The sequence below is a fragment of the Amycolatopsis taiwanensis DSM 45107 genome (assembly GCF_000519205.1).
GTDB classification, from domain to species: Bacteria; Actinomycetota; Actinomycetes; order Mycobacteriales; family Pseudonocardiaceae; genus Amycolatopsis_E; species Amycolatopsis_E taiwanensis.
Map to the genome: position 1 here is coordinate 1 of NZ_KI912601.1, position 115,343 is coordinate 115,343.

General features: G+C 67.0%; 82 protein-coding genes and 5 pseudogenes. 32 read left to right on the forward strand and 55 right to left on the reverse strand.

Features of this window, described 5'->3' with window-relative positions; genetic code table 11:
• Positions 1 to 340: 340 nt before the first annotated feature.
• Positions 341 to 3,115 carry an AfsR/SARP family transcriptional regulator gene (locus tag A3CU_RS0139645; RefSeq protein ID WP_027946902.1) on the reverse strand — a complete coding sequence of 925 codons (2,775 nt, stop codon included), beginning with the start codon at positions 3,113 to 3,115 and terminating at the stop codon, positions 341 to 343.
• A gap of 148 nt (positions 3,116 to 3,263) precedes the next feature.
• Between A3CU_RS0139645 and A3CU_RS0139650 the strand changes: the two genes are divergently transcribed.
• On the forward strand, positions 3,264 to 5,042 hold the full coding sequence (locus tag A3CU_RS0139650) for a hypothetical protein (protein WP_027946903.1): 1,779 nt from the start codon (positions 3,264 to 3,266) through the stop codon (positions 5,040 to 5,042).
• 4 nt (positions 5,043 to 5,046) lie between these two features.
• Here A3CU_RS0139650 and A3CU_RS55915 read toward each other — a convergent pair whose 3' ends face one another.
• From A3CU_RS55915 to A3CU_RS0139660, 3 genes are read right to left on the reverse strand one after another with little or no spacing between them, the layout of a single operon-like run.
• The gene (locus A3CU_RS55915) at positions 5,047 to 5,139 is read right to left on the reverse strand and encodes a DUF397 domain-containing protein (protein WP_084144195.1); all 93 of its coding nucleotides are present in this window, start codon (positions 5,137 to 5,139) and stop codon (positions 5,047 to 5,049) included.
• Positions 5,094 to 5,918 carry a hypothetical protein gene (locus A3CU_RS0139655; RefSeq protein ID WP_027946904.1) on the reverse strand — a complete coding sequence of 275 codons (825 nt, stop codon included), beginning with the start codon at positions 5,916 to 5,918 and terminating at the stop codon, positions 5,094 to 5,096. The genes A3CU_RS55915 and A3CU_RS0139655 overlap by 46 nt, the downstream gene beginning before the upstream one ends.
• A 38-nt stretch (positions 5,919 to 5,956) precedes the next feature.
• On the reverse strand, positions 5,957 to 6,463 hold the full coding sequence (locus A3CU_RS0139660) for an MFS transporter (protein ID WP_027946905.1): 507 nt from the start codon (positions 6,461 to 6,463) through the stop codon (positions 5,957 to 5,959).
• Between the two features lie 61 nt (positions 6,464 to 6,524).
• On the opposite strand from A3CU_RS0139660, the gene A3CU_RS0139665 reads away from it, so the two are divergent.
• Positions 6,525 to 7,031: a hypothetical protein gene (locus A3CU_RS0139665; RefSeq protein ID WP_027946906.1), complete on the forward strand. Its 507-nt coding sequence runs from the start codon at positions 6,525 to 6,527 to the stop codon at positions 7,029 to 7,031.
• On the opposite strand, the gene A3CU_RS49030 is transcribed toward A3CU_RS0139665, so the two are convergent.
• Positions 7,028 to 25,129 (reverse strand): TerC/Alx family metal homeostasis membrane protein, encoded by an 18,102-nt coding sequence (locus A3CU_RS49030; protein ID WP_043844179.1) that lies wholly within the window; start codon positions 25,127 to 25,129, stop codon positions 7,028 to 7,030. The genes A3CU_RS0139665 and A3CU_RS49030 overlap by 4 nt on opposite strands.
• 294 nt (positions 25,130 to 25,423) lie before the next feature.
• The gene (locus A3CU_RS0139675) at positions 25,424 to 27,550 is read right to left on the reverse strand and encodes a hypothetical protein (RefSeq protein WP_027946907.1); all 2,127 of its coding nucleotides are present in this window, start codon (positions 27,548 to 27,550) and stop codon (positions 25,424 to 25,426) included.
• Positions 27,551 to 27,863: 313 nt separating this feature from the next.
• Between A3CU_RS0139675 and A3CU_RS49035 the strand changes: the two genes are divergently transcribed.
• Both A3CU_RS49035 and A3CU_RS50410 read left to right on the forward strand, forming a co-directional pair.
• Entirely contained in the window at positions 27,864 to 28,355 is a 492-nt protein-coding gene (locus A3CU_RS49035) for a mycothiol transferase (protein WP_425388318.1), read from the forward strand.
• Positions 28,356 to 28,548: 193 nt separating this feature from the next.
• Positions 28,549 to 28,974, forward strand: coding sequence for a class I SAM-dependent methyltransferase (locus tag A3CU_RS50410; RefSeq protein WP_245617534.1), 426 nt, complete (start codon positions 28,549 to 28,551; stop codon positions 28,972 to 28,974).
• Here the strand turns inward: A3CU_RS50410 and A3CU_RS55920 are convergent.
• Together A3CU_RS55920 and A3CU_RS51970 are read right to left on the reverse strand one after the other, a co-directional pair.
• The gene (locus tag A3CU_RS55920; RefSeq protein WP_156960791.1) at positions 28,886 to 29,461 is read right to left on the reverse strand and encodes a DUF3558 family protein; all 576 of its coding nucleotides are present in this window, start codon (positions 29,459 to 29,461) and stop codon (positions 28,886 to 28,888) included. The genes A3CU_RS50410 and A3CU_RS55920 overlap by 89 nt on opposite strands.
• A gap of 17 nt (positions 29,462 to 29,478) precedes the next feature.
• Positions 29,479 to 30,282: pseudogene (locus A3CU_RS51970) on the reverse strand (IS5 family transposase).
• 125 nt (positions 30,283 to 30,407) lie between these two features.
• Between A3CU_RS51970 and A3CU_RS0139705 the strand changes: the two are divergent.
• Positions 30,408 to 31,579 (forward strand): IS3 family transposase gene (locus tag A3CU_RS0139705; RefSeq protein ID WP_425388319.1). Its coding sequence is split into 2 segments (ribosomal slippage): positions 30,408 to 30,660 and positions 30,660 to 31,579, totalling 1,173 coding nucleotides; the frame shifts between segments, so codons are not numbered across the junction.
• Between the two features lie 188 nt (positions 31,580 to 31,767).
• Positions 31,768 to 32,001 (forward strand): transposase, encoded by a 234-nt coding sequence (locus tag A3CU_RS0139710; protein ID WP_027946912.1) that lies wholly within the window; start codon positions 31,768 to 31,770, stop codon positions 31,999 to 32,001.
• A gap of 544 nt (positions 32,002 to 32,545) precedes the next feature.
• Here A3CU_RS0139710 and A3CU_RS0139715 read toward each other — a convergent pair.
• Entirely contained in the window at positions 32,546 to 33,415 is an 870-nt protein-coding gene (locus tag A3CU_RS0139715; protein WP_027946913.1) for a sterol desaturase family protein, read from the reverse strand.
• Positions 33,416 to 33,481: 66 nt separating this feature from the next.
• On the opposite strand from A3CU_RS0139715, the gene A3CU_RS55925 reads away from it, so the two are divergent.
• Positions 33,482 to 33,604 (forward strand): TetR family transcriptional regulator, encoded by a 123-nt coding sequence (locus tag A3CU_RS55925; protein WP_084144197.1) that lies wholly within the window; start codon positions 33,482 to 33,484, stop codon positions 33,602 to 33,604.
• Positions 33,605 to 33,664: 60 nt separating this feature from the next.
• On the opposite strand, the gene A3CU_RS49050 is transcribed toward A3CU_RS55925, so the two are convergent.
• The 7 genes from A3CU_RS49050 to A3CU_RS0139750 all read right to left on the reverse strand — a co-directional run bounded on the left by A3CU_RS49050 (position 33,665) and on the right by A3CU_RS0139750 (position 40,918).
• Positions 33,665 to 34,180: a hypothetical protein gene (locus A3CU_RS49050; protein ID WP_052373003.1), complete on the reverse strand. Its 516-nt coding sequence runs from the start codon at positions 34,178 to 34,180 to the stop codon at positions 33,665 to 33,667.
• A gap of 153 nt (positions 34,181 to 34,333) precedes the next feature.
• Complete coding sequence (locus A3CU_RS49055) at positions 34,334 to 35,698, reverse strand: MFS transporter (RefSeq protein ID WP_063628985.1); 1,365 nt, start codon at positions 35,696 to 35,698, stop codon at positions 34,334 to 34,336.
• Between the two features lie 16 nt (positions 35,699 to 35,714).
• Positions 35,715 to 36,803: a mandelate racemase/muconate lactonizing enzyme family protein gene (locus tag A3CU_RS0139730; RefSeq protein ID WP_027946914.1), complete on the reverse strand. Its 1,089-nt coding sequence runs from the start codon at positions 36,801 to 36,803 to the stop codon at positions 35,715 to 35,717.
• On the reverse strand, positions 36,800 to 37,450 hold the full coding sequence (locus A3CU_RS0139735) for a LutC/YkgG family protein (protein ID WP_027946915.1): 651 nt from the start codon (positions 37,448 to 37,450) through the stop codon (positions 36,800 to 36,802). Before A3CU_RS0139735 ends, A3CU_RS0139730 begins: the two co-directional genes overlap by 4 nt.
• Positions 37,447 to 38,820 (reverse strand): lactate utilization protein B, encoded by a 1,374-nt coding sequence (locus A3CU_RS0139740; RefSeq protein ID WP_211246640.1) that lies wholly within the window; start codon positions 38,818 to 38,820, stop codon positions 37,447 to 37,449. The genes A3CU_RS0139735 and A3CU_RS0139740 overlap by 4 nt, the downstream gene beginning before the upstream one ends.
• 17 nt (positions 38,821 to 38,837) lie before the next feature.
• Positions 38,838 to 39,545, reverse strand: a complete 708-nt coding sequence (locus A3CU_RS0139745) for a (Fe-S)-binding protein (protein WP_027946917.1) — start codon at positions 39,543 to 39,545, stop codon at positions 38,838 to 38,840.
• Positions 39,536 to 40,918 (reverse strand): sugar porter family MFS transporter, encoded by a 1,383-nt coding sequence (locus A3CU_RS0139750; protein WP_027946918.1) that lies wholly within the window; start codon positions 40,916 to 40,918, stop codon positions 39,536 to 39,538. Before A3CU_RS0139750 ends, A3CU_RS0139745 begins: the two co-directional genes overlap by 10 nt.
• A 156-nt stretch (positions 40,919 to 41,074) precedes the next feature.
• Between A3CU_RS0139750 and A3CU_RS0139755 the strand changes: the two genes are divergently transcribed.
• From A3CU_RS0139755 to A3CU_RS0139780, 6 genes and pseudogenes are all read left to right on the forward strand, one after another.
• Entirely contained in the window at positions 41,075 to 41,929 is an 855-nt protein-coding gene (locus tag A3CU_RS0139755) for a fumarylacetoacetate hydrolase family protein (RefSeq protein ID WP_027946919.1), read from the forward strand.
• A 2-nt stretch (positions 41,930 to 41,931) separates the two neighbouring features.
• Positions 41,932 to 42,255, forward strand: coding sequence for an L-rhamnose mutarotase (locus A3CU_RS0139760; protein WP_027946920.1), 324 nt, complete (start codon positions 41,932 to 41,934; stop codon positions 42,253 to 42,255).
• An 8-nt stretch (positions 42,256 to 42,263) separates the two neighbouring features.
• Positions 42,264 to 43,028: an SDR family NAD(P)-dependent oxidoreductase gene (locus A3CU_RS0139765; RefSeq protein ID WP_043844183.1), complete on the forward strand. Its 765-nt coding sequence runs from the start codon at positions 42,264 to 42,266 to the stop codon at positions 43,026 to 43,028.
• Positions 43,025 to 43,960, forward strand: a complete 936-nt coding sequence (locus A3CU_RS0139770; protein WP_027946922.1) for an aldo/keto reductase — start codon at positions 43,025 to 43,027, stop codon at positions 43,958 to 43,960. The genes A3CU_RS0139765 and A3CU_RS0139770 overlap by 4 nt, the downstream gene beginning before the upstream one ends.
• Before the next feature lie 128 nt (positions 43,961 to 44,088).
• Positions 44,089 to 44,931, forward strand: a pseudogene (locus A3CU_RS49060) (amidohydrolase family protein).
• Between the two features lie 32 nt (positions 44,932 to 44,963).
• Positions 44,964 to 45,638 carry a GntR family transcriptional regulator gene (locus A3CU_RS0139780; protein ID WP_027946923.1) on the forward strand — a complete coding sequence of 225 codons (675 nt, stop codon included), beginning with the start codon at positions 44,964 to 44,966 and terminating at the stop codon, positions 45,636 to 45,638.
• A 173-nt stretch (positions 45,639 to 45,811) separates the two neighbouring features.
• On the opposite strand, the gene A3CU_RS0139785 is transcribed toward A3CU_RS0139780, so the two are convergent.
• The 8 genes from A3CU_RS0139785 to A3CU_RS0139820 form a co-directional block, all read right to left on the reverse strand.
• Positions 45,812 to 46,576, reverse strand: coding sequence for a citryl-CoA lyase (locus tag A3CU_RS0139785; protein ID WP_027946924.1), 765 nt, complete (start codon positions 46,574 to 46,576; stop codon positions 45,812 to 45,814).
• Positions 46,577 to 46,612: 36 nt separating this feature from the next.
• A complete protein-coding gene (locus A3CU_RS0139790) occupies positions 46,613 to 47,572 on the reverse strand; it encodes an NAD(P)H-dependent flavin oxidoreductase (RefSeq protein WP_027946925.1) in 960 nt (319 codons plus the stop codon).
• Positions 47,569 to 49,170: an AMP-binding protein gene (locus A3CU_RS0139795; RefSeq protein ID WP_027946926.1), complete on the reverse strand. Its 1,602-nt coding sequence runs from the start codon at positions 49,168 to 49,170 to the stop codon at positions 47,569 to 47,571. The genes A3CU_RS0139790 and A3CU_RS0139795 overlap by 4 nt, the downstream gene beginning before the upstream one ends.
• Before the next feature lie 5 nt (positions 49,171 to 49,175).
• On the reverse strand, positions 49,176 to 49,922 hold the full coding sequence (locus A3CU_RS0139800) for an enoyl-CoA hydratase/isomerase family protein (protein ID WP_043844185.1): 747 nt from the start codon (positions 49,920 to 49,922) through the stop codon (positions 49,176 to 49,178).
• A 1-nt stretch (position 49,923) separates the two neighbouring features.
• Positions 49,924 to 51,111, reverse strand: a complete 1,188-nt coding sequence (locus A3CU_RS0139805) for a CaiB/BaiF CoA transferase family protein (protein WP_027946928.1) — start codon at positions 51,109 to 51,111, stop codon at positions 49,924 to 49,926.
• Positions 51,108 to 51,839 carry an enoyl-CoA hydratase/isomerase family protein gene (locus A3CU_RS0139810; RefSeq protein WP_027946929.1) on the reverse strand — a complete coding sequence of 244 codons (732 nt, stop codon included), beginning with the start codon at positions 51,837 to 51,839 and terminating at the stop codon, positions 51,108 to 51,110. Before A3CU_RS0139810 ends, A3CU_RS0139805 begins: the two co-directional genes overlap by 4 nt.
• A complete protein-coding gene (locus tag A3CU_RS0139815) occupies positions 51,832 to 52,758 on the reverse strand; it encodes a hydroxymethylglutaryl-CoA lyase (protein ID WP_027946930.1) in 927 nt (308 codons plus the stop codon). Before A3CU_RS0139815 ends, A3CU_RS0139810 begins: the two co-directional genes overlap by 8 nt.
• A gap of 63 nt (positions 52,759 to 52,821) precedes the next feature.
• Positions 52,822 to 53,274, reverse strand: coding sequence for a MarR family winged helix-turn-helix transcriptional regulator (locus tag A3CU_RS0139820; protein WP_027946931.1), 453 nt, complete (start codon positions 53,272 to 53,274; stop codon positions 52,822 to 52,824).
• 115 nt (positions 53,275 to 53,389) lie between these two features.
• On the opposite strand from A3CU_RS0139820, the gene A3CU_RS0139825 reads away from it, so the two are divergent.
• Positions 53,390 to 54,739, forward strand: a complete 1,350-nt coding sequence (locus A3CU_RS0139825) for an MFS transporter (RefSeq protein WP_043844187.1) — start codon at positions 53,390 to 53,392, stop codon at positions 54,737 to 54,739.
• 602 nt (positions 54,740 to 55,341) lie between these two features.
• Here A3CU_RS0139825 and A3CU_RS53240 read toward each other — a convergent pair.
• Positions 55,342 to 55,515 (reverse strand): hypothetical protein, encoded by a 174-nt coding sequence (locus tag A3CU_RS53240; RefSeq protein WP_156960793.1) that lies wholly within the window; start codon positions 55,513 to 55,515, stop codon positions 55,342 to 55,344.
• Positions 55,516 to 55,608: 93 nt separating this feature from the next.
• Between A3CU_RS53240 and A3CU_RS50415 the strand changes: the two genes are divergently transcribed.
• From A3CU_RS50415 to A3CU_RS49075, 4 genes are read left to right on the forward strand one after another with little or no spacing between them, the layout of a single operon-like run.
• Positions 55,609 to 56,328, forward strand: a complete 720-nt coding sequence (locus A3CU_RS50415; protein ID WP_027946933.1) for a GntR family transcriptional regulator — start codon at positions 55,609 to 55,611, stop codon at positions 56,326 to 56,328.
• Positions 56,329 to 56,333: 5 nt separating this feature from the next.
• Positions 56,334 to 57,260 (forward strand): carbohydrate kinase family protein, encoded by a 927-nt coding sequence (locus tag A3CU_RS0139845; RefSeq protein ID WP_245617555.1) that lies wholly within the window; start codon positions 56,334 to 56,336, stop codon positions 57,258 to 57,260.
• A gap of 13 nt (positions 57,261 to 57,273) precedes the next feature.
• On the forward strand, positions 57,274 to 58,296 hold the full coding sequence (locus tag A3CU_RS49070) for an ADP-ribosylglycohydrolase family protein (RefSeq protein WP_052373006.1): 1,023 nt from the start codon (positions 57,274 to 57,276) through the stop codon (positions 58,294 to 58,296).
• A gap of 34 nt (positions 58,297 to 58,330) precedes the next feature.
• Entirely contained in the window at positions 58,331 to 59,728 is a 1,398-nt protein-coding gene (locus tag A3CU_RS49075; protein ID WP_043844189.1) for an MFS transporter, read from the forward strand.
• A gap of 18 nt (positions 59,729 to 59,746) precedes the next feature.
• On the opposite strand, the pseudogene A3CU_RS49080 reads toward A3CU_RS49075, so the two are convergent.
• Both A3CU_RS49080 and A3CU_RS49085 read right to left on the reverse strand, forming a co-directional pair.
• Positions 59,747 to 60,242, reverse strand: a pseudogene (locus tag A3CU_RS49080) (nitroreductase family deazaflavin-dependent oxidoreductase).
• A gap of 26 nt (positions 60,243 to 60,268) precedes the next feature.
• Positions 60,269 to 60,415 carry a hypothetical protein gene (locus A3CU_RS49085; RefSeq protein ID WP_245617535.1) on the reverse strand — a complete coding sequence of 49 codons (147 nt, stop codon included), beginning with the start codon at positions 60,413 to 60,415 and terminating at the stop codon, positions 60,269 to 60,271.
• A gap of 65 nt (positions 60,416 to 60,480) precedes the next feature.
• Between A3CU_RS49085 and A3CU_RS54980 the strand changes: the two are divergent.
• A pseudogene (locus A3CU_RS54980) lies at positions 60,481 to 60,737 on the forward strand (ACR3 family arsenite efflux transporter); the annotation flags it as partial.
• On the opposite strand, the gene A3CU_RS53245 reads toward A3CU_RS54980, so the two are convergent.
• Complete coding sequence (locus A3CU_RS53245) at positions 60,724 to 60,879, reverse strand: hypothetical protein (RefSeq protein ID WP_156960794.1); 156 nt, start codon at positions 60,877 to 60,879, stop codon at positions 60,724 to 60,726. The pseudogene A3CU_RS54980 and the gene A3CU_RS53245 sit on opposite strands and share 14 nt — an antisense overlap.
• A gap of 190 nt (positions 60,880 to 61,069) precedes the next feature.
• On the opposite strand from A3CU_RS53245, the gene A3CU_RS0139875 reads away from it, so the two are divergent.
• The gene (locus A3CU_RS0139875) at positions 61,070 to 61,522 is read left to right on the forward strand and encodes a hypothetical protein (protein WP_027946935.1); all 453 of its coding nucleotides are present in this window, start codon (positions 61,070 to 61,072) and stop codon (positions 61,520 to 61,522) included.
• Positions 61,523 to 61,942: 420 nt separating this feature from the next.
• A complete protein-coding gene (locus A3CU_RS53250) occupies positions 61,943 to 62,122 on the forward strand; it encodes a hypothetical protein (protein WP_027946936.1) in 180 nt (59 codons plus the stop codon).
• Between the two features lie 14 nt (positions 62,123 to 62,136).
• Here A3CU_RS53250 and A3CU_RS0139885 read toward each other — a convergent pair whose 3' ends face one another.
• The 5 genes from A3CU_RS0139885 to A3CU_RS0139905 all read right to left on the reverse strand — a co-directional run bounded on the left by A3CU_RS0139885 (position 62,137) and on the right by A3CU_RS0139905 (position 71,842).
• Positions 62,137 to 63,150 carry a hypothetical protein gene (locus tag A3CU_RS0139885; RefSeq protein ID WP_156960795.1) on the reverse strand — a complete coding sequence of 338 codons (1,014 nt, stop codon included), beginning with the start codon at positions 63,148 to 63,150 and terminating at the stop codon, positions 62,137 to 62,139.
• A 94-nt stretch (positions 63,151 to 63,244) separates the two neighbouring features.
• The gene (locus tag A3CU_RS0139890) at positions 63,245 to 65,884 is read right to left on the reverse strand and encodes a pPIWI_RE module domain-containing protein (protein ID WP_027946938.1); all 2,640 of its coding nucleotides are present in this window, start codon (positions 65,882 to 65,884) and stop codon (positions 63,245 to 63,247) included.
• The gene (locus A3CU_RS49095) at positions 65,872 to 69,252 is read right to left on the reverse strand and encodes a pPIWI_RE_Z domain-containing protein (protein WP_052373009.1); all 3,381 of its coding nucleotides are present in this window, start codon (positions 69,250 to 69,252) and stop codon (positions 65,872 to 65,874) included. Before A3CU_RS49095 ends, A3CU_RS0139890 begins: the two co-directional genes overlap by 13 nt.
• The gene (locus A3CU_RS0139900) at positions 69,252 to 70,268 is read right to left on the reverse strand and encodes a pPIWI_RE_Y domain-containing protein (protein WP_156960796.1); all 1,017 of its coding nucleotides are present in this window, start codon (positions 70,266 to 70,268) and stop codon (positions 69,252 to 69,254) included. The genes A3CU_RS49095 and A3CU_RS0139900 overlap by 1 nt, the downstream gene beginning before the upstream one ends.
• On the reverse strand, positions 70,265 to 71,842 hold the full coding sequence (locus A3CU_RS0139905; RefSeq protein ID WP_052373011.1) for a PD-(D/E)XK nuclease family protein: 1,578 nt from the start codon (positions 71,840 to 71,842) through the stop codon (positions 70,265 to 70,267). The genes A3CU_RS0139900 and A3CU_RS0139905 overlap by 4 nt, the downstream gene beginning before the upstream one ends.
• 30 nt (positions 71,843 to 71,872) lie before the next feature.
• Here A3CU_RS0139905 and A3CU_RS0139910 point away from each other — a divergent pair, with 30 nt between their 5' ends.
• The gene (locus tag A3CU_RS0139910; RefSeq protein ID WP_027946941.1) at positions 71,873 to 72,712 is read left to right on the forward strand and encodes a serine/threonine-protein kinase; all 840 of its coding nucleotides are present in this window, start codon (positions 71,873 to 71,875) and stop codon (positions 72,710 to 72,712) included.
• Positions 72,713 to 72,760: 48 nt separating this feature from the next.
• On the opposite strand, the gene A3CU_RS0139915 is transcribed toward A3CU_RS0139910, so the two are convergent.
• A complete protein-coding gene (locus A3CU_RS0139915; protein WP_169739747.1) occupies positions 72,761 to 74,740 on the reverse strand; it encodes a tetratricopeptide repeat protein in 1,980 nt (659 codons plus the stop codon).
• A 42-nt stretch (positions 74,741 to 74,782) separates the two neighbouring features.
• Here A3CU_RS0139915 and A3CU_RS53760 point away from each other — a divergent pair, with 42 nt between their 5' ends.
• On the forward strand, positions 74,783 to 75,187 hold the full coding sequence (locus A3CU_RS53760) for a hypothetical protein (protein ID WP_169739748.1): 405 nt from the start codon (positions 74,783 to 74,785) through the stop codon (positions 75,185 to 75,187).
• A 1,412-nt stretch (positions 75,188 to 76,599) separates the two neighbouring features.
• Here the strand turns inward: A3CU_RS53760 and A3CU_RS0139925 are convergent.
• The 4 genes from A3CU_RS0139925 to A3CU_RS55325 form a co-directional block, all read right to left on the reverse strand.
• Positions 76,600 to 77,646, reverse strand: coding sequence for an IS630 family transposase (locus A3CU_RS0139925; protein WP_211246641.1), 1,047 nt, complete (start codon positions 77,644 to 77,646; stop codon positions 76,600 to 76,602).
• A 515-nt stretch (positions 77,647 to 78,161) separates the two neighbouring features.
• A complete protein-coding gene (locus A3CU_RS55505; RefSeq protein ID WP_342668963.1) occupies positions 78,162 to 79,874 on the reverse strand; it encodes a trypsin-like serine protease in 1,713 nt (570 codons plus the stop codon).
• Positions 79,875 to 80,546: 672 nt separating this feature from the next.
• Positions 80,547 to 81,164, reverse strand: coding sequence for a hypothetical protein (locus tag A3CU_RS0139940; protein WP_027946944.1), 618 nt, complete (start codon positions 81,162 to 81,164; stop codon positions 80,547 to 80,549).
• Positions 81,165 to 81,170: 6 nt separating this feature from the next.
• Positions 81,171 to 84,839: an ALF repeat-containing protein gene (locus tag A3CU_RS55325; RefSeq protein WP_052373015.1), complete on the reverse strand. Its 3,669-nt coding sequence runs from the start codon at positions 84,837 to 84,839 to the stop codon at positions 81,171 to 81,173.
• Positions 84,840 to 85,129: 290 nt separating this feature from the next.
• Here A3CU_RS55325 and A3CU_RS0139950 point away from each other — a divergent pair, with 290 nt between their 5' ends.
• The gene (locus tag A3CU_RS0139950) at positions 85,130 to 85,651 is read left to right on the forward strand and encodes a hypothetical protein (RefSeq protein WP_052373016.1); all 522 of its coding nucleotides are present in this window, start codon (positions 85,130 to 85,132) and stop codon (positions 85,649 to 85,651) included.
• Positions 85,652 to 87,752: 2,101 nt separating this feature from the next.
• Here the strand turns inward: A3CU_RS0139950 and A3CU_RS0139965 are convergent.
• From A3CU_RS0139965 to A3CU_RS53255, 3 genes are all read right to left on the reverse strand, one after another.
• Positions 87,753 to 88,289, reverse strand: coding sequence for an SMI1/KNR4 family protein (locus tag A3CU_RS0139965; RefSeq protein ID WP_043844193.1), 537 nt, complete (start codon positions 88,287 to 88,289; stop codon positions 87,753 to 87,755).
• Positions 88,290 to 88,291: 2 nt separating this feature from the next.
• Positions 88,292 to 88,777 carry a hypothetical protein gene (locus A3CU_RS0139970; protein WP_027946947.1) on the reverse strand — a complete coding sequence of 162 codons (486 nt, stop codon included), beginning with the start codon at positions 88,775 to 88,777 and terminating at the stop codon, positions 88,292 to 88,294.
• A 317-nt stretch (positions 88,778 to 89,094) separates the two neighbouring features.
• Positions 89,095 to 89,577 carry an SMI1/KNR4 family protein gene (locus A3CU_RS53255; RefSeq protein ID WP_156960797.1) on the reverse strand — a complete coding sequence of 161 codons (483 nt, stop codon included), beginning with the start codon at positions 89,575 to 89,577 and terminating at the stop codon, positions 89,095 to 89,097.
• A 127-nt stretch (positions 89,578 to 89,704) separates the two neighbouring features.
• On the opposite strand from A3CU_RS53255, the gene A3CU_RS55000 reads away from it, so the two are divergent.
• Together A3CU_RS55000 and A3CU_RS0139980 are read left to right on the forward strand one after the other, a co-directional pair.
• Positions 89,705 to 90,010: a transposase gene (locus A3CU_RS55000; protein WP_063628986.1), complete on the forward strand. Its 306-nt coding sequence runs from the start codon at positions 89,705 to 89,707 to the stop codon at positions 90,008 to 90,010.
• Positions 90,011 to 90,142: 132 nt separating this feature from the next.
• Positions 90,143 to 91,189, forward strand: coding sequence for an IS630 family transposase (locus A3CU_RS0139980; protein WP_211246634.1), 1,047 nt, complete (start codon positions 90,143 to 90,145; stop codon positions 91,187 to 91,189).
• A gap of 21 nt (positions 91,190 to 91,210) precedes the next feature.
• Here A3CU_RS0139980 and A3CU_RS0139985 read toward each other — a convergent pair whose 3' ends face one another.
• The gene (locus A3CU_RS0139985; protein WP_027946949.1) at positions 91,211 to 91,687 is read right to left on the reverse strand and encodes an SMI1/KNR4 family protein; all 477 of its coding nucleotides are present in this window, start codon (positions 91,685 to 91,687) and stop codon (positions 91,211 to 91,213) included.
• 132 nt (positions 91,688 to 91,819) lie between these two features.
• Positions 91,820 to 92,179, reverse strand: coding sequence for a MerR family transcriptional regulator (locus A3CU_RS0139990; protein ID WP_027946950.1), 360 nt, complete (start codon positions 92,177 to 92,179; stop codon positions 91,820 to 91,822).
• 64 nt (positions 92,180 to 92,243) lie between these two features.
• On the opposite strand from A3CU_RS0139990, the gene A3CU_RS0139995 reads away from it, so the two are divergent.
• The gene (locus A3CU_RS0139995) at positions 92,244 to 92,573 is read left to right on the forward strand and encodes a putative quinol monooxygenase (RefSeq protein ID WP_027946951.1); all 330 of its coding nucleotides are present in this window, start codon (positions 92,244 to 92,246) and stop codon (positions 92,571 to 92,573) included.
• 37 nt (positions 92,574 to 92,610) lie between these two features.
• Here the strand turns inward: A3CU_RS0139995 and A3CU_RS51990 are convergent.
• Together A3CU_RS51990 and A3CU_RS49120 are read right to left on the reverse strand one after the other, a co-directional pair.
• Positions 92,611 to 93,401, reverse strand: a pseudogene (locus tag A3CU_RS51990) (IS5 family transposase).
• 61 nt (positions 93,402 to 93,462) lie between these two features.
• The gene (locus A3CU_RS49120; protein WP_052373018.1) at positions 93,463 to 95,910 is read right to left on the reverse strand and encodes an ATP-dependent nuclease; all 2,448 of its coding nucleotides are present in this window, start codon (positions 95,908 to 95,910) and stop codon (positions 93,463 to 93,465) included.
• Between the two features lie 492 nt (positions 95,911 to 96,402).
• Between A3CU_RS49120 and A3CU_RS50425 the strand changes: the two genes are divergently transcribed.
• Entirely contained in the window at positions 96,403 to 96,729 is a 327-nt protein-coding gene (locus tag A3CU_RS50425; RefSeq protein WP_156960799.1) for a tyrosine-type recombinase/integrase, read from the forward strand.
• Positions 96,726 to 97,721 (forward strand): tyrosine-type recombinase/integrase, encoded by a 996-nt coding sequence (locus A3CU_RS49125; protein ID WP_052373021.1) that lies wholly within the window; start codon positions 96,726 to 96,728, stop codon positions 97,719 to 97,721. The genes A3CU_RS50425 and A3CU_RS49125 overlap by 4 nt, the downstream gene beginning before the upstream one ends.
• Before the next feature lie 605 nt (positions 97,722 to 98,326).
• Here the strand turns inward: A3CU_RS49125 and A3CU_RS0140020 are convergent.
• The 9 genes from A3CU_RS0140020 to A3CU_RS0140055 form a co-directional block, all read right to left on the reverse strand.
• Positions 98,327 to 101,254, reverse strand: a complete 2,928-nt coding sequence (locus A3CU_RS0140020; protein WP_027946953.1) for a type I restriction endonuclease subunit R — start codon at positions 101,252 to 101,254, stop codon at positions 98,327 to 98,329.
• Positions 101,244 to 102,419, reverse strand: coding sequence for a restriction endonuclease subunit S (locus A3CU_RS53260; protein WP_169739750.1), 1,176 nt, complete (start codon positions 102,417 to 102,419; stop codon positions 101,244 to 101,246). The genes A3CU_RS0140020 and A3CU_RS53260 overlap by 11 nt, the downstream gene beginning before the upstream one ends.
• Positions 102,419 to 103,909, reverse strand: coding sequence for a type I restriction-modification system subunit M (locus A3CU_RS49130; protein ID WP_156960802.1), 1,491 nt, complete (start codon positions 103,907 to 103,909; stop codon positions 102,419 to 102,421). Before A3CU_RS49130 ends, A3CU_RS53260 begins: the two co-directional genes overlap by 1 nt.
• Positions 103,910 to 103,914: 5 nt before the next feature.
• Entirely contained in the window at positions 103,915 to 105,450 is a 1,536-nt protein-coding gene (locus A3CU_RS0140030) for a type I restriction-modification system subunit M (protein ID WP_027946954.1), read from the reverse strand.
• 48 nt (positions 105,451 to 105,498) lie between these two features.
• Complete coding sequence (locus tag A3CU_RS0140035; RefSeq protein WP_169739751.1) at positions 105,499 to 106,926, reverse strand: ATP-dependent nuclease; 1,428 nt, start codon at positions 106,924 to 106,926, stop codon at positions 105,499 to 105,501.
• Positions 106,923 to 108,137: a DUF262 domain-containing protein gene (locus tag A3CU_RS53765; protein ID WP_027946956.1), complete on the reverse strand. Its 1,215-nt coding sequence runs from the start codon at positions 108,135 to 108,137 to the stop codon at positions 106,923 to 106,925. The genes A3CU_RS0140035 and A3CU_RS53765 overlap by 4 nt, the downstream gene beginning before the upstream one ends.
• Before the next feature lie 28 nt (positions 108,138 to 108,165).
• Positions 108,166 to 111,087, reverse strand: coding sequence for a type I restriction endonuclease subunit R (locus A3CU_RS0140045; RefSeq protein ID WP_027946957.1), 2,922 nt, complete (start codon positions 111,085 to 111,087; stop codon positions 108,166 to 108,168).
• A 294-nt stretch (positions 111,088 to 111,381) separates the two neighbouring features.
• Complete coding sequence (locus tag A3CU_RS0140050) at positions 111,382 to 111,672, reverse strand: hypothetical protein (protein WP_027946958.1); 291 nt, start codon at positions 111,670 to 111,672, stop codon at positions 111,382 to 111,384.
• A complete protein-coding gene (locus A3CU_RS0140055; protein ID WP_027946959.1) occupies positions 111,669 to 112,184 on the reverse strand; it encodes a hypothetical protein in 516 nt (171 codons plus the stop codon). The genes A3CU_RS0140050 and A3CU_RS0140055 overlap by 4 nt, the downstream gene beginning before the upstream one ends.
• Before the next feature lie 234 nt (positions 112,185 to 112,418).
• On the opposite strand from A3CU_RS0140055, the gene A3CU_RS53265 reads away from it, so the two are divergent.
• Together A3CU_RS53265 and A3CU_RS0140060 are read left to right on the forward strand one after the other, a co-directional pair.
• Positions 112,419 to 112,997 (forward strand): hypothetical protein, encoded by a 579-nt coding sequence (locus tag A3CU_RS53265; RefSeq protein WP_156960803.1) that lies wholly within the window; start codon positions 112,419 to 112,421, stop codon positions 112,995 to 112,997.
• A complete protein-coding gene (locus A3CU_RS0140060; protein ID WP_156960804.1) occupies positions 112,955 to 113,593 on the forward strand; it encodes a hypothetical protein in 639 nt (212 codons plus the stop codon). The genes A3CU_RS53265 and A3CU_RS0140060 overlap by 43 nt, the downstream gene beginning before the upstream one ends.
• 169 nt (positions 113,594 to 113,762) lie before the next feature.
• Here A3CU_RS0140060 and A3CU_RS49135 read toward each other — a convergent pair whose 3' ends face one another.
• Positions 113,763 to 114,128 (reverse strand): GntR family transcriptional regulator, encoded by a 366-nt coding sequence (locus A3CU_RS49135; RefSeq protein ID WP_084144202.1) that lies wholly within the window; start codon positions 114,126 to 114,128, stop codon positions 113,763 to 113,765.
• A 246-nt stretch (positions 114,129 to 114,374) separates the two neighbouring features.
• Here A3CU_RS49135 and A3CU_RS53270 point away from each other — a divergent pair, with 246 nt between their 5' ends.
• Complete coding sequence (locus tag A3CU_RS53270) at positions 114,375 to 114,713, forward strand: hypothetical protein (protein ID WP_156960805.1); 339 nt, start codon at positions 114,375 to 114,377, stop codon at positions 114,711 to 114,713.
• Positions 114,714 to 115,343: the final 630 nt, after the last annotated feature.

The following is a 115,343-nucleotide window of genomic DNA, read 5'->3' on the forward strand; positions in this document are numbered from 1 at the left end:
ACATCGACGTCCTGACGGAACCAGCGCAACCCCAGCACTGCCTGGCGAAAGCAGGTCAACGCCCTGCTGTTCTTGCGGGTACCACGCTGACGGCGTTCAGCGTGGAGAAGTCGGCTGATGTACTGGGCGAGTTCACGCGGCACGTCGAGCATGGCACGATAGGCAATCACGGGGAGCCCCTGTCCTTGGACTTGATCTTCGCAAATCCAGTCCTATCAGGAGCTCCCCGCCCACACCTCACCGGTACCACCAGCCAACCGGTGCATCACCCCATACCATCACCGCCCAGCCCCCCACCACCAAGCTGATCTTGCTGAGATCACCTCAGTGAGTCTGTCAACTATGGCAGTGCGACTCCATCCGGGAGTTCGGCGAGTTGGCAGCGCAGTTGGTCGGCCTGGTCGGAGCGGTGGCGGGTGTCGTAGTACGCGAGTGCCTCGGACCAGACCGCGGCCGCCTCGTGGAAGTTGCCGAGATCCCGGTGGGTGCCGCCGAGAAACCGGAGCACCTCGGCTTCTTCCGCCACGTGGCCCAGTTTCCGGTACAGGTCGCGCGCGGCCTGATAGTAAGTCAGGGCTTCCTCGGGATGACCGCTGTACGCGGCGATGTAGCCGAGACTGTCCAGGGTGTTGGCTTCCTCCTCGCGCTCGTCCCGCTCCCTGGCCAGGGTCAGCGCGCGCTGGCAATAGTCCCTGGCCAGGGAGTACCGGCCGAGTTTGGCGTTGAACCACCCGATCGAGTTGATCGTGGTCGCTTCCCGCAGATGGTCGCCACCGGCGCGTTGCAGGCGTAGTGCTTGCTCGGAGTGGATCAGCGCGCGTTCGTCGTCGCCCTTGCGTTCCCAGGCGATGGCCAGCGCCAGATGGGTGTTGGCCTGCGCGGCCAGGTCGCCCGACTGCTCGGCCATGGCCAGGCCCCGGCTCAGTTCGGCCAGCGCCGCACCGTGTTCGGCCAGCGCGGAACACGCCGCGGCCGAGTAGGCGAGCATGGTCGGGGTGGTCTCCCCCGCCCGGTCGGCCGCCGCCACGCCGGTCCGCCACACCGCGCGGTCCTCCTTCAGATGACCGCGACGGCGGTGGAAACCGTTCAGCACCCAGGCCAGTTGCCAAGCCTGGGTATCCCAGCCGCCATCGACCGCGATGTCTTGCGCGGCAAGGACTTGCGGGTGTTCGGCGTCGAACCAGCGGAACGCGGCGCGCTGGTCGGGGATCGCCGGCGGAACCACGCCGTCCGCGGGCGGCGCGAGCTCGCTGCGGCGGCGGTGCGGGTTCAGCATCGCGTCCGCCTGGTGCGCGGTGTGCAGGTAGTAGTCCACCAGCCTGCGCAGCGCGGCGGCGCGATCCTCGGCGGGCACCACCCGTTCGGCCGCGTACAGCCGCACCAGATCATGCATCCGGTAACGGCCGGGGGCGGGCTGCTGCAACAGATGCACGTCCTCCAGCGCCCGCAGCCTCACCCGCGCCTTGCCCGGCGGCAGTTCCAGCAGGCTGGCCGCCGCGTCAAGGCCGATTTCCGACGTCGGGGTCAGGCCGAGCAGTCCGAAGATGCGCCGCGCCTCGTCCGGAAGTGCTTGGTACGACCAGGAAAGCACCGTCCGCAGATCGGTGGCCAGGTCGCCGGCGTCCAGCGCGTCCAGCCGCGCGGACGCGTCACGCAACTCGTCCACCAACGGGCTCAGCGGGAAGTCCGGATGCGCGGCGGCCCGGGTGGCGACGATGCTGATCGCCAGCGGCAGACCCGCGCAGTACCGCAGCAGTTCGCGCACCGCGTCCGGCTCGGCCGCCGCCCGCTTGGCACCCAGATGCCGGGTGAGCAGATCGTGGGCCTCGTCCGGCGGCATCACCTCAAGGTTGAGCAGGCTCGCGCCGCGGACCAGCACCCCGGCCAGGTGACTGCGGCTGGTGATCAGCACCGCGCAGCCCGCCGAACCGGGCAGCAGCGGTTCCACCTGATCGGTGTCATGCGCGTTGTCCAGCACAACCAGCATTCGCTTTCCGGACAACAAACTCCGGTACAGCGCGGCCCGTCCGTCCAGGTCAGCCGGGATCGCCTCGGACGCCACGCCCAGCGCACGCAGGAAACCCAGCAACACCCGTGCAGGTAGTTCAGGAACGCCCGAACGGTCGAAACCGCGCAGGTTGACGTGCAGCTGCCCGTCCGGGAACCGGTCCGCGTTCTGGTACGCCCAGTGCAGCGCCAGCGACGTCTTGCCCACCCCGCCCGCACCGCCGATCGCGGACACCACCGCGGTCGGGCCGTCCTGCTGGGCCGGGTCGAGCACCCGGTCCAGCACCGCGAGTTGCTCAGCGCGGCCGGTGAAAACCCGGGGTGGCGCGGGCAGCTGGCGAGGCACCGGATGCGCGGTGCGGGCCACCGCGTTCGCGGCCAGCGCCGGGTCGGCGGCCAGGATCCGGCGGTGCAGCTCACGCAGCTGATTGCCCGGGTCGGTGCCGAGCTCCTCGGTCAGCCGTTCCCTGGTACACCGGTACACGTCGAGCGCGTCGGCCCGCCTGCCGGACCGGTACAGCGCGCGCATCAGCTGGCCGGCGATCCGCTCGTCGAGCGGGGACGACGAGGCCGACGCGGCCAGCTGCGGCAGCAGCTCGTTGTGCCTGCCAAGGCGCAGCAGACAGTCCACCCGATCCATTTTCACGGCCAGATACTCGTGCTGCAGTGCGCCCCGAATTTCGTTGCTCCACTGGGAATCCAGGTCCGGGAACGGGTCGCCGCGCCACAGTTCCAATGCGGACTCGAACAGCTCCGCGATCTGCTGGTCGGTCTCCCCGGACCGGGCGGCCGCGACCAAACCACGGAACCGATGAAAGTCCACCGTGGACGGATCGACTTCCAGCCGGTAGCCGCGATCGCGGTGAATCGCCACCGGCGCGGGCAGCGCGGCGCGCAACCGGGACAGGTAGCCGTAGAGGGTGTCCCGCGCGCTCTTCGGCGCCCGCTCGCCCCACACCCTGTCGACCAGCTGATCCAGGGTGAGCGAGCGGTTCACGTCGGCGAGCAGCGCGGCGAGCACCGACCGTTGCCGGGCGTGCCCCAGCGTCAGCGGACGGCCGTCAACCAGGACGGCGATCTCGCCAAGCACCCGGAATTCGATTGTCAACTGCCGCTCCGCTCTGCTCGGATGTCTGGTTTATCGGATTCGGGCGCCGGATTCAAGGTTTTCTGCAGAATCCTCCATGGGGCGACTGTGATGATCGGTCCGCTTTGCCTGACACGTACGCAAGAAAGAAGAGTGGGGGCGTCCCGCGATGTCCGAGTCCATGCGTCCAATCTGCGAGCTCCCCGGATGCGAGGAGCCGGCCGCCGACCCGGCCCAGGGTGGCGCGCAACCGAAATTCTGCTCGGCCGAGCATCGGCACATCGCGCGGCGGCTCCGGCAGAAGCAGCGCGCCACCCAGCAGGCGCCGCGCGAGACACCGAAAGCCGCACCCGAACCCGTCAAGCCCGAGGTCGCGGAGTTGCCCGAGATCGGCGACGAGTTCGTGGTCGGCGTGAACGACGATCCCGGTACCTATCGCGGACTTCCGGACGTGGAACGGATCGAGGCGATCCTGACGCCGGTCGAGGTCGCCGACATCCCCGAGCCGGAGCCGTTCCCCCGGCCGAGGGGACGGCACCAGGTGCCGGACGACGAGGTCCTGCCGGACGCCACCGTGCTGTCCCGGCGCCGGGTGAGCAAGAAGAAGACCGGGGTGATCGCGGGCAGCATCCTCGCGCTGGTCGCCGGCGCGGCGATCGTGGACGTCACCTCGCAGCGCATGCCCGCGCCGAACCTGGCGAACCCGCTGATGGTGCCGCCCGCCACGCCGGCGAATCCGGCCGCCTGGGTCAGTGAGGCGCAGGTCACGCTGGCCTCGGTGAATCAGCAGTTGCAGCAGCTGGCCGAGACCCAGCGTGTCTGGGATGCGTTGCCGGAACACAAAAAGGCCGCGCTCGGACCGGATGTGCCGAGGCAGCTGGCGGCCCACAAGGCGTCACTGGAGTACGAGCAGGCACTGCTGGAAACCGGGATGTCGGCGTGGCGCAACCTGCAGCAGGCGCAAACCACGGTCGGCGACCTCGAACAACAGCTGGCCGACGTGGAGAAGGTGCTGGCGACGTCCAAACCGGACGATCAGAACCCGCTGGTCGTGCAGTTGCACGGGCAACGTGAACAGCTCCGCCAGCAACTGGACGCCGCGCGGGCGTCGATGAACAGCTTCAAGAGCCGGGTCGACGAGGCATCCAAGACCCCGCTGCCTGCCGACCAGAGCAAGGACGTCGAGCAGGTCCGCAAGGCCCTGGAGAAGGAAGCCGCGCCGCCGAACAAGGACGACCAGGAAAACCGGCGGCCGAACCAGCCGGACCTGCGCACCGACGCGCGGCGCAACGGCGGCGTGCTGGCGATGCTCGGGCTGGGCCACGAGGAGCGCGGCGAGAGCGGCGTCAAGCAGGTCAGCAATTCGACACCGAAGGATCCGGAGATCCAGAAGGCCGAAGAGCAGGCCCGACAGGCGAAAGAGGAGATGCGCAAGGAGAACGAGCGCGCGGTCGCCGAGCAGCGCAGGATCAAGGCAGAGCAGACGCCGGACCTGTCGGAGCAGCTGTCGAACCTGGCGGACCGGCCGGTGTCGCAGCCGGCCCGCAAGCGGACGTCGCCACCCGGACCGCAGGAGTCGTACCAGCCGAAGTCGTACGTCCCGGATTACGAACCGGCGCCGACGCCGAAGTCGTCGAATCCCGGTGACGGCCTGATCATCAGCTCGAACGCACCAACGGTTACCGCCGATCAGGTGCAGTTGAACACCAAGCAGGTCTACCCGGAGCCGACCGGGAAGCCCGGCAAGGTCGAGGGTTCGCAGCCGAAGGGCACACTGCACACGGAGACGGCCACCGCGACCGCGTCGAAACCGCAATCCAAAAAGCAGCTGATGGAGGGCTCGGTGACCGCGACGGCGTCGAAACCGCAATCCAAGAAACAACTGGTGGAGGACTCGGTGACCGCGACGGCGTCCAAGCCGTCGGGCAAGAAGGCCAAGTCCAAGTAGGCCGTCAGCTCAGGGTTGCGAGGAAGGCTCGCCAGGTTTCGGCGGTCACCGTCAGGTGGCCGCCGTTCTGGTTTTTGCTGTCGCGGACACCGGCCATGCGAGGGTGGAGGGCGACTTCGACACACGGGGTGTCCCTTCCTGGTGCAACCGTCGGCGTAGAAGCCTTGGTACGGAAGGAAAAGCCAACCTCTGTCTCATGGTTTTTCCCTTTTCCTCGTTGTCGATTTGCCTGGCCTGGATCAGCAACCGCAACCGCGCGTTCGAGGACTGCCGCCGCGCTTCCCACCGGGCCAGCACCCTCGCGCGCGCCGCCCGTTTACGGCTGGACACCACCGGATGACGGATCGCGGTGCCGAGGGCGCGAAGTGCCGCGAGCCGCCCGCCCGGCCTCGTCAGCGGCCGGAACTTGGCTTGTGCGGCCAGAATCCGGCCGATCAGCTCCGGCATCCGGGACAGCCGCCGGTCCAGCACGTAGCGATGACCCCGATGGGTCACCACGATCACCGAGTGGAGAATGTTCTGCCGGATACCGAGTTCGCGCAGTTCTCCGGACCGCAGCAGGCGAACCGGCTCCGGCGGAGCCCGGCCGGGGAAGCCGACCGTGACCGGGTCCAGCTCGGGCCACGGCCGCCGCCGGTCGAGCTGGCGGATCGTCCGCTCCAGGTCCGGCACCCGGTCGTACCGGTCGTGCAGCGCGAACGTTCCGTCCTGCCCGGCTTTGCCGTCCTTGGTGGTCAGCCGGTATTTGGTGAGCGAGCGATAGTGGCGCACCTGCGAAAGGTGCAGCACGGCGAGTGGGGCGAGCACCATGCCGGACACCGCGACCCAGATCGCTTCCCTCGGCCCGAGCACGGTGCCGAGCAGGCTGCCGACCACGAGCGCGCCGGTCAGGCTGCCGACCCGGATGATCGCGTTCAGAACCGTTCGATCAGCGCGTCCGCGAACAGCCTGATGGTGACCCCGCCGAGGGCGGACGCACCGAGGATGACGCCGATGGTCAGCTTGGACGCGTCGAGTTCGTTGATCAGGAACAACGTCCGGTTCGTCAGCAGCCCGGCGAAGAACGTGCTGAACAACGCGCTCGACGAGGTCGTCGCCCACAGCAACGGATGCCGCGCGATCCACCGGAAGACATCGACGATGCTGCCCAGGAACGCCTTGCCGAGCGACCCGGTCGCCGCCCGGCGGTGCGGCGGTTCGGCGGAGCCGAGCAGGCTCAGCGTGACGATGTCGACCACGTAGCTCAGCACGTCCACGAGCAGCGCGAACGACGCGCCGATGAGACCGGCCAGCGCTCCCCCGATCAGCGGGCCGATTTCCTGCAGGAACGCCGCAGGGCCGGGCCGATCGGGTTCGCGGCGGAGTCCGGAATTCTCCCTCCGACGGCTCGGGACCGCGGTGCAGGGCCCGGCGAACCCCACGCAACCACCTGGTGACGTCCTCGGTCAGCACGGCGTCCAGCCAGGCCGGCCCGGTGCCCCGGTGGTCGTCCCTGATCGGCGCGTCGTCCGGCTCATAGGTGACCGGCGCCCGCTCGCCGACCGTCGCCGGTTTCTCGGTGACACGGCGCTGCCGCACAACGTCGGACACCACCCGCGGCCGCCGGCCGAACGTCACCTCGGCGGCGGGCTTGTCGCGCAACGCCTCCGGCACCTGGGCCTCGGCTACCAGTTGCCGGAACCGGCGCCGGACGATCTCCGGATACTCCGCCTTGAGCAGGTCCAGGGTTTCCCTGTTCCCCGGCCATATCCGGCCACCGAAGGCGACCGTGCTGGGCAGCGTGTTCATCGCGGTGCCACCGCGCACCTCGTCGAACACCACCACCGGACCGTCTTCCCGGCGCCGGCCATGCTCCAGCAACCACTCGGCCAGATCAGCCTCGACCAAGGCACGCAGCCTGGCGGCCACCGAAACCAGGTTCAGGTCATACCACGGCCGGGCACCATGCCCACCGGTTCCGGTCAAGGTGACCGTGACATCGGGCGCTAGAGCAGCCAAGGACCGCCACGTCCAGCCGGGCGTTTCGGGCAGCGATCGACGAACGAGGTTTCCATTTTCACTCCACCTTCCGTGCGCGGGAGCCGGCTCGCGCCCGGGGTGGGAAACCGACCCCCTTTCTGGGTTCCGGTGACCTTTTTGGACACGGTGGTCGGTTCTTCTTGTGCGGCGGCCACCGCGCGGGCCTCGATGAACCGGGCCAGCAGCGCGGGCCGGGGGTCGTCGATCGCGATGCCGTCGCGCCTGCGCAGCCAGACCTTGAGCTGCGCGTCGATCAGCTGATCGAGGAAATCGGGTGGCAGCAAGCCTTCCCGGACCAGTCCGGTGATCTCCGCGAGGGTCTCGGCGAACATGCCGAGCCGCCAGCCGTGCCCGTCCCGCCACAGGTGCAGCACCACCCGGGCCGCCGCCTCGCCGAGCTGTTCCCGCGCCGCCGTCCTGGACAGCTGGACCAGCTGGGTGCCCTTGCCGGACAACACCGTGTCCTCTATGGACGACTCGCGGACGAACGCGTCGAACGCGGCACGGTCGGCGGAGGTGAGGTCCGGGAGCGACACGCTCGCGTCCCGGCCAGGCAACCCGCCGAGACCACCGGCGATCACGGCGGCCAGCGCGCCCTGCGCCGAGTCGGCGGCCAGCAGCGCCAGTGCGGCCAGCACCGAGACGACCAGCACCACCGGCCGGCGATGTGCCCTCAGCCACGGCCATACCGGGGTATTGGGCAGCGCGGTGATCGCCAGCACGCCGAAGATCACCGCGAGCGAGGTGAGCGGGCCGCCGGGCAGCTCGATGTGCAGGCCTTCGAGCATCAGCTTCGCGCCGATGAACCCGAGGATCGCGGCCAGCCCGTACTTCAGGTACTCCAGCCGTTCCAGCAGGCCGAGAATCAGGAAGTACAGCTGCCGCAGGCCGAGTAGCGCGAACATGTTGGACGCGAACACCAGCAGCGGCTGCTGGGTGATGCCGAAGATCGCCGGGATCGAGTCCAGTGCGAACAGTAGATCGGTGGCGCCGAGCGCGGAGACCACGAACAACATCGGGGTCGCGGCGAGTTTGCCGCCGACCCTGGCGAACAGCTTGCCGTCGCCGTATTCCGTCGTTCTCGGCAGCACCTTGCCGAGCAGCGCGGCGAGCCTGCCGTCCTTCGGGGCCTCGTCGCCGCCGCCGCGCACCTGTGTGTAGGCCTTCCACAGCAGCAGCGCGCCGAACGCGAAGAACGCGAAGCTGAACTTGGCGATCACCACCGCGCCGAGCAGGATGAACACCCCGCGGAACACCGCGGCCAGCGCGATCCCGATGGTCAACGCCTTGGCCTGCAACCGGTCCGGCACCCGGTGCCTGGCGATCAGCAGGGCGAACACGAACAGGTTGTCCACCGAGAGGGTGTATTCGGTGAGATACCCGGCGAGGAACTCACCGGCGCTGGTCGGGCCCGCGAACAGCCACGCCCCGGCGCCGAACGCCAGCGCGGCCGCCACGAACATGGCCAGCTGTTTTGCCGCGCGGCCGGGGCTCGGTGGCCCCTTGTTGCCCAGCCCGCCGATCATGCCGTTGTCCCGCTTGACTTGCGCCCGCCGCAGCAGCGTGGCCAGCACCGCGACGAAACCGATGAACCCGGCCGAGATGATGGTGACCAGCTGCGCGACCCCGGTCCAGCCGGCCAGGAACAGCACCGAATGCGCGAGCACCGCGCCGCCGAGCAGGCTCAGCGCGCCCGAGATCGCGAGCGCCGCGCCCGGTGGCGGCGCCCGCGCCCGGATCCTGGCAGCCAGTCCCCGCTGCATCGTACCGTCCTTAGTGGACGGAGATTGGGTGGACAGCTCGTCCGGGCTGGCCTTGGCCAGCAGGCCGATCAACCGCAGGTTGTCCAGGGACACCACGAGGATCAGCGCCGCCCAGCCGATCGGCCCGGTCAGCCAGACCGCGCCGGTGCCCACGAAGCCCACGATCGCCTGGACCAGCATCTTCCGCGAGTTCATCGCGCCGAACGCGGTCGCCCGCCGCGACGCCGGGAACCGGCCCCCGCGCAGGTAATGCTCCTGGTTCTTGCGAAACGCGGCGTCCGTGACCGCCCGGTCGGCGAGGAACGCGGCGGCGACCACCAGTGCGAACGTCGAGCCGACCTCGCCGGTCCAGGCGTGCACCCCGATCCCGGCCAGCAAGGCCGGGCCGCCGAGCACCGCACCGAGCATCAAGGCCGCCGCGCCGCCCGCCATGGCCAGCACCGCCCGCCGGAGGAAGACCACCGCCCGCCGGCCGAGGAAAGTCCGTTCCTGCGCGGCGGATTCCGTGGTGCGCGCCCGGATCCGGTCCGCTCGCAGCCCGAGCGCCAGCACCACCAGCCCGCCGCCGAAGATGCTTACGGTGTACAGCTTGTTCAGCCCTTCGGCGCCGGTTTCCGGCATCAGGTGCCGCCACACCACGTCGAACATGGTGATCTGCGCGCCGATCCTGGCCAGCACCCCGGCGATCAGCCGGGTCACCCGGTACTGCCGGGCCGGGCCGAGGTCGTCGTTGCCGGTGGTGGCGGCTGGTTCATCCGCGTCGGACGTCCGCACCGACGGCATGGTCAGGAACACCAGCGCCGCGACGCCGGCCACCACCGCCGCGGACGCGTGCCCGACGAGCGCCTGCACCGAGGGCACGGTGACCGCGATGCCCGCCTGCTGGATCATCAGCGCGACCGGGATGACCAGCGCGATCGCGGTCCACACCAGCGCGTCCATGGTTTCCGCGAACCGGGATCCGCGCGCGGCGTGCTGGGTCAGCCTGGCCACCGTGTCGGTCAGCGGGCTGTAGCCACCCGCGCCGAAACCGACCAGGAAAGCCGAGACCAGCAGCGGCACCAGGCCGTGCGCGACGGTGTACAGCTCGTAGCCCGCGGCCAGCGTGGCCATCCCGGCCAGGGCGAGCGCCCGCCAGGAATATCGCTGCCACAACGGAGTCAGCATCCGCACCCCGACGAACGCGCCGAAGAACGCGGTGCTGCCGAGCAGCCCGGCGGCGACCACGCCGTGGGTCGCCAGTTCGAGCACGGTCATCGCGTACGCACCGGCCAGGCTAAGGCCCGGCGCGAGATGTTTGGCGACGCCGAACCACACGCGGTGCGAGCGGGAGTCCCCGTCCCGCCACGGGGTTTGCCGCCGGACGCCATGCGCCCGGCGCACCGCACCAGCCAGTCCTCTGGCAAACACGGCCACGAACAGCACCGTGTTCAGCCAGCCGATGATCCGCAGCAGCAACGGCGGCCCGGTGGTGTCCCGGCCGCCGGTTCCCGGCCGCGCGGCCGGTGGGTTCTGGGTGGCCGGTTTCCCGGTGGTCTGCACGCCCGGTTCGTCGTTGATCCGCTGCCTTGAGCCGGTGTCGACGTGCGGCTCGGGCCCGCCCTTGCCGCCGGGAACCCGCATCGGCGCGCCAATGGGCAGCCGCGTTGGCCGCCATTCGTTGGCGCGCAACCATTTCCCCAGCGGGATCGGTTTTCCGCGCAGCCGGAAGTCTTTGGATGCCTGCCAGTAGGTGTAGCCGGGGGCGATCCGCACGGTGCCCCGCCAGCCGTGCGGGATCCGCAGCCAGGTGCCTGCGCGGAGCTTCCCGTCGTCGTCGAACGCCCGGGGGTTCGCGGCGATCAGCGCGCGGCGGCTCGTGCCCGGCAGCGATCGGGCGATGCTCCGTGCCGACTCGCCCCGCTGCCCGTGCATCTTCGTCCAGACGTCCACAGTGGACTTTTTGGCCGCCGGGAACCTGGTCGCCGGGACCTCGGCCTTCGCCTGGCCCGCGAACACGCCGAGCAGCGCCGCGACCGCCAGGGTCACCGCCGCGACCACCGCCCAGCGCGCGGTGCCCGTCCGCGCCGACCAGCGGTGCCAAGCACCGACCGCGGCGAAGCCACCGAGCCCGAGCCCGATCGTCCCCGGGGAGAAGCCGAGCCACCACCCGATCGCGCCGGCCGCACCGGCCAGCACGGCAAGACCGATCGGGGTCGCGAGCGACGCGAGCACCGCCCGGCCCAACTCGACCAGCCCCGGTTCGGCCTGCCAGCGCGGCGCAGGCGCCGGACCGAGGTGCTCGCGCGCGAGTTCGCGCAGCTGCCTAGCGTGGGTCCTGCCGAGCACCTGCCACGGCGAGCCGCGCGGCGCCACCCCGAACACCTTGCGCAGCCGGTGCAGGGTGGCGAACTGGTGGCGGTCGCCCGCGAGCGCGCGGCGTCCGGCCAGGGTGAGCCCGGTCAGTTCCCGGTCCGCGACCAGCGATTCCGGCCGGGACCGGGGCGCGGCGTTCGACGCTTCGCGCAGCCACCGCACGGCCTGCCGCCCGGCCGGGCGGTACCGCTGCGGCCAGCCGTTCACCGCCGTGCGCAGCTCACGCTCCCGCGCGCGCAACTCGTCGATCCAGGGGGCGATCACGTCCGGCCCGGCCGGTTTCGCGGTCGCCTTCCAGGTGGCCACGCGCCGGTGCGCAAGGACCCGGCGCACGATCAGCGCGCGGATCCCGGCCGTGGCAAGCAGAACGGGCACCAGCAAACCGGTGGCCGCCGGCGCGCCGGCGGTCGCGGCGACCGAGGCGGCCGCCGGTCCGGCCAGCAACGCGAGCGTGATCACCGCGGCCAGCCCGACCAGCGCGACCCGGCCGAGGATCCGGGCGACCGTCCGCAGGACCGGCCGCCGCACCGGTTCGGGGACCACCTTGACCCGGACACCAACGGCGCCACCGTAACGATGGTCCTTCGGGTCACGCTGGTCGGCCTGCGGTGGGCCGCGGTTGTATCCGTCCTCTGGCACGGAGTTGGCCGCGCCGTCGCCATGCCCGCCGGGCTGCGCGGGCGGCGTGGCGGCGTCCACCGAGCTGCCCGGGATCGCCGGGCCATGCTCCGGCGACTGCGGAGACTTCCGGTACGTGTGGCTGGATTCGTAGAGGGTGATCCCGATCGCTTTCCTGACGTCGCTCGCGAACGCGATTGCCGTGCGGCGCAACACATCCTCGTTCCAGAACCTGGATCGCAGGTCGCGATGAACCGCGCCCGCGTCGTACTCCTCGGCCATCCGGCGGAGTTCGGCGTCCGGGGCGGCGCGCAGGTCGTCGAGGGCGCGCCGGGTCAGCCTGCGGTAGCCGGGGACCCGTTGCCCGCCAACGCCTCGTTCGATCAGCACGGCGAAGGTGTGCCGCTGGCGGCGCGCCAGGCCGAGCAACGGCGCGATCACCGCCTCGGCGATCTCGTGGGCGAAACCCTCCGGACTGGTCGCGTAGACATGCAGAGCCCAGCGGCCCTGCCGCCACGCGGCGTACGCGACCCGGCCGGTGTGCGGCTCCACGATCCCCTCGGCCAGATGATGCAGCACCAGCCTCGGCGGGCCGCGGGAACCCACCGTGCCGTACCGCAGCAACAGCGCCTTCGTCCTCGAGCCCGTGCGGCCGCCTTCGACCTGCTCGGCGATCGCCGCCAACGTCCGTTCCGCCAAGGCGTCGAACAACGCGTGCCCGGTCGGCTCCGCCGGTTCGCGCAGCGTCGCGGCCAGCTGGCGACGCTCGGCCCGGCTCAGCCGGGGACCGGTCGGCGTGCCACGAGCCTGCCGGGCGCCGATCGGTTTGGCCAGGCCATATTCCTCCGGGAGAGTCGGCCGCGCCGACCGCCTCCCGCGCAGCCAGGCGATCGGCCGCGGGCTCAGCCAGACGACCATCGCCGTCAGCGACCCGGCCACCGCGAGCGCGGGCGCGAGGCCGCTGTTCAACAGTCCGAACGCGACCAGTCCGATCACCACCAGGGCGTTGGCCACCGGGCCCTTGCGGGCGGCGGGGCGACCAAGCCCTAGCTCGGCGGTGAATCCCAGCCACATAACGATGGCCGCGCCGACGGTCAGCGGCAACGCGGCGGCGAACGTCGCCCAACTCCCCGTCAGCACCGCGCCGGCGGTCAGCGCCAGGTTCGCGCCGGTCAGCGGCCAGTAGCCGAGGTGCTGCAGGCGCCGGTTCCGGATCGTGCCGCTCACGTTGTGCCCGGCCAGCCCGGCGATCGCCGAGCCGACCGCGACGAACCCGAGAATCGCTGACGCGATCGCGTACAACGCGTTCATCAGCTGAGCCAGTCCGCTGGTGAGGCCGATCAACTGGTACTGGGCGTAGAAATTGACCAACCAGCTCAGCGCGAGCACGGCGTGCGACGCCTTGCCCGGCAGGCCGGAATGCGGGTTAAGCGCGGTGAACCCGGTAGCCTGCACGCCGGTCAGCCGGTTCACCATGTCGGTCCACACCGAATAGGCGTCCAGCAGTTTCTCCTGCATCAGCTCCTGCGGATGCCGCGCGGGCAGCGGCACCGACCGATAGGCGTGCACATCGGTGATCAACTGACGGAACAAGTCGTCGTAGACCTGCAGCATGACCGCGACGACCAGGTCTTCCAGCCGGGCGTCCCGCCGGTTGCCGGTCACCCGGGGCAGCAACGCCGCCACGTCCAGATCGCCGTCGCGCTCGATCTCGCCGGCCAACTCGGCGAACGGCCGCCCGCTGGTTTCCTCGATCCTGGCGACGATCTCCGCGTAACCCCGGCCCCGGCCCGGAGTGATCTCGCGCGCCAACTGACGGCGAACCCGCCGGTACTCGCGGTAGAGCCCGCGCGGGTCGACCCGGCCGCGTTCCATCATCGCCTCGCCATTGACCCGCACGTCCTGGGTGTGCGCGAGCCGGGCGCCGGTCAGCATGCCCTTGATCAGGTACGCCCACGCGTTCAGCACGATCAGCGTGGTCGCGGCCGGCTCCAGCTGGAACGCCATGTGCGCGAGGATCGCCGCACCGGTCCAGAACGCCAGCCAGCCGAGCCGGGTCCGTTCGGTGAACCACGTGCGCAAGCCCCGGATTCCCCGCTCGGCCGCCAGCTGGCTGCGTTCGACGACCGCGACCATGCGCTGAATGCGGTCGACGAGCCCCTTGGCTTCGACCGGGCTCCGCCTGCCCCAGCTCGTCTGTCCAAACAAGACGGTCGCATAGCCGGTGGCGACCAGTTCCTCGGTGGTGACCCGGACGCCGAGCCGGTCCCCGGTGGCGGCCGGACGGAGACGATTGCGCACCGGGCGGGAGTCGCGCCGGTGCCGGAACTCGTCGGCCAGCGCGCGAGCGCCGGATTTCACCGCGTGCCAACGCAACGGCCACGGGTTGGCGGTGCTCGGGCCGGCCGGGTCGACCGCGTTGTGCCAGCCGAGCAGGTCGCGCACCTGGGCGTTGTCCCGCCAGTTTCCGGCGCCCCGCGCGTGCTCCGGGTGCGCGACGTGCCCGAGATCGAGCTGCCGGTGATACCAGCGCCAGACCTCGTCCCGCCGGGCGGCGGGCAGTTCGGCGACGACCTCGGCCCAAGAGCCGCGCGGATCGCCCACCGGAACGGACAGTTCGTCCAGCGCCCACTGCCTGCCCCGGCCCTTCGCGTTGCCCGGCAAGCCCGTCCGCTCGCCGGGTCGCCGCAGGTCGTCCAGCAGGCGGATCGCGTTGCCGTGCATCAGACCGGCGAGAATCCGCTCGCCCGGCGCGGGCACCACGGTGCCGTCCGCGAGCACCTCGCCCTCGGTGAGCCGTTCGATGTCCCGGAAAACCCGCTCCATCTCGTGGTAGTGGCGCAGATACTGCGGCCTGCTCTCCGGTTTCACCGAGTCGGTGCCGAGCAGGAACCGCTCGGGGTGCTTGGCGACCAGCCGGACGAAGTGCGCGCGCAGTGCCGGGGTGGCGTTGATGTGCTGGGCGACGTCGTTCCAGGACACGTCGAACTGGATGTGGGTGAGCTCTGGGCGGGCCAGGATCCAGTCGATCAGGTCGAGGTGTTCGTGCGAGAGCGTGCTCCACTTGCCAAGGCCCATGTGCGCGTAGATCACGTTGACCTGCTTGCCCGGCCGCCGGAACTCGGGACGCGACAGCAACGCCAGCACGGGCAGCAGGTTGCGTTCGTCCGGCGGGCCCTTGCGGAAATGCCCGGTCGGCCACAGCCGGGCTTTGCCCGCGTCGTTGTGCAGGATCAGGATCTGCCCGGTTTCGGCGAGCGCCTCCAGCAGTTCGACGAAGTCGTTATTGTACAGGAAATCCCGATCGAACAGGTCCGGTGCGCGTTCGGGAAGGCTGGCGGCGGCACGCGGATGGTTCACCGCCAGCAGGGTGCGCACGGCAGGCAGATGGTCGTTGAGCACGAAATGGCCGCGCCAGCCGATGCCGTTCACGTTCTGTCCGGTGAGGACAGTCCGAAGTGGCCTAGGTAGGGACGCGGGGTCGGTCTTGCCCGCGTCGATGTCCCCGCGGATCAACGCTGCCGCAGCCAGCAGCAGACCCAGATACTCGCGATAGGCCGGATTCACCGCTCGGGCGGCCATCCGGCCGAGCAGGCGGGTGACCGCTTCCTTCTCCAGAGTGGTCTCGGCGAGCAGGAGCGCGACACCCGGGTGGGCGATGAGCATCGCCTGCACATAGCCACCGGCGCCGGGAATATCCATCCGGTGCCCGGAAATCCCCGGCTGCACCATCCACCGCTCGTCGGCGTCGAGTCGTTCGCGCGCGTCGAACAACCGGACGTCGGAGAAGTTGCCGCGCATGCCGAGCACCCGGTCGCCGAACACGATTCCGCGCCGGGACGGTTCGGGCTGCATGTAGTAGAACGTCCCGCCGCCCGCGGCCAGACTGCGGCCGGACTGCGGGATCGACGAGAACCACACCATGCCGTACCAGCTCTGGCCCGGCTTGCGGCGGTCGCGCTGCCAGCGCACCACGCGCGCGATCGAGGTGCCGCGCGCGTGCGAGTAGTCGCTCGGGTGGTGGTGCACGTCGACCACGTCGTCGAATTCCCGCAGTGGAGCGAGGAACGCGCTGATCGCGTCCTCGGAGACGTCGAGTTTCGCAAGCCGCGCCCCGAGTTTCCGGAGATCACGCGAGTCGAGCGCGCCGAACTCCGGCCGTGCTGCCGGCAACCGGCCACCCAGCCAGGACAATCGGCTGAGCACGGGCCGCAGCACGCCGTCGACCAGCGGCTTGTACAGGTCGGCGTCGCGAGTGAACTCGAACCGTCCGGTGATCCGGCTGACGGTGTTCACCGGCAACGCGGTGACCGCGGCGAGTTTCTGGTTCGGCACACCCAGCTTGGACGCGGCCAGCAGCGGAGCGCGCAACGCGTCGACGTATTCGGTACGCCGCTGCCGGTAGGTGGCCTCGGCCAGGTCGACCTGCTCGGTCGCGGCCAGCAGTGCGGCGCGCAGCCGCCGGGTTTCCGCCTTGAGCCTGCGGGCCAACTCGGCGTCGTTCCCGGCCGCGGGCAGCTGAGCAAGCCCGGTGGACAGGTTCCCGGCGACCTCGCCGGTGGACAGGTCGAGCAGCTTCGCGGTCTTCGCCACGCCAAGCCGAGGTGCGGCGTGCGGCACCAGCGCGCGGCGCCGGTGGTAAGCGACGTCCGCTTCGGTGGCCGCGTGCTTGGCGTCGAGCAGCGCGGTGGTCGCCTCGTCCAGCGGGCCGGCCGCCGCGCGGGCCGCGTCGGCGACGGCGCGCAGCCTGCCGCGCCCGTGCGGGCGGCGGTCCAGCCAGCCCGGATGCACCGGCTTCGGCCCGGCCACCGGGCCCTCGGGTTCCGGCAGTTCGACGCCCGGCAAGGCGATGCGGGCCTGGGCAAGTTCCTCGCCTGCCTCGCGGAGCTTCTCGTCCAGATAGGCCGCGTGCTCGCGGACCAGTCGCTCGACCTGGTCGCGGGTCAGGTACTTGATCCTCGGCGCGAGCTCGGGAATCAGCAGGAACGGCTCGTTTCCGGTGCGCCAGATGGTTTTCACCTCGGCGGGCGGCAGCCCGGTGATGGCCGCGACCAGCGAGATCGCCTTCTTCTGGGACAGGCCGTAGCCGAGTTCCGGTGATCCGTGCATCAGCTGATCGACAAGCGCGCGCACCCAGCGGCGCTTCTGTGCGACCCGGTCGCGCCAGTACGTGTTGGCCGCGTGCGCGTCGAGCAGCCTGGTGTGCGCGGCCGTGCGGACCGGACGGCGGAAATGGCGACGCAACAGGAAACCGGCCGCGAGCGCGGTGACCAGTCCACTGAGGACCAGCCACGGCCACGGCGGGGCGCGGGCGGTCGGCGCGAGTGGCGGGACCGCGGTCCGGGAGGGACTCGGGGTCGGTACCGGGATGTTGTAGGTGTGCCGAGGGCCTGGCTGCTGGTCGGGGGTGACGACCTGGCGCTTGATCCGGATGGTGTGAATGACCAACCGGTCGCCCGGGCGCAGGTTGTGCTGGGTGATGCCCGGGTTCGCGGCCAGAATCTGCTTGCGGGACAAGCCGAATCGGTCGGCGACGTCGCCGAGCGACTCGCCGGTCCGGACCCTCCAGCGGCCGTGCCGCTGCCGCGCCGGGATACGGAATCGTTCGTCCGGGTTGATCCGGTCACGGGACGCCACGGTCGGGAACCGCTTCGGGTTCGCCCCGGCCAGCTGGTTGACGCCGATGCCGAGCCCCCGGGCCAGGCGGGTCAGCATGTCACCGGGATGCACCTTGAGGTAGCGCGGCCGGACCTCGGTGACGATCAGGCGAACGTGATCCCGCTGCGCCGGGGTCTGAGTCACCGGCGGCTGTTGGCGGCGCGGCACGGGCTGGTCGTGGCGACCGGGGAAATTGGCCAGCACGATGCCGATGGTCACGGCCGCGGCGATAGCGATCCCGACACGTTCGGCGACCACATCCAGCTTGCCCCGACCAGGTCCGCGTCTGACCGCTGTGGACGGTCCGGTGGCGCGGCGCTGGACGATCCGGTACACCCGCAGCAACGCTCCGAACGCGGCCGAGCCCGCCGCGGCGATCAGCACGGAGATGCCCAGCAGGGCTTTGGTCAGCCTGGTGAAGACCGGCGGTGCGCGCGAGCGGATCGGTTGCCACAGGCGTTTCACCGGGTCGCGCAGGGTGAGAACGGCGAGCCCGGCACCGACCACCGCGGTCACGACCCAGAACCCGGCCTCGATCAGGCCACCCGGCTTGGCTAGCAACACGATCGGGGCGATCGCCATCGGCCCAGTGGTGAACCGGGCGTGCACTTGGTCCAGCAGCGACGTCTTTCTGTCTATTCTGGACTCGATGGCCCGGATCCGGTTGGGGCCGAGGAAGTCCTTCGCACGCCGGGGCAGGCGCAGGATCAGCAACCGGGCCAGTACGTCGGGGCCGACCACCAACGTGGTGTCCGTCTTGCCAGCCGCCAGCGGCCCGACCACGCCGTCCCCGGCGAGGACCGCGCTGCCCGAGGCGCCCGGCGCGCTCGCGGTGGCGATCCGCACGTGGGAAGCGAAGTCGAACCAGACCGGCCCGGCCGCGACCACGGGCTGGTGCTGCGGGTAGCCGCCCCACCACACTTCCTGCCCGGCGGTGACGTCACCGGCAACCCGCAGCGCCGCGAATCCCTTGATGTCAGGGACTTCCAGGATCGCGATGTCGGCCAGTGGCGTGCTGTTCCTCCAGCCCCGGTGGAAGACCGGGTCAAAGTCGCTGCCGTACAACTCGGGCCAGGTGGCCTGGTGGACGCGGGTCACCGGAAGGCCGTTCACCTGGATCTCGTCCGGACGGCGACCGCTGATCACGTGCTCGGCGGTCAGCACCAGGCCGTCGCCGAGGACAAAGCCGGAACCGAACATGTTGCTCGTGTTCACCGCGACGGTGCGGTTTCCCATTTCCCGCAACAAGTTCGGGTCGATCGCGGAGTCCGCGCGGCGGACCCCGGTGAGAATTTCCTGCCCCGGCCGGGCCGGGGAGGTGATCAGCTCCCAGCCGGTGCCGAAGCCGGCGGGTAGTACGCCGTCCGGAACCCGGTAGTGCCGGGACTCCAGCGGGGCAAGCGGGGTGCCGACCGGGCTGGTCGCGCTGGTTTCGGTGACCGGCTCGCCGACCGAGGCGATCATCGCGCTGATCGCCAGCGTGATCAACGGGTCTTTCGGGTCGAGGCCGAGGATCCAGGCGACCGCGGCCACCAGCGCGCGATTGTTCCAGTTCTCGCCAGGCATGACGATCGAGGCCGGTGGGCCGCGTTCGGAGATCACGTGCCGCCTGGTGTCGTCGGCCCGCACCGGGCGGGTGCTCACCGCGGCCGGGCCCGCCGACGGCGGTTGCCGGGGCCGGTCCGGGCCGACGGCGCCGCCGCCCGAACCGGGCGATCCGGGTGCGCCCGGCCACTGGGCGGGCCTGGCGATCGGGACCACGTCGTCACCGAGGTAGAAGACGATGCTGGACCAGTCCCGTTCGCCGCGGCGGATGGAAAGGCCGAGGTAGTACATCTCGCGCTCGGTGGTGAACCAGCGGGCCTGCCCGTTGCGGTCCGGTACCGAGCCGCGCTGGTAGGCGCCGAGCAGCTTCTCCTCAGGAGTGTCCCCGGCCATGCCGTCCAGCCGGACGTGCAGGGTCGCGGTCTCGTCCGCGAGTACCCGGCGAACCTTGCTGATGGCCTCCTGCCACGTCTCGATGTCCAGGAAATGCTCGAAGCCGTGGTCCTCGGCGAACTTCCGCAGCCCGGCCTTCCGGATGCCAAGAGCCAGGTCGCGTCCGGGCGGCGCGGCAGGCGCGTTCGCGCGGGCCCGCACGAACGGTGCGGCCACCTGACGTTCGTCCTCGGCGTGCGGCCGGACCGGGGTGCCGGGGCCGTGCTGGTCCCGTTCGTGCCGGAACAACTCGGCCACGTCGTCCTCGGTCAGCCGTCCCGCCCGCAGGTGCCCGGCGATCTCGGTGGCCCGTTCGTCGAAGACGTGGATGCGGTCGCCCGCGGTGAACGCCAGCACGTCGTCGAGGAACCCGGCCTCGTGGCCCTGCTGACGCAGTTCGGTCGCCACCTCGTCCCTCGGCACCCGCTGGGCGTTGTCCGGCAACGGGGTGCCCTCCGGTCCGAGGCCGAGTTGCTCCCTGGTGAGCGGCGTGCCGTCCCAGTCGCGCAGCACCTTGGCGAGCGGGCGGATCTCGGTGTCCGGGTCCAGCGGGCGCACCGCGGCCGGGCCGGGTTCGCTGGGTTTGCGGTAGATGTAGGTGACTTCGTTGCCGTGCAACGAAAGCGGTGATCCGTTGACTCTCGTCGGTTGCCCGAACCGGTGCACGTCGAGCAGCGAGCTCGTGGCCGCGAGTTCCAGCCCGGCCAGGTCTTTCGGCGGGGTGATCGTCTTGTTGCGCGGGTGGCCGGAGACGTACAGCTTGCCGCCCGGCCGGAGCACCTTCGCGACCTCGGGCGACACCGGCTCGAACTCGTACGGGTTGATCGCGTGCACCTCGTCGAACGAGTTCGCCGGGAACGGCAGCTTCGCCGCGTCGGCGCCGAGCATGCCGGGCGTGAACTCGTTCAGCGGAAGGCCCTTCGTGTGGCTCCGCTCGGGGAGATCGACGTTGGCGGCGCCCGGCATCGGGTTGCGGCCCGCGCCGAGGTTCAGCCTGCGCACTCCGCCGGGCGGCTGCCCGGTCTCGGCCGCGATCCGCAGTTCCTCGGCGGTCGGCACATACGGGTCCAGCGTGTCGGCGCGCTTCGCGAGCTGCTGATCCGGGGCCTTGCGCTCAAGGGCGTTCCGGAAACCCGATCCAAAGCCGGTCAGCCGGGCACCGTCCGATGCCCAGTCCGGCCCGTCGTCGAACCGGAAGCGCGGCTGCAGCGCCTGACTTGTCCACTGTGGACTTTCCGGAAGAATGGGCTTGTTCGGCGCGTTCGGGGCGGACTCGGCGTCCCGCAACGGCCGCCCGGCCGGGCGCATTTGGGCTTCGGTCTTCGGCGCGGCCTTGCCTACCGCCGAGGGCACCGGGCGCTCCGCGACCGTCTGCACGGCCTGAGTGACCGACGGTTTCGCCAGCGCCGAGGCGTCCACGGCCGCCGGGCTCAGCAGCAGCTTGGCCGCGACTACGGCAGGCAGCACGCGCTGGCTGAGCCGCTGGCCGAGATACTTGCCTGGGTTGTGCTTGATCATCCTCGCCTCGTTCACCGGCCAGCTCGCGACCCGCTTGCCGAGGTCGGCGAGTATGCCCCGGCGCACCTTCCAGTCATTGGACTTCGCCCTCGCGGCCGCCGCCTTCGCGTCGGCATCCGGCTCGGCCTTGGTCACCTTCGGGCCGGGTTCGCGGGCGGTGGTTCGGGCGGGCGGCGTCGTCGTCCGCACCGGGTCCGGGGTCTTCGGTGGCCGCACCGCTTTCACCGAAACCGGGCCCGGCTCGGCAAACCGGGGCGTCGTCGTCTTCATGCCGACCGGAACTCCGCGTACCGGGCCGAGCCGGGGCAGTTCGAGACCGGGCACGCGCTTGTCACCGGTGGTCGCCGCCCGGCCGAGCCCGGACCGGGCCGCCGCTCCGGCCGCCGCCGCGCTGCCGCGGATCCCGCCGAGCGCGGCCTTCACTCCGGCACCGGCCACCGGCAGGACCAGGCTGGCCGTGCCGACGTCCTCGAGGAACGTACTCAACGGACGCTGGTAATAGTCGTTGCGCAGCTTCTGGCTGTCGGTAATCCGGTTGTAGGTGTTCACCGCACCGGTGACGATCGTGCCGGTCCCCTGCTGCGTCCGGGCGTAGTGCTGCAACCCGGTCTCACCAGGCAGCCGGTCTCCGACCGGGGCCAGCAAACTGAGCGGACTCGCCTTGAGCAAGGTGCCCGCCGGATCGGCCTTCATCTTGTCCCGGTCGAACAGGTTCTTCACCGCGGCGGGCTTACCCAGCAGGTTGCTGTAGAACTGCCGGGCACCGGCCTCGCCGAGCGCGCCATTGCTGAACGGCAGGCTGGCGAACACGCCTGGCATGTCCCGCAACAGGTTGCGGGCGAACTCGGCGTTCGGCCCGTCCGGCACCTTCACCTTGTCGGTGCCGAGAGTGAACAACGATGTCAGCGCGTTGATTTTCGCGGTGGGGCCGTTCGGATCCGGCCGTTCCATGCCGAACTGCCGCACCAGGTCCCGCTTCTGGTCCTCCGGAAGGCGGCTGGCCAGCTTGAACACGTCGGCGGGACTGAACCCGACCTTCGCCACCGGGCCACCCTCGTTCTTGAACACGTTGGCCAGCGCAGTCGAGCGCTGGTACAGCTTCTCGTTGTAGTCGGGGGCGTTCGGGTTCAGCGTTTTCGGGTCGATACCGGACACCGCGGTCTTCAGGTCCTCGGTGTTCTTCGGCATGAACTTCCGCTCGAATTCGCCGACCTGATAATGCGCGGCGGTATCCGCGAGATCGTCCTTGCTGAAATTGCGCAGCAACGGCTCGGCCGCGCCCTTGTTCTTCAGGTACTGCTGATACGCGGGCAGATTCTTCGCCGAGTCCAGCGCGAGCTTGCGGTCCGGCAGCAGGCTGGACGGCAGGGCGAGCCTGGTCGTCGGCCCCTTCGCGCCGTCCCTGGTCGCGTTGTAGTCGAGGTTCGCGGCCTTCGACAGCCGGCGGGTGAGGTCGGTGATCGCGCCGGCGTCCTTGCCCTTCACCTTGCTCGCCGCGGTGACCGCCTTGCCGAGCCCGTTGAGCAGATCGTTGGCGGCCTTCAGGTTCGCGGCCAGCTTGCCGTTGCCGTCCGCGTCGGCGAACGCGATGTCCTGGCGGTGCAACGGCTGCAACGCCTGATCGATCCGTCGCTGCGCGGCCAGCTCCGCCTTGCCGAGGTCGGCGAGTAGCTTCTTCTGGTCGGCCAGGATGTCGCGGCGCTGCTTGTCCAGCCTGGTCCACTCGGCCCGGTCGAGCGTGCCCGCCTTCTTGACGTCGCGCTGGTAGTCGTTGATGCGCTCGGCCAGCTTGTCGACCTTCGGGGCGTAGGTCCGGTTCAGCTTGTCCCGCTCCTGGGCACCGGAGCCGAGGTAGTTGTTCAGCGTGCTCTTCGCGGTGGCCGCGGCTTGGTCGAGATCCTTCTGGGTGGGCGCGCGCTGGGGATCGTAGCCGGGTACCAGCTGGCTCAGTACGCGACGGTCCTGGGCGGCCAGCTGATCGGCGTCCCTAATACCCGGGTCGGTCCAGTTCGCGAAGTGCGCCGCCTGGAGCAGCCCCTGCTTCGCCGCCCAGCTCTCGACATCGAGCCCCTGCTTGCGCAGCTTGTCGAGCTGGCCGTTGATCTTCCCCAGCTCCGGCTTGAGCCGGGCGAGTTCCGCCTTGCTGAACCGGCCGTCGCCCGCCGCCTTGAGCAGATCCTTGATCTCCGGCGATCGCAGGGTGTTGTCGTACTTCTTGCTGGTGTAACGGTCATCCGACTGCAGCCCGAGATATTGCAGCGACGCGATGTCCCGGTGAGAAGGAGCGACCGCGCCGGATTTCGCGTCTTCCTGCCGTTGGAAGGTCGGGTCGAGCAACTCCGCGAGATCCGCGTTGCCCCGGCTGGACTTGAACGGGTTCTTCTCCGCGGGGCAGCCACTGGTCTGGCAGGCGCCACCCCGGTTCGACCCGTCCTTGTTGCCCGCCAGCAGCAGTGTGCGGACGTCGGTGCCCGCCTGATCGCGGCGATCCTTGCCACTGCGGCCGTGGCACTCGCCCTTGCCGGAGACCTCGCAAGCCGACCCGGCGTACAGGCCGTCGGTGCGCGGGCCGCCGTTCGGATTGCGGTAGATGTGGGTAACCCGGCAGCCGTCGGCGCCCTTGCAGTTCTGGTACTGGTTCTTGCCGCGATCGTCGGTGCGGCAGGTCCCGTTCTTTCCGGTCGCCTGGCAGGTGGTCATGCCCGGCGCGCCCTTGCCGGTGGGCAGCGTGTGCTCGATGTCGCCGCCGCCGCGCACGGTTGTTTTCCGGCCGCCGCCGCGTTCGGTGCAGTCGGACTCGCAGTGCGTGGTGACCTTGCGCTTGTCGGAGACTCCGCCGACCCCGGTCTTGCCGGTGATGGTCGTACCCCGGCCGTTGTTGATCTTGTAGTCGCCGGTGGCCCGGTAGCTCAGTTGTCCGTCCGGGCCACGGCGAAGACCGCACGCCGCCGCGGTGGCGCTGGTGGTCTCGCAGGTCGCCCGGTGCTTCTTCGGGTCGGCGCCCGGGCCGGGCAACTCGCTCTTGCACTTCGGCAGGGTGCACTTCACCTTCCCGCCGTCGGCGCCTTCCAGTTCGATCCGGCGCGGGCAGGGGTTCGCGGCGCCGCCGCAGCGGGTGGTGTACGTGGTGCCGTCCTTGTCGACGACCTTGCCGTTGCAGGCAACCGTGCCGTTCGTCTTCGCACAGCTGCCGTTCGCCTGAGGCTGGGCGTGGGTGTTCTTCTTGCGCGGCTGGGTGACCGTGGTCTGCTGGATGTCGGCACCGACGTCGTCCCTCGGCTTGGGCTTCGCGCTGCCGCAGGCGCCGAGGTTTCCGGTCATCGTCGCGGCTTCCTGACAGGACGGGCTTTGCGACGGCTTCTTGGTCGTTGTCTTCTTCGGTGCCGGTGTCTTCTTCGACGCCGGGGTAGTCGAGTTGCCCCCACCGCGCGGCTCGTTGTTGAGCGTCGGCGTCGTGGGAGTCTTCTTCTTCACCGGGACCTTCGACGCGGGCGTCGCGGGTTTACCGCCGCAGGCGCCGAGGTTGCCGGTCATCGTCGCGGCTTCCTGGCAGGACGGGCCTTGCGACGGCTTCTTGGTCGCGGGCTTCGGCGTCTTGGTCACCGGCCTGGTCGAGTTGCCACCGCCACGCGGTTCGTTGTTCAGCGTCGGCGTCGTGGTCCGGGTTGGGTGCGCGACGACCTGGGTGTCGCGTTTCGCCGGCGGTTTCGAGACCGTGGCCGGCTTCGACGTCGCGGGTTTACCGCCACAGGCGCCGAGGTTGCCGGTCATCGTCGCGGCTTCCTGACAGGACGGGCCTTGCGACGCCTTCTTCGGCTTCGGCGGCGTGGTCTTCGGTTTCGGCGTCTTGGTCGTGTCGGTCTTCGTCTTGGTCGTGTCGGTCTTCGTCTTGGTCGTGTCGGTCTTCGTCTTGGTCGTGTCGGTCTTCGTCTTGGTCGAGGTGTCGTTGTTTTTCGTCTTGGCCTGCAGTGCACCTCCTCCCACGGCCATGCTCGCGTGGGGCGGGGTCGCGGCCGAAGCCGAACCGGTGCCCATACCCGAGAGCGCGAACAGCACCCACATCGCGAGAGCGCCCGCCGCGGACACGCCGAACACCAGCAGCACGCGTCGCAGCAGCGAGACAAGGGCATGGCCCTCGTCTCGGCGCGGCGCGCCGCTCGGTGCGGTGGCGGAACCCATGACAGACCTTCTCCGTGGGGTACGGCCGGTCGATCGAGTGCGATCGTCCGGCGATCAGGTGATTACCGTGGAACCACAATGGAGATTCGCCACCGCGTGCGGCGGCTTCCGGTGACGGCGCCCTCACATCACCAGCTGTCCGAGTTCCGTGCCGCGCGATCTTGGCGCTGCAGCACGCCTCTCCGAACTTCCCTCGACCCGCGCTACCACAACGGCCTGCCGAGGTTTTCCGTATTCAAGATTAGTTGCTGTGCTGGCTGGCGGTCAAGGAAATCCGGCCGCCATGGGAACTGTTCAGGCTTCCGTTTCGGTTGCGTTCATGGTCGCGAGCACCCGGTCGTAGCGGCCGCTCGACGGCAGGTCGAGCCGGGTCGCCGGACCGAATGATCCATCCCTTGTCGCGCCGTAGTTCAGCTTGGCGAGGGAAAGCAGTTGCCGGTCCAGTTCGCCGATCTTCGCGCGCTGCCCGGATTTCCAGTTCACGGACGCCCGCGCCACGCGTTCGAGATCGTTGATCCCCGCGTTGTCCGACCTGAGCATTGCGGCGAGGGCCTTCTTTCCGTCCGCGGTCGCATACACCGGGTCGAGGCCGCGCAGTTTCCGTTCGACGCCCGCAAGCGTCGCGTTCAACGGCTTCAGCCGCTTGTCGATCCGGCGCTGTGCGCGGTCGATCCCGGCCGACTCCTTGTTCAGCTTCTTCGCCTCGGCTGAGGTGATCACCCCGCCGGACTTCCTGGCCGCCGCGACCTGCTTGCGGTACGCGTCGATCCGCCGGTTCACCCGCTCGATCGCCGGGTTGACCTTGGCGATCGCGTTGTTGGTCCGCCAGTATTTGTCCAGCAGCGCGCGCTGCGCCTTGTTCGCCGCGGCCAGCTGTCGCGCGGTCGGTGCGCGGTTGCCGTCATAGCCGGGGACCAGTGCCTTGATCACGTTCCGATCGACCGCGGACCGGAGGTCCCGCGCGGACACCTTCGGGTTCGCACCGGCCAGGTTCACCGAGTCCAGCAGCCACCGGGTGTTCATCCACTTCGCCAGGTCCGGCGCCTTCGCCAGCAGCTTGTTCAGCTTCGGCGCGAGCGCCACCGCTTCCCGTTCGGTGAGTCCGCCCCGGGCGGCGTTGATGATCGCCTGCTGGGCGGCGGACAGTTTGTCGTACGCCTTGCCGAAGCGCCGCTCCTCCGCGCGCGCCCCGAGGTATCGCAGGGTGGCGAGGTCGCGGTGCTTGCCCGACGCGGGCGTCTTGCCGGGACGGTAGGTCCGGTCGAGTAGCCGGATCTGCTGCTCGGTCAGCGAACCAAGCCGGGCGAACCGCTTCGCTGGGCCGGAGCACTTGCCAGGGGCGGGGGTGCAGACGGCGCCCGCGTGCAGCCCGTCGGTCCGCGGCGTGCCGTTCTTGGTGCGGAAGGCGTGGGTGATGCCGCAGCCGGCCGTGTCGCATCGCACGAACTCGCGCTTGCCGACGCCCGAGGTGCCGCAGAAGCCGTTCGCCTCGGTCACCTGGCAGGATCCGACGCCCGGCGCGCCCTTCCTGGTGGGGAACGTGAGGTCGCCCCGTCCGCCGCGCACGACGAGGCTTCGCCCGCCCGCGGTACGGGCGTCGCAGCTTCCGGCGTCGCAGGCGAATCCGCCGCCGTAGCCGTGGGTGCCCCTGGTGCGCAGCCGGATCTCATCGGCCTTGCCCCGGCCGATGATCCGGTCGCCGTCGCGAGTGTTGAACTGGCAACCGGAGCCGGCACATGCGCCTTGCGCCTGGCCGTCGGCGGTGGCTCGGGACCCGAGTCGCAGCGTTCCGTTGCGGACCACGCCGACGTCGCCGTTCCTGGTCTTGATCCGGCACTGCGGTGCACAGGTGGTGGCCGGGCTCAACGCCTTCTTGGTGGCGGAGCCCCGCGCCCGTCCGGAACCGGTGATGGTGTCGCCGAAGCCGGTGTTCAGCTTGTACTTGTTGCCGGTCACGTCGAACTTCAGGTGCCCGTCCTTGCCCTTCTTGCCGGGCACCCAGGACACCTTGCAGTGTTCCGACGCGCCGCCCTGTGCGGTGCACTTGGCCTTGTCGGCTGGAGTGGGCTTCGCGGCAGGCTTTCCCTTCCCCTTCGGCGGGGTCGAAGTGCCACCGGAGGTGGTCGGTTTGGTGGCGGCCGGCTTGGTCTTGGCCGTCGCCTGCGACTTGGTTTTGCCGGAAGACTTGTCGTTCTTGTTCTCGCTCGTCTTGGTCCGCACCACGCCGCCCGGCGCGACCTGACTCGCCGGCGCGGGCGTTGCCGCCGAGGCGGTGCCGGTACCGGAAAGCGAGAACAGCAGCCACAACACGAGCGCGCCGCCGGCGGCGATGCCGAGCGGCAGCAGCACGCGGCGCAACAGCGAGCCGAGGACGTTGCCCCTGACCCGGCGCGGCGTGGCCGATGCGGTAGCGGAAACCATGGCAGACCCTGCTCCGTTGGTTGTCGCCGATCAACGCCGGCGAGGAAATTACCGTTGGGATTACAGAGAAATTCGCCGTGCGAGAGCGCACGACTTCCAGCGGCGGCGTAACCACGCCACTAGCTGCCCAAGTTCCGTACCGCGCGATCTCGGCGCTGCAGCACGCTTCTTGAAGCCGGAAACTCCTGGCCCGCGTAACGTCAACGGCTCGCTAGAGGCCTCCACGGGGGAGGCTAGCCAGCCGATGATCAGCCTGTCAAGGGGCAAAGTCCACGGCCGGCCCGGATCCGGACCCTGCCCTAGGGTCGGTGACGTGGTCCATCTGACCGAACCGCCGCGCACCCTGAGCGGGTCCGCCGAGCTGCTGACCGGCTATCTGGACTTCTACCGCGACACGATTCCACGCAAACTGGCCGGGCTTTCCGAGGCCGAACTGCGGCGCACCAGGGTGCCGTCCGGCTGGGTTCCGCTCGGCCTGCTCAAGCATCTCGGCTATGTGGAATTGCGGTGGCTTCGCTGGGGTTTCGCGGTCGAACAGGTCGATGATCCGTGGGCGGATTGGAACGCCGACCGCACCGAATGGCGGCTCGATCCGGCCGATGATCTGGCCTCGGTGACCGCGTTCTTCGACGAGCAATGTGCCCGGTCAAGAGCGATCGTCGAGGGGGCGCAACTGTCCGCGGTCGCGGCCGACGCTGGCCTGGAACCTGTTCCATCTGCTGCAGGAATACGCCCGGCATGCGGGCCGTCTCGACGTCGCGCGCGAACTGGCAGGCGGCGTGACCTGCGAATGACAAGCCAGTGAAGGAAGTCCGGATGACCGACGGCCGGGTGCGGTTCACCGAGGACCAATCCACAAATCTCGCCACCCTCTACAGCCGTGCGCTGGACGCCAGTCGGCCTGGCCGATCCTCAGTGACCGCACCGCGACGGACGCCGTCGAGAAGATCGACTACGACTTTGGCAAGTTCAAGATGAACGAGGACCTGGGCATCGCGGTGGCCGGTCGCGCCAAAGCTTTCGACACCTGGATAACCGAGTTTCTCGCCGCCAATCCGGACGCCACCGTCGCCCATCTCGGCTGCGGCATGGACAGCCGGGTGTACCGGCTGGACCCACCGCCGACCGTGCGCTGGTTCGACGTCGACTACCCGGATGTCATCGACCTGCGTGGGCGGATCTACCCGGACCGCGACGAATACACCCAGATCGGTTCGTCGATCACCGACCTGACCTGGCTGGAGCGATTGCCGTGGTGTCAAACCGGAAGGTCCGGCTACCGTCGTCTCTGCGTCGCGCGTGAGCGCGACCTCTTGTGCCGAACCGTTCAGGTGGTCAGGACGCGGGCAGCTTCGGCTCAACGACGTCGGACAGCTTACTCACCACTGAACAGGCATCGTCAGTCGTCCCGGTCTCGGCATTGAGGTCCACGCGACCCGAACCGACCGCGATTTCCAGGACAGCCAGAACGCAAGGCCCTTCGCCTTCGTTCATTTTCAAAAACCCGGCCTCACGCCCACCAGTGGTGTGCACCTCCGACATGTGGCCACTGGGCGTGACGCCGGTGTTCTTGAGCCCCTGGGCGGGACGGACCGTTATTCCGAAATATGTGCCGCCGACCTCGTTAGTCGACGACTTGTACCACTTGCAGTCACTCGTGCCCGCTCCGCCAAGCTCTCCTTGGTCAGTGTGACCTTCCACCCCCGCCGCTACCCGTTGGGCTTCATTGTCGACAAGAAGGCTGCACGCATTGAGACCTGTCAGGGCATTTGTTACCCGAGCTGAGGAGGCCGCGCCTGTTACGGCAGGTTGTCCGCCAGTTGGCGAAGGCTGACCAGGCTGCGTACTAGCGCAGGCGGCCGCGACCAGCACGGTTACCGCAATGACTGTGCTCAAGGCTGTTCGGCGCATTCATCCCCCTAGAACTCCTAACAAAGTTGCAGGTTGGCTAATCTGCGGAAGCAGATGATGGCGCACCCCAGGCGGAGAAACGCCTCATGGATGTCGTCGCGGACCTCCCAACGGATACGCAGTCGCCGGAACCAGTGCAGTAGCGCGAACGTCTGCTCGACGACCCAGCGGTACTTGCCCAGCCCGGAACCGTGCTCGGTGCCGCGGCGGTCGATGATCGGCGTGACGCCGACCGCGTGGACCTGCTGGCGGTACTTGTCGTGGTCATAGGCCCGATCGGCGAACACCGTGTCCGGTCGTCGTCGCGGACGACCGCGGCGACCCCGCACGGGCGGGATGGCCTGGATCAGGGGCATGAGTTGGGTGACGTCGCCTGCGGTTACCGCCGGTCAGCGACACCTGCAGCGGGATACCGTGCCCTTCGGTGATCAGATGGTGTTTCGAGCCAGGTCGGGCACGATCGACCGGGCTCGGACCGGTTTTGGGCCGCCCTTCATCGCCCGCAGGTGCGAGCCATCAACCACCGCCCTCGACCAGCCCAGTTGGCCCGCGGCGTTCAACTCGGCCAGCAGATTCTCGTGCAGCCGCTCCCAGACTCCCGCCGCGTTCCAGTCCCGTAGCCGCCGCCAGCAGGTCATGCCTGATCCAAAGCCCAGCTCCTGCGGCAAGAACTCCCACGGAATGGCGGTGTAGAGGACGAACAGGATGCCGCACAGGGCCTTGCGGTCGTCCAACCGCGGACGGCCTGGACGGTCACTGCGCCGAGGGACCACGACTGGCAACAGCGGCTCGATCCGCGCCCACAGCTCGTCAGACACGATCCACGGAGGTTGCTGACCCTTCCTCACACGCTGATCAACAACCTCGATGATCAACCTATGAGGTGCCGGAAGGTTGTCGGACACTGGCCCCAACGTAGGATTGGGGTTCACTGACGGGAGTTGTTGTGGCACGGAAGAATTCGCGGTATTCACCCGAGTTTCGGGAAGCGGCGGCAAAGGAGGTGGTCGAGCGGTCTCGCACGATCGCTGAGGTAGCCCGCGAGTTGGGCGTAGTGGAGCAGACTCTGAATAATTGGGTGAAGAAATACCGCGAGAATCANCCNTCCNATGAGCCGGAACTGTCAGTTCCGGAACGTGCCCGGTTGAAGGAATTGGAGCGCCGTGTTCGGGAGCTCGAGCTTGAGAACGAGTTCCTGGGAAAATCGGCGGCCTTCTTCGCGAAGAGGTTCCGGTGACCGCGAAGTACGCGTTCATCGAGTCCGAAGAAGGCAACTATCCAATCGCCCGGATGTGCCAGTGGGCGAAGGTGTCACGGTCGGGCTATTACAACTGGCGGGACCGGCCGCAATCGGCGACTGCGGCTCGGCGTGAAATTTTGGCGGCGCAGGTCAAGTTCGCTTTCGAGCATTCCGACAGCACGTATGGCTACCGGCGCATCCACGCTCAACTGGCGCGCTGGGACACGTGTGTGGATCCGGGGACAGTCCGGTCAATCATGCGCGAACTGGGGCTGGTGGCGTGCCAGCCGCGCCCGTTCCGGCCAGTCACGACCATCGCCGGCGACGCGGACGCACTGCCAGACCTCGTGGCCGACGACTTCGGCGCTGACCGCCCGGGCGTAAAGCTGGTCGGCGATATCACCTATATCCGCACCGCGGAGGGCTGGCTTTATCTAGCGACCGTCCTGGACTGCTTCTCCAAGAAAGTCGCCGGATATGCGATGGCCGACCACCTACGGACCGAACTTGTGGTGGATGCCCTACGCATGGCGGCAGGCAACGTGAATATCGTTGCAGACGTCACCGTGTTCCACTCCGATCGCGGTACTCAATACCTCTCCGCAGAGTTCGCGGCAGCAACCAGCGAATTGAAGATCATTCGCTCCGTCGGCCGCACAGGAATATGCTACGATAACGCGTGGGCAGAGTCATTCAACGGAACCCTCAAGAACGAGTGTGTCTATCGCACGCAATACCTGACCAGACAACACGCACAACAGGACATAACCCGCTACATCGAGTTGCGATACAACCAGATTCGACTCCATTCGGCGCTTGGCTACCGAACACCCAATGAGGTAGAATCCGACTGGGCCGAACAGAATCAGGCAGCCTGAGAAACCAAAAACTCACTGTCCAAAATCTTCCCGGCAGCTCACTATTCCAAGATCAATATTGTTAGGAGTTGTAAGTGCCCTAGACGAGTAAGTCCGAAGTCTGGGTGGTGTGTGGGCGCAGGTGGAGGGTGTTCATGATCAGTTTGTGACGACCGACCTGGACACCCTCCTGATTGCACTCTACGTGAATGCAACGCCTCGCCCTCACCGGCTGGGCCGCCGTGGCTGAACCCGAACGACTCCGGCTCCGAAACTTCGCCGTCGCCGCACGCCTGATCCGCACCGCCCGGCGGCGCATCCTCAAAATCCCCGAAACCTGGCCCTGGGCCCACGCCGTCACCAGCGCACACCACCGACTCACCGCCCTGACCACCAGTCCCTGTCCCAACGAGCAGCCCCGAAGCACCCGCAGAACCAGCTGAGCGGGCGATACACCACACCCTCCAGCAACCCGAACCCCACGAAGATCAACAATCGTCACCTGAAGATCAACACACCAAGATCACGAAAGATCGAGGCTAAACTTACCTGCAGAAAAAGCCTAGCGGATGCGGCTTCCTGGACAGCAGCAGTACCAGCACTGGTAAACCGGTCGATGACAGCGTTCTGGACGACCAGGACGAACGCAAAGTTTAATCTAATCTTGGTTTTGCGCCGCGTAGCCGAAGGAGACGCCTGTGACACGCTTCGATGACCCAAAGGTTCGTCGAAGCGTTGGTGACACAACTTGTTGCGAACCCGAGTTCGAGTGTCAAACGAGGTAGTTCGACGGCTTGAAGGGACCTCAAACCCTGCACAAACGGGTTGCGTTGACGCCGGTTCATGGCAGTTCATGTCGCCACCGGGACATTCAACTCTCCCGTTTTTCTCCCTGTCCCCGGTGGTATCGACACCGCGCAATTGGTCCCTGGTGGCCACGCGTTCTCAACCTCATTCAGGATGGCCCGGCCGGCTTGGTTGACACGGTCAGCGTCGAGCAGAGGGTTGCGAAACCTCAGGTGCCGGCCGCCAGCCCGGCGGGCCGAAGACGTAGCCCAGCCCGTCGCGGATCCGGCGTGAAGCGCGGACATCCCGCCACAGCGCGCCAAATTCGTAGTACTGCAACGTCAGGAGGTTGGTGCTATCGATGTTCTTGGTCAGGCCGTACGTCGGCCGGAACGTCTCCTCGCGAAAGCTGCCGAACAGGCGGTCCCAGACAATCAGGATGCCACCGAAGTTCTTGTCGAGGTAGTCGGGATCGCTTGCGTGGTGTACTCGGTGATGAGACGGGGTGTTGAACACGAACTCAAACCAGCGTGGCAGCTTGCCGATGGTTTCGGTGTGCACCCAGAACTGGTAGATCAGGTTTACCGAAAACGCCGTGAACACCATCCACGGCGGCACCCCGAGCAACGGCAACGGCGTCCACGCCAGGATTTCGAACCACGGGTTCCACTTCTGCCGCAGTGCGGTGGCGTAGTTGAAGTAGCGACTGTTGTGGTGCACCTGGTGGGCGGCCCACACCAGCCGCACCCGGTGCGAGATCCGGTGGTAGACGTACCAGAGCAAGTCGACGCCGATCACGACAGCCACCCAGACCAGCCAGTTGTGCGGATCGAGCCGCAACGGCGACAGCACGTACAGCACGGCGTAGCCGAACAGGGCCAGCACCCGCACTCCACCGCTGAAAACCAACGAGACGACGCCCATCAGGAGGCTGTTGCGCGCGTCCGTCTTGTCGTAGCCCTGGCGATCGGGGCCAGGCTCACGCAGGGACAGCATCTCCACCATGAGCGCAACGACGAAGAACGGGATCGCATAGGTCACGGGCTCATTGAGCTGGTCCCACAGCGACACGGCCTGCCCTCCCAGCTCAGCTGCTCTACGGTCACTTCGAATTGAAGTTACCGTAGAGTAAGTTCGGTGCTATATCAACGGCCGCGGGACCGGCGCCAGGAGATCATCACGGCCGCCACGCATGAGTTTGCCGAGCATGGCTTCGCTGGTGCCTCAATGGCGTCGATCGCCAGCGCAGCTGGCGCGTAGTAGGCCGAGTCCGCGCGCGCACCAGCATCAGGCCCCTCACCCCGGCTTCCTTGGCGGTGTTCAGCGCCTGCGCCAGCAGCGAGGCGGCGCCGGGGCCGAGCCGGCGTTGCCTCCTCGCAGCCGCATCGCAGCGATCACCGGCGCCGCCCGCCGGGTGGAGATCGTGGCCACCAGCGGCGACAAGCCGCGCAACAACAACTGGTAGCCGCCGACCTTGGCCGGGTCGAACCGGGCGCCCCGTTTCTTGTGCCCGTGCACCCGCCGCAGCAGCGAGTCAGTGTCCACAAAGGTCGTCTTCTCCCGCCCGGGCAACAAGGGAGTCTGGTGCGCGAGGTTGACCAGCATGGCCCGCAGCACCGCCGCCAGCTGCAGCACGTGCCCGTGAGTGAACGAGCGCAGGAACGATCCCCACGTGGAGGGCGCGTACACCCCAGAAAACAGGCGTTTCATCCCGCCGTGGCGGATCACGTCCAGGTCGTCGATGGAGTCCGCGCCCGCGGCCATCCCCGCCACGATCGCGGCGACCTTTCCGGCCGCGTTCGATGCGGACACATTGCGCCGGGAGCTGGCGGTCATTCGTCGGCAGGGCTTTCACGTCACGCGCGGTTGGCTGACGCCCGGTATGAGTGCGATCGGCGTGCCGGTGCTGGTGGCCGGATCCTGTCTGTGCGCTGATCCTCGCCGAACTCGGCCTGCTGGAGGACGACACCCCCGGCTGACGAGTAACGGTCAAACCGCTACGCGGCCTGGGTCTGGTTCTCCTTCGTCGGTGAACGTGCCTGTCGAGGCGTCCAGCTCCTGCTTCGTCGGAGCGAGCAGGGAGCGGCCAAGGGTCTCCGGGCCGAACAGCATCGCAGGCAGGCCCAGCAGCGCGCAGGCCAGCACCGCGAACAGCGCCACCGCCCATGACTTGCCGCCCGTGGCTTCGACCAGGGAGATGGCAATAATCGGGGTCAGCCCGCCCGCGACCGCGCCACCGATCTCGCGGCTGAACGTCAGGCCGGTCAGCCGGACGCGCGCCGAGAACAGTTCCGCGAAATAGGCGCCCTGCGGGCCGAACATCGCGCCCACACCGACACCGAGCCCGATGAGCAGCGCGACGGTCAGACCCGCCCGGCTTTGTGTGCCGTCCACGATCCAGAAGAACGGGAACGCGAACACTCCACAAAAGACAGTGCCGAACAGCAGCACTGGCCGCCGCCCGATCTTGTCGGACAGTGCGCCGAACAGCGGCAGGGTGACCAATGTGGCCAGTGCCGCGATCGTGACCGCGAACGGGCCCGCCGAATCATCCATGTGCAGGGTGCCGGTCACATAGGCGGTGATGAACGTGAGGAACAGGTACGCCATCACACTCTGCGCGGTCTGCGTTCCGATGAGGACGAACACGCTCTTGCGTTCATGGGTGAAGACCTCGCGCAGCGGCGTCCGCATGACCTGTTGCGTCTGGTTGATCTTCTGGAACGCCGGGGTTTCGTGCAGCCGCAGCCGGATGAACATCGCCACCGCGATCACTACGATGCTCGCCGCGAACGGCAGCCGCCAGCCCCACGTGAGGAAGTCCTCGCGCGGCAGCATCGCGACCAGGCTCACCGCGCCGGAAGCCAGCAACAGCCCCAGATACACGCCGGACGCCGGCCACGCGCCGTGCAGCCCGCGGCGGTGGGGGCGCGCGTGCTCGACGGACAGCACCGCGGAGCTGCCGAACTCCGCGCCCGCGCCGAGGCCCTGGATGAGGCGCAGCACGAGCAGGCTGATGGGCGACCAGACACCAGCCTGGGCGTAGCTTGGCACCGCGGCCATCAGCACGGTCGCGCCACCCATCACCAGCAGCGTGATGACCAGGACGCGCTTGCGGCCGAGCCGGTCGCCCATTCTGCCGAACAACACCCCGCCCAGCGGCCGGACGAAGTACCCGAGCGCGAGCGTGGCGAACGCGGCGAGCGTGGACACGAACGCGTTGCCGGAAGGAAAGATGATCTTGTTGAACACCAGGGCCGAAACGGACGCGTACAGGTAGAAGTCGTACCACTCCAACGCGGACCCGATCAGCGCGGCGGGCACGACGCGCCTCATCGATGACGACGCTGTCATTGCTTTTCTCCTCTGGTTAAGCGACATTCAGGTCTTCGATGGCGTCCCAGTCCCAGGCGATGCCCAGGCCCGGGACCTCCGGCGGCACCACGCAGCCGTCCTCGATCACCAGCGAGCCGCGCGTGATCGCGGCCAGCTGCGGGATGTGCTCGACATAGCTGCCAGCGGGCACGGCGCAGGCCAGGCTCGCATGCAGCTCCATCAGGAAATGCGGCGCGACCTTGACGTTGAACGCTTCGGCCAGGTGCGCGACCTTCAGCCACGGCGTGATCCCGCCGATCCGCGCCACGTCCACCTGCACGATGCCCGCCGCCCCGGCCGCGAGGTATTCGGCGAAGTGGCCCGCGCTGTAGATCGACTCCCCCACCGCGATGGGCACGCTCGTCGAGCGCGCGAGCCGCCCGTGCCCGGCGACGTCGTCCGCCGGCAGCGGTTCCTCGAACCAGGCGATGTCGAGCGGTTCGTAGGTGCGGGCGCGTCGGATCGCCTCCGGGCCGGTCATCGACTGGTTCGCGTCGACCATGATCTCCCAGCCGGGGCCGACCTCGGCCCGGACCGCGGCGAGCCGTTCGGCGTCCTCACCCGGGGTCGGCTTGCCGACCTTGAACTTGCCGCCCCGGAAACCGGCCGCCTTCGCGGCACGGGCGTTGGCCACCAACTCGTCGATCTCCAAGTGCAGCCAGCCGCCTTCGGTGTCGTAGAGCGGAAGCCGTTCGTGTGCGCCACCAGCGAGGCGCCACAGCGGCTCCCCCGCGCGCTGGCAGCGCAGGTCCCACAACGCCGTGTCGATCGCGGCGAGGGCGAGCGAGGTGAGCACGCCGACCGCGGTCGCCCGCGTACCGGAGAGCATCTTTTCCCATAGCGCTTCGACATTCCGCGCGTCGGCGCCCAACAGCCGGTCGACCATGTGGTCGCGCAGCATCGACAGCACGGCCCGGCCGCCGGTACCGATCGTGTAGGAATAGCCCGTGCCGGACAGGCCGTCGTCGGTCTCGATCGTGACGAAAATCGTTTCTTGTCGGACGAAGCTCTGCATCGCGTCGGTCCGCACGGTTTCAGGTTCGAGGAAGACGAGCCGGCATTCGACGTTGGTGATCTTGCTCATGTGGACGGTCTTTCTTTGTCGGAAACTACGAGGACGACTTCCAGCGTGCGGGGTCCGTGGACGCCTTCGACTCGGTCGAGTTCGATGTCGCTGGTGGCCGAGGGGCCGGAGATCCACGTCTGCGGCCACGCGGGATCGAGCCGTTCGAGGGCCTGCGGAACGGAGTCCACGACCTGATCGGGCACGCGCACGACGCAGATGTGATGGTCGGGCACCAGCGTGATGCGCCGCCTTCCCTGATCCGGCGCGGCATCCAGGACGAGCGTGCCGGTCTCAGCGATGGCGACGGCACAACCGGTGACGACGCTGTCGACGGCGTCGAGGTCATAGGCGGTCAGCTCCGCGGAGTCCTCGAGCCGCACCACGGAGCCGGGCAGCCACTTCGCGGGAATGCCGGGCGGAGCGATCACCGTTCGGCTACCGCGGGCCGCCAGGAGTTCCGCGATATTCGCGGGCAGCCCGGCGGGTGTCGTGCGGTGCACGTGCGCGCGGTAGTCGGCCAGGTTCTCAGCCAGCAGGTCGACTCCGCGGGAACTGTGGACTCGGAGATAGTCGCGTGGTACCACGACATCGTTCGGTTTCTCCTCGCGCGGGACGTCGGCGAGTGCGCGGCGGATGCGGCCGAGGATCAGTTCGCGGCTGCTCATCTTCGCGCCCACCAGTCGCGAAAGGACTCCGCCGGCACGGCCGGAAAATCTCGGGTCGCGGACCAACCGGGGAGCCTGCGCGGGTGGAACCTCCGGGTGCGGGAAGCAAGGCGCTGTCCCAGCCGCAGCAGGCGTGGATGGTCGAACACCCATCGCGCCGCCCGCATGACGGCACGTTCGGCGACGTGCCCGTCCTCGACCACTCGCTCGCGAAGATGCACCAGCACCTCAGGGATGTCGATCGCCACCGGACAGACCTCGTAGCACGCGCCGCACAGCGACGAGGCGAACGGCAGCGAAGCGTCTATTTCGGACGTTACCCCGCGAAGCTGCGGTGTGAGGATCGCACCGATCGGCCCGGGATACGCGGAGCCATAAGCATGTCCACCCGCGCGCTCGTAGACAGGGCAGACATTGAGGCAGGCCGAGCATCGGATGCACCGGAGCGCCTGCCGCCCGATCTCGTCGGCGAGGGTGCCGGTGCGGCCGTTGTCGACGAGCACGAGATGGAACGTGTGCGGGCCATCCCCGTCCGTGGTGCCGGTCCACGTCGAGGTATACGGGTTCATCCGCTCGGCGGTCGAGGACCGGGGCAACAGCTGCAGGAAGACCTCCAGGTCCTGCCAGGTGGGCACCACCTTTTCGATGCCCACCACCGAAATCAGCGTCTCCGGCAACGTGAGGCACATGCGGCCGTTGCCCTCGGATTCGACCACGACGAGCGTGCCGGTCTCGGCGACCATGAAGTTCGCCCCCGAGATACCGACCTTGGCACGCAAGAACTTCTCGCGCAGATGCAGCCGAGCGGCCTCGGCCAGCGCCGCCGGTTCGTCGGTCAGCCCGGCAGGCGCGGCGCGGCCCCAGCGCGCCATCTTCTCCGCGAAGACGTCCCGGATCTCACCGCGGTTCCGATGGATCGCGGGCACCAGGATATGCGACGGCAGGTCCTCGCCGAGCTGGACGATCAGCTCGGCGAGATCCGTTTCGTACGCGGAGATCCCGGCCGCCGCGAGCGCGTCGTTGAGGCCGATCTCCTGGGTGAGCATCGACTTGACCTTGACGACCTCCCTCTCGCCCGTCTCCCGCACGAGGCCGGTCACGATGCGGTTGGCCTCGGCCGCGTCGGCCGCCCAGTGCACGTGCCCGCCCGCCGCGCTGACCGCCGCCTCCAACTGCTCGAGGTAGTGGTCGAGGTGCCGCAGCGTGCGCTCTTTCAACGCGGCACCCGCTTCCCGGAGCGCTGGCCAGTCCGCCAACTCCGCGACCGCCGCGGCCCGCTTCGCACGGATGGTGTGCGTGGCGTGGTGTAGGTTCCGGCGCAGCTGGTCGTCCTGTGTGGACGCGGCGGCGGCCTCGGGGAAGGCGGGCATGCCCAGATACGTGCCGCTCACAACGGGTCCTCGTCCGTGCTGGCGAGGATCTCGGCGATGTGGACCGGGCGAATCCGGGCACCCCGGCGGCTGAGCGTGCCGCCGATGTGCATCAGGCAGGAATTGTCCACCGTGCACAGCGCGCTCGCGCCGGTCTCCTCGATGTGCCGGGCCTTGTCTGCGCCCATCGCCGCGGAGACGGCGGCGTTCTTGACCGCGAACGTACCGCCGAACCCGCAGCATTCCTCGGCCCCGATCAGCTCGCGCAACTCCAGCCCGCGGACGGCCTCCAACAACCGGCGCGGACGGTCACCGAGGCCGAGCATGCGCAGCCCGTGGCAGGTCGGGTGATAGGTGACCGTATGCGGGTAGTACGCGCCGACGTCGGTCACGCCGAGCACGTCGACGAGGAACTCGGTCAGCTCGTAGGTGCGCGGACCGAGTTCTTTTGCGTTGAGGCGCGGGTAGTTGTCCCGCACCATCGCCGCGCACGAGCCGGACGGGACGACCACGTAGTCATATCCCCGGAAGGCGGCCGCGGTCCGGCGCGCGAGCGGTTCGGCCTCGTGCCGGTAGCCGGTGTTGAACTGCGGCTGGCCGCAACAGCTCTGCTCTGCCGGGAAATCGACCGTCACGCCGAGCCGTTCCAGCAACCGGACCACCGCCTTGCCAGTGCCCGGGTAGAGCGCGTCGTTGACGCAGGTGACGAAGAGTGCTACGCGCACGCCGCCTCCTTACCTTCGCGACGCCAGCCCGCCTCGATCTCTTCCAGTGACCGGTTCGCCGTCTCCGGGACCTTCGTCAGCACGAAGATCAGCCCGAGCACCGACAACAGGGCGTAGATCCCGAACACCCAGAAACCGATGGCGCCCAGCAGGTCCGGGAAGGTCAGCGAGAACAGGAAGTTGAACAGGTACTGCACGAAGGTGATCAGGCCCATGCCGATCGCGCGGGCCCGCAGCGGCAGGATTTCCGGGACGTAGAGCCAGAAAACCGGTCCGACGCCGAAGCCGAACGCGAAGGTGAACACGAACACGCACACGATGTCGAGCGCGGACGCGTGCGGGAACAACGCGAGCAGGAGCAGCGGCAACACCTGGCCGCCGAGGCTCAGCGCGAGCAGTTTGACCCGGCCGATCCGGTCGATGAACGGCAGAGACAGCGCGGTGGACAGCACGAGCGCGCCGCCGACGCTGTAGTTCGCGATGATGCCGGTGTCGCCGGAGTGCCCGGTCGCGTCGGCGAACACGGTCGGGGCGTAGTAGACGACCGCGTTGATCCCGGTGAACACCTGGAAGAAGGTCAGGATCAGGCCGATGTTCACGGCCTTGCGGTAGCGGTGGTACAGCTCGCGCAGCCCGGCGCCCTGCTGGCGGAGGCTCCGGCGGATCTCCTCGGCCTCCGTGTCGGCCTCGGCCGCGGACGGGCGCAACCTCAGCAGCACCTGGCGCGCTTCGTCCTCTCGCCCCCGCAGCGTCAGCCAGCGCGGGCTGGCCGGGCTGAGCAGCATGCCGGCGAAGAAGAACACGGCGGGCACGGCGCCGAGACCGAGCATCCATTCCCACGTCCCGGCGCCACGAAGAGCATCGCCGACGCCGTAAGCGACGAGAATGCCGACGTTGACGCTGAGTTGGTAGAGCGCGCTGATCATCCCGCGGGTGCGCTTCGGGGCCAGTTCGGTGAGGTAGATCAGCCCGAACATGTTCGCAAGCCCGACCGCGAGGCCCAGCACGAACCGGGAGATCAGCAACAGCGTCACCGTCGTGGAGAAGGCGCAGCCGAGCGACCCGACGACGAAGATCACGCCGGCGATAATCAGCAGGTGGCGACGGTCGAACCGCTTGGCCGCGAGCGCGCCCGCGACGATCGAGGGTAGCGCGCCGAGCAGGATCAGGCTCGTGACCAGGCCCTGCTCGGTGCTGGTGAGCCCGAACTGCTCGGTGGCGAAGGGCAGCGCGGTGGCGATCGCGCCGGAGTCGTACCCGTAGAGCAGCCCGGCCATCCCGCCGAGCACCGCGACCACCTTCACGAAACGGGGTATCGGTGCTGCGGTCTCTTCCCGACTGTCCGAACCGACGAAGCGCGCGGGACCGGCCATGTGTCCTCCAGGAGTGGGCACTTCCTATAGAAAATAGGAACCTCGGGAGGCTACTCGTCAACCCACGCTCGTTGTCAAGCAGTAATAGTGGGAAAACTCGCCATACCGCTCAGCACGCCTTGGTCAGCCGATGAAGTTTCCTATACGATTTCCGGCATGCAGCTCATGCGAGTCGGAGAGCCGGGCCAGGAACGGCCGGTGGTCCGTGACGAGGACGGATCCCTGCGCGACCTGAGACCGTTGACCCCGGACATCGACGGGAACTTCCTGGCGTCCGGCGGAATCGCCGAGATCCGCCGGGCGCTGAGCAGGCTCCCCGTGGACACCGAGGCCGGAGCACTCCGCGTCGGCCCGCCGGTCGCGCGCCCCCAAGCCGTGCTGTGCATCGGCCAGAACTACGCGGCGCACGCCGCCGAGTCCGGCAGCGCACCGCCCGAAGCGCCGATCATCTTCTTCAAGCACCCCAACACCGTCGTCGGCCCCTACGACGACGTGCTGCTCCCGCCCGGCGCCGAGCAACTGGACTGGGAAGTCGAACTCGCCGTGGTCATCGGGAAGCAGGCTCGCTACCTGGAGACCGCCGAGCAAGCCGCCGGGTGCGTCGCGGGTTACGCCGTTTCGCACGACGTCTCCGAACGGCGCTACCAGCTGCACGATTCGGGCGGCCAGTGGTCGAAAGGGAAGTCCTGCGAGACGTTCAACCCGCTCGGCCCGTGGCTCGTCCCCGCCGAGGACCTGCCCGGCGGCCCGCGGTCGCTGCGGCTGACCAGCCACGTCAACGGCGAACCACGCCAGGACTCCAGCACCGCCGACATGATCTTCGGCGCGCATGAGCTGGTGCGGCACCTGAGCCACTACCTCGTACTCGAGCCAGGCGACATCATCAACACCGGGACACCGCAGGGTGTCGCGCTCTCCGGCCGCTTCCCGTATCTGCGCGCCGGTGACGTGGTGGAGTTGGAGATCGAACGGCTGGGCCGCCAGCGGCAGGTGGTCCGGGACAAGGAGTGAGCATGCGGCGCGTGGCACAGGTGATCAGGGTCAAGCCGGAGAAGCTGGCCGAGTACGTGGAACTGCACCGCGCGGTGCCGGAACCCGTACTTGACCGGCTGCGGCGCAGCAATATCGCCAACTACTCGATCCACCTGCTGGGCAATGAGCTGTTCAGCTACTTCGAGTACCACGGCGAAGATCTCGACGCCGACCTCGCCGCGATCGCGGCCGACGAAGCGACCCAGGCCTGGTGGCGGCTGACCGACCCGTGCCAGGAGCCGGTCCCCGAGGCCCGCCCCGGCGAGTGGTGGGCGTCGATGGACCAAGTCTTTCTCATGGAATGAGGGCGAACATGGCAACGAACGAGTTCGACGGGCTGGTGGCTGCGGTCACCGGCGGCGCTTCGGGGATCGGGCTGGCGACCGCACAGGAACTCGCCCGGCGCGGCGCCTCGGTCGTGGTACTGGACCGCGACCTGTCCGGTTCGGACGGATACGTGTGCGACGTGACCGATAACGCCTCGGTCCGGGCCGCGGTGGAAGCAATCGAGCAGCGCTACGGGCGGCTCGACGTGTTGGTGAACAACGCGGGCATCGGCGCGCAAGGCACTGTCGAGGATCTCGACGAGGCCGAGTGGCGGCGGGTCTTCGACGTCAACGTCACCGGGATCGCGCGGGTCAGCGCCGCGGCGATTCCCTTGCTGCGCAAGACAGCCGCGGCGAGCGAGGACGGTGTCGCGATCGTCAACATGTGCTCCATCGCGGCCACCGCGGGCCTGCCCCAGCGCGCGCTGTACTCGGCGAGCAAGGGGGCCGTGCTGGCACTGACGCTGGCCATGGCCGCCGACCACACCCGCGAAGGGATCCGGGTCAACTGCGTCAACCCCGGCACGGTCGACACCCCATGGGTCGGCCGTCTCCTCGACGCCGCAACGGATCCGGCGGCCGAGCGGCGGGCCCTGGAAGCCCGCCAGCCCACCGGCCGGCTGGTCTCCGCCCAGGAGGTCGCCGCCGCGATCTGCTACCTGGCGAGTCCGTGGTCGGGTGCCACCACCGGCACCTCGCTCGCCGTGGACGGCGGGATGCAGGGCCTGCGGTTGCGCCCGGACAACTCGTGATCCCCGCGGCCCCGCTGGGATTCGGCGCGGCGACGCTGGGCGGACTGTTCGAGCCGATGACCGACGAGCAGTCCGGCGAGGTGCTCGAAGCAGCGTGGGAAGCGGGAATCCGGTACTTCGACACAGCCCCGCACTACGGGGCCGGCCTGTCGGAGGAGCGGCTCGGCCGGTTCCTGGCTGGCAAACCACGCGACGAGTTCGTGCTGTCCACCAAGGTCGGCCGCCTGCTGGTCCCCCGCGAGGGACCCCCGCCCGACGGGGTGGCCGGGTTCTACGGAGCGCCCAACCGCGACCGGGTGTTCGACTTCAGCCGGGACGGGGTGCTGCGCTCGCTGGCGGAGAGCCTGGAGCGGCTCGGGCTCGACCGGGTCGACATCGTGTTCATCCACGACCCGGACGATCACGAGGAACAGGCGCTGCACGAGGCGTATCCGGCGCTGGCGCGTCTGCGTGACGAGGGCGTGGTCAGCTCGGTCGGCGTCGGGATGAACCAGACCCGGGTCCCGGCCCGGTTCGTGCGCGAGACTGATATCGACTGCCTGCTCATCGCCGGGCGGTACACGCTGCTCGACGCGCAGGCTGGTGAGGAACTGCTGCCGCTGTGCGAGAAACGCGAGGTCGACGTGGTCTGCGCCGGGGTCTTCAACAGCGGCCTGCTCGCCGCCCCACTGCCCGGCGCGACCTACGACTACGCGCCCGCGCCGGACGAGCTCTACCGGCGGGCGCGGCGGATCGCGGAGGTGTGTGCCCGCTGCAACGTCTCCCCCGCCGCCGCGGCGATAGCGTTCGCGCGCAGTCACCCCGCTGTCCGGACTGTGCTTGTGGGCATGCGGAATCCGGCCGAGGTGCGGCAAAACACTGCGGCGGCGACGGCCACCATGCCGCCGGAGCTGTGGGCGGAGCTGTCCGCCGAGGGGTTGCTGCCGTCATGAGTAGCCCTGCGTCAAGGCGCGGCAAATCAAGGCCCGCTACCGGGGCGGCGGGGCGCCCCGGTCAAGGACGTGACTCAGCGCCCTGGCGACACGATCGCGGTCGCGCGCAAACCCACGGGGAAGAAGGCATGAGCCGCGTCGACGCGCACTATCACGTGTGGGATCTGAGCGTGCGGGACCAGCCGTGGATGACTGGCGCCGCGCTGACGCCGCTGCGGCGGAATTTCGGGCTGTCCGAACTGGTTCCGCAGGCGGCCGCGCACGGAGTGACGGCGACCGTGCTGGTCCAGACGGTTTCCAGTGAGCAGGAGACCGCCGAGTTGCTGGCGCTCGCAACCGGGCCGGTGGCGGCGGTGGCCGGCTGGACCGATCTGACTCGCGCCGACGTCGCGGGCCGCGTGGCCGCATTGCGGGAAATGCTTGGGGGACAACAGCTTCGCGGCATCCGGCACCAGACGCAGGACGAGCCCGATCCACGCTGGCTCTGCCGGGACGACGTGCGGCGTGGGCTGCGCGCAGTGGCCGATGCCGGTCTGGTCTAGGAACTGCTCGTCACGCCGGAGCAGCTTCCCGCGGCGGTGGAGACGGTCGCGGCGCTGCCCGGTTCCCCGTTCGTGCTCGAAAATCTGGCCAAGCCCCTGGTGGCCACCGGGGTTTTCGAACCGTGGGCGAGTGATCTGGCCCGGCTGGCGGCGCTGCCGAACGTCGACTACAAGCTGTCAGGGCTGGTGACCGAGGCCGACTGGGCACTGTGGACTGTCGATGACCTGCGGCCCTACGCCGATCACGCGCTCGAGGTCTTCGGGCCGGACCGCGTGCTGTTCGGCTCGGACTGGCCGGTGTGCACCCTGGCGGCGGACTACGGTCAGGTGGTGCGGGCGGCCGAGGAACTTATGGCGGGCCTGAGTATGACGGAGCGCGACGCCGTGTTCGGCGGCAACGCCGGGCGGCTGTACCGGCTGAACCTATAGGATGTCGGAAAAGCGGTGGCCTGAGGAGGAAAATGCTCGCGGAGAAACGTGAACTGCCGCAGCGCCAAGCCCTGGCCGACACCGTCTACGAGGCGGTCAAGGCGATGATCATGGACCACGAGATCAAGCCGGGCGAGCGGGTCGGGATCGATGCCGTCGCGCGCACGCTCGAGGTCTCGCCGACGCCGGTCCGGGAAGCCCTGGCGCGGCTGACGGCCGACGGCCTGGTCACGAAGCGCTCACTGGCGGGTTACCGGGCCACCGCGCTACTGACACCGGAGGGGCTCGAGGAGCTTTTCGAGATGCGCCTGCTCCTGGAGCCCAGGGCGGCCGCCTTCGCCGCCGAGAACTGCGAAGACCAGCATCTCGACCGGATCGAGCAACTGCTGGAAAAGATGCGCGCGGTCCCGTACTCGGGCGAACGCTATGCCGGATACGGCGAGTTCGCGGCCTTGGACCAGCTCTTCCACGACACGATCGCCGAAGCAAGCCGCCGCCATCTCCTGGCCGACGCGGTCCAGCGGCTGCACTCACACCTGCACATCTTTCGCCTTGGCGGCATCGAGGGCGCCGGCCAGCTCACCCTCGCCGAGCACGAGCGCATCCTGCGCGCTCTGCTGCGCCGCAACCCGGACCGCGCCGCCGCCGCGATGACGGAGCACCTGCAGCTGTCCCTGGCACGGCAACGCGCGCGGAATTCCGCCTGATCGGGTAATTGGCCGGGTTCCAGGAGGCCCGACCCGCACGGCATCGCGTTGGCAGTGCTGTCGCCGTGCGTCGACATCGCGCCGAACGAGTCCTCACCGTCTTGCATCTCCAGAAGCTGTGCACATTGGACGTTGAGGAGGCCGCCACCCCCACGACGGCCGGCCCGGTCGCATCACCCGTGGTGCCGCGTCGCGGCTTCGTCGACCTCGCGCCAGATCGCGGGCGCGGTGGGCGTGCGGATCTCCTCCAGCACGTGCCCGACGAGACCGACGGCGCGCGCCATCACGCCGATCCCGCGGGCCACGCGCCAGTCGATCCCGAGGCGCGACGCGATGGCGCCGATCGCGCCGGTGACGTTCACCGGCAGCACCTTGCCCAGGGCGTCGCCGGCCTGGCGCGCGACCTCGCGGATCAGCGTGACCTGCGGCCCCCTGAGGCCGGCTTCGTCGAGCAGGCCGAAGAGGCGTTCCGCGCGCGGGTCGAGCGGCTTGTGGATCGGGTGGCCGATGCCGGGGACGATCGCCTTGGCGGACACGAACTTCTCCACGATGCCCGCGGCTTCCTTCGTGAGATCGCCATCGAGGGTCGCCTCCTGCACGTAGCGCGCGGCGCCCTCGACGGACCCGACGAACGTGCTCCCGAGCCCGAGCAGCCCGGCCGCGACCGCGCTCTGCAGCGATTCCGGCGCGCCGTAGCGGGTCATCCGCGTGACGATGGCGCTGGGGGTGAGCCCGTGCTCGACCAGGCTCACCGTGAGCGCGTTGAACACAGTGGACTCACCGGGGGTCGGCAGGCGGCCCGTCAGCTCCAGGAACCCCATGTCGCCGAGGTTGACCTTGCCGACGAGGTCGTCGACGAGGTCGTGGCCGAACACGGTGATGGCCGAGGGGGTGCTCCAGCTGATGTCGGACCGGAAGTCCGGCGACTCGAACGACATGCGTTTCCTCCCGTTTGCTCAGGCGTGACGGTTTTCTCAGTCGCCGACGACGGGCAGTCCGCGCGCCACGGCGAGGTATTCCTCGGCCAGGGTGCGCACGATCTCCGCGGCCGAGCGGACGTCGTCGACGAGGCCCGCGCTTTGGCCCGCTTCGATCTTGCCGTTTGCGACGTCGCCGTCGAAGGCGGCCATCTTGAGTGTCGACTCGGCGAAGCGGGCTCGGCGGACCTCCAGCTCGGCGCCATCCTCTTCGAGCTTTCCCATCTCACGCGTGAAGGCGTTGGGCAGCACGCGGATCACGCCGAGGCCGCGCCCGACCGGTTGCGCATCGCCGGCCGAGGCCGCGAGCACTGCCTGCTGGTAGGCCGGATGGACGTTCGCCTCCTCGCTGAGCAGGAAGCGCGTGCCGAACTGCGCCGCGCCCGCGCCGAGCGACAGCGCAGCCGCGAGTCCCGCGCCGTCGGCGAAGCCGCCCGACGCGATCAGCGGCACGTCGGGCACCGCCCGGGCCACCGCACGGAGGATCACCAGCGTCGACACCAGGTCGGGCGGCGGGTGCCCGCCGGCCTCGGCACCGACGACGACCAGCCCGTCGATCCCGGCTTCGGCGGCTTTCGCGGCATGCACCGGACTCGCGACCACGTGCAGGCAGAGCGTGCCGGCCGCCTGGAACCGGTCGAGGTAGCGCTTCGGCCCGCCCTGCGACGCGATCAGCACCGGGATCCTGTGCTCCAGCAACAGGTCCATCGTCTCTTCGACGCCCTTGCGGTGTAGCGGGAGGTTCACCGCGAACGGCTTGTCCGTGCCGTCCCGCAACGCCTTCAGCGCGGCGCGTAGGTCGTCGTGGCGCATCGGGCCCGCCGCGAGCACACCCAGTCCCCCTGCCTCGGACACCGCGAGCGGGAGTTCCGGCGCCGACGAGGCCCAGGACATGCCGGCCTGAACGATCGGCAGGTCGATGCCCAGCAGTCGCGTGACTGGCGTGGGGATCCTCATCGGCCTGCCGCCAGCATCCGCACGGCGTGCTCGGCGAGCTGCCGTTTCCGGATCTTGGAGCTCGCCGTCATCCCAATCCCCTCGAAGCCTTCGACCACGCGCAGGTAGCGTGGAACCTTGAAGGCGGCCATCTCCTCCCGGCACCAGGCCAGCAGCTCGTCCGGGTCGGTCGCTGTGTTGAGCACGACGAACGCGAACGGCACCTCGATGAGCCGGTCGTCGGGCACGCCGACCACCGCGGCCTGCCGCACGGCCGGATGCTGGTGGAGCACCGCCTCGACCTCGGTGGGTGCGACGTTCTCGCCGCCGACGCGGATCAGCTCCTTCGCGCGGCCGGTGAACGACAGCCGCCCGTTCGCGTCGAGCACTCCCAGGTCGCCGGTGGACAGCCAGCCATCCTCGTCGAGCGCCGCCGCGGTCTGCTCCGGCATCGCGTAGTAGCCGCGCATTACATTCCAGCCAAGTACGAGGATCTCCCCCGGTTTCCCGGGCGGACAGTCCTCGCCGGTCACGAGGTCGCGCAGGCGCACGGAAACGCCGGGCTCGGGCGGCATGGAGCCGCTCACGCGCCGGTCCTCGTCCTCCCACCACGCCGACTGCGCGACGTTCGGCGAAGCCTCGGAGAGCCCGTAGCCGACGACGGCCTCGCGTGCGCCGAGCTCGTCGATCACGCGCCGCACGACGGTCGGCGACGCGGCGAGCCATGCGCCGCGCAGGTGCAGGCGGTAGGAGTCGCGATCGGGGTGGTTGAGCAGCATTAGCGCGATGGTGTCGTTGCCGGCGAAGTGGGTGCAGCGCTCGTCGGCGAGCAGCTGCAGAGCGGTCTCGGGGACGAACCGCTCCGCCGTGACAAGGGTCGAAAGTTGTTGCAGGCAAGCGAGAACGGAGAGCGTCGAGCCCGCGACGTGGAAGAACGGCCGTCCACTGTAGAACCGGTCCCCCGCGCGCAACCCCAGTCGGGTACCGGAGAAGAACGCGTCCGCACACATGTTCCGGTGCGTCAGCAGCACGCCCTTCGGGAACGACGTCGTACCGGAGGTGTACTGGATCAACGCGACGTCATCGGGCTCCGCGCACGGCGCGACGGCCTCGGTCCCGCTTGCCGTGAACTCGTCCCAGCTTCGCGCGCCCGCGGGCACGTCGTCGCCGAGCACGACGACCTGCGCCAGCTTCGGCAGGTTCTCATCCGGCAGCCCGGTTTCCACGGCGGGGCAGATCTTGCGCAGCATGGCGACGAACTCGGAGCTGAGCACCTTCTCGGCAACGAACAGCAGCGACACGTCGGACTGGCGCAGCGCGTACTCCAGCTCAGACGCCTTGAACCGGGTATTGACGGGGACGGTCACCGCCCCGAGCGACGTGATCGCGAGGAACAGCGCGACCCACTGCGGTCCGTTGCCGAGGCACAGCCCGACGTGGTTCCCGCGCCGGACGCCTGTGGCGTGCAATGCCGCGCGCAGACGGGTGACCTCGTCGGCCAGCTCGGCGTAGGTGATGCGCTCGGTGGCGTTGACGACGGCTTCCACGTCTGGCACCACCACGGCGGCCCGCGCGAGCGCCGCGTCTGTCGTGAGTGGACAGATCCCGGTCAGGTCCATGACGCTCACTTCCCGACCTTGTTTGCGAATTCGTCCACGCCGCGCCGCCAGTCACCGGCCGCGAGGTTCCGCTCGATCGCGGACATCTCGATGCGGATGCCGTTGGACAGGGTTGTCTCCTCGCCGAGATCGACGGCCTGCTTCGTCAGGCTCAGCGCCCGCGGCGGCGCGTCGGCGATCGCGTCGACGGTCTCCCGCACGAGCTTGTCCAGTTCACCCTCCGCGGCGAGCCGGGTGACGAGTCCGAACTGCCACGCCTCGTGCGCGCCGAGGGATCGTCCGGTGAACAGCAGTTCCTTCGCGCGGCGCTTACCGATCACGCGCTGCAGGCGTTGCGTGGCGCCGATCGTGCCCCAGTGCGGTTCGGGGAAACGGAAGGTCGTCGCGGGAGAGGCGAGGACGAAGTCACAGCTCATCGCGATCTCCCCGCCCGAGCCGACGACCGGGCCGTCGAGCACTGCGACGACGGGCTTGGAGCAGCGTTCGATGGCCTCGTAGGCGGCGAAGGAGGTGAGCCTGCGGCGGCGCACCCACGCCGCGTCCTTTCCCTTGCGCTCCTTGAGGTCCGCGCCCGCGCAGAACACCGGCCCGGCCGCGCGGACCAGCACGAGCCGCACCTCGTCGTCGTCCAGCGCGGCGAAGGTCTCGAGCAGGGCCTCGCACATCGGCAGGTTCAGGGCGTTGCGCGCCTCCGGCCGGTTGAGCGTCACCTCGGCGACGCCGCCCGCTTTCCTCAGCAGCACGGGGTCCACGTCAGATCACCTCCTCGCGCCGCAGCGCATCGATGTCCACTTCGGACATGCCCAGGAACTCTGCGAGCACACCCGCCGAGTCCGCGCCCAGCCCTGGCGGCACCTCGGGCTCAGGGTCGTCGAACCCGGCGAACCGCAGCGGGGTGCGCAGCGCGGGGAACCGGCCTTCGGCGGGGTGGTCGAAGTGCCCGACCATGCCGCGCGCGACGGTGTTCGGGTCCTCCAGCGCCTCGCGGACGGAGTTGACCTCGCCGATGGGGATGTCGCGCTCGCGCAGGGCGTCCGCCAGCTCGTCGCGGGGACGCTGCGCGAACGCCGCCCGCAAGGCGCCGAGCACGCGTTCGCGCTGGGCGAGCCGTCCCTTGTTGGCCACCAGCTCCGGGTCGGCGGCGAGCTCGTCGAGCCCAAGGACCTCGCACAGCGGGGCCCAGTGCTGGTCGCTCGCGCTCAGGTGCAGCCAGCGGCCGTCGCGGCACTGGAACGCGGCCGAGGGCACTCGGCCGGGGTGCTGCGTGCCCTGGCGGACGGGGTCCTCGTCGTAGACGAAGACCCGCGCGGCGGCGAGCGCGAGCAGACTGATCTGGACGTCCATCATCGCGACGTCCACGTGCGACCCGTGCCCGGCCTGGGCCCGTCCGAGCAGTCCGGCGAGCACCGCGATCGCCGTCCACTGCCCGGCGGCGAGATCGGACACCGGGATGCCGGCCTTCGCGGGAGGGGTGTCCGGGTGCCCGGTCAGGTGCATGATCCCGGACAGGGCCTGGAAGATCGTGTCGTAGCCCTTGCGGTCGCGGTACGGGCCGTGCTGCCCGAAGCCGGTGTTCGACACGTAGACGAGGCCGGGGTTGAGCGCGGACAGGGCCTCGTAACCGAGGCCGAGCTTGTCGAGGGTGCCGGGAAGGAAGTTCTCCACGACGACGTCCGCCTTCGCGGCGAGATCGCGCGCGATCCGCTGGCCGCGCTCGGACTTCAGGTCGAGTGTAAGCGACCGCTTGCCGCGGTTGAAGGCGAAGAAGTAGGCGCTCTCCCCCGCCGGCAGCCGCGGCTCCCAGCCGCGCGACTCGTCGCCGCGGCCGGGGCGCTCCACCTTGATCACGGTGGCGCCCAGCTCAGCGAGCGTCTGGGTCGCCAGCGGTGCGGCCAGCACGCGGGAGAAGTCGAGGATCGTGATACCGGACAAGGGTTTCATCGGCGCTCCCGGAACCCGCGCATGATCACGTTCACGTCCCGGCCGGCGCGCATCGCCTCGGCGTACGGGAGGTCAGCGACGCGGTGGAAGAGGCTCTTGGTGGCCGCCATCGCGAGCGGGCTGGCCTCGGCCCAGCGACGCGCGATCTCCAGTCCCTCCTCGAGCGCCTGCTCCGGCTCGGCGACGCGGTTGGCCAGCCCGAGGTCGAGCATCTCCTGCGCGGTGAGCATTCGGCCGAGGCTGATCAGCTCGAAGGCGAGCTTCGGGCCGAGCTGCCGCTGCAGACCGGTCATCACGACGGCGGGCACGATCGAGTGGCGCATCTCGGGGTAGCCGAACCTCACGTCCGTCGCGACGACGGTCATGTCCGCGCCGATCGCCAACCCCGCGCCGCCACCGATGGCGTGCCCCTGGACCACGGAGACGACCGGCGTGGACAGCTCCCGCAGCAGCGACTGCGTCCTGCTGGTCAGGTCGGCGCGCTCCAGCACGGCGGCCGGGTTGTCCGGGATGAGATGGCTGAACTCGGACAAGTCGGCGCCGGCGCAGAAGCCGCGGCCGTTGCCGGCGAGCACGAGCGCTCGCACCTTCGGGTCGCGGTCGGCCTCGAGCAGGGCGTCGTGCACTGCTCGGGTCAGCTCGGTGTTAAGCGCGTTGAGCTTCTCGGGACGGTTCAGGCGCAGGATGCGCACCTTGCCGTCGTCCTCGGTGAGCAGCACGTCAGGCATGCAGCGCCTCCTTCCGTCCCTTGGCGACCATGCTGTGGAGCTCACGGCCCAGCGCGTGCTCGCACAGGCGGGAGGCGTCCGCAACGCGTTCGGGGTCCAGCCCGGTCTCGACGCCCATGGCCTCGAACAGGCTGACCAGGTCCTCAGTGCAGGCGTTCCCGGTGAGCCCCTGCCCGTAGGAGATGCGGGCGGGGTGCCCGCCGACGCCGCCGAACGCGGTGTCGAAGTGGCGGCACCCGGCGTCGAGTGCGGCGACGCAGTTGGCGATCGCCGTGCCGCGGGTGTTGTGCATGTGGGCCACAACCGGCACGGTGACACCGGCCTGCTCGACGCGGCGGTAGAGGTCGGCGACGGTGCGCGGGGTGGCGGCGCCGATGGTGTCGCCCAGCGTGATCAGCCCAGCGCCCAACTCGGCGAAGCGCACGATGTCGGCGACCACCGAGCCCGGGTCGACAGCGCCCTCGAACGGACAGCCGAACGCGACGGACACGACGCCCACCAGCGTGAACCGGCCGCCGGCGAGGCGCGCCATCTCGGCGACGTTGCCCCACTGCGCGGCACGGGTGGTGCGGAGGTTGCGTTCGGTGTGGCCCTCGGTGGCCGAGACCAGGAAGCTCAGCTCCTCGGCCCCGCGGCCGGCGTCCAGGTCGGCCAGCGCGCGCTGCACGGCACGCGGGTTGGGGCACGTCGCCTTGTACGCGACACCATCTGCCTCCGGGAGCGCGGCAAGGAGCTCGCTCGCATCGGCGAACGCGGGGACGTGGCGGGGGTGGCTGTAGCTGGTCGCTTCGATACGGCGGAAACCCGCCGCGGTGAAGGCGGCCAGCAGCTCCAGCTTGGTGGCCGTCGGCACGAACTGCTCTTCGTGCTGCAGCCCGTCACGGGCGAAGCACTCGCAGATCGTCACGCGGTCTGCCATCGGGATACCTCCTGGTCGGGGTTCCCTTCAGGAGTACCCGAGCAGTGTTGATTATGTCAACACCTAGAGATTCTCCTGACTTTCCAAGGCCTTCGCGAGCTTGCCGAGCTTCTCCAGCGCGGAATCGAGCACCCGCCGCTCCTCGTCGGTGAGGCACACGAGGAAGGCCTCATTGCGTTCGTTGGCAGCCTTGATGAGCCCCCGGTAGACCGAATGTCCCTTACGGCTCAGCGACAACGGCGTGGAGCGCCCGGCACCGGCCTCGCGCACGAGCAGCCCGCGTTCGTCCAGTCGCGCCACCACGCGGCTCATCTGCGCCTTGTCGAGCCCCGCGCGCGCGGCGAGCCTGTTCAACGTCAGTGGGGACTCCTCCCCCAGCAGGGCAAGGGTGCGCCACTCGCCGAGGCTGACGTCGAAGTCGCGCCGATAGCGAGCGGCCGCGCTGTGGGAGATCGCGTTGGCCACCCGGTGCAGGCGATAGGACAGCAGCCGGGAGATCGGCAGCAGAGAGCTCATCTGACGAATCCTAGGTCACGGCGGACGCGCCGCCGTCGCGATTCGTGTGTTGACTTTGACAACACCTGGGCGGAAACTCGGGCGGACACCCCACCGACCCAGGAGTGAGACAGTGATGTCGACTTCGCGCGGCGAGCCCGCGACCTCCCCGAGGACAGCAGCCCCAGCGTCCCGCGACGGGCTGTACCGCAAGGTCGCCTGGCGAACCATGCCGCTGCTGCTCGTCTGCTACGTGGTGAGCTTCATCGACCGCACCAACATCGGTATCGCGCAGGTGCGCCTCAAAGCCGACCTCGGGTTCAGCGAGGGCGTCTACGGCCTGGCCGTCGGGCTGTTCTTCGTCGGGTTCATCATCTTCGAGGTGCCGAGCAACATGCTGCTCGCGCGGATCGGCGCCCGGAAGACGCTGGTGCGCATCATGATCACGTGGGGCATCGTCACGCTGCTGACCTCCCTGGCGACGACGCCGACGCTGTTCTACGGCGCGCGGTTCCTGCTCGGCGTCGCCGAGGCCGGGTTCTTCCCCGGCGCGCTGTTCTACCTCGCGCAGTGGTTCCCCTCCGCCCGCCGCACACGCATGACCGCGCTGTTCTTCCTCGGCGTGCCGCTCTCGGGCATCCTCGGGCCGCCGATCTCCGGCTGGATCATGCACACCCTCGGCGGCGCGCTCGGCCTGCACGACTGGCAGTGGCTGTTCGTGCTCGAAGGCATCCCGCCGATCCTGCTGGGCGTGCTCGTGTACTTCCTTTTCCAGGACAAGCCGTCCGAGGCGAAATGGCTCAGTGACAACGAAAAACGCGCCATCGAAGAGGACCTTGCCGCAGACCAGGCACGCAAGGGCGGCGACGCCAAACACGGCAGCATGCTCCGGGCGCTGAAAGATCCGCGCGTCTACGTGCTGGGCCTCGTCTCGTGCGGGTGCTACACGCTCGCCAACGCCGTGTCGTTCTGGACCCCGCTGATCATCAACAGCTCCGGCGTCGGGAACGTGCTCAGCATCGGCCTGCTCGCGGCGATCCCGCCGATCCTCGGCATGGGCGTGATGATCCTGGTGGGCCGGCACTCCGACAAGACGCTGGAACGGCGCTGGCACGCGGCCGGTGCGGAGTTCTTCGCGGCGGCCTGCCTGGTGGCGCTGTCCTTCGCGACCGGCAACCCGTATGTCGTGATCGTGTTGCTGGCCTTGATGACCGCGGCCCACTACTCCGGGCTGACGGTGTTCTACTCGATCCCGTCGATCTACCTGTCGGGCCCCGACGCGGCGAGCGGGATCGCGATGGTGACCACGATGGGTTCTTTCGCGGCCGCCACGAGCCCCGCGCTGCTGGGCTGGATCAAGACGACGACCGGTTCGCTCGACCTGGGCCTACAGATCAGCGCCGGCGTGGTGGTGCTCGGCGGGGTGATCCTGTTGCTCGGTATCCCTGCGAAGGCCTTGCGGGAGCGCCACACCGCCGAGGCATGAGCAGACAGTCCACAATGGAGCCGTGCTACGCCAGGCTTTCCTCGTCCTTGACGATTCCGGCCAACGCGGTCAGCTTCTCGAGCATCCGTTCCAGCGCCGCGATGTCGCGGACCCCGGCGTGCCGGCGGATCATCCAGGCTCGCCCCGGACCGCCGACAAGGCCAGCGCCCACTACTTCGAGTCGCGGTGAAAGGATGGGTGAACAAAACAATCCGTCCGAACATGGCCGACAAGAGCGACCGGCGGTATCCGCAGTTGTGCGTTGTGACAGGCTGTGCGGGTGGGTTGTGTTGACGGTTGTCTGGCAACTGAATCACCGGCACCACCGCGGGGCGGGCGTTGGCTGGTTCCGGCGGCGGCGTTCCGGTTTGGTGAGCTAGACCAGAGCTAGACCGGCATCGTCTCCGGTGAGGCGAGTCTGTACCAGTTGGGCGGGATCTCGGCGCGGTTGGAGACTGCGTTGGTTGGGGTCGCCGGGTCGTGCGGTTGCGGTGCACGGTGTGGGCGGGGTGGGGAAGAGCACGTTGGCGACATCGCGCTGTTCGTGTTCCGGTGGTTGTCGTTTCCGCCCACGGGGGGTCCGGCACCCCCTGAGCCTCGGGTTACACGGCGTCGGCTCTGGAGATGATCGCGAGTTCGTCGGTAATCACGGTCAGCACCTCAGGTGCGGTCTCGATCAGTTGTGGGGCCACCTCGTGCCACCGGCTCAGCCTCAGCGCGTCGGCCAGTGAGCTCGCCCAGGGGCTGTCGTGGTTCTGCGCCAGTTCCCTCAACACCTCTCCCCTCCTGTCCGGGTCGGTGATCGTTCGAGCTGGGAAACCGACAGCCCCGAGGCGAGGCTGGTTGACACACTTAGTACACTAAGTTGCATGACCGCCCGACCAAGCCGTGCGCCGCTCTATCGCACGATCCAAAGCGAGATCCAGCGCGACATCCTGAGCGGCAAGCTGAAGCCGGGGGACTGGCTGCCGTCGGAGAGTCAGCTGCGGGCGCAGTACGGGGTGTCCCAGACGTCGGTGCGGCGCGCCTTCCAGGAGCTGCAGCGGCTCGGCCTCGTGGAGCGGTTCCACGGTCGGGGCAGCATTGTCGCGTCGAACGAGATCCGGGCGATGAGCTTGATGCTCGGTCTGGGGCGCGAGCTTCGGCAGCGCGGCTTCGCGATTCGACCCGAGTTGCTCAGTAACGTCGAGGAAGCCGCCGACGCCGCGGTTGTCCGAGCGCTCGACCTCGAAGCCGGCGACACGGTGAGCCACATCGAGCGGCGCTACTGGATCGGCGACGATCCGTTCGTCTTCCTCGACCACTATCTGGTGCCGCAGCCCGGGATCGACTTCGCCGAGTTCACCGGGGATTCGCTGTACGCCTTCCTCTCCGGCAGGGACGCGCAGCCCACGCACGCCCGGGAACGGGTCAGCGCGGTGAACCTGTCCGCGGCGGAGGCCGAGCGGCTCCAGGTCGAGCCGGGCACGGCGGCGATGCTGCGCGAACGCACGTCCTTCGGCGTTGATCAGCGTCCGGTGGAGTTCACCCGCTACATCCTGCGCGGCGACCGTTACCACCTCGACATCGATCTCCGGAGCGAGCGTTGAGCGCCGTGCCGCGGCTTGTCGTCGTGGGGGACGCGAGCATCGACTACTTCGTCCAGGTCCCGCACATCGCGGGCAACGACAACAAGGCCATCGGCTCGCTGTCCGGCGTGTACGGCGGCGGGATGAGCGCCAACCTCGCCGCGGCGGCCGCGCAGCATGGGATCGCGGTGGACTTGATCACGAAGACCGGAGCCGGGCCGTACACCGATGCCGCGCTGGCCGAGCTACGCCGGCTCGGGGTGTCGATCGAGCATTCCCTGCGAGACCTTCGGCATCCGACCTGGATGTGCTTCGTCCAGCTCGACGCGAGTGGCGAGAAGGCGCTGACCGGCGCGGACACCGGGATCAAGGTTCCGGCGATCGAGGAGATCGACGCGTCGGTCATGGCGGGTGCGGATATCGTCGCGCCGCTGGCGGACGATCTTGAGTGGGCTGCGGCCGTCGCGGAACTTGGCCGTGCGCGCGGGGCGCGAGTCGCCGTCGATCTCGAACCGGACGCGTTCGAGCCGGATCAGCCGGAGTTCGCCCGACTGCTCGGGCTCAGCGACATCGTCTTCCTCAACGCCGCTTCGGCGACCAAGCTCGCTGCCGAACCCCGCGGCGCCGCCCGTCGGTTGATCCAGCTCGGCGCGGCACTCGTTGTCATCAGCGAAGGTGCGCATGGCGCGTCCACTTTGGACCGTGACGGTGTCGTGCACCGCGCGCGATTGCGCGGCGAGGTGACTGCCGTCGACACGACAGGCGCCGGCGACGCACTGGCCGGGGCGTTTCTGGGCGCGCTGCTGGCCGGGGCCGAGGTGCACGAAAGCCTTCGCCGAGCGGTGGCTCAGGCGACCCGGTGCGTCACCGCCGTCGGCGGCCGCACGTATCTGTCCGGCTCGCAGCGCGGCGAATGGCCGGACGAGTTGATCACGATCACGACTGAGAGGTAACGAGTTGAATTCTGTGCTGCGTTCCAAGATCCACGGCAGCCTCGCCGCGGCCTGCCTGGCCGACGCGCTCGGCGCGCCGACCGAGGAACTGAGCCGGGACCAGATCCGGACGGCGTTCGGCGGCTACGTCACCGAATTCCACGCCCCACTGCCGGGCGCTCCCTACGCGAAGGGCCGCGCCGCCGCGCAGATCACCGACGACTCCAGCCAGATGATCATGCTCGCCCGGCTGCTCGCCCGGACCGGTGCCGCGCTGAGCCCGGACGACATGGCGCAGCTGCTGATCGAGTGGTCCAAGAACGAGAACTACTTCCCGCATTTCGCCGGGCCGACCACTCGCGAGGCCATTGCCCGCCTGGAGCGCGGAGAGGACCCCCGCGAGGTCGGCCGCACCGGGACGATCATGACCCAGGGTGCCAGCAACGGCGCCGCGATGCGGGTCGGGCCGGTCGGGCTGTTCCACCACGGCGACCCGGAAGCGGCGGTCCGGACCGCGTTCACCACCTGCGTGCCCAGCCACAACACGCCGCCCGGTGTCGCTGGTGCCGCAGCCATCGCCGCCGCGGTGGCCCGGGCCTGCACGCCCGGGGCAGAGATCATCGACATCGTCCGCGCGGCGACCGACGGTGCCCGGGCTGGTGCCGAACTCGGCCGGACCGAGGGCCGCGACGTGCCTGGCGCGTCGGTCGAACGGCGGATCGACCGCGCGGTCGCGCTGGCGATCACGGCCCGCGACGACGAGCACGCGATCGACCTGATCGCCGGGGAGATCGGGGTCGGCCTGCCCGCCGCGGAGGCAGTGCCTGCCGCGCTCGGGTTCTTCGTCGCCGCGGGCGGGGATCCGGTTCGGGTCGCGCGGCTGGCGGCGAACGCAGGAGGGGACAGCGACACCATCGGCTGCATGGCGGCCGCGATCGCGGGCGCTTACCGGGGGATTGAAGCGATCGACGAGGCCGCCGTCGCCGAGGTGGAGCGCGCGAACGACCTAGACCTGGCCGGGCTCACGGACGAGCTGTTGGCCGCGACCCAGCACTAATAATCCCCGCTCCGACCCGAAGGGACGCTCGACGATGAGCACACGAAGCGACGAATTCGCCACGGTGACTTGGAAGGAGCGTCTCTCCTTCGGCGGCGGTGACCTCGCCACGAACATCGCCTGGGGTGCACTGGCCACCTATGTGGCTTTCTTCTACACCAACGTGATCGGGGCGGCGGCGTCGGCGGTCGGCACGATAGTGCTCATCGCGCGGCTGTTCGACGGAGTGGTCGACGTCGGGATGGGCGCGATCGTCGACCGGACCTCGACCCGCTGGGGCAAAGCGCGTCCCTGGGTGCTGTGGGCAGCCGCCCCGTTCGCCATAGCGCTGATACTGGTGTTCACCGTGCCGGGCATGGAACCGACGCCGACGCTGGTGTACATCACCATCACCTACGCCCTGATGAACATCGCCCTCAGCGCCGCGGTGATCCCGTACGGAACGCTGAACACCCGGATGACGCGGGACTTCACCGAGCGCTCCCGGCTCAACGTCACCCGGATGTTCGGCGCGACCCTCGGCTCGCTGGTCGTCACCGTTCTCACGCTGCCGCTGGTGAGCGCGCTCGGCGACGACCAGCGCGCGTGGATCATCACGTTCTGCCTCTTCGGCGCGCTCGCGGCCGTATTGTTCTTCATCACCTTCCGCAATACGCGGGAACGCATCGTCGACACCGCGCCGCCGCAGGATCAACCCGGCATCGTCGAATCGCTCAAACTCGCGGTGCGGAACCGCTATTGGCTGCTGCTGTTCGCGATCTTCATCGTGTTCAGCGTCGCGGAATCGCTCTACACCGGAGCGACCGCCTACTTCGCCCAATACTTTCTCGGCAACGCCGGCTTCGCCGCGCTGATGTCTTTCATGCTCTACATCCCGGCATTGCTCGGCATGCTGTTCATGCAGTCGGTGTACAACCGCTTCGGCAAAATCGCCCCGATGATCGTCGGCGCGGCGGTCTTCGTGGCGGGCTCGCTGATCATCGCCATCGACCCGACCGACATGGCCCTGGCGGTCACCGGCTCGATCCTCCGCGGCATCGGCCGGATCCCGATCTTCGGCGCGATCTGGGGCATGCTCCCCGACACCATCGAATACGGCGAGTGGAAGAACGGGCGCAGGCTGGAGGGCGTGCTCTACAGCGCGGGCAGCATGGGGCAGAAACTCGGCTACGGCCTTGGCGCGGCAGCGCTGGGCTGGGTCATGGGCGCGGCGGGCTACAACGGCTTGAACCACACCCAGCCGGATTCGGCGTTGTCGGCGATCAACGCGCTGTTCGTGTATGTGCCGATGGCGTTGTTCGTGCTGTTGATTGTTTTGTTCTGGGCTTACCGGCTGGAGCGGATTTACCCGAAGGTGGAGAAGGAATTGGCTGAGCGCCGGACCGCGGCCGGGGAAGGTTCGCTTTCCCTCGGGGAGTCTGACCGGAAGTGATTCTGACCGTGCCCGCAGTCAACGCGGGGCGAGCACCACCACCGGGATCTCGCGATCCGTCCAATCCTGGTACTTGGCGAAATCCGCGTACAGTTCGACCATCCGCGGCCAGAGTTCGCGGCGTTCCTCCGCCAACGCGACTCGCGCCGTGACCGGGAGATCGCGACGGCCCTTGACGTGTACGCGGGCTTCCGGGTGCGCGAGCAGGTTGAAATACCATTGCGGGTGCTTCGGCAGGCCGCCCTGGGAGGCGACGAGGATCAGGTCGTCGCCGGAGCGCAGGTACAGCAGCGGGGTGGTGAACGTCCGGCCGGATTTGCGGCCGCGGTGTTCCCAGCAGCAGCGTCGGCACGGGGTGGCGGAAACCGGCCCCGACGCGCCATTTGCTGCCGATCCGGCCGTCGGTGGCGGTGAAGACCTTGACCTGGATTTTAGCCATGTACTTCATGATCGCCGCCGTCACCGGCGAGTCCAGGCCCTTCGGTGCCTGTGCGGGAAGGGAAAAGCGTCCCATCGTGACCTCCTGGCGGGGCGAACGCGTCAGCGGGCAGGCGGTTGCGGGCAGTGGACGGCGGTCGATCCGGCCAGCGGCATCGGGTCGAGGCCGAGCTTGCGGTGGTCCCAGGAACGGACGCGCGCCACGTCGAGGCGGACCGCGACTCGTTTGCGGAGCATGAATTCCACCATCGGTTTCACCTCGTCGGTGTACTCGCCGTGGTAGCGCTCCCAGATGCCGACGCCGACCGCCCAGAGCGCCCGGCAAGGCCGCTCGTCTGTGGTACTCGCCCACGACGGCGCAGGCGTTCACCGCGGCCGGCAACAACCTCGAACTCGCGATCGCCGTCGCCATCGCGGTGTTCGGCGTGAGCACAAGCCCAAGCTCTCGCCGGGGTCGTCGGCCCGCTGATCGAGGTCCCCGTGCTCGTCCCCTGTCGACGTCAGCCTCTGGCTCCGCAAGCGCTGGGGTGACAAGGGGACGCAAGCACGGTGTGCGGTCACCGGAGGCTAGCGACGAACTTCTTCAACTCGCCAGTCAGCGCCGGTGAGACGTAGACCTTCAGCACGTCGACGCGCGCCGGACAGACGTCCAGGTCCGGGCAGACCAGCGGAATCATGACCCGCAGCGTCTTGGCCAACTGCGCCTGAGGCACGGCGCCGAGGATCCGCTTGACCCCGAACGCCGTCGTCGCACCCAGAACCTCCGCGAGGAACTTCGGGAACCCCAGACGGATAAGTCCGTCTCGGACCGGCTGCTGCCGTCGACGCCTACGCCGTCAGGCTCGACTCGCCGTACGTGCGGGGTTGATGCAACGTTCTGAGAGCGCCGACCGTCCATCAGTCATGCCGATACTGGTATTGCTGGTGCTCCTGACGGCCTGTGGGACTCAGGCCGGCGCTCCGGGACGGCCGTGTACGGAGATCGCCGCGTTGGTAGGCATCAATGTGCGGATCACGCCGTCGGTGGCCGGGCGTTTCGCCGATACGACGAGCCTGGAGGCATGCTGGAACGGCTCGTGCCACACATATCCCTTCGTGCTGTCGCCGGCCACGACGGCCGCTGACTCGACCTGTGCCGGCACCGGTCCTGATGACACATGCAGCGCTCAGGTACGCGAGACTGGCGGGAAGACCGGATTCGCCGTAATCCCCGAGCTTCCCGCCGCCCCGGTGCGGGTGACCTTCGCCGGCGAGACGCTCACCGTCACACCAAAAGCGGTGTATCCCAACGGTCCCGACTGCGGCACCGGCGGCCCGCAGGTGGAACTCACCGTCGACGAAAACGGTGTGCGCTAACGCTTGCTGGTGCCCGCGATGAACGCGGCCGAGTCGTGGGCCACTTCATGCGTGCCGAACTCGTGAGGGGAGACGCGCTCCCGTCCTCCGCGGAACTGTCGGTCCTTCAAAGTATCGTGCAGCTTTGCACGAAATCCAAAGAAGAGCGCCATAAGATTTAGACCTCTCAGCGCCGTTGAATGCAGTTCGGGACGGTTCGACGCGCATGTTTGCTCTCCATTTGCTCCCCGCGATGCTCCCGACAGCCCGTGGCAGGCGAACATGTGAAGGTGCCAATGCTGTGAAGTACCGGGCAGTGGTGTGACCATTCGGTATGCGTGTGACCGGTCGGATGTGCTATCGGCGACAGAAGAGTGCGTTGGCGATTGGACCGGTTGCGCGGTCAGAATATGGCGATGGGGTTAACCGCGACGCCGCTCCGTGGATGCGGGGCGGGCCTACGGTGAGCAGCAAGCTGTAGCGCTTGAGCTCCGCGCACAGCTGAGCGAGGGCGTCGGGCTGTGCGGTGTCGATAAGCGGCATCGCTATCTGGTCCCGGCGCGGATCGCGGAGTTGCAGTTGCCGCCGCTGTCCAGGTACGAGGCCGACCTCAGCAAGTGACAGCCGTGTCGAGGTCACCGGCGGTTCTTGCGCCGAGCCGCGCCTTGAAGCTTGCGTTTGGACTTCCTGGGATCAATGCCGCCACCGCTCTTGCCAGGCGACGGCCGACCATGCCGCGCCCGGTTCAACGCGGTGTTGCGCCAGCTCGCCAGGATCTTGGGCAGATGGTCTCGGCTGTTGAGCCACTTGACCGCAGCGCGGGTGTAGAGGTCATCCGTCTCCTCGAACTTTTTCGCAAATCCGGGTTCCAGCAGCACCCGCCGTGCGAGAGCCGTATACATCGGGTCTTCGGCGAAGCGCTGCATGCCCTGCACCTTGCCGACACCCGGACAGAACGCACCGCCCACGAACCACGCGGCGCCAGCCATCACGCTGCCGGAATCCTCACTTTCCTCGGTCGTCAGCTCGGTGAGGCGCGTCGCAATTTCTCGCTCGGCCTCGTCGATCGTGACCTCCACCTCGGTCTGAAGCGCCCGCTGGTAGGCATCGATCGCTTCGGCCGAGGAAGATAGCCTCAGCCGCTGCTCGACGTCGGTGGTCTCGAAATGCAGGACGCGTTCGGATGTCTGAAGCCCTGAGCGTCGGCCGAAGACCCGCGCTGTCTGGCGGAACCCGGTCAAGAAGGTGACCTCAGGGCGCTTCAAGCCTCTACGGATTTCGTCGCCATGCCGGGCATACGGTGACGAGACGAACGGACAGACCTGGGCCGCGTACAGGGCGCAGACTTCATGGACCGGTGCCTCGCTTGAGACAAGCGTTTTCGCTGTCGCTGCTGCTTCATCGACGGAAACCTGCCACCGCAGCTCCTCGCCGAACGGAAGCGCGCACACTGCGCAGAGGTCGAAGGTGGCCAGAGCGAGCTTTCGCCGCTCCGACAGCGCACCGAAGTCGATGTCCCCAGGCGCCTGGCCGATCACGGCAATGATCGGGTAGCCGCGAGGGTCGAGGCGGAGGTGGGCAAGCCGTTTCGGCTTCGGGACCGACCGGGGCCCCCTGCCTGCCGGTGAGCGTGAATCACCGAATGTCATTTTCATAGCCTATGGGAAGCCGTCGTCAGTGCCGTAGGAACATGCAGTACGAGGTGCCGCTGGGTTGTCCCCCAACGGCACTCCGGGGTTGCTATCACTCCGGCGAACCGCCGTCCGCGGGCTGTGGGCTCAGGTACTCCTCGGCGAGCTTGGCTAGGTGCATCGGCAGGGGCCGGGCGAGGGGGACGTAGTCGTCGTGGAACCTGAGCTGGTGGGCGATCGCCGCCCATGTCGCCGCCTCGTCCTGCGCGGGGCAGCCCAGCACCGTTAGTTCCAGGTACTGCGGGTTCCAGGCGGTCACCGTGGGCGCAGGGGCGGCGCCCTGCTCCCCGGCGAGCTTGCGGAGCCCGCGGGGCACTTTGGGGAAGTTCTTGGGTACGTCGGCCGTGCTCGCGAAAACCCGATTATCCGATGCCGCGTCCTGCGACACCCAAAGGCCGACACCGAAGCCGGGCGTGTCGTTGTCCTTGCCGGGCGCGTACCACTGCGGGACCTCGTCTCGGCTATTGCGGTCGCGGAGCAGGACAACCCGCAGGTGCTCGCCGAAGGCACCCAGCCGTTGGTCCGGTTCGCCGGCGAAGCCGAGCTTGTCCCGCACCAAGGCTTCGTTGCCCAGCCACCGCCACGAGTCCCGCAGGTTGCCCGCGTTCGCCAGCAGCAGTGTCGGCCGGTTCCGGACCTGGAAGAGGATCGCGCGCACGCGTCGTTCGATGTCGGCTCGTTCGTCCTCGACGGTAAGAAGCGGCCGAAGGCCACTCGCCGGTACGTCGGCGGCAGGGCCTCCGCCCGCCGCGAGAGACACGAGGAGGTCCGCGTATGGAACCCAGTCCTGCGCGCGGTCGTCCCAGCCCCGGACCGGGTATTCCAGATCGGCCGGCCGCACTCGCACGGCGACAAGATGCCGGCTGGCTCGCTTGGTCATCGTCGTGGCTTGTTTGCGCACCACCCACAGGGCCACGTACTGGAGGTCGGCCGGGATATCGGTGCCCGCTCGGTGCGGCGGTGCGGAGGAGGCACCGAGCTGACGAAGCCCGTCCCGGCACGCGGCTTCGGCGCGGGTCGCCGGATCCGCGGTGTGGTCGTCGGCGATCTGAATGAACTGGGAGAGCCGCCGGGTGTCGGCGAACCCGAGCCGCAAGGCAGGCTTCGGGTCCGTGCCGGGAATCGTAAAACGATCGGCGCCGGGGATCTCGATCAGGGCCAGTCCTGGGCGACCGGTGCGAAGCGGGTACCGCGCGGCCACCGCCGCTCGCCGTGTGCGCAGTGCCTCAGCGGCCTGGGGTTGTGCGTCCGGCTTAGTTTTCAGAGCCGTGGTTAGGGAGCTTGCGTCGGAGAGCACGAGATCGACTTCGAGCCCGTCCATGGACCACCGGCGGAGGTCGCCTTCGCCGGGGTCAGCAACCCCGAGCAGCAGGGCTAGCTGTCGCAGCAGGTGCTCCCGTGTCTCCGGGTAGACAGTGACAATATCGACGTGCAGCGGTTCCCCCGCCAAGGCAGCACGTAGCGAGGCCCTGCGGCCGGACACAGCCCGCAGTTCCACCGCGGCCCGGCGCACCGGGTCGGTCTTCGGCACCTTCGGGAGCAGGACCGGCTTGGTGACGTGGAACGCCCGCTTCAGCGAAGGAAGCCGGCGCAGCCAGGGACGGAGCCCGGCTTCGACCCACTTGTCGAGGTGAGCCCGCTCCCCGGGCATCAGGCCGGTGGCGATCTTGTGCGGGCCCATCGCGGTGCTGTGCACCACCGCCGCCATGACGTCGTCTTGGCCAGCCAGCCACGCGCGCGGGTCGGCGATGAGGTCTTCGGGTTTCGGGTAACGCCTCACAAGGTCGAGGTCATCGATGATCTCCACCGGGCTGTGCCCCCGCCACGTGTAACGCCCGTCGGAGGCGGAGAACTTCATCGCGTTTCCGACCAGACGGAGGCGGCGCGTCTCAGTCTCCTCCTCCCAAGGGAACGGGAGGTCGAACAGCACGGTGGCGCCGCGCCCACCTGGAACCCAGATAGGGGAACGGGTCGCCCACCGGCGGATCCCCGACGACACGTGGACGCGGAACGACGGGGAGAACGGCACGGTGTGCAGAGTGATCCCTAAGCGGGCCGAGTACCGGTGGTCCACCCCGTGTTTCCGGAACGTCTGCGGTGGCCACGAAACCAGTTCCGCCCCATGTTCGAGCCGGACCACGCGGAACCACATGTCCGTGTCCGCCCCCTCGGCGCGGAAGGGGCGCTCGGCCAAGCGAAGGGCCAGCAACTCGGGTAGGAGCGCGTAGAGCCGTCGGTGTGGCGAAGCGGTACCGCCCGGGGACACGTCGGTACCGGACAGCTCAACCGCGCAGGTCGACCACTCCGGTTCCGTCCGGCGGACCGCGTCGAGTACGCGGCGGGTGGCGGCCTGGTGCTCGCTCTCCGGCCGGAGAGCGGCGACCCAGCTTAGGAACGCAGGTAGGACGACGCCGGCTGGGAGCGGCTCCCACGCGTAGAGCCATGGCACCGAACTGTCGGCGGCGGCACCGCGGCCGGTCGCGAGTATTCCCGGCGCCACTGCGCGGAGGAGGCTGTCGAGCTTTCGGACCGGCAGCCCGGCGAACGGTTCCCGGCTCCGCCAACCCAGCGCGGACAGATCGGTCAGTTCGGTGCGCCACTGCTCGGCGAAGGTCGTTACGTGGAGGTCTTCGACCCACGGGCCGGCGTCGGGGTCGGGTTCGTATGCGCAGGGAGTGATCAGAGAGTGCATTCCGGAGTCCTGTCGTTGAGAAGGCGGTCCAGGGCCGCCCAGAGCGGCCGGTAGAGCGCGTCGACGATGTAGCGATCGTGCGCCGGTTCGGTGGAGTCTGCGGTCAGGTACGGCGTCAGCACGGCGTGAATGTTGTGCAGCAGGCTGGTCGTGGACGTTTCTTCGGCCGGTCTGCCTGCGGCCGTTTCCGGGGCGAACGCGGAGTCGACGAACACGACGCGGGCAGGCACCCCGCCGCGCACCAGACGGCCAATGACCTGCCAGATGAGCACCAGCAGGTCCCAGGTCACCGTGTCACGGTCGGGGCCGAGCGAGCTCCAGCCGAGCGACCTGGCGAGGGCTCGGTACCAACGGGCTCGCGCTTCCGTGCGGATCGCCGTGGCACCGTGGTCCAGATCGCTCGCTTCGCCCAGCTGCTCGGCGAAGTCTGCGCTGTCGGTGAACCGGACCAGCCAGTCGTTCACGGTATGGACCGCGAGCCCTAGGTCGTCGGGCCGGGGGTTGGGCCGCGCCAGGAAGAAAACGCTGCCGATGGCGGCGACTTTGTCGTCGTTCAGGATGTTGTGCCCGCGCTCTACGGCGAGCAGCGGCGCCACGAGGATCTCCGCGTCGGTGTGGCGGAGGGTATCGACATCGCCACGGCGCAAGACAGGCGCGTGTCGTTCGTCGTCGCTCCCGACGACGACCTCGACGTCGTCGGACACGAGCCGTACCACCCGGCCCTTCCACCTCGGGCTCAGGGTGTGCAGGGTGTCGGCTGCCAGCTCGGCTTCGTCGTAGCTGCCGACCAGAAGGAGAATCCGGCGGCGGGAATCCGGCCACTCCCGTAGCTCGCGCTCCAGCATACTGCCGTCGTGGTCGGGCTCGCCGAGGCGCGTGACCATGCGGCGGAGGATCTCCGGTCGCTCGTCGAGGTCGGCGCCGGAAAGCTTCAGCGTCTCGGGCCCGGCTCCGCTTCGCAGGAACTCGAACCGCATTTCGGTTCCACCGACGACGGCTTCGACGTGGTCTTTATCTGGAAGCAGGATGACGCCGACAGGGACCGGCACGTGGTAGCGGCTGGAACTGCCCGCCCAGCTGGTCCCCGACATCAGGAGCACGTTGGTGCCCGGGCGGCCGTCGACCCGGGGAAGGTCGGGCATGGCGCGGAGCAATTCCCGCCCGATGCCGCTGCACCGGAAGTACCGCAGCTCACCGCTCTGCACGCCGTGCCGCGGCGGCCCGTCGACGATGAACTGGAAGCCCAGCACGTTCCCCATCGGAGCTTCCGGGACGATCGGGCCGTAGTCCGGCGGTCGCTGGTACATGTCGTTGAAGCCCAGTTTCAGGACGGATTCGACGCGAGGCCACATCGCGTTCATCAGGGCCAGCTTCGGTTCCAGCGCCGACAGCAGGAGGGTGAACTCGAACTGGCGGCGCTTCTCGTCCAGCCAGTCCGCCGGATCCCGCGCCGGCTTATGACCGCGCTTGGCTGGCCTGGGCTGTTCCTGTTCCTCGTCGTAGGCGATCTGCAGTTCTGTCAGCTTCGGAGACAGATCGAACAACTTCACCAGGAAGTCGCTCAGCTTTCGCCGGGTTGCCGGCTGGCGCCCGGTGGTGAGCACTTCGTTCACGAGCGCTGTCAGCTCCGGAGTGACCTTCCCCGCGCGGTCTCCGAAGGGGTTGTCCCGGAACTCGTCGAGCAGCTCGGTCAGTTGCCGGCGAGGCTCTTCCGCGTCGGTCGCGTCGTCGGGGTAGCGTTCTTCGATCAGCCGAAGCTGCAAGGTCCAGGCGCTGAAATAGCCGGTCCGCACCCAGTCCCGAAGGCTGCGGTCGGCGACCAGCATCGCGTACAGTCGGTCGGTCGTCGTAGTGATCGTGTTGACTGCGGCCGTCCAGTCCTCGACATCGTGGTGGGACAGCTGGGTGCGGGCGCCTTCGAACAGCTCCCGGTTCTTGTGGCCGACCAGGTCGTCCAGCAGCGACCTGCTGTCCGCGCCGCCGACCAGGGCGACCGCGGGAGCGAACATCCGGTCGAGCTGCATCTGCACCCGATCGGCTTCGTCGATGATAACGAGGTCGCTGCGTCTGCAGGCCGCCTCGAGATAGCGGATCTTTTCCGCGTTCTGTGGTCGTGGCACGGCGGCGTCCACCAGACCGGCAGGCGTCGAAACCCAGATGGTGGCTGGCACCAGTTCGTGCGCGCCGCGGTGCCGTGGGCACCCAGCCCAGTAGGGGCAGGTCACCGGCACCGTCGACCACTCCCGTTTGGCGTCGGGCCGCACGGTGCGGCGGTGGAGCCGCGTGCACGGGGCCTGGTTGAACGCGAGGATGTCGTCTTGGTCGCCGAGAAGGGTGTTCAGCACGCACGACGTGCTTAGGTAGCTGAACCCGGGATTCTGGTGGGCGAGGACGTTCGCCTCGCCGCGCCCGGCCAGCCTGCGGTGCATCCGCTGCGCATGCCGTTCCTTGCCCGACGCGCCCAGGATCGGCGCCGCCATGCCCCCGGTGTACAGGTTGTAGAGCCTGACCAACTCGAGGGTTTCGGCGATGTCGCCGACCACGACAGTGATCCGGCCGCCCTGCCGGGCGAGGTGCACGGTCAGCACGTCACGCAAGGTGCTTTTCCCCGCTCCGACGATGCCGAGCAGGTGTTCGATCCCCGCGATGGTGAAATCGCGATTTTCACAAAACGTCGACTCTCCTCGTGTCCGGAGCCGGACCGAACGCATACGGCACGCCCAGTCGTGAGGTTCGATGATGTCCATGTCCTCGGCCGTCACGATCAGGTCGTCCCAGTTCACCGATATCGGCTCGCCACTTCCGGGCGGGAGCAGGTGGATGTCGTGTCCGGCCGGCCGGGCGAGGTGCGCGGTGTCGGGCAAATCGACGCGGACCGTCGCGCGGCCGGCTTGGAACCGGTGCAATCCTTGCCGCGCGAAGACGACTGGGCTGCCCCTGAAGGGAGGGGCCGTAGCCAGTAGCCGGTCGTACCGGGTGAATCTGTCATCGGCGATGCCCTCTGTCGGCAACCGGACGATCTGCGCGTCCGGGCTCGGTACGTCGAAGGCCCGGATCTTTTTGTTCAGGGCCTGGTAAGTCGCCAGGGCGTCGTGCCATGCCGTCCGCCGACGCAAGGTCCACAACGAGAAGCGCGCTGAGCGGAGAGCGGTAGCCGCTTCGTCGCTCGTCACGAGTCCGCGGCCGCGGGCGTAGGGGATTCCGCAGAAGAGAACCCAAGCCCCGCCCACCGCTTCGCCGCGGTTGAGCCGTTCGTGCAACCGGAGCCCCAGTTCGACGTCGCACAGCAAGGCTGCCTGGTCCGATCGGAGGCCAGCTTCGTCGAGGGCGTCCAGGACGGGTGCCAGCACGGGTCCAGGGTCGCGCATCAGGGATCCTTTCGGTCGTTGGTCGCGCCAGCGAGCAGTTCGCTTTCGGTCGCGAGGGTGACAGGTGACCCGAGTGGCAGTGCGCCGGCGAAAGCCCGGCGGGCGACCGGCGTGGCCAACGTGGAGCTGTCCGGGATCACCGCGATGTCCACTCGGTCGGCTGTGGCGTCGATGGCCAGGGCCGAGGCGACGATGCGGTCGTAGCACCGGAAGGAAACTGGTGCTCTGCCGGGAAACCGGACTTCGTGGCGTCGGGTGGCGAGATCTAAAGTGCGAACCGGAAGGCCTGTGGCTACGAGACCGTCGCGAACCCGATCGTCTAATGTGGATGGTAAGGCCACGAAGAGCCGGAGCGCGGAATGAAGCAGCAACGCCCGGCCAGCCGGCAGCCGTTGCTCAACCCAAGCCCCCGGCGGACAGGTTTCTCGCTCGCACCAGGTGACGAGTTCGCCCGTGAGGCGGTCCGGCCGGGCAGGCAGCCCGCACTCGCATAGGCCGACCCGTCCCCGGACGACCCAGGCGGCCGGAACCGGCTGGTACAGAGCCTTGACAAACTTGAAGACCGACGCGGCCTTCGGATTCTTCATCAGAAGTTCGCGCTGTGTGTCAGGTCCGACCAGAACGTGTGACCGGAGAAACCGGAATCGCTCGGCTGCTTCTGCCGCGGGAAGATCGGACAGGGCCTCGACCATGAGCGCGTCGGCAATGGCCGCCACTCCCGCCAGCTCGGCACAAGCCCGTGTCCGGGTGCGGTGCACCGGATCGACGAGAGCCATCCCGGTGTGCGCGGGCGGGTACGGCCAGCGCTCTGACGCGAGGTCCGTGCACCACTCGACCAGCTCGGGCACTCCCGCCGGCGGCGTTCGCTCGTGGTCGAGGCACTCCCGCACGACCAGGTCCAGGGCGTGTTGGGTGTCATCCGGGTACGGCGGAACCGACGGGCCCGCACTGTCGTGGCCGGACAAAGCGTGTATGCCACAGGCCAGGTGGTGGAGTAACGTCGTCGCGTCCATCATGCCTCTCCTTCGGTCGCTTCCCGAGCGGAACACCACTGGGCCACTTCGCAGCTTGTGCAATGCCGGCCTGGCACGGGGAGGAACCGGTCGTCGCCGTGCCACTGGCTGAATGACTCGCGCACCACCGTCTCGGCGTGCCGGCGTACTTCCGGTGTCCGCGGGTCGAGCGTGTAGAGGTCGGCTCCCGTGGGACGGAGCACCTCCAGCTCGACCCGGCCGATTCCCAGCCCGAAGTCGTCACGTGCGGCGAGAATGGTCGCCAAGGCGAGCTGCGGATACTGCTCGAGCCAAGGACGCGTCCCACGGCGTGCCGAGGCCGATGTCTTGACCTCCCGCCAGACCCACGTGGTGCCGTCGTGGTACAAGAGGTCGGGCTTGGCCAGGACGACCGTGTCGGCGTCGGTGTCGTCGAAGACCAGGTCGGGTTCCACCCGGAGGTCAGCCAATGTCCGCGTGTGGCGAACCGGGCACACCACAGCGTGGTGGCGCAGGAGCACGGTGCCGAGTGCGCGGTCTTCCTCGGTCAGATTGAAGCCCGGTGGTACCCAGTCCGCCGAGATCCGGGCGTTGCAGGGATAAGTGGTTCTGTCGTGGCGGTCCTCGAGGTACCGATGCACCGCTCGCCCGCGTTCGGCCGACGGCCCGCGCTCGACCCCTTGGTCAACGGGCAGGCGCTGACGACGTCCGTAGTCACGGGCCGGGCAGACGGTGTAGTTGCGCGCCGACGTGGCGGACCAGCTCCGGCGGGGCCGCCGCCGGTTCCGGACACCCAGCAGTCCCGGAGTCCGGCGCAGCTCGGGGCACACGGCAGCGAACGGGCAGTCGGCGCACGCGGCACCGGGCCGATACACGAACGGTTCGCCGGCGTCCACCAGCTGCGCCAGAGCGGTCCGGCCTGACACCGCGTACAGGTCGAGAGCGGCTTGCCGCGAGCCGTCGAACAAGGTGAGCGACCGGCCGTCCAGCATCCCGAACTGCCGGATCGTGACGTGCTCCGGGGGCGCGTCGGGACCTCCCGAGGCCAGGACGAGCGCGGCGACCGCGATCTCGGCGTCCGTTCGCGTCCGGCCATCGAGCCGGTTCACCGGCAGCCGTACTTCACGGACCTTGCCGTCCGCGGAGCGGTAGCACCGGCCCCAGACCGTGATCCGGTACTGCCGGGCACCTCGCTGATCCGCCTGGGCCAGCGTGGTTTCGTAGACCCACCGTCCACGGAACGGCTTCAGTGCGCCGTCCTGACCGGGTGGGAACGCATCGAGGTAGCGGTTGACGGCGTGGTCCGTCCATCGTCGGACGGAGTCGTGCAATGGGCGCTTACCGACCTTCGCGAGCGCGTCTCCGACTGCCGTTCCTTGGTGCTCGACGAGGTCGAGGACGTCCATGAACGGACCGTTCGTGAAGGTCTCCAGCATCTCGGGCTTGCGAGGCACCGGTGTGTCGGCCCGGTAGCGCGGCCGTGCGGTAAGCGCGTCGCGCGCCGGGCAGCGGTACCTGGCCGATCCGAGCATCCCGACCGACACCTTGATCAGGCCGGAATCACCGGACACCCCGGCCGGGGGGTGCCATGACGTCATTTCTTCCTTCTTCCGTGAGAGCATTTCGGGGTGTTTCATCCGGGTGAGGTCGTCGGCGGCCGTTACGTCGTGCGGGAAGCACTCGGCCAGGGGAATTCGGGTGAGGTCTACCGGGTCACGGACCGGGAGACCGGAGCGCGGCTCGTGCTCAAGATCCAGCTGGCTCGGTTCTTCGAGAACACCGCCGAATACGAGCAGTACGGCGAGGAAATCCTCAACGAGGCCTCCGTCGCGGAAGCGCTGAGCGATGTGCCCGGCCTGCTCCTGGCTCGCCCCGGTGGCGACCACGCCAAACGACAGTTCTTGGTCATGCCGGATGTCGACGGTCGCGATCTCGTGGCTTTCGCAGGTGACGAAGCCCCGGTTTCGTCCGCGCGGACGGCGGCGATTATCGCCCAGCTGTGCGACCCCCTCGGTGAACTGCACGCACGGGGCTGGGTCCATCGGGATATCAAGGCCGAGAACGCGCTCATCGCCCCTGACGGCCGGGTCTGGCTCATCGACCTCGGCAGCGCGATTCCCCGGGATATCGACGCTGGGCCGCAATGCACCCTCGGGTACGCCGCTCCCGAGGTCCTGCAAGGTTCCCCCGCCACGGTGGCCTCGGACGTGTTTTCACTGGGGTGTCTGCTGTTCAAGCTGGCAATCATGGACCTTCCTTATGACAACACGACGGGGCTTCGGCCGGTTCCAGGCCTGCCGTTCCCGGACCGGCTGGGTCGCTCGCTCGAGGCACTCGCCCCGGAGCTGCGCTCGGTGGGTCTCCGCATGATCGAGTGGAATCCCGGCGACCGGCCGCACGCCATGGCCGAGGTCGCCGGTGAGCTGGCCCGACTCCTCCCCGACCCCGCCACCCCGGCCGGGTCGTGAACCCGACCCCGTGCTCCGGTACTGGCTGGTGCGCCACTGGATTGCCTCCTAGACATTCGCCAGCATTTCGGCGACCCGGTCGGCGCCGGACGTGTCGCCGAGCTCGTGGTACAGATCTCGTGCGCGGTGTAACGCCTGCTCGCTTTCGTCGGTGCGGCCGTCGAGCCGTAGTACACCGGCCAGCAGCACGAGCGTTTTCGCTTCGTGACTGTGCCGGGTCAGGGACCGGTAATGGGAAATCGCGAGGTCGTAGTTCGCCGCAGCTCGTGACCAGTCCCCGCAGTCCGCATGGACGTCACCCAGCAGGACCAGGATGGACGCTTCGCCGTTCACGTCACGGATATGGGCGAACCGGTCCCGCGCATCGGAACAGGCTTCAACCGCGCGGGCGTGGTCGCCCTCAGCGAGCGCGACCCGCGCGATGCCGCCGAGCGCGTCGGCCTCGCCGAGTTCGTCGCCCAGCTGCCGAAACAGGGTGCAAGCCCGGCCGTATGCCGCACGGGCCATCGAGTGTTCTGACCGGCCAAGATGGATTTCTGCCAGCCCGATGTGTCCATACGCGAGGCCACGGACATCGCCGGCTTCCTCGCTCAGCCGAACCGCATGCCGTTGCGCCCCTTCGGCCAGCGGGTACTCCTTCATGTTCCATCGGGAGCCCCCGAGCATGCGGTAGACCATCGCCTGGTCGGCGAGGCCAGCGACGCGCTTGGCGGCATCGGCCGCCGTACGCAGGTAGCGGTCGGCGTCCGCGAACCTGCTCCGGCGCCACTGGTACGTCACGAGCGCTACGGCCAGGAGCCAGGTGTGCTGATCGGCTCCAGTTTCGGCCGCTTGGCGAAGTGCCGCGGTGATCGTCGGATACTCGACGTCCAGCCACTCCATCGCGTCCCGTGCAGTCGGCGGTACCGCCACCTTGCCGATAGGGGACGCGGGGATCGGCAGCTGGCGGCCGGGCACAAGGGCCTGGTCGCAAGCCGCCACGTGCTGGAGGAGGTAATCGAAAACGGCCGTGGTCGCTTCTTCGGCCCTGCCCGGAGGTAGCAGGCCGGTCAGCTCGCGCCCGTAGTCGCGGACCAGGTCATGCATCGCGAACCGCCGGTGTACCGGCTCCTCCAGCAGGTGCGCCGCGACGAGTTCCGCGATGTCGGCTGCGCAGTCCCGGCCCGCGAGGTTCGCCGCCGCGTCCGAACTGACCGTGGGGCCCGGGTGCAGGGCGAGCAAGGCCCACAATTCGACTGCGGTGCTGGTCAGGCCTTCGTGGGAGTACGACAGAGCGACCCGGACGTCCAAGTCCGTCTCGCGGCCCGGGGAAAGGGTGTCGAGCCTGGTCTTGGTTTCCCGGAGCGCGTCGCGGGTCGAGCGGACTTCTTCGCTGGGGTGCCTGTGCAACCGCGCCGCGACCACGGCCAGCGCCAGGGGGAGTCCGCCGACCAACTCAGCGATCTCTTCGACCAGGTGGCCCGCGCGGCGCATCCTGTCCGCACCTAGCGAGTTGGCCAGCATGGCGATCGCGTCGGGCCGCTCCAACGGCTGCACGGTGAGAGGATGGGCTCCCTCCCGGGCGATCAGGCTTTCGAGGCGAACCCGGCTGGTGACGACGACGGCACACCCCACCCCCGGGAGCAGGGGTCGGGCCTGTGCGGCATCCCGGGCGTTGTCGAGCACGACCAGCAGCGAACGGCCGGCAGTCGCGGAACGGAACGCCGTGATCAGCCCGTCGAGGGTTGTCGTCGGTGGTTCAACATCGAGATCCTTGAGAAATCTGGTCAAGATCTCCTCGGGAGCCTCGGGAGACGTCGCGCCGAAGCCGTTGAGGTCCGCGTGCAGCGTGCCGCCTGGGAACGCCTCGTCCATCCGATTCGCCCAGCCTCGCACCAGCGCGGTCTTGCCCACCCCCGCCATGCCGGACACCAGAGCGATCCGTGCGTTACCAGGCTCGGCACGTACGAGAACATCGTCGAGTTCTCGCAGTTCCGCGTGCCGCCCGACCAGACTCGGCTGGTAAGCGGGTAGCTGCCGGACAACCACAGTGCGCGGCGGAGCTTCAGCGGGGTGCGGTGCGTACCTGGCTTGGAGTTCGGCCAGCCGGCCGTCGGGATCGCCGTGCTTTTGGAGGTGCCGGGCCAGAAAAGACCCTGCCCGGGCCCCAGATTCGGCTTCCGCGATGACGCCAGACGCGAGTGTCAGTATCGGAACGTCGTGTGGCCACCGGCGAACCGCGTCGTACATAGCAATCTGGAAACCCCTGAGGTCACCGCATTCCGATGTCGCCTCGAGGAAGTCGAAGGTGGCCGCACGCCGCCGATCGTCCAGGTACCGCTGTTCCTGGCGCAGATCGAACTTCTCCAGATCCGCATCCACGAGTGGCTCGGACCGCCATTCGTCAAGCGCGCGTTGAAGGCGTTCCGCCCGGCCATGGCCCTCGAGCCGCTTCGCCTCGGTGACTCCGCTCGTGAACCGGATGAAATCGACTGACCAGCCCGAGAGATCGATCATGCACTGCAGGTTCTTGTTTTTGGGTTTGACGTCCGACAATCGCTCTTTGAGTGCTCGGCTGGCCTCTCGGACGCTGGCCAACGGAACCCGTTGCCCTGGCCAGAGTCTGGAAACGATCTCTGATTGGTGCAACTTGTGGTTCGGCGCGACAACGAGAAGGGCGAGCAACGCCTTTGCGAGCGGCGACGAGATATCGACCTCACGGCCGTCCACGCGCACCACCAACGGACCCAAGAGGTGGATTTCCATCAACCCTACTTTGAATCGGAAGGATTTATTCGGGAGCGTGTCGCAACCGAACCGATACCAGATCCTCGCACCGCTCCGCGGCCAATGGCCAGCGAGCCAACCCACGTTCGACCCACGTTCGACCCACGACCTCGGCGGATGGCCCCCTCCGCTCGCCTGCCACGATGGCCTGGCCTGCGAGGATCCCCCGCAGGAAATAACCAGGAATCGAAGATCGAGGAGAACCAGGTGCAGAAGAACCGTCATCTCCGGGGTGCCGCGCACCGAGCTGGCAGCGGCGGCCGCCGGCCGACCTGGCCGCCCCGGCGCCCCAGTCGCCCGACAACGACCCCGGCCCATCCCCGGCCGACGTCGTCCCGCCGGGCCGCTTGAGCGAACTGGGACCGGGTTTGCCGGGTCGGTCGCCGGTTCCGGCGACCGACCCGGCGACTCCTCCGGGGACGCGGACGACCAGTCGGTCCCGCGGTGCGGCGCTACCGACTAACGACCACGCGAGCATGAATGGTCGCGGTCGCATTGCTGACCGGCCTGACTTCCGAGTTCTCGGGTCCGCCTGGCGAACCTGGCCCATTCGCGTCGCGGGGCCCGATTCGACCAGCCGGACAAGACTACGCCCGCTGTTTCCTTAGATATTGCAGCACAGCCCGGAACACCCGCGGTCAGTGCCGGCTGTGATCACGTATCTGTAACGCTCCAGCTGCCCGAAGCAGTCACCTGTGTCACCCCGCCGCCCGGCGTACAGAGGCGATCGCCGTATGGGTGGCCGCGTTGGTCCATCGCACCACTGCAGCTGACCAACCCGGAAAACCTTCCTGGTCACAGCGCGAGCACGCTTGTCCAGAGCAGCAACCGACGAATGTCCGCACATCGGCAGAGGCGGATGTTCATCGACGAGCGGACCAAGGTGGCCTGGGGCTGCTCCCAGAAGTACGAAGAGCTCACCGGGGCAGCGACTCTCGACAGGGCCGTTCGCGGCCGTTGACCTGCGGTTTGATGCAATTGAGGTACGTTGAGCACACTTCGAAGAGCCCATAGGTGTGAACCAAGGACGACATAGTGCGCTGGCCCGCGGAAATGAGATTTCCGCAGGTCGGTACGGGTCCATTCAAAGCAGTTACTAATGAGTTCGGAAGTAGGTCGAGTCAGGCGGTGATGTAGGCCAGGTTCGGGTCGTGGAAGAACCCGCAGATGAGTGCGGGGAGTTTCTGCAGGCGTCGTAGGGCCCCGGTGGCCTTCGTTTTCAGGTCGTCTTTGCTAGTGACGCCGGTCTTTCCGATGCGGTCGTGTTTGACGTTTTTCCAGACCCATTCGTCGGGGTTGAGTTGTGGGGAGTAGCCGGGCAGGAAGAACAGTCGCAGTCGGCCGTCGGTGCTGGCCACGAACTTGGTGACGGCCTTGGCGCGGTGGCTGGGGTGCCCGTCGACGATCAGGAACACCGGTCCCGCAGCGTCGGTGAGTAGCCGTTTGCAGAACTCGATGAACACCGTGGCGGTCACGGTGCCGTCGTGGACCATGAACCGCAGCGCGCCCTGGGCGGATACCGCAGACAGCATATTGATCGAGTAGCGGGCGCCGGTGTTCGCCACGACCGGGGTCTGCCCGACCGGCGCCCACGTGGTCCCGGCGTGGTAGTCCGAGCGGATTCCAGCCTCGTCAGCGAAAAACACTGTCGCGCCAGCCTTCTTGGCTTCGGCGCGAATCGCGGGGAACTGCTCGGTCTTCCAGCGTTCCACCGCGTCGGGGTCCTGCTGGTAGGCCCGGTGCAGTGGTCGCTGCGGGGACAGACCCATCGTGCGCATCAGCCGGCCGACGCTGACCACACTCAACCTCACCCCGAACTCGCGGACGATCACCTCCCGCACCATTTCCCTTGTCCACAAAGCAAACTCGAACGACAACTGCCGCGGATCCACACCCACAATGAATCCATACAACCGCGAGATCTGCGTCGGCGACAGCCTCGGCGGGCGACCCGGTACCGCCTTGGCCTTCAAAGCACCGTGCCCGCCCTCGCGAACCTTGGCCAGCCACCCATAGACGGTGTTCTTGTGGAACCCCAGCGTGATCGCCACCTCCTCCGGATGCGCACCCGCGGCAACCTGCTCAACAGCCCGCATCCGCAGCACCTCGAGAGTCTTATGATCCAGCTTCCGGCCATCGTTATCGCGCACACAAGAATTCTCCCCCACAACCACCGGAAAACCTGGGACATCACCCGGCGAGTCTCGACTTACTTACGAACTCCTTAGTAACGTACGTTCAGGACTGTTCAGCGCATAGGTCTGCTCCCGATTTGCTCCCCGACCGTGCTCCCCGGGCGGACGAACCAGCAGCCACGACCGGCTGAACGCCGTGGCACTCGGCACAACGGAACCTTCGATTCGCGCCGGCAGCGTCGGTCAGCACGGCGCGGACCCGTTCGGCGATCGACCGTGTCTTCGGCGGCTGGTGACACCTGGCTGGTCTGGCGGAGCGGCCACGTCAAGACGTGTTGCGGCGGATCGTGTTCGAGGGCGGTGGCGGCGGCTTGGCTGGCGGTGATCGTCACCAGCTGCGGCACTGGGGATTTGCAGTCCCGAGTCCCCGGCGCGGGCGGCTGGATTCGCTTTGACTGACGTGATGGTTCCCCAGGGCGGTGCTGGACCGCCCTGGGGGACCTCGTTACGCGTTGCTGGGTCAGTGTGCGATTTCTTGTGGTTGGGTTTTATGTGAAGGTGACTTGGGTGGTGTTGGTGGCGGCGTTCCAGGTGATGAAGCCGTGTTGGAAGTCGCTGCGTCGGCCGCCGGGGATGCTGTATTCGTCGCTGGTGGGGTAGCCGAGGCGGCCGGCTTCCCAGCCGAGGGAGGCCCAGGTGTCACGGATGGTGCCCACCACGGCGTGGACGCCGGTTTGGGGTGTCCAGTAGATCGACGTGTGGTTGGTGAAGTGGTTGTAGCGGCCGATCCCATCGGGGGTGGTGGATTCGTCGGTGGTGGGGTAGCCGGGTCCGGTTTCCCAGCCCAGCGCGGCCCATTTGTCGCGGATCGCGCCCTGGATTTCGTGGGCTCCGCTGCCAGGGCTCCAATAGATGGAGGCACCGGCAGGCAGGCTGAAGTGGTTGTAGCGGCCGATGCCGTCGGGTGTGACGGATTCGTCGGTGGTGGGGTAGCCGATGGCCTGTTGCCGGCCTAGCGCGGTCCATTTGTCGCGGATCAGGCCCTGGATCTCGTGAGCTCCGCTGCTGGGGCTCCAATAGATGGATGCGCCGTCGGGGAGGCTGAAGTCGTTGTAGCGGCCGATACCGTCGGATGCGCCGGTTTCATCGGTGGTGGGGTAACCGATGCGGGTTTCCCAGCCGAGGGCAGCCCATTTGTCGCGGATCGCGCCTTGGATTTCGTGGGCCCCGGTGGTGGGCGACCAGTAGATGGAGGCACCGCCGGAGCGACTGAGGTGGTTGTAGCGGCCGATACCATCGGGGGTGGCGGATTCGTCGGTGATGGGGAGGCCCAGGGCGGTGGGTCCGCCGAGTTGCAGGTAGCGGTCGAGGATCGGGCCCTGCATGTAGCGGGCTCCGGTGGCGGCGGAGTAGTAGATCGCGCCGTGCTCGTAGTTTTGTGCGGTGCCGCCGGTCACGGCGTATTCGCCCCCTACGGGTGCACCAAGAACGGAGGCTGTTCCGCCGAGGTCGAGGTAGTGCGCCACGATCGGGTCATTCACCTGCTGGGTCAGCACGTCATGCAGATCGTCGATACGCGTTTCGGTGGCGCCGGTGCGGGTTTCGGTTTCGCCAAGGCACCCGCCCTGCCACGAGGAGTGGTTCAGCGCGAGGAGTTCGGTCTGGCCGTTGGTGGTGCGCCAGGCGGGGCCGCCGGCGTCGCCTTTGCACGTGGTGGGCCTAGTAGTGCTGCTGATGGTGAGGGTTGTGGTGTCGAGGGTGTCGACGGTGACGGTGGCGAAGTGGGGTTGGTCGGGCACCCATTCGGTGGCGGTCCGGCCGTATCCGGCAATGAAGATGCCGTCCCCGGCTTGGGGCGGGGTCGTCGCGAGTGGGGCGATGGTGACGTCGGTGACCGGGGTGGCCAGTCGAGCGAGCACGATCGCCCGGTTGGGTTGTGGGACCAGCGCGGTCACCGCCACCACATGACCATCGGTGCCAGTGGTCAGGTTGCTGCGCCCGAGAGTTGCGGTGGTCGCTTCCGTGGGTGCGGCATACGGGGTCGCGTTCGGGAAACAGGTACTGGAGGTCAGCACCCACTGTGTTGCGACCAGCACCCCGCTGCACGCCCCGTGGGTGTTGCTGAGTTTCACCACAGCCCCGGGCCCGGACGTGGTGGCATCGCCAGTCACCGCCCCAGCCGGTGGAGCGAACAAGGCAGCACTGCACAACGCCACAGCCACGGCAGTAGCGCCAAGATATCTTCGCGAAAAGCCAGGCATGAAAAACTCCGTGAGAGTCAGATAGTTCCGGTCAGGGTTAGGCGGAGGCTGCCACCGAGACGGGCGACCGCCGCCAGTGCGGTGGCGCAGATCTTGCTGGACATGTTCAATTCCTCGTAAGAGCCGAGGCGTTGAAACGGCTGCATGGATGATCAGGCTCTGGCTGTTTACGACTATTAAGGCTCGCTCAACTGGTGGTGGTAAGCGTCAGCAGTGTGGTGGGCTGGTGGGCCGGGTTGGCACGGATGCCGACCGGCGTGCTGCCAGTGAGGTTGACTGCGACGGTGGTGTGTGCCGTCGTCAGTGGTGAGCTCCGCGGTGACCTTATGGCCGGCTCCTACGGCCATAAGGTCAATACCTTACTCCGAATGCGCATTTTTCCTCGCCCAATAAGAGTAGCAATTACTAACCGGTCAGCAGAGGAGATCCGTGCAGGATTGGGCAGTATTACCTAAAATAGACACGATATACCTCTCATTTCATTTGCGTCAAGTTCTCGGTAGTGCTCCGGTGTCCAGCCCTGCCAATACAACTGTACAAATCCGTATGACATTCCTACCTACTTCGGAAAGAGAAACACATTGCCGTCGCCGAGCCACTTCCTGGCGATATCGAGCGCCGGAGGATGGACGGGCTGTCGGTCTCGGGCCGACGAGTTCCGATGGTGGTCGGTCACTGTGCCAGGGCGAGGATGTCGTCGGTGTCGTGGGCGAGGAAGTCGTCGAAGGGAACCAGTGTCGACAGTTCGGGGTGTCGGCGTGCGATCTCGGGCCGCAGCACCATCAGCTCCGGTACCACGGTCACCGGTGTGGGCCCGCCGGTCACGATGTCGTCCAGATCGGTCTCCAGCGACGGCCCCCACCGGTCAACGACCAGGCCGACCGCGGCCGGCCCGGTCGCCCGAAACTCAGCCAGTATGCGGCGGATCACCGTATTCTGCCCGAGCCGGTAGACCGGACCACCGAAACCATCGAGATCGTAGTCCTCGACGACCACATCAGCACCGACCTGGCTCAGCAGGCAGATAACGCTGGCCTCCTCCTCGGTGTCAGTCAGCCAGTACTGGAAGGTGAACCGCTTCTCCCTCAGCCCGGCCATGGCCGCGAGCACGCCGTCTCGCGTCATCTCGACCTGCTCACCGAGGGTTTCCCACTCCCCGCTGAGCGCCGTGATCCGGCCGGTACGGGGATGACCCAGCACCATCCCGGTCGCCGCCAGCGAGTCCACCCGCCGCAACACCTGCTCCGGCGTCCAATCCCGCCGATACAACCGCACAAACCCGTCTGTCATCCCTACCTACTTCGGAAAAATAACAACATTGCCGTCGCCGAGCCACTTCCTGGCGATGTCGAGCGCCTCCTGCGGAGTGCCCTCCTCAAAGTATGCGAGGGCCCGCACGCCGTCCCGGTCGGCCCCATACTTGAGGATCTTCATCTGAGTTGGCAGCTTCTCCAATTTCTCCATCTTGCCGGGCCCGCCGACCGCGATGTATTCGCCGTTCGGTCCGAACACGTCCACCCCGGTGCTGTTGACGTTCGGCATGATGATCTTAAAGTCTTGGCCGTCGTTGGTGAGCTCCTTGGTGCGCCTGCCGCCCACCAGGTCCGCGACCTTCTGTTCCCTCTCGTCGCCGAGTTTGTTCCCGGCGTTCTGGGAGAGGTTGTTGATGTCGTCAGCCATGCCCTGTATGCCCTGCTGGGCCATGGCCAGGCCGCCGATCATCTCGGTGATGCCGGCGTAGATCGCGGGGCCCGAGGTGAACACGCACGCGATGGCACCGGCGATCGCGCCGGCGATGCCGCCGGGCAGCGCACCGATACCGGCGAAGGCCGCGCCGCCGCCGGCGCCGACCGCCGCACCCCCGCCGATCTCCTCGGCGCACATCGCGATCGCACCGCCGGAGACCGCGGCGCCGCCGAGCGTGGCGCCGATGCCCGCCGCGGTCTCGGCCAGGTGCTGGATGAGCGCCATTAGCTCGCCCGCGTGGTCGCGCACGTAGTCGAGCGTGGCGCCGGCCATGGTGTCGATCATCGCCAGCAACTGGTCGGCGGCGTCCTTGAGGGCCTGCAGCTCCGGGTGGTCCGCGATGGCTTGCGCGACCGCGTCCCGGACCTGCTGGACGGTGCCGCGCATGTCCATGACCTGCTGCTTGGCATCCTCCTCGGCCTGCTTGACACTGACCGCGTTGTATGCGTCGGCGGCCGCCTGGCTGGCCTCGGCGACGTCCTTGCCCGCCGCGTCCGCATCGGCTTTCGCCTGGGCAGCCGCCGCACGGGCCTGCGCGGCGTACTCGTTGGCCAGCGCAGCCGACTGCGACGCCTGCGCTGCCGACCGCTGCGCGGCCTGCGCCGCAGCCTGCGCGTTCGACGCGGCCCACCGGGCGGTCACGGCCGACTGCGCCGCCCGCGACGCGGCCTGATCGGCCTGGTCGGCGGAAGCCCGGGCGTCGTCGGCGTGCTGCCGGGCCTCCGTCGCGGAATCCTGCGCGGCCTGGGCCGCCGCGGCGGCATCGGCAGCCGAACCGGCGGCGTTGGCCGCGTACTCGGCGGCCAGCGCCGCCTGCTGGTGCGCCAGGGCCGCGGCCTCCTGCGCGTTGGCGACGTAGCCGTTGACCTGGGCGACGTGCTGGGCGGCGTCGGCGTCCCGCCACGCGGCGCTGTACTGTCCGGACTGGAGGAACTCGCGGACGTAGGTCCACGGCCCGGACAGCGCGGCGTTGGCCGCGGCCTTCACCTCCGGCCCGCCCTTATCCAGAATCTTCTGGACGGCGATCCGGTCGTCGTTTTCGGCCGCTCTGAACTGGCCGGTCTTCAGGAACACGGCGACGTCGTCTGGGGTGCCCGACAGCGCCTGGTTGGCGGCGTCCCGGGTGGCCGGCCCGCCGACCGAGGAGATGCGCTGCGCCTCGAGCCGGTCGTTGGTGACCTTGCCCTCGTAGTCGCGGGTGGTTAGGAATTGTTTAACCTGGTCGTAGCCGCCCGCGGCAGCGGCGCCGGCCGCAGTGCGCTGGGCCGGCACCAGAGAGGCGCCACCCACGATGCTGAGGCTGAGCCGGTCGTCCTGCTCCAGCGCCGCAGAAAGTCCACTTTGGACGAACGCGGTCAGCTCGGCGTCCGTTCCGGCCAGCGCTGAGCTCGCCGCGTCGAACACCTTGGGGCCGCCGGTGTGCATCAATTCGGCGGCCAGCTTCCGGCCGTCGATGATCGCCGTCGCCGGCGGGGTCGACGGGTCCTTGGCCGCCGTCAGCAGGCTCTCCGCCTTTTGGTCCAGCTGCTCCGGCTGGCCGGCGGTCCAGTGCGGGGCCACCGTCTTGGAGTCCTCGGCCTGCTTGGCGTCCTGCGCGTCGCGCATCGCCTGGGACTGCTGCTCGGCCAGCCGCTCCGCGTCCGCGCGGCGGGCCAGGTCGGCGGTGTTCTTGGCCTGGTCGGCGGCCGTCTGCGCGGCGTCGGCGGCGTTCTTCGCCTCGGTCGCGGCGTCCTTGGCCCGCTGCGCGGCACCGGCCGCGTCGTCGGCCGCCGCGACCGCGGCGTCGGCCGCCGCGGCGGCGGCGTTGGCGTGCGCGGCGGCGTCCAGCGCGGCCTGCCGCGCCTGGCCAGCCCAGGCGGCGGCGTCGTTGGCCAACGACAACGCGGCGCCGGCCGCGCGGCTCGCCTCGTTGGCGTTGCGCTGGGCCCGAGCGGCGGCGTTGCGCGCCTCGGTGGCGCTGGCACCGGCCTGCTGCGCATAACCACCGGCCTCCGACGACGCCTGCGCGGCCGCCGCGGCATCGTTGGCAGCTGCCGCCGCAGCCTGCACGGTCAGGGCGACGGCGTGCGCGGCGTCGATGGCATGGGTCAACGCGTCGGCGGCACTCTGCGCACCGTTGGCGGCGTCCCGAGCGTCCTTCGCCGCCTGCGTCGCCTTGTCAGCCTGGTTCCTGTCCGTGGCCACGGCGGCTGCCGCGTTGCGTGCGTTCGAGGCGGCCCGGCCGGCCATGGACGCGGCCCAGGCGGCTTGGCTGGCCGCCGAGGCAGCCTCGCGAGCCGCGTTGTTCGCCGCGTTGGCCGCGTTGATCGCCGTCTGTGCGGCGCTCGCCGCACGGTTGGCGGCGTCGGCCGCCCGCGAAGCGGCCTGCGCCGCCTGCTCGGCCGACCCCTGTGCGGCGCGCGTCTCTTCGGCGGCGGTCTGCGCGTCGGCCTTTGCCGCCGCGGCGGCAGTCGCTGCCTGGTCGGCCGCGTCCTGCGCCGCCTGCGTCTGCTGCGCCGCACGGGCCTCGGAGCTCTGCGCGAGGTCAGCGAGCTGAGCGACCGTCGCGGTCTCCTGGTCACGCTGCAACGCGACCTGGTAGCCGCTCTGGAGAAACCAGCGCACGTCGTCCGGGCTGGACGACAACGCCCAGTTGCCGCTGTTCTTAACCTCGGTTCCGCCGTTGTTGATCAGCAGCTGGGCGGCGATCCGGTCGTCCATGTTCTGGGCCTGCTGGTAGCCGCTGCCGAGGAAGGCCAGCTGGTCGTCGGGCGTGCCGTTGAGGGCGGTGTTGGCCGCGCGCTTCACGGTCGGACCGGTGGCGGCCGACTGGATCCGCGAGATCTGCACGCGCAGGTCGGTCTGCCACGCTTGCTGCCACCCGCTCGCGAGGAAGGCACGCACGTCGGAGATACCGCCGCTGAGCGCCGTGTTGGCCGCGTGCTGCGTCGCCGGCCCGCCGGTGGAGATCATCTGCTGCACCGCGACACGGTCGGAGATCTCCTGCATCCGGCTCAGTCCGGTAGCCAGGAAGGCATGCACGTCGTCATCGGTGCCGCACAGCGCGGCCTCGGCCGCGCGAGAGATCACCGGACTTCCGTCACGCATCAGCGCCAGCACCTGCTGACGCTCCGTCTGCTGCGGTGTGTCCGCCGCCGCGGCCGGTGCCGCCACGAGGCCGACGACGAGCGCGAACGTCATCGCCGCCGTCAGAGCGGCCCGTAGATGTCTGATACCCATATATGCCCCAGTGCTCCCTTTCCAGGTCCGCAGAGGGGATGACGGCAGGAACCGTCGGCTGTCGCGTAGACAGTCCCTCTATGCCAGCCAACGGAGACCTTAAAACCCTTACCAGTCCGAGCAAAAGGTCCAAACAGCCCAAACAAGTGCTCTTTCGAATCACGTTGACCGGACCACATAAGGGAAATATGATCCAAACGTCTTCCCCTGGGGTATGTCGGGTGGAAAACGGAGCTCGCTGTTCGGCGACGCTCGTCCAGCCCTATCAACACCAAGGAGAGCAATCTGACATGCGTACCCGCACAACGCTGATCGCCGCCTCCGTCGTCGTCGGCGTCGCCTTGATCTCCGGCACGGCTACTGCGATCACCAGCGCCCCGACCGTCAACGCGGCTTCGGACGGCGACCAGCCCAGCATCGTCGAGGACTACAGCTATCCCGGCGCGGACAAGGTCCTGCAAGACCGTGGCATCACCCTGATCAGCGGCGACGGCCACATCATTCTGGTCAACTGCGTGGGTCACACCGGTGTGATCGAGGTTTACTCGGACAACAGCCCGGACGACCACAGCACAGACCCCGGCCACTACTGCTTCCAGGTGAGCGGTCCGACCGGCGACCTCAAGCTCCAGATCCCGTATGCGTTCCAGGCCAAGGGCGACGACCAGGACGCCCACAACGTCCAGGCCACCGTCACTATCAACGGCACGCCCAGCACCGTCAACGTGGACAAGCACGGCTGGACCGGTTTCGGCGAAGGAGCGGGCCAGGACCCAGCGACCCTGGTCGAAATCAAGGTCACCGGTTCCTGACCGGATCACCCGGCCGACTTGACCGCATCGTCCCCTGTGGACAGCGGCCGTTGCGGTCGGCCCCCAACGGGCCGAGCACGGTGCGGCGGCCGTCCGGCGTGAACAGGTAGGCGTACCCGGACAACGCGGAGCCGATGTGATGATCTGTTGGGTGGTTTGAGCCGGAAAGATGTTGTGCTCCGCCGACGAGCGAAGATATTCACGCAATGCGAGGTGGTACGGAGTAAACGGGCCGTTGGGCAGCTCTTCCGCCAGATAGGGTGCGCAGCTTTCGAGAGCGTCGCAGACGGTCGACAGCGGCAGTCCGGAGATCAAAGCCCGCTGGTGTGGGGTGGATCCTTCGCCCCGGCTCTGCGTCAGCAGCCCGAGCACAGGACGGATCGAGTCCCGCCACCGGTCGCGTCGTAGCGGGTTACCTCGACCTCGAGCCGGTCCCGGACCGCGGCCCCATCGACTTGTTCCGAAGCGACACCGTCCAGCGATGTCGCCATCGCCGTGCGACCACCCGCGTCCGGGCTCTGAACCGCGAACCCCTGGACGTGCAGCTGTCCAAGGACTCGCCACGCCAGCGTCAGAACTTCCCCGGGCGAGGTGTCGTCTTGACAGCTTTCTCGATCATCTTCAGAAACTGCTTGTGCCGCTCACGCACCGGCTTGGACCAGCGGCCATCTACATCCATGGAGGCTTGGAACGATTCGGGGTCAGCATGGGCTCCCGCGATGTCGCACACGATCGTGAACTGCTCCCACTGATTGGACCAACCAGCGGCCGCGACCGAGCAACCTGATGGGAATCAGTGTCGAACTTCTCGACCTCGGCGAGCAGCGACCCGACGAGCTTCACCGTCTCGCCATCGCTCTGGACGAAATTGGGCGTGGCTCGACAGGCCACCGGCGAGCGTTACCTCGACTGCCTCGTCGCCACACTCGACAACAAGGTCATCGACTGGATGCGCCGGACCGGTCTGAAACGACACACTTCGCACCGGCAACTCAGATGCCTCAGCCCGCCGGCCCGGTCAACATGCTGGCCAGGTAGACCATCGCGACGCGATGCCCGAACGAGACCCCTCCACCACCGGTCGCATAGGTGCTCGAACCCCGCTCAGCCTCACCGGCAACCTCCCCGCCGGACTTACCGCCCACATCCTGAGGAGCAGCAGCCCGCGCAGGCGTTCCCTCACCCTCGGACCCAACGGCATCGTCTGGGCCAGGCGCAACGGGGTCGTTCATGTACTCCTCTTATGACATCGTGCTCGCATGGCCGGACGACCGACCGTCGCGGTGCGCCGCGAACGGTGCAGCCCTAGGTATTGCATCTCTACACCTTGTCGACGCATACCGATAGTCATCGCGTCGTGAGCAGACGTCACGGCACTCAGGCTGAGGGCGGCTCATCCGACCAGGGCTTCGAAGATGCAAGAGCCTTCCGCCGTCGCCGGGTCGCTGCGACCGCTCATCGGCAGAAGAGTGCGTTTGGGAGCTTCCAGACCGGCGTCAACGTCGACCGCTCCCAGAAGTCCTAAGTGCTCACCTGAGCCGCGGCCGTCACGCACGTCCGTTCAGGGCCGTTGACCTGGGCTTCGGTGCAGTTGAGGTCCGTTGAGCGCAGTTGGAAGAGCCCATAGGTGTGAACCAAGGACGACATATCGCGCCGACCTGCGGAAATACGATTTCCGCAGGTCGGCGCGGGTCCATTGAGAGTCGTTGAGCGCAGTTCAGGACTGTTGTGCGCATGTATTTGCTCCCAATTTGCTCCCCACGCTGCTCCCCTGCTGCGTATATCGGCGACGCTGTGTCGACTACCGACCCGGCGAGATCGCCCAGCGTGATCTGTGCTTCCCCGCAGTCAAGATCCCGGCCGGCGACGGCACGAGCAGAGTCCTACATCGTCGCCACGGCGATGATCGACCGGTTTGCGCACCACGCCGAGGTCCTCGCGTTGACCGACGCTCGAACCGACACCGCCACCGATCAGCACGCGGCGCCACATCCGTCGACCACTGTGCCGATAGCCTCTCGAACATGCCTGCCAGCCCGAGCCGCGAGCGATGGAACATGATTCCCCGAGCTGCTGTTCCGGCTGGTATGCGAGTGGGTTGTCACCGCTTCTCCCCGGTCGCCTCCCCTTTGCCCCAGAGGACGACTTCCCCCTTCACCGGACTCCTGGGGAAGTCACCCCCCAGCATCCGGATGAGGAACTCGACCATCCCGCAGTCGTAGTGGCTGAACGTGCCGTCGGTGTTGTCGTACACGAGCACCGGCCAACTGGCCGGGTCCTCCCCTGTGGCGTCCCAGCAGAAGAGGTCAGCGTCGCCGGAGACCCCCCAAGTGATCAGGTAAGGGGAAGTCCCTTCCAGCTCGGAGGACTTGAAGGAGGTGTCCTCCCACATGTCCTCCGCGTTGCCCGTCTCATCGACCATGCCGTCCCAGCCAGCGTCGTCCTTCGGCTGCGGTCCGACAATCGACAGAAAATCCTGAATGGTCCCGGCGCCATACACCTCGATGAACCGCTGGTAGTCGGGCGGAAACGGCCGCTCCCACGACCAGGCCATCGACTCCCAATCAACCGGCGTCCCACCGTAACGCGGCGGAGACATCAGCCTCATCAGGACGTCCACGTCAGCTGCCGAACTCATCATTACTCCGTCCCGGTCACGGTGTGCCCGCACTCGGAACCGGACGGTGGTGAAGCCGTCGCGCATGCCCGCCAGGTAGCATGGCAGGAGACGTTTGACCGGTTGGCGGACGAGCGCGCCGTGCCGGCCCGCGACGGGCCGTTACTCCTTCTCCCAGGTCGCCTCCCCTTTACCCCAGAGGAGACCTCCCCCTTCAACGGACTTCCGGGGAAATCACCCCGCAGTATCCGGGTGAGGAACTCGACCATCCCACAGTCGTAGCGACTGAACATGCTGTCACCGCGGTCGAACACGAGCACCGGCCAACCGGCCGGGTCCTCCGCGGTAGCGTCCCAGCAGAAGATGTCGGCGTCGCTGGAGACGCCCCAGGTGGTCAGGTACGGAAAAGTCCCTTCCAACTCGGGGGATTTGCGCGTGTCCTCCCACGTGCCCTCCGCGGTGCCCGTTTCCTGGACCATGCCGCCCCAGCCGGCGTCCTCGAACGGCACCTTCGGCTGCGGTGCGAGGACCCCAGGAAGTCCTGAATGGTCCCGGCCCCGTACACCTCGATGAACCTCTGGTACTCAGGCGGGAACGGCCGACCCCACGACCTGGCGATCTGCTCCCAGTCGACCGGTGTCCCGTCCTGCTGTGGCGGCGGCATCAGCCCCACCAGGACGTCCACATCGGCTACCGAACTCATCCGTGCTCCTTGCTCTGCTTGACGCCGAGGAATTGACCTCCGGCGATGCAGGTGGTGGCACTGGTGACGACACGGATTGACTGCGGTGATTGCTGCTCGACCCGGCAGTGCCATAGTCGCTCCTCAGTCATAGGCGTCGCCGGGGCTGGAGAAGTCCGGCCGCAGCCAATACCAGTAGCTCCCTTGCCCATTCAGAAGATTCTCAAGCAGTTCGGTGAAACTGGCCGCAACGATCGGAGAAGAACCCATAATTCCATGTACTTCATGGAAGCTGTCATAACATCTCCCATTCCTCTCGACCGAAAGATCAATGCTCACATACTCACGGTCAGGCGTCGCAGCAATCGTGTACCAAGAGTCTGAGATGTCATCAGAAAACCGCTCTCCTAGAATCACCAAATTCGACTCAAGAAACTCTGTAGACGAAACTACGGAAATTTCATATTCAGCACCTCGAAAAAGGTTGACACCTCCACAAACCTGGTAGAAGTCGATTAGGCCCGCAGGCAGTCGGTGTTCGGAACGAATTGTGGGCATCCCGGTCGGCGGGTGAACTACGCAACGATCCGACCGGGACACCCTTTCGACAAGGTCCCGCACTGCCATCGATCATCTCCTCATCTGTCATGGAAGATTATAGATGTCCAGCAACTCCGGATTCGACGGGTGTTTGCGATGACGACACGCGCTCGTGAGACAATGAGTGTTATTCAAAACCCCAGGTGATTGAGAAGTGATCAGCTCGGGTCGGCCGGTGGCTGAGGTTGCCCGGGATTTGGGAATCAACGAGGGAACGTTGGGTACCTGGGTGAACAAGGCGAAGCGCGACGGGGCGTTCAAGGAGAAGCCGCTCAAGGTGAACGAGCGGGCTCGGCTGAAGGAGTTAGAGGAGGAGAACCGCCGCTTGAAGATGGAGCGGGATCTGTTAAAAAAGGTGCGTGTGGTTTGCGAGCCAGAGCCAGTGAAGTTCGCCTTCATCGAGAAAGTTGATGAAGACGATGAGCTGTTTTCATCCTGGTCTGGATGTGTTGGTGGGTAAGGGTCGTAGGTCACGGGTTGGCCGATCATCGGCGTGTCGGTAGCAGCGCCCTACGCCGCAATTCTCGGCTTACTAAGGGGTTCGTAAGTAAGTTGAGAATCGCCGGGTGATTTCCCGGGTTTCTGGTGGTTGGTGGGGGAGAATTCTTGTGTGCGTGACAATGATGGCCGGAAGTTGGATCATAAGACTCTCGAGGTGCTGCGGATGCGGGCCGTTGAGCAGGTCGCGGCGGGTGCGCACCCGGAGGAGGTGGCGATCACGCTGGGGTTCCACAAGAACACCGTCTACGGGTGGCTGGCCAAGGTTCGTGAGGGCGGGCGGGACGCGTTGAAGGCCAAGGCGGTGCCGGGCCGCCCACCGCGGTTGTCGCCGACCCAGATCTCCCGGTTGTATGGATTCATCGTCGGTGTGGATCCGCGGCAGTTGTCGTTCGAGTTCGCTTTGTGGACAAGGGAAATGGTGCGGGAGGTGATCGTCCGCGAGTTCGGAGTGAGGCTGAGCGTGGTCAGCGTCGGCCGGCTGATGCGCACCATGGGCCTGTCCCCGCAGCGACCGTTGCACCGGGCCTACCAGCAAGACCCCGACGCGGTGGAACGCTGGAAGACCGAGCAGTTCCCCGCGATCCGTGCCGAAGCCAAGAAGGCCGGTGCGACAGTATTTTTCGCCGACGAGGCCGGAATCCGCTCGGACTACCACGCCGGAACCACGTGGGCACCGGTCGGGCAGACCCCGGTCGTGGCGAACACCGGCGCCCGCTACTCGATCAACATGCTCTCCGCGGTATCCGCCCAGGGCGCGCTGCGGTTCATGGTCCACGACGGCACCGTGACCGCCACGGTGTTCATCGAGTTCTGCAAACGGCTACTCACCGACGCCACGGGACCGGTATTCCTGATCATCGACGGGCACCCCAGCCACCGCGCCAACGCCGTCACCAAGTTCGTGACCAGCACCAACGGCCGCCTGCGACTGTTCTTCCTGCCCGGCTACTCCCCACAACTCAACCCCGACGAATGGGTCTGGAAAAACGTCAAACACGACCGCATCGGCAAGACCGGCGTCACCAGCAAGGACGACCTGAAATCGAAGGCCACCGGGGCCCTACGGCGCCTACAGAAACTCCCCGCTCTCATCTGCGGGTTCTTCCGCGACCCGAACCTGACCTACATCACCGCCTGACTCGACCTACTTCTGAACCCATTAGTAACTGAGGCCGATCTGGCAGCGGCACAACGCGTAAGTGCCGAAGTCGTCGTCGAGCCGCTCTGGACCGCCACGGGATTCCGCATCCGGATCCCACACAACGACCGGGTACTCGCCATCCTCGTTCTGCTCCGAGCTGTCCAGGCAAATGATGCCACCCATCCCGTCATATTCGATGACCAGCAGGCTTAGCGGAAAGCGGTTGTCCTCACGAGCGTCCAGGGTCTCGGACACCGTGCCATACAGCCGATCACCACCCGTCGGCGTGCGGTAGACACCCATGATCTCTACACCGCCTGCTTCGCAACTGCCCAGCTCGGAAATGAACAACCGGTAGGACGGCGGGAACGTCGCCGCGAGCGCGGCCTCAGCGCGCGCGATGTCCTTCTCGCTCAAGCCACCGGTGAAGTTGCACTCGCCCGGATTACTCCGGATTAGTTCAACGAGCTCCCTGACCGAGTCGATTCCGCTCATGACTTACTGAGCTTCGTGTTTTAGAACTCCTAACAGAATGATCTTGGGATGGTATTCATCGGCTGTCCCGTAGATTGATCATCGGTGTTTGGCGCAGGCTCGATCATGGCTTCCCCACGCGTGACAGCCGGTTTAGACGTGGATGACTGCTCGGGTGGAGGCCTGGAGGATGTCGCCCAGAGCCGTGCGGGCTTGGGTGAGGTCCGCTATGCGGGAGTCCAGCTCGGCGTACTGGGTTCTGAGGTGGTCGAGAACGCAGGCCTGGAGCTCGGTGCCGTCGCCGACGAAGCAGGGCATGAGCTCGCGGATGACCTTTGTGGGGAGCCCAGCGGCGAGCAGGGTGCGGATACGGGCGACTGTGGCGGGGGCCTCGGGATCGTAATGGCGATGGCCGCCCTCGCTGCGGCGGGAGGTGAGCAGACCCTGGGCCTCGTAGTAGCGGAGGAGACGGACGGCCACGCCTGTTTCGCGGGACAGCTCCCCAATCTTCATGTGACCCACCTCATAGAACATCGGCTTGAATCTGACACCAATGTTACATCCTAACGTTGATCACATGACGACGACTTCGACTGCACCAGCGCCCGTTTCGCTCTACGGATTCTTGACCCCCAAGCCCGGACAGGCCGACGAGTTCAGGAAACTCCTGATGGACCTCGTCGAGCCGTCTCGAGGGCACGAGGGCAGCCTTCAATACCACCTCCACGAGCAGGAGGACGGCAGATTCTTCCTCTATGAGGTCTGGCGTTCGCAGGAGGACCTCGACCGGCACAACGCAACCCCACTGCTGCGCGCCTTCATGGACGAACTGCCCAAGCACATCGAAGGAGCGCCCGAGGCCTACTTCGGCACGATGAGGAGTCCCTATCCGGCCATCATGGCCTGACCGGGCTCGCAGCAGACTCGAAAAATTCCTGACGGAGTCAGAGTTTGGCCAGTCGGCGCCAGCAGATGATGCCGCAGGCCAGGCTGACGAAGGCTTCGTGGATGTCATCGCGAATCTCCCAGCGGATGCGCAGCCGGCGGAACCAGTGCAACAGCGCGAAGCTTTGCTCGACCACCCACCGATGCACGCCCAATCCCGAACCATGCTCGACGCCACGCCGGGCGATGACCGGAGTGATCCCGGCAGCTCGGACCTGCTTGCGGTACTTGTTGTGGTCATAGCCGCGGTCGGCGTAGATCGCATCCGGTCGCCGGCGTGGTCGTCCTCGCCGACCACGTACCGGCGGCATGGCCTCGATCAGAGGCATGAGCTGGGTGACGTCGTTACGGTTCCCGCCGGTCAGCGACACCGCCAGTGGAATGCCGTGCCCTTTCGGTGATCAGATGGTGTTTCGAGCCTGTTCGGGCACGGTCGACCGGGCTCGGACCAGTTTTGGGCCGCCTTTGAGGGCGCGTATGTGCGAGCCGTCGATCACCGCCTTGGACCAGTCCAGCGCGCCGGCGGCATGCAGTTCGGCCAGCAACGACTCGTGCAGACGCTGCCAGACTCCCGCCTGGTGCCAGTCGCGCAGGCGCCGCCAGCAGGTCATGCCGGAGCCGAAGCCCAGCTCCTGGGCAAGAACTCCCACGCGATGCCGGTGTAGAGCACGAACAGGATACCCGACAGGACCTTCCGGTCGTCCAGACGCTTGCGGCCGGCGTGATCGGCGCGGCGTGGCACGACCGGCAACAACGGCTCGATCCGCGCCCACAACTCGTCCGGCACGATCCACGGTGGCTGCTCGCCCTTCCTCACGCGCTGATCAACCCCCAAACGATCAATGCTATTCCTAGATCATTTTGTTAGGAGTCCTTAGGGCTTGCCACCCAGGGGGCGCCTCAACCTCGAAGGTTGTATCGATTTTAGTGCTGCTGCTTGCACCGTTTGTGGGGGCTGTGGTGGTTTCGGCAACATCGCCGAGTCGACCTTTCTCGGCCAAGCGCACTTGGGTGGGAAGCGTTTGGAGCTCGGCGAGGAAGTTTTCGTAGTCGGCAACCCGGCTGAGCGGATCGACGCTGAGCTCGTACGTGCGTCGCAGGCGAGCTATACCTGCACGGATGATGTCGCCGGCTTTGGTGTCGTCGGTAGCGGCTTCGACGCGCTTGAGCATGGTGCTGGCTTTGTCGCGAACGCAGCCAGTCGGGTGATCTTCGGCGAACGCTTCGATGATCCGTTCGACACGTTGGTCACGGCGAGTGTCTTCTTCCCGCTCTCGAGCGAGGCGGAGTGTCTCCGCCAGCTTGTTGAGGAGGGCCTTGTAGTTCGCGTCGAGGGTATCCGCACCGTCGGGCGGGGTGTCGTCATGTTCGTGTTCGGCCAGATACGCGAGTAGTTCTTTTGCGAAGCCAGCTTTGCCAATGCGGGTGTCGAAGGCAGCGGTGAAGGCCCCGTCAATGGCGTCCCACATGGAGTAGTTCGAGCCGTTGATCCCGGCTTTGATTTCCTCGTCGACGAGCTTCAAGGTGTCGGTTTCGGGTAGCCCGAGAAGGTGTTGTGCGTAGCGTCGTGCAGCGATGCCGGCGAGATTGAGCGGTACGAGGTCTTCGGGCTCTTCGATGGTCACGCCTTCCTCGGCCTTGACGTGGGCCTCGGTGGCCCAATCGCCGATCATGACCACGAGGTCGTTGGATACCGTAGGGCGGCCCCTGGCTCCACCCTTCTTGATCTGTGCCTGGGCCTCCTTGCCGGCCTTGTCGCTGTCGAGGAGGACTGCGCACGCGGGCTTGAACTGGTCGCGGCCTCGGGCGAGGTAGAGCATGTAGGGAACGTTGGAGCCGCCTGGGACGAGGGTGACTTGGTTAAGGTCTAGACACTCAGACGGTGGCGTCCCAGCTCGTCGTAGGCGGGCGTTCATTCCTGCGAGGAGCACTTGATCGGAGATGCCTTCGATGAACAGGTTATCGCCGCCGATGAAGGCGGTCTCGGCGACGAAGGCTCCAAGTGAGGTGCGCAAAGGCTCATAGTGGTTCTGGGTCGCGTCCTTGACCAAGCGGGTGCCTTCGTCGCGGGTGCCCTTGTCGACGACTCGGACCCTATGTCCGGCGTTGCGGTTGACGAGAAACGGAGAGTGGGTGACGTAGACGACCTGATCCGTCCGGTCTGAATCTTCGGGGTGAGCGTGGTCTTCGAGTACGCGGAGGAGATCTTGTTGTCCGAGGGCGGATAGGTAGGCGTCGGGCTCATCCATGAGGAGCACTTCGGGCCGGTCGGTTGGCCGGTCGTGGGATCGCAGTTGGACGTAGTAGCTGAGGAAGTAGGTGAGTCCTCGGCTGCGTTCGGTGAAGGAGTAGTCGGTGCCAGTGCGGTCCCGGATAGTGAAAACGAGTTCGTGCTCGCGCGGAGAGACGCGCAGCTGGAAATCGGCGTCTTGGCTCCACCACCTCGAGATGTTGAGGTGACGGGCGATGGACTTGTTCATCTCCTGAATCAGCCCATTGACCAGACCTTCGCGTTCGTCAGCAATCGCCTCGTGGAGCTCGGCGAAGCTGGACTCCTCGATATGAGCGACCTTGGTCAACAGGAGTCGGCCGAGTTCTTGACGCTCGTGCTCGGCAGCATCGATCTCGTTCAGGATGGTGAACAGGGTTGCGGCTTGAGCTGTGATGGCTTCGGCGGTGTCGAGGCCTATGAGGGACGAGAGCAGCTTGACGCGCTTGCGACGGCTGGCTAGCGGGCCAGCCCTGTTCGCCAGGGCGGCTATAGAGACCGAGTCGGGCAGATCTACCTGTGTTTTGAGGTGGAACGCGTGAGGCAGGAGTCCCTCGACAGCAGCTCGCTGTTCGTCGCTGAGAGTGACCCGTTGTTCGTCGCTGTTAAGGACGTGCACGACTGTCGGCTCCGGTCTGAGCATCAGGAGCTGGCCGTTGGCGAGCAGCGGGACATCGGCGTCCGTAAGGGCGTCGACGTCTGCGTCGGCGAGTACGAACGTTGCCCCTACTTCCGGGAAGAGGCGCTGATCCCGCTCTACCGAGAACAGGGATGAGTACCGACAGAAGTCGCGCTTACGGAGTCCCTCGCCGGTCAGTACGATGTTAATAGCGTCAAGCAGGTGCGACTTCCCAGACTCGTTGGCGCCAACCACGGCGGTGATATCCGATTCGAGCGGCACGCGGACGTGAGGTAACCAGCCATCAGGCGTGCTCTGCCAGTCCTTCTTCTCCGAGTTTGGATGGGCTTTGAGTTCGTAGTCGTAGTTGAACGACTTGTAGAACCGGATCCAGACCTCGCGAATTCGCATTTCAGGGCTCCCACGCCTCGGAAGGTTCGTGCAGCTGAGTAAATCACGTTGGACCGACAGATCATCTAGTAGGCGCGGTGAGATCACGGCCGACATCAACCCGCTGGTGGGAACGGTGCGAGCGATACACCCACAGTGCGCTGGTTGGACTGTCAGCCATGCTCAGACGTTCTCACCGGCCGCCCAAACTCTCTGCACCGAATCTCGGGTGCCGCACATCTCAGCGAATCGAAGGATCACACCGCCACCTGATCTATCGCTCTCCCCCTGCCGGACCGATGGGTTCGGGCGAGGGGCGCAAGATGCTCGGTCAGCGGCAGCCCCCCGGTCATGCTGTGCCCTGGCGCGCAAGGACGCCACCGGCCAGGCTACCGGATCGACGATCTATACACCGGCGATCTCGTTTGACGCGCCCTCCCTGCCGCGGTTGACATCCCACACGTCCCGGCTCAGGACAGAAGAACACAGGATTCTTCGGCCTTGGAGGTCGTCATGGCGTGGATGGAGCAATCAGGGAAAGAGTCGTGGCGGGTGCGCTGGCACGCGCCAGGGAACACCGACTCGGTCGGCGGGTTCCGCAGTCAAGGCGACGCCCGCGCCTATGTCGCCGACATGGCCGCCGATCGGCGACGCGGCGCCTGGATCAACCCCGCCGCCGGGCGCATCACACTCGCGGAATGGGTCGCACGATGGCTGCCCGCCATCGACCTCGACGAGCGCACCGTCGAGACCTACCACAGTCGGCTGCGCTGCCATCTCCTGCCCCGCTTCGGCGCCACCCCACTCGCCGAAATCACCGCACTCGACGTCACCCTATGAACGAAGACCGCGCCGAGCGCTACGCGCCCACTACAGTGTCCAGCCTGATCAACCTGCTCTCCATGATCCTCACCGACGCCGCCGACCAACATCTCATCGCGGCCAACCGCGTCCACAAGCGCCGCCGCCGCGGACGGCGCTCCCGCCGAATCACCCGCGAAAAGATCTGGGCCACCCCGGAACAGGTCGTCCGCATCGCCGAACAAGCTGGCATGCTCGGCGGCCGAGTCGCCTACCTGCTGATCATCACCGCTGCCTGGACCGGCTGCCGCTGGGGCGAACTCGTCGGCCTGCACCGCAGCCAACTTGACCTCGACCACAGTGTGCTCACCATCGACCCCTTCCTCGGGGCAATGCACGACTGCGGACACCGCCGCTGGCTCGGCCCGCCCAAAACACCCTCCGCCGCCCGCCGCATCACCCTGCCACCGTTCCTGGTCGAGCTACTCCGGCAGCACCTCGACGCGCATCCGTTCGAGTTCGTGTTCACCACCCCGTCCGGCACCTGGCTATGGCGATCCACCTTCATCCGCCGCACCTTCCGCCCCGCCGCCGACGGCAAACCCGGCACCGACCTAACGGCCGGGCGGCGCGGACTCACATTCCATGGGCTGCGACACAGCCACAAGACCTGGCTCATCGCCGACCAAATCCCCGAGATCGCCCAAGCCCGCCGACTCGGGCACCCTGGACAACCGCATCGTCGAGACCTACAGCCACGTCGCCCCCGAAGTCGAACACCAATTCCTCACCGCACTCGAAGCTCACTGGCACACCGCCACCCACCACGACCCGCCACCCGCACCCGAACCCACCAGCCCGACCGAACCGCCACTCGCTGCGGTTGTCCCCCTCTTCGCCGGCACTCGGGACACCATCGCCGCACGCCGGAAACCCCGACGCGCGCAACACAAACAGGCACGCGGCCCCGCCAGGTCGCCCGGCTTCGCGCCAGAAACGCCCCACCCGAGGCAGCCAGGTCATTGCGCTAGCGATCTTCAGAGATCAACACATGAAACAAGAAAAGCCCGTCCAACCAGCCGAAACAGCATGATCGCCCCGGAAGGCCCGACCGTGAGCAGCGTGAACCGCCCCGCACCTGAGCCGGTCATCGAGGCCATGGCTATCCAGGCGCCTCATGGCAAGACGCGGTCAGAACTCCGCGGCGCCGTTGATCGGCCGCTGACGGATCGAGGAGAGTGGTTGGGACCGAGATGCTATCGACCTGGTCGAACTAGGCTTCATCGAGTTCAACGGGGATCGGATCGGCCAATTCAGTTTCGGGCGGGAGAACTCCCGAACGGCCAAGCAGGGTGGCTGATTCGCGCGCCTCGCCTAGATTTACCACGACACCGAGCCGACATCGATTTGGTCGAGCTCGCGATCCAGCGGGCCGCGAGCCCATGCGAGCCGCTGAACAGCAGTAACAGCAAGCACATCCCGATCGCGAACTGACCGCCACCCTGAGCACCATCGAGAACTTACTGATCGGCATCCCCCTCGGGACAAAGGCTCAGATTCCGGCGGCCGGCCCCTCACCCGCTGGGAATCCGACGAGTTCTCAGGCACGGAATAGCCCTGGACTATGGGACTGGGGTCAGTAGTACTCTCGAATATAGGCGAGGGCGCGTTCGAAGACATCGTTGTCGCGGATCTTGAACTTGATGTAGAGGGTTTTGCGGAGGGCCTGCTGGACCAGGCGGCGACCGTCGCGGGTGTCCTGCCACCCGTCGAAACGGACGGTGCGGACGATGTTGTCGACCTCGTTGACCACGTTCTCGACGATGATCGGGGTGTCGTCACCTTTGAGGGACTCGAACAGGTCGGTAAGGGCGGCCTTGCCTTGTTCCTCGCGAGGAACCTCGGCGGCTGCCTTTTCCGCGGCGACGGTGTCGCGGGCAAGTTGGAAAAGTTCCTTGAGGAATTCAAGGCTTGCCTGTTGGGCGTGAGCGTACTTCTCGCGGAGCGCGTTGAGGCGTTTGCCGAGTTCGACGAAGACCGGGTTGCCGACGTGTTTGGCGATCCGGGCGGTTATCCATTTTTCCACCTCGACCGGATCGACGTCGGTTCGTTTACCGGTCATCAGGTCTTCTATGATCGTCGCGTCAAGGACGATGGTGTCCAGGTCGGTGCGCGGGACCTCGACAGTAACGTGCTCGTTAATCAGTTCCAAGGTCTTGGCCCCGAGAGTGTGCCAGACCAGGCGGCCGGTGACGTCTGTTGGGCGGACGGACTCGTAGACGCTGGTGAGCCAGCGGTAGTCGTCCTCGTGGTCGCGCAGGATCGGGTCGGGACTGAGCGTCTCCCACAGCTGCGCGACGACGCTGTACGCGGCGGCGAAGGCGTCCTTGGCCTCGTCGCCGGCTATCGCGGTCTGCGCTTGGATGAGGCCCTCGTAGCCGCCGACGGTACGGTCGACGCCAGGGAAGAACGCCAGCGCCGCCTCGATCGCCGGTTCCAGTTGGGCGCGGAGCACGGCGATGTTGCTGATGACCTGCTGCACGCTCTTGTCATCGAACGCCATCGCCTTCGCCACGTCGTCGAAGATGCCGAGGTAGTCGACGATCAGGCCGTGCGTCTTGTGCGGTGGGTAGACCCGGTTCGTGCGGGTGATCGCCTGCAGCAGGTTGTGCTGCTTGAGCGGTTTGTCGAGGTACTGCGCGTACAGGATCGGCGCGTCGAAACCGGTTAGGAGCTTGGCCGTGACGATGAGGATCTTGAGCGGGTCAGCCGGGTCGTTGAACCGGGCGGTGATCCGTTCGAGCTGCTCGCGGTCCGGGGTGTACTTCTCCCGCCATTCCTGTGGATCGCGGGCGTCGCGGCTCATCACCACGGTCGAGATGTCTGGGCCAAGCAGCTTGTCCAGCTCTTTCTTGTAGGCGACGCAGGTCGGTTTGTCGTACACGACGACCTGCGCCTTGAGCCCCTGCGGCTCGACCTTGGCACGGAAATGCTCGGCAATGTCAGCAGCGATCTTGCTAATCCGCGAGTCGGTTTTGATCAGAGTCTCGATGGAGGCTGCTCTGCGCGACAGCGTGATCTTGTCTGACTCGGTGAGCTCGTGCCGGTCGGCCAACTCCGCGAACGCCGCGTTGATTGCGTCCTCGTCGAGGTGTATCTCGGACAGCCGCGGCTCGAAGTGCAGAGGCAGTGTCGCACCGTCGCGGATGGAGTCGGAGAATGTGTACCGCGACAGGTAGCCACCGTCATCGGAGGCAGAGCCGAACCAGAGGAACGTGTTACGGTCGCGCCGGTTGATCGGCGTGCCGGTGAGCCCGAAAAGAAACGCGTTGGGCAGCGCGGCCCGCATCTTGCGACCGAAGTCGCCTTCCTGAGAGCGGTGCGCCTCGTCCACCATCAGGATGATGTTGTCCCGAGCGTCGAGCACGCCCGGCGCCTCGCCGAACTTGTGCACAGTCGTGATGATCACCTTACGGGCACCGACACGGAGCAGTTCCTGCAGTTCCTTGCGGCTGTCGGTGGAGACGAGGTTGGGCACGTCGGAGGCGTTGAACGTGACGGTGATTTGCGTGTCCAGGTCGATCCGGTCGACCACGATCAACACGGTCGGGTTGGTCAGCCCGGCGGTCGCCCGCAGCTTCAACGCCGTGAATACCATCAGCAGCGACTTGCCCGAGCCCTGGAAATGCCAGATCAGCCCTTGCTTGACCCGGCCGTGCAGCACCCGCTCGACGATCAGGTTGGTCGCTTGGAACTGCTGGAACCGGGCAATAATCTTGATCTTGCGGTGGTTCTTGTCGGTGGCGAACACAGTGAAGTACCGCAGGAACTCCAGCACCGCCGCCGGGTTGAGCACCCCGTCAACGGCCTCGCGCACCGTCGCCAACTCGGCGGACGCTGACGCGGACTCATCACGCCACGGCCCCCACAGCGCCACCGGCATGCCGACCGACCCGTAGCGGAAGTCTTTCCCCTCAGTAGCGAAGTTCAACACGTTCGGCACAAAGAACGCCGGCACGTTGACCTCGTAGTCCTCGCTGATCTGCGCCGCCGCGTCAATCCACGAGTACGCCGGCCGCACCGGCGACTTCGCCTCCCCCACTACGACCGGAAACCCGTTACACCACAACACAATGTCGAACCGCCGCTCCACTCGACCAATACCGAAGGTGACCTCGGTGGAAACGATCCACTGGTTGGCGCTCGCATCGGCCCCGTTCTCGAAGTCGATCAGCTGCACCGTGGTGTGCTCACCCTGCGGTCCAAACGGCATCGACTTCTGCCCGGTCAACCAGGCGGCAAACTCTTCATTAGCCACCACCGGATGCGGTGACCCCCGCGCGGACAGGATGATTGCCCGAAGCTGATAGACGACCTCATCTGCTAGTCGCGGATCAACCTCGATCTCCGGATTCAGCCGGATCAGAGCCTCTTTGACCTGAGCTTCCAGCAAGACATCGTCCCGCCGACGCGGAAGGTCGCTCCCGGGGACGAAATGAACACCCTTAGCTTCAATTATATTGCGGACGAAATCACGGATTGTGTTAGCCTCGTTAAAGATCACTCGCGACCCCAAAGATGGCTGCCAAGATCGATGAGCGAAGCAGTCGTACAGAGCGAATTTCCGCGGTTGAAGAAATAATCGCCGAAGACCATGCTGCAGCCTTGGAAATAAGAGCCCGCTGAACAGCAAGATCGGGAGTAGGGAACGGATAGTCCTCAATATGCCGCCAGTGCATATGCTTAACCTTTGATCCTTCACTCCGCCGTGCAACCCAATCTGTGAATTCCAAAGACCGCAAAACAAGAAACAAAAAGTCATAATCCACATCAACCGATTTCGATCGAATGCGACCAATTCTTTGATTAAGAAAGGCCTTGTCATGCATTCGACAGACTCGCCCCAAGAAGCGATCCTCCAGCGACTGAGCGGTCATGTTGATCACAAGATCTCCCGGCTCCAGTATCCAGGGTGAGAAGTTCAATGCGAAAGACTCAGGAATCCGCACAGAAGACATCGACCAACTCGTTACCCCATTCGGGGCCATATCACCGGGGCGAAGCAAAGGAAATTCCCCCTCGCCATAAAGCTCGCTCGGGACCGGACGACCACTTTGAAGCTCAATGAGCTCCCCTAGTAGACGTCTGGGAAAGTTGGCAATCTGTTCCGCAATCCAGGTGTCATAGCTGGGGGCCAGCGTCGAAGCTAGATGTGTGAGGTGTGTCCGGTGACGCTCTGCCGCCCAAAGGAGATCTGCGAGGCGTTTTTGTTCATCGATAGGCGGGAGGTCGAACTTATAGTTGGAGAGGTCTCTCCAGTTAGTTCGGGGGGAGAGTGATCCTGCCGATGTGCCTAGTGCGTGGTCGTAGAAACCGTCGCTTTGGACAAGGAACGGCAGCAACTCAGGTAGGAGTTGATTCTTGTCGGCTTCGAAGACGAGGATGTCGCCGGAGATTATTGCGTCGAACTCGGCGTAAGCGGCTTTGCGTTGGTAGGCACGGCGTTTGCCGAACAGAGTTTGGCCGGGTTTCACACGGCGAGTGAACGTGGTGCCGTCGGCGCCGTTGCCCCAGCGGCTGATGCTGACTTCACTGGGGTCAAGGTGTTCCATGGCGATAACTCGGTTGATACCGGCGGCTTCAGGGTCCTTGACAGTTACGTTGAGGTTCTTGACTACGTCGCCGAAGGCGACGCGCTTCCAGCTGGTCTTGTCCAGGTTGAGGCTCATCAGGCCACCTCTTGGTGGAACACTGTCAGCACGTCGGTTACAGCCTTGTCGGCAGCGTCCGCCGCTGCTCGCCATTGTTCGACGACTGCATCGAGGTTCAGCCGCTCATTACTGGTGAAATTTGTCACGTTTGCGACATACAGTGGGATTGCGAGGCTGTAGCCCTTGTTTGCGACTTGATCCAGTGACGCAACAGCGGCAAACCCTTCATTGTTGGTGAAATTCCGATATGCGGTAAGAAGCTTCTGCTGGTGCTGGTCGCGGAGGAACGACTGTGCCTGCTCACGCGCGTACTCGTTGACCGCATTGATGAACAGCACCTTGCCGCGCTGGGCCTCCGGCTTGGCGGCGCGGAGGGTGATGACGACGGCTTCCATTGGGGAGTTGTAGAACAGTCCCGGGCCGAGGCCGATGACGGATTCAAGTAGGTCGGACTTCACCAGATTCTCGCGGAGTGCGGCTTCTTCGCGACGGAACAACACGCCGTGCGGAAACAATATGGCGGCGCGGCCGGTTTTGTGGTTAAGACTTTTGGCTATGTGTTGAAAGAAGGCGTAGTCGGCTCGGCCCTGGGGCGGCACGCCCCACATGTTGCGACCGTAGGGGTCTTTGGTGAATGCGGCACGGTTCCAGTTTTTGATGGAGTAGGGCGGGTTAGCCAAGACCACGTCGAAGGTGCGGAGGCGGCCGTGGTGGTCCAGGAAAGCGGGTTTAGTAAGGGTGTCGCCGTGTTCGATGTGGCCGTCCTCGATGCCGTGTAGGAATAGGTTCATTCTGGCGATGGCGGAGGTTCCATAGTTGAGTTCCTGACCGTAGAGCTTGAGGCTGCGCCATTCCTGGCCTTTCCGGCGCAGTTCCGCGGCAGTGGAGATGAGCATGCCGCCGGTGCCGCAGGTGGGGTCGTAGACGCTCTCTCCGGGTTCGGGTTTGAGCATCATGGTCATCAGATGGACCAGGGTGCGGTTAGTGTAGAACTCCTGGGCGGTGTGGCCAGAGTCGTCGGCGAATTTCTTGATCAGGTACTCGTAGCCTTGGCCGAGTTCGTCCTCGGGCAGGTTGGCGACGGACAGGGTCTTGGTGGAGAAGTGCTCGATCAGACCAGTCAGTGTGGAGTCCGGCAGCAGATCCTTGTTGCCCCAGTCGCCGTCGCCGAACACGCCGGGCAGGGTGTCCGGGTTGGCCTTCTCGATCGCGTTCATCGCTTTGCGGATCGTGGTGCCGACGTTGGTGGTGACCGCGCGGATGTCGGACCAGTGGGCGCCGTCGGGGATGTCGAAGCGGTGGTTCTCCGGGAGGTCGGCGAGTTCCTCGTCGTGGTAGGTGTCCAGTCCGGCGGCGTGCTCTTCGTCGTAGACGTCGGAGAGGCGTTTCAGGAACACCAGCGGGAAGATGAACTGCTTGTAGTCGCCTGCGTCGATCTGCCCACGGAGCAGTTCCGCCGCGCCCCACAAGTAGCTTTCCAACTCGCCTTGGGTGATGTGTTTGGGCACCGGTCTCACAACCCCCATTTCGCTAGTTCCGCTGCCAACGTTGCCCTGGTCGCGCGGGCGGCGGCATGCGCGGTTTCGAGGTCTGTCAGCGCCTGGTCCAAGGTAATCCGCTCGCCGGTGTCGACCGGCTCCACGTAAAGGGGAATGTTGAGGTTGTGTCCTTTGGCGGCAATGTCGTCGAGAGTGGCGACGGTGGCCAGGCCGGGCTCGTCGGCGTATGCCTGGTAGGTCTTCAGCAATGTCTCGACGTGCTCAGGTTCGAGGGTGTTCTGGTTGCGGCCACGTTTGAACAGCTTCTCGCCGTTGATGAACAGGACCTTTTTCTTGCGGTCCTTGTCCTTGTGCTTGCGCAGGATCATTACCGACGCGGCGAGACCTGCGCCGTAGAACAGGTTCGGCGCCAGCCCGATGACCGCCTCGATTAGGTCGGCCTTCAACACGTGTTCGCGGATGCGGCCCTCTGCACCCTGGCGGAACAGCGCGCCCTGGGGCAGCACCACGGCTACCCGCCCACGAGGACCTGGCAGTGCGGAGGCGACCATGTGCTGCACCCATGCCCAGTCGGCGTAGCCCTTTGGTGGCACACCGCCCAGCTCATTGCGCCCCCATGGATCGGACGCCCACTCCTCGTGGCCCCACTTCTTCAGCGAGAATGGTGGATTGGCGATCACGCAGTCGAACCTGGCCAGCCGACCGTGGGTGTCGTGGAACTTGGGCGAGCGGAGTGTGTCGTCGCGGACGATCTCGAAGTCCTGGACGCCGTGCAGCAGCAGGTTCATCCTGGCGATTGCCGATGTGGTGAGTACTCTCTCTTGGCCGTAGAGCTTGCCCCACAACGTTTCTGGCCGCCCGCCCGCCGCTTTCACGTGCTCGATGACCTCTATCAGCATGCCGCCGGTGCCGCAGGCTGGGTCGTAAACCGTGTCGCCCTCCTTCGGGTCGAGGATGTTGACCATCAGGGCAACCACTGAGCGGGGGGTGTAGTACTCGCCCGCCTTCTTGTTCGACAGGTCGGCGAACCGTTTGATCAGGTACTCGTACGCTTGGCCGAACACGTCCGGCGACACCGAGGCGTTGGACAGATTCTTGGTGGAGAAGTGCTCGATGAGGTCCCTCAGCCGGGCGTCGGGCAGCTTGTCCTTGTTGGTCCAGCTCGCGGTGCCGAAGATCCCATATAGCACGTCCTGGTTGGCGTTCTCGATCTCCCGGAACGCAGCGCGCAGCGCCTCGCCGATGTTCTGCGTGCGCTCCCGCACGTCCTCCCACCGGTGGCCTTCCGGCAGGCTGAAGCGGTGGAACTCGGGGAGCGAGGCGTACGTGCGGTCGCCGTCGGAGTCGTCCAGCGCGGCCTGGTACTCCTCGTCGTAGACGTCGCTGATTCGTTTGAAGAACATCAAGGGGAAGATGTAAGCCTTGAAGTCGGCTTGGTCGATGCTGCCGCGCAACAGGTCTGCTGCCTTGGCGAGGTACTGCTCGACCTCGGCGAGGCTCAGCGGCAACGGCAGCGCCGCGTTGTTGTCGGCTCGGACACGGGCTCCCACGGCGCGGTACTGCTCCTCAGCTCATGTGTCATGGACAGGCTACGAAGATTAGTGCACGCTCACATGGGTCGACTCGCTGTGGTCCGGGTGTAGCGTAGATTTGATCTTCTCCATCAGCTCCCGCACGTGCTGCGCATGGTGAGGAGATGTGGCGAACCAGCGTGCCGCGTAGCCGACGATCTCGGTGACCTCGACGCCGACGGTCTGACATAGCGTTGCCGGCCGGTCGTGGCTGTCGACGCCTTCGACGGCTCGCAGGCCTTTTGCGATCGCTTCCTCTGGCACGTCGAGGGCGGACGCCGCCGAGGACGGTGATGCCGCGAGCGCGTCAAGTACGACGCTTTCTGGATCGACCTGGCCAGGCAGGAACGTGAGATACGGCTTGTCATGGAAGTCTTTCTGCTTCCGCGCGTCGCCGTCCAGTACACCGAGCACTCGAATACCGATGTTGTTGTCCGAAAGGACCTTGGCCACTTGGTTGACCGCTCCTTCGCCGCCACCGACGCTGCCGTGTTCTCGGCCGACTTCGACGATGCCCAGCTCCATCCGCCACGCTGGGACCTGCCTGGCCAATATCGCCTTGAGCAGCAGGCGCGCGAAAGCGTCCTCAACCAGCAGCAGCACGTCTGGTCGCTGCTCGATGCCGATCGCACGGGCCACCTGGGACGGGAAGGTCATGCGGTCGATGGCGACCCCGGTTCCCTGTGAAGCTCGTTCGATCGTCCGCAACGAGGTTGTCGACAGCCGATGGGCCATCTCGATGGAATGCGAGGCGATCACGACGGACAGTTTCCGCTCGACCGCGTGCGACACGATGACGTCGAGCAGGCGTCGCCGCGCCTGTGGGGACAGGAAGTTCTCCGGTTCGTCGAGCAGGAGCACGCTGCCGTGCCGTGCGGTTCGCAACGCACGGAGCACGATGGACGCAGCCAGCTCGCCGAGGCTCATTTCCCGTGGCCCGTAGGTCGCGCCCCGGTAGGTGAGCTCGTAGTAGTACCAGGTGGACGTGCCGGTGCTGTCGGTGTCGTCCCGATCGAGCTCCTGCGCGGACGCGGAGTCGTAGTCTCGGTTCAGGATAAACCCGAGCAGGGCGGCCGTCTGCTTGTCCTTAGGTGGTTGGTCGCTGGCCGCGCGCCTTTCGTCGAGGCTTGGCGTGCGGGATACCTGGTTGACTGTGTCGAAGCATTCCCATCCGGTGTCGACATGCACGCACTTCACCGTTTTTGCTATAGCTTGTACCTGGGTTTCAACGGTTGCGTCGCCGGTGTCGCCGCCGTCCAGGTGGGCCGAGAGGGTTTTCAGAAACTGCGTCTTGCCGACCCCGTTGACGCCGCAGAAGACCGTGACCCCTGACTCGAGTGCCGCAGTCACCGTACCCAGATGAGCATGCCCGTCGATGGTGACGGCACGAAGCGGATACGGGTGGTCGGCGCTGGAGAGCGTTTCGTAGTTGCGTTGAACGTTGCTCCGCCTCAAGCCCAGCGCCCCCACTCCACGACGTGCACGGCAGCGGCGACCGACTCCAGGTCGACAGAGTTCCCTATCTGGTTGCGTAGGACTAGTAGTTGCGAGACAGGCGGGCGGTCGAGCGTCGGGACACCGCCGACGGCGACCAGGAACATCCACAGCACGGCGTCCCGGATGCACAACGACTCGCTGGTCATCGCCTCCACCGCAGCCCGGTCGTTGAACACCGCAAGCAGGTCGGCGGCGGGCAGGTCGGCCATGGGCTCGCCGCGAAACGGAGGCTCGGAGTCGAGATCCAGGCCGACCGCGAGCCTGCGACGTTGCGGTTCCAGCCAGTCCATCAAGTAGCCGATATAGTGTTCGACGTCGGGACCGAACTGGCGTTGTGCAAAGACCATCAGCAACAGCCAGGACGCGAGCGTGGCCTTGCTGAACCGGACGGCGGGCTCCGCCAACTCCGGCCTGGTGATCAGACTCTTAAGGGCATCGGACACCGCAGCGTACACATCCGGCGGCGTGGGATGACCGGCTCTCAGCCGCTCGGTCAACGACGCCGAGTCGCTGCCCGCGACCCCGAGGTCGCGCTGCTCCACCGCGACAATCACCCTGCCAAGCACGTCCTCGTAGAACAGCGAGACGTTGGAGAATCCAATTCGTTCCGTGGTGAGCCCCCAGTCCGCGGCCCTGCTGGTCAATTCACGGATCTGCTCGCCGAATTTGCCAGATTCCACCACACGACGCTGCGCAGCGGACATCCGGTCGACATCATTGAGCCGGAAAAGTGCCGGACGGATGTCTTCCTGAGCCATCCCATTAAATTCGATGACGACGACGGGATAATCATCGAATGCACTCCGCAGACCGCTTGGCAACTCTTGATACGTCTTGCTGTCTATATCGGAAAGCGAATCGCTGTGTGGTGTCAGTCGGCCGTCCACGTCAAGCTCGTTCGCGGTGAACTCACGCAGCGCCCCAAGCCGTCGACCACCGTCGACCACGGTGCGTCGGCCGTCCTCAGCGACCAGGGCATACAGCGGACCGATCGGCCAGCCACGCAGGATGGAGTCGAGCAGCAGATGTTTGCGGTGCTCCGACCATTCCGCAGCACCTGTCCGGTCCAGCTCGATGCGCAGGCTGCCGTCATCGAGTTCGGCGAGTAGCTCGCCGACGGTCTGCACGCGTGGCTGTGCCACGCCGCGCAGTGCCCCCGGTGTCGCCATCGCTGCCCTTTCGCTCGTCGCAGACCGCTCAGTAGTACTGGCAGATGTAGTCGTATGCCTTGGTGAACAAGTCTTCGTCGCGGTGCAGCTTGTACTTCAAAAGCGTGCGGCGCAGCGCCTGCTTGACCTCTCGGGCGCCGCCGATGGTGTGCTGCCAGCCAGGAAACCGGATCTTCTGCACGATATCGTCGATGTCCGACACTATTCGTTCGACGGCAACCGCCGTGTTGCCGTTACGGGTCTGCTGGAACAGCCTCGTCAGCGCCGCTCGGCCGCCCGCCACCCCGGTCTCCTCGGCCGCCGCGATCTCCAACTCCAACGCGACGAACTCCCGAGCAAGGCCGAGCAGCGCCTTGAGATACAGCAGGCTACTGAGCTGACCGAGCTGGTGTTGCTCGCGTAGCTGGTCAAGTCTCTCGGCCAGCGACACGAACCGTTTGTCCCCCCGATGTGGCCGCAGCCGCTCGGTGAGCTGCCCCGCGACCCGCCGGGAACTGACCTCCGGCGTCTGCTCTAGTGCCTCCACCATCTCCGCGTCGATGACGAGCGTGTCGAGGTCGTCGGCACGCACGTCAACATGCACATTCGCGTTGATGATCTCCATCGTCTTGGCGCCGAGCCTTCGCCACAGCAACCGGCCGGTGCTGCCGCCCGGCTGGACGGAGCGGTACACCTCGGTGAGCCAGACGTAGTCGGCGCGGTACTCGGTCAGCACCGGATCAGGAGACAACGCCTCCCACAACTCGGCGAGCCTTCGGTAAGCCGCCGCGAACCTGTCCCGGGTGGCATCGTCCGGCAGGTGCTGCTGAGCAGCGAAAAGCCCTTCGTGACCGTCGAGAGAACGATCCAGATAGGCGGGGAAGAAGGCCAGGCACTTGGCCATGGCAACAGGCAACTCGTCGGCCAGGCAGCTTATGTTCGTGATGACCCGCTGCATGGCCTGCTCGTCGAATTGGAGCGCCTTGGCCAAGTGATCGAACACCCCAAGGTAATCGACCACCAGGCCGTGGGTCTTTGTTCGCCCGCCGCCTTCAAAGGGCCGGTTGGTGCGGCAAACCGCCTGCAGCAGGTTGTGGTCCTTGATTACCTTGTCCAGGTACATCGCCTGAAGGATGGGTGCGTCGAACCCGGTGAGCAGACGGCCGGTGACGATGAGGATCTTCAGCGGGTCGTCCGGGTCGCGGAACCGGTTGAGCAGTCGCTCCTCCTCGTCCTTCGTGCGGGCGAAACGCTCGTTGAGCCACCTGGGCGTGCCGGAGCCGGTCGAGATGACCACCGCCGACGCGTCCGGGCCGAGCAGCGTGTCCAGCTCGTCCTTATACCGGGCGCAAGACTCCTTATCGAACGTGACGACCTGCGCCTTGAACCCGTTCGGCTCGACCTTCTCCCTGTAGTGCCTGGCGATGTCGGCACACACCCCCTTTATCCGCTGCTCCGCCTTGATCAGCGTCGCCATCCGGCCTGCTCGATCGACAACGGCCTCCCGCTCCTCCTCGGACAAGCTGTCAGTCAATCGGTTGAACTCGGCGTCAAGGAGAGTCTGGTCGATGCGGAACTCGATCGACCTCGGCTCGAAGTGCAGCGGCAACGTGGTGCCGTCACGCAGCGAGTCCGACTGGGTATAGCGGGACAGATAGCGGCCAGGGTCCTCGTCGGCACCGAATGTCCGGAAGGTGTTGCGTTCCCGGTCGTTGATTGGCGTCCCGGTCAGGCCGAACAAGAATGCATTCGGCAACGCGTCACGCATCCGCTGGCCAAGGTCGCCTTCCTGGGTGCGGTGCGCCTCGTCGACCAGGCAGATGACGTTCCGCCGCACGGACACCTCGGCGTGGGCGTCCCGGAACTTCTGGATCGTGGTGATAATGATCTTCCGCTGCTCGGTACGAAGTAGTTCGATCAACTCGTCACCTGATTCGGTGGAGACCAGATTCGGTATGTCCGCGGCGTTGAACGTTGAGGTGATCTGGGTGTCGAGGTCGATCCGGTCGACCACGATCAGCACGGTCGGCGAGCCGAGCCGGGGGTGCCTGCGCAACTTCTGTGCGGCGAACACCATGAGCAGCGACTTACCCGAACCCTGGAAATGCCAGACCAGTCCCTTACGAACAACGCCGTCCCGGACCCGATCAACGATGCTGTTGACGGCCTCGTACTGCTGATACCGGCAGATGATCTTGATCTTGCGATGTTTGTCGTCGGTGGCGAAGACGGTGAAGTCGTGCAGGACGTCGAGGACCGCCCGGGGCGCGAGCAGGCCACGCACGCCCTGCTCGACCAGGGACCGTCCGGGTGGCTCCGTACGCTCGCCATCCCGCCAGGTACTCCACAGGTTCAGCGGCATCAGCACCGAGCCGAAACGCAACTCCCGGCCGTCCGTAGCGAACGAGAACACGTTGGGCACGAAGAACGCGGCGAGGTCACGTTCGTGTTCCTGGATCTGGAAAGCGCCGTCTGCCCAGGTCACGGCTGGTCGCGGCGGGGTCGTGGCCACGCCGACCACGAGTGGAACGCCGTTGACGTACAGGACAAGTTCGAACCGCCGGGTAACCCGCCCGTGTCGAAACGTGACCTCGGTAGCCACCCGGTAGGTGTTCCGGGACAGGTCGTCGAAGTCGATCAAAGTCACCGGCACGTGCTGGTGTTCCGGGCCGTAGGGCATGGCCTTCTCGCCCAAGAGCCAGGCGCGGAACTCCTCGTTGGCAGGAACCAGACCCGTGCTACGCGCCGAGAGCGTGATACCGCGAAGCCGGTACAACACCTCATCGGCACGACTCGGCTCCTTGGCGATCTCCGGATTCAAGCGCACCAACGCGTTCCGAACATCGTCTTCCAGTAACACATCGAGGTCGACTCGCCTCAAATCTGCACCATGGGTAGCCGGCCAGTCCCCGTCGTCGGACAGCAGACCCAGCACGAAGTCCCGCACGGTACTGCCTTCAGCGACCGTCATGTCCGCCCCGTGAGCGAGAGTCCAACGACTCAGGCGGCAACCAGCCGACCGACACCCGGCACTGTCGCTTAGCCCGTTCGGTCACCGCCGGCCGCTCCCTCATGTCCACCCATCTAGACCACAGTACCGCGACAGAACCCGAGCTATCCGGTACCACGCCGCTCCCGAACCGAGCGGTTGTCGAGGCTGGTGAACGTGACAACCGCCCAATGGCTCGTTCAGACCATTGGATGACACGATCTGAACCTGCGCCGTTGACCCCCAGGTTCGAACCTACCCGTTCCTTCAACACCCTCAAACGCTTGGGCCGATGCCGAGCCGGGTCCGATATTTTGCGACCAGTGCGGCAACCTGGTCGGCGCGCTCCTCAAAGAAGGTATCCACGGTGTAGAGACCGTTCCAGCCTTCTCTAGCCATGACGCTTTCGGGGTCGGTCATCCGTTGCGGCCCGTCGTTTCCCACGACGAGAAATGTGGCCTGCTGAGCCTGGTATCCGCCAGTGCGCGGCAGCCGCATCTCGGCGTCAACCAGAAGATAGCGTAAACCAAGCAGCTCAAGAAGCTCTTGGTCGCGCTGCCATGTCACACCACCGTACTTGGCGGGTTGCCATCGACGTGGGTCTTGATAGACCAGGCGCACAGGCTGGCCGAGGTTCGGCAGTGGTGCCCGTCCCAATATAACGTGCCCTTCACGGTGCAGAAGGTGTCGTGATCTTTGTCGCTGCTGGCCCGGACGACATCCGGCGCGTAATCGATCAGGCGATCGGGCCAGCCGAACACCACGGTTTGCATCAGGTCGCAGGAGTTGAATATGTGGAGCACAACGTCGTCGTCAGGCCGTCGTTCGGCGATGTCGTCCAGCCACAACCGGATGAGCTGGCGCCATTGATCATTGCCGGCGAGGCTTGTCTCCATCTGGGCCTTGAAAGACGCCCACCGGTTGCGGTTGCGGGGCGTGGCCGAGCCGGTGAAATGGAACTGCGAGTGGCCGTCGTTGCCCACCATCGCCCGACGCAGGTCCTCATCCTCGCGCAAGCGGTCCTTTTCGAGAGCACCTGATCGACGCACCTCCTCGACCTCCCAGTGGTCGTGGTCCATCAGGTGTCTGTAGGTGTCAGGGTTCGCCAACCTCAGGAGCTGGCGGTCTCCTATCAACGTGGGTGGCTGTGCCGATGCCCCTGCTCAACGATATGCCACTCGAACGAGCCAACCAGATCTTCCGCCACCCGATTCATCAGGACGGGGTCGGTACCCTGGCGAAGCTGACCACCGCATTGCGGCAATGTCGGAGTGCCGAGGACTACTACCATTTCCAGCAGGACCTGCTCGCGCGTGCTGCATGTTCAGGAACACCGGGCAGGGTGTCGACGGGTCGCGAAGCTGCTTCGGCAAGGCAAAGCGGTGCCGGCTAACGCGCCAGAGCTAAGGGCCGCCGCTTTGGCGACCAGCCCTGAGTCCTGGGATCTGGAGGCGGATGTCTGCGAGCGGGTCGACCGTCAACTGAGGTCGGTCGCTGATGCTATGGCCTGGCGGGCGTTCAACTACGACCGGCGAGTCATCATCGCAGTCTCTCGAAATCAGCATCCTGGCCCGACGGCCGGCAAGAATGGCTTGGCCCCCGAGCGCGCCTTCCTGATCGATTGGTGGCGCGACGAGCGCCGGTTCGTGCTGCTCCATGACCTCACTTCGTGTCTGACCATCGGCGACGCCACCGCGTTCAAAGAGGCGGGAGGCGGCTACGAGGCGTACCTGCACGAGATCAAGGCTGATCTTAGGCGCACTGTGCCTCGGCAGCTTCGGCGTCAGCGGATGGCTGAGGAGGCAATCCGCTCGGTGGCCCCTTGCCTGGCGACCTGCCCGGTCGACTGGTGCCGCTCGACATCCCATACAAGACCCACCTCGACCTGTTAGGCAAGGCTTTCGAACTCGCGCACGAGCGTGGGGTTCAGGGTGTGAAAGTTCCCGGTGGGCGGGCGCTCGTGGCGACGGACCTCGTTCGCGGTTACGACATGTGGTCAGAACGTGAACTCATCGACCGAACGGCCGCCGTACATCTGCAGGCGGTCAAGCGGGCACGCATCCTGGATCTCGGGCACCTGGTGTACGCGCGTAGCGATGATCTGGTGGCACGCTCGCCAACGATGCCCCCATGGGCAATCTATCCGCTGTCACCCGCGCTGTGTGCAAAGCTGATCATCGATTACGCGATGTACTTCGTCACGATGTCGAGCGAGCCGCTGCTGATGGCGCTTGAGGATGTCGGTTTGGCTGCAGAGTGGGTACTCCCTCGCGATCAGGAAACCGTTCAGCCCAACCAGATGGTGCTTCGCGCGCACAAGGGAACTCGAACCATCGAGCTGCGCTGGGCTGAGATGCAGCGACGGCTACTGCTCGAGCTGGCGGATCTTCCAATTTGGGCGGAAGGTGTTGCGGAACTGATGGACCGTCACGACTCCGGACGGCATCCGTGGCAGTCCTTCAGCGAAGAGTGGAAGGTGTGGGCGTAGCAAGCCCCGATGGACATGTGGCGTCGTCGGAGGAAACAAGGGCTACTTGTCGGCGTGGCGTCGTTTGTCGCGCGTAAATGACCGGGGCTTGCCGTCGCCGGACACGGTTTGTCGACGGTTGGCGATCTCGTCACCATTCTTATTGGTTTCAGCGAGCCGCCTCTACCAATCATTTGTCGAATTCCTGGAGTGGCGCAACTCGATCAGCTTGCGGTTCTTCCCTAGCTGCACCGCCGCTGGTCTCGATTTCGGGGCGGGCCACGACAAATGTGCCTTTGCACCGCAGGGTCACCACGAGTCCCCGTTCTCGGAGAAGCTCAGTCGCCCGGCGCGCGGTGCCGAGGGATACACCGTACTCCCGGGCCAAGCGAACTTCCGCGGGTAACGGGGTATTCGCAGCCAGTTCCCCGGCGGCAATCCGTCCGGCCAGATGCTCGGCGACCTGCACGTATAGGTAATCGGCGACATCGCGGTCGAAATGGTAGATCACGAGCGGGCTGTGCTCGGAGACGTCTTGGTGGGCTTCGGCGGACATGTGGTCACGGGTTCCTAATCAGTAGTAGGTATGGAAAGCGAAACTTCTCTGGGGCCGCGCTCGTTCTGCTGATGGTCAATGGCAACCGCCACCTGGACTTTTCGAGGTAGCCGCCGGTCGCAGGCGAAGCGAAGTCGGTCAAATGCTTCCGCCCGGCCGCGGTCTGTGGCGCACATGCAGACCTGGTCCGGTGGCGAAAGCCAAGCCACCCGGGCCTATGCGGTGTGTCATCGAATCCTCCGCTCGGTGAGGCTGATGCTCGGCTATCAGAACCTCGCGCAACGCCGCTCGGAGCCGCCCTGCTTCGACGTTCGTGAGCCGAACGAGGCAGCCATCGGGCAAGTCGATCTCGACGATCTCGTGTGTTCGCCGACGCAAGTGCAGCGCAATCCGCTGCCCGTTCCCGTCACGGCAGATGACTTTGCGGTGGTGCCAGCCCAATCGCCGCAGCAAGGTCTCAGCGGGCACGGAACGAGCAGAGGGCTTCATTGCACGGGACTCTTTCTGGCCGCCCGACAGGCGTCGCGGGCATTGGTCGCGCGGGGCAGCATCGGGCTCGGAGCGCGGTTGTGTGCGAGCCGATGAGCGCCGCTGTAGGCCGATTTCGTCTGTCGTCGGCGGCGGCACGCCAACCACAGCATCCGTGACACGAACACCAGTACTGCGGTTGCCGCTATCAGCGGCGATCACTCCGCAACACCTTGGGTAGGGGTCGCGGCGGGACCAGGTATCGGGGTCGTGGTCCCGCCACGACATGGCAGCAGAGCAAGGCGTCCAACGGCGGCTGGGGCATGCCACCGCTGCGTTGCTCTGCTGTGGTCGCTGTAGCGGCCGCTGGGGCGCCTACGTCGGCAAACCTGTCATGAGCGGTGTCCACCCGAGCTTGTTGCGCGACGACCGAACGGAACTGATGGTCTGCGAGGTGGTCGCGCACCGTGGTCCTCTTTTGAGGAGCCAGGATGCCATCCTCGGCGCCAAGCAGAACGGCTCGCATGACCCGCTCGCGGCCCGCCGAGTCAGTGCATGCCGAGTTCACTGAATCCATTGGTCGCCGCGCCACACCGTCCTTAGCGGTATTCCCACTCCGTCCCCATCGACACCAGCGCTGCACCGAGAAATACCGCACGACAACGTGGGTCTGGGAGCGTCGAGACCCACATGGTGACGCGAAGCGCTTGAAGACCATCATCTACTCCAATAATTAACGAGCCCCTC

Bases quoted from the DNA above. Each gene is read 5' to 3' on its own strand.
- A3CU_RS0139650 (WP_027946903.1), top strand. From the start codon at position 3,264: ATGTCCGAGTCCATGCGTCCAATCTGCGAGCTCCCCGGATGCGAGGAG.
- A3CU_RS55915 (WP_084144195.1), bottom strand. From the start codon at position 5,139: ATGGCCGGTGTCCGCGACAGCAAAAACCAGAACGGCGGCCACCTGACG.
- A3CU_RS49030 (WP_043844179.1), bottom strand. From the start codon at position 25,129: ATGGGTTCCGCCACCGCACCGAGCGGCGCGCCGCGCCGAGACGAGGGC.
- A3CU_RS0139675 (WP_027946907.1), bottom strand. From the start codon at position 27,550: ATGGTTTCCGCTACCGCATCGGCCACGCCGCGCCGGGTCAGGGGCAAC.
- A3CU_RS55920 (WP_156960791.1), bottom strand. From the start codon at position 29,461: ATGCGCCGAACAGCCTTGAGCACAGTCATTGCGGTAACCGTGCTGGTC.
- A3CU_RS0139710 (WP_027946912.1), top strand. From the start codon at position 31,768: ATGCAACGCCTCGCCCTCACCGGCTGGGCCGCCGTGGCTGAACCCGAA.
- A3CU_RS49050 (WP_052373003.1), bottom strand. From the start codon at position 34,180: ATGACCGCCAGCTCCCGGCGCAATGTGTCCGCATCGAACGCGGCCGGA.
- A3CU_RS49055 (WP_063628985.1), bottom strand. From the start codon at position 35,698: ATGACAGCGTCGTCATCGATGAGGCGCGTCGTGCCCGCCGCGCTGATC.
- A3CU_RS0139730 (WP_027946914.1), bottom strand. From the start codon at position 36,803: ATGAGCAAGATCACCAACGTCGAATGCCGGCTCGTCTTCCTCGAACCT.
- A3CU_RS0139735 (WP_027946915.1), bottom strand. From the start codon at position 37,450: ATGAGCAGCCGCGAACTGATCCTCGGCCGCATCCGCCGCGCACTCGCC.
- A3CU_RS0139740 (WP_211246640.1), bottom strand. From the start codon at position 38,820: ATGCCCGCCTTCCCCGAGGCCGCCGCCGCGTCCACACAGGACGACCAG.
- A3CU_RS0139750 (WP_027946918.1), bottom strand. From the start codon at position 40,918: ATGGCCGGTCCCGCGCGCTTCGTCGGTTCGGACAGTCGGGAAGAGACC.
- A3CU_RS0139755 (WP_027946919.1), top strand. From the start codon at position 41,075: ATGCAGCTCATGCGAGTCGGAGAGCCGGGCCAGGAACGGCCGGTGGTC.
- A3CU_RS0139760 (WP_027946920.1), top strand. From the start codon at position 41,932: ATGCGGCGCGTGGCACAGGTGATCAGGGTCAAGCCGGAGAAGCTGGCC.
- A3CU_RS0139765 (WP_043844183.1), top strand. From the start codon at position 42,264: ATGGCAACGAACGAGTTCGACGGGCTGGTGGCTGCGGTCACCGGCGGC.
- A3CU_RS0139780 (WP_027946923.1), top strand. From the start codon at position 44,964: ATGCTCGCGGAGAAACGTGAACTGCCGCAGCGCCAAGCCCTGGCCGAC.
- A3CU_RS0139785 (WP_027946924.1), bottom strand. From the start codon at position 46,576: ATGTCGTTCGAGTCGCCGGACTTCCGGTCCGACATCAGCTGGAGCACC.
- A3CU_RS0139790 (WP_027946925.1), bottom strand. From the start codon at position 47,572: ATGAGGATCCCCACGCCAGTCACGCGACTGCTGGGCATCGACCTGCCG.
- A3CU_RS0139795 (WP_027946926.1), bottom strand. From the start codon at position 49,170: ATGGACCTGACCGGGATCTGTCCACTCACGACAGACGCGGCGCTCGCG.
- A3CU_RS0139805 (WP_027946928.1), bottom strand. From the start codon at position 51,111: ATGAAACCCTTGTCCGGTATCACGATCCTCGACTTCTCCCGCGTGCTG.
- A3CU_RS0139810 (WP_027946929.1), bottom strand. From the start codon at position 51,839: ATGCCTGACGTGCTGCTCACCGAGGACGACGGCAAGGTGCGCATCCTG.
- A3CU_RS0139815 (WP_027946930.1), bottom strand. From the start codon at position 52,758: ATGGCAGACCGCGTGACGATCTGCGAGTGCTTCGCCCGTGACGGGCTG.
- A3CU_RS0139820 (WP_027946931.1), bottom strand. From the start codon at position 53,274: ATGAGCTCTCTGCTGCCGATCTCCCGGCTGCTGTCCTATCGCCTGCAC.
- A3CU_RS0139825 (WP_043844187.1), top strand. From the start codon at position 53,390: ATGTCGACTTCGCGCGGCGAGCCCGCGACCTCCCCGAGGACAGCAGCC.
- A3CU_RS50415 (WP_027946933.1), top strand. From the start codon at position 55,609: ATGACCGCCCGACCAAGCCGTGCGCCGCTCTATCGCACGATCCAAAGC.
- A3CU_RS49075 (WP_043844189.1), top strand. From the start codon at position 58,331: ATGAGCACACGAAGCGACGAATTCGCCACGGTGACTTGGAAGGAGCGT.
- A3CU_RS49085 (WP_245617535.1), bottom strand. From the start codon at position 60,415: ATGGTGGAATTCATGCTCCGCAAACGAGTCGCGGTCCGCCTCGACGTG.
- A3CU_RS0139875 (WP_027946935.1), top strand. From the start codon at position 61,070: ATGCCGATACTGGTATTGCTGGTGCTCCTGACGGCCTGTGGGACTCAG.
- A3CU_RS0139885 (WP_156960795.1), bottom strand. From the start codon at position 63,150: ATGACATTCGGTGATTCACGCTCACCGGCAGGCAGGGGGCCCCGGTCG.
- A3CU_RS0139890 (WP_027946938.1), bottom strand. From the start codon at position 65,884: ATGCACTCTCTGATCACTCCCTGCGCATACGAACCCGACCCCGACGCC.
- A3CU_RS49095 (WP_052373009.1), bottom strand. From the start codon at position 69,252: ATGCGCGACCCTGGACCCGTGCTGGCACCCGTCCTGGACGCCCTCGAC.
- A3CU_RS0139900 (WP_156960796.1), bottom strand. From the start codon at position 70,268: ATGATGGACGCGACGACGTTACTCCACCACCTGGCCTGTGGCATACAC.
- A3CU_RS0139905 (WP_052373011.1), bottom strand. From the start codon at position 71,842: ATGACGTCATGGCACCCCCCGGCCGGGGTGTCCGGTGATTCCGGCCTG.
- A3CU_RS55505 (WP_342668963.1), bottom strand. From the start codon at position 79,874: ATGCCTGGCTTTTCGCGAAGATATCTTGGCGCTACTGCCGTGGCTGTG.
- A3CU_RS0139940 (WP_027946944.1), bottom strand. From the start codon at position 81,164: ATGACAGACGGGTTTGTGCGGTTGTATCGGCGGGATTGGACGCCGGAG.
- A3CU_RS55325 (WP_052373015.1), bottom strand. From the start codon at position 84,839: ATGGGTATCAGACATCTACGGGCCGCTCTGACGGCGGCGATGACGTTC.
- A3CU_RS0139950 (WP_052373016.1), top strand. From the start codon at position 85,130: ATGCGTACCCGCACAACGCTGATCGCCGCCTCCGTCGTCGTCGGCGTC.
- A3CU_RS0139965 (WP_043844193.1), bottom strand. From the start codon at position 88,289: ATGAGTTCGGCAGCTGACGTGGACGTCCTGATGAGGCTGATGTCTCCG.
- A3CU_RS53255 (WP_156960797.1), bottom strand. From the start codon at position 89,577: ATGGCAGTGCGGGACCTTGTCGAAAGGGTGTCCCGGTCGGATCGTTGC.
- A3CU_RS0139985 (WP_027946949.1), bottom strand. From the start codon at position 91,687: ATGAGCGGAATCGACTCGGTCAGGGAGCTCGTTGAACTAATCCGGAGT.
- A3CU_RS0139990 (WP_027946950.1), bottom strand. From the start codon at position 92,179: ATGAAGATTGGGGAGCTGTCCCGCGAAACAGGCGTGGCCGTCCGTCTC.
- A3CU_RS0139995 (WP_027946951.1), top strand. From the start codon at position 92,244: ATGACGACGACTTCGACTGCACCAGCGCCCGTTTCGCTCTACGGATTC.
- A3CU_RS49120 (WP_052373018.1), bottom strand. From the start codon at position 95,910: ATGCGAATTCGCGAGGTCTGGATCCGGTTCTACAAGTCGTTCAACTAC.
- A3CU_RS50425 (WP_156960799.1), top strand. From the start codon at position 96,403: ATGGCGTGGATGGAGCAATCAGGGAAAGAGTCGTGGCGGGTGCGCTGG.
- A3CU_RS49125 (WP_052373021.1), top strand. From the start codon at position 96,726: ATGAACGAAGACCGCGCCGAGCGCTACGCGCCCACTACAGTGTCCAGC.
- A3CU_RS53260 (WP_169739750.1), bottom strand. From the start codon at position 102,419: ATGAGCCTCAACCTGGACAAGACCAGCTGGAAGCGCGTCGCCTTCGGC.
- A3CU_RS53765 (WP_027946956.1), bottom strand. From the start codon at position 108,137: ATGGCGACACCGGGGGCACTGCGCGGCGTGGCACAGCCACGCGTGCAG.
- A3CU_RS0140045 (WP_027946957.1), bottom strand. From the start codon at position 111,087: ATGACGGTCGCTGAAGGCAGTACCGTGCGGGACTTCGTGCTGGGTCTG.
- A3CU_RS0140055 (WP_027946959.1), bottom strand. From the start codon at position 112,184: ATGGACCACGACCACTGGGAGGTCGAGGAGGTGCGTCGATCAGGTGCT.
- A3CU_RS49135 (WP_084144202.1), bottom strand. From the start codon at position 114,128: ATGTCCGCCGAAGCCCACCAAGACGTCTCCGAGCACAGCCCGCTCGTG.